We start from the raw sequence: 115,343 nt of genomic DNA on the forward strand, positions 1-115,343 counted from the left end.
CGTACCCGTGTGCTCGCTGTTCGGCGGGTATCTGGAGGAGCACGGCGACGAGTACACGGCCAAGGGCGGCCGGTTCCGCCCGCCGGGGCCCGCGGACCTGGCCCTGGTCCGGCGGACGGTCGGGAAGGAGGCGTGAGCGCGGAGCGCGCCGCGCAGACCATCCGCTGAGCGACCGGACCGCGTTGACCATGCGGCGGAAGGACCGGCTTCGTCCTTCCGCCGTTTCCAGGTCCATCACGGCGGAGAACTCGGCCTGGTGGAGGGTCTCCTTGTAGGACTCGTTCATGATGTCACGCAAGCTCCCCTTGGCGTCGCGCCTGCCCTCAGGGTCTTCCGGCGCCCGGGCGTCGCTGCGGACGGAGGGATGGGAGCGCAGGGATTCGGCCGCGGCCAGGAACCATGCCTCGTACTCGTGGCGTGCGATCACGATCTCCACGGGCACGGTGACCAGATCCGGCTTCGGCGCCAGGGACGCGGCAAGTGCGACGGGGCAGGTGATGTCGGAGTCGTCACCGTCGCGGAGTACGAGGACACCTCCCTGGCCCCGGACACGTGTCGCCTGGACTCTGATCGCCTTGGCCAGTTCCTCGGGCTTGCGCATCTTCGCGGAGTCGAGCCGGAAGGGCTGCTCCACCTCGATGTAGGTGTCGAGCAGCTCGAGGCCGATGCGCCTGACAAGGGTACGTATCGCGGACATCTCGCCGTGCCCCTCCACGATGGGGGCCACTGTCACCTGCGGCGTCAGTCGCCCTTCGACAGCGGGGAGAGCCGCTCCGGTTCAGGGAGCAGCTGATCGGCGCGGAGCAGTTCACCGGGGGTGTAGAGGTGCTCACGCATCGCCATGGTGCCGGCCGCACACCGGCGAGGAAACCCCGCGTGACCGCCTGCCGCGGACCGAGTGAGCGACGGAGTCCCGATCCGGTCCCTGTATCGGTACGCTGAGTGCCGCAACGCCGCTCTCCGCCTCCCTTTTCCGCGGAGCGGCGGCCAAGGCGGACACGACCACGCTGCCAGGGCATCCGACCGGTCGGCCTGACCCTCCCGGCCTCCGAACACACCGGACCGAAGAAGGGACCCCCCGTGCTCTATCCCGCGCTCATGGCGTTCTCCTCCGGAGACCTGACCCCCGAACAGGTGCGGCGGCTGCACGACGCACTCCAGCTCGAGGAGAACACACCCCGCACCGAGGGTTACGGAGCGAAGCCGAGCATCGCGCACCGCCCCTTCACCGACGACGAGGGACACCGCCTCGTCCTGGAACTCGCTCGCACAAGAGGGACAGGATGGGTGTTTGCCCTGTGGTTCGAAAAGGGCGGGCGCCCCTCGACCGAGCTCGTCGAGAACCACCGGGTGCTCTTTCGCGGTCTCATCGATGAATTCGGGCTCACGCTCCGCAAGATCGAACCGCCCGCGACCGCCGACGAGGTGGGAAGGATGTTCGTCGACCCGCAGCCCGGCAACCCGGAGGAGAGCTCCTTCGCCCCGGTCTGGGACCTTCCCTACGACAGGCTCGACCACATGTGGTTCCACCTCGGCGTACGCAGGGACGCTCCCCGGGAGGTGAAGGCGGTCAGGCTGCGCGAGGTGATGGGCACCCGGGTCTGGTCCGTGGCTCCCGAACGCCTCCGCAACGAGGCCGAGGAGTTCCTCCGCGGCGTCTGACCGCAGGGACGGAACCGGTGCCGCCCCGACCCCGGTCGGACCACGACCACGCCCGCGCCGACGACGCCTGGCTCGCCGAGGTGGCCGAACGTGCGCGAAGGGCGGCGACCTGAACCGGCGAGACCCCCTCTTGGGGCCGAAAAACGGTGGAGAACCGGCCGCGGCGGGGGGTGTCGCCGGAGCGACAGCCGTTCGTGTCGAGCGGCCGACCGGGCCGAGGCGGGCGGCGCACCCCGAATGCGCCGCCCGGTGCTTCCCCGTCAGCGCTGCAGCGTCAGCACACCCGGCCGGTAGGGCAGCAGGTTGTAGTCGCCTCCGGAGTTGGGAGAGCGCCCCTGGTAGAGGAGCTGCATGTCGCAGGGGTCGATGGTCATAGTCTGGTCGGGACCGGTGCGGACCAGCTCGCCGTGGCTGATGTCGTCGGTCCAGGTGGCGCCGCTGTTGACCCGCCCGGCGAAGGGGTTGTTCTCGGTGGCGGCCTGCGGTGTCCACGTCCCGCCGAGGCTGGTGGCCGTGAACGAGCGGAAGTAGCGGTTTCCCTGCGCGCCGATCGCCTCGACGAGCATGAGGTACCGGTTCTCACCCTCGACCTTGTAGACCTGGACGCCCTCGAACAGGTTGTTGGTGCTGTCGGACATGACGATCGTCGAGGTCGAACCGAAGCTGCCCGGGAAGTTGCCGATGGGCATGCTCGCCCGGTAGATCCTGCCGTTGTCACCGGCGAAGAACAGGTACATGTGCGTGTCGTCCCCGATGAGCGCCTGGTCGATGGGCCCGGTGGAGGAGTTGGCGATGCTCCCGTTGAAGAGGGTCTGCGGCGACGACCAGCTGTTCACATCGGTGGGATCGGTCGATGTCCGGTAGGAGAAGGCGGGCCCGCCCCACTGGTAGGCGAGCACCCAGATGTTCTTGGGGGCGAAATGGAAGAGCGTGGGTGCGACGGCGGAGAAGGGCATCGGGTTCTGGCCGGCCGAGGCCATGCCGGACCAGTCGTCGAAGAGCCCGAAGTTCATCGAGCCCCATGACGTGCCCGTGTCGTGGGTGGTCGCGTAGACGAGGTGCCTGCCGTTGTAGGGGGCGTGGGTGAAGTCCTTGAGCGAGGCCCATCCCTGCCGGGGCTGGGCCAGCGGGCCGGTCGACGTCCAGTTGTAGGTCGACGGAAGGGCGCACGTGCCGCCCGGTCCCCCGCCGTCGACGCGGACGAGCTGCCACTGCTGGTTGTCGCCGCCCCAGTCGTCGTACTGCACGATGGCGGCACCGTCGGCGGTCGAGCCGCCCTGGACCTCCAGGGCCTTGTTGCTGTGCCGGTTGATCAGCCGGACGTGGCCGCCGGATGCGTCCTCCAGCCGGAACTGCTGGTTCTCCTGGTTGTGGTCGGTCCACTGGACGATGGCGGCACCGTTGGCGGTCGACCAGTTGTGGACGTCCAGCACCTTGCCCGAGATCCTCGACTCCAGCCGGTAGTAACCGCCGCCGGAGTCGACGAACTGCCACTGCTGCTGGTCCTGGTCGTTGCGGGTCCACTGGGTGATCCGTGCCCCGTCGCCGGTGGCCCGGTTGTACACGTCCAACGCCTTGCCGCTGCCGCGGTTCACCAGCACGTACCAGGCGTCGGTGTCGACCGACGCCGCGGCGGCGGGCGCAGGTGCTGTCACGGCGCCTGCGCCGCCGATCACCAGCGCCATCACGCCGGCGATGACGAGCCGCAGCAGCCATCTCCGCGGCCGCGGGGACGGCGTGATCGGGGATCTGTTCGACGTCACCATGGTTCTGCCTCCAGAGCCCTGGGGCCGCACGGTCCGCCCGAGGGGGGTGTTGCGGGTCCTGGGCCTGCACTCGGGAATGTTAGCGTTAACATCGGCCCGGACGAACTGGCCCACATCTGAAGCGAAACTCCGACGCGGCAGGTCTGCCCGGAAAGCCGTGGGCATCCTTGCCCTCGCCGTCGAATCTGAGCGACAGCACACCGGAAGTCAAGACGGGTTTTCCAGAAAAATTCCGGAAGAGAAGTGGTTCGCCGATTGGTGTCGTCTCGAAGTACCTGGTAGCGGCCTTGGCGTGGAAAGCCCGCGCGCTCTCACAGGAGCCGGTACGCTCTGCTTCCCCCATCAGGAAGGCGGGGACGGACCTCCCTCCTTCCAAGTTCCTGTTTCTCCAGCGCACGTTTACATTCGATCTCGACCGAGGACACCGGAACTCTTCCCCATCCTGGTCCTCACCGGTAGCAACAGCCCCGCCACCGCGGAGGTGTTCCCATGCGGAGAGGCCCGTCCACTTTCGCGAATGCGCCCTGGGCTCGGTGTCCCCCGACTCCGCGCTCCTGCTGGAACCCCGGGCCGTCAACACCAGCCGGAACGTCACCTTCTCCGTGGAAGGAACCTGGTCTACCGGTCGCGGAGCAGCCGCTCGCGTTCCTCCGCGACGATCTCGCGGGCCAGATCCGCCTCGGACACGTCGAATGCCTCAGGAGCACTCTCCGCCGTCGCGGACCGGCGGGCGAAGTCGTCGAACAGGACACTCTTGCGCTCCAGGATCTGCCTGATGCGCTGATCGACCCCCTCTTCGCTCAGGAGCCGGTGGACCTGCACGGATTCGAGCTGTCCCATGCGGTGTGCGCGTGCGATGGCCTGCCACTCGATGGTGGGTTTCAGCTGGGGCTCGCAGATGGCGATCACGGAGGCCGCCTGGATGTTCAGCCCCACACCGCCTGCCTGGATCTGGGCGACCAGGACGGCACCCTCGCCGGCCGCGGAGAAGTCGTCCACCATGTCCTGCCTCCGTGCGGCGGGCACGGAACCGGTCAGGGGCCCGATGACCTTGCCGGGAAGTACGTCGGCCACCTGCTTCAGAACACCCAGGAAGTGGGAGAAGACGATCACGCGCCGGCCGTTGTCCTCGGCTTCCTCCACGATCTCCAGCAGCCGCCGGATCTTGCCGGAATCGCGCCCCTCCGACATGGCGGCCTGCCGCATGGCTGCGAAATTCCCCTCGCTGACCGCCTGACGGTAGGCGATACGGTCGGCGGTGGTCAGAGGAACGAACTCGTCGACCTCGACGAGCTCCGGTAGCTCGTCGAGCACGTCCTCCTGGTTGCGCCGTAGGTAGGCGGGAGCGATCTGTTTGCGGAACCGGCGCGGATTCAGCTCGGAGACGTCCTTGAGCAGATGGGGCTGCAAGTAGCCCACCAGGTTGGCGAACTCCTCGATCCTGTTCTCGAGCGGGGTGCCGGTCAGCAGGATCGCGCGCGGGGACCGGTCGATCAGCTCCGCGGTACGGCTGGAGCGCTTCGCGCTCGGGTTCTTGATGTAGTGGGCCTCGTCGACCACCACACACGCCAGGTCACCGACGTTCGACATCTGCTCCTGGAAACGGGCGAGCGTCTCGAAGGTGGTCACGGCGATTCCGCCTCGACGGATCCAGGAGCGCATGGCCCGGTCGCGTTCGGGCCCGTGCACACGGTGGGCGGTCAGCGTGGACTTGGCGGTGATCTCGCGCGTCCAGTTGGTGACCACGGCCGCTGGACAGATCACCACGAAGTGGCTTTCCCCGGATGCGCTCAGATGTGCCAGAGCAGCGAGGGCCTCGACGGTCTTACCCAGACCCATCTCGTCTCCGATGACGACCTTGCGCTGGACCAGGGAGAAGCGCGCGGCGAAACTCTGATAGCCCCGCAGGGCCGCGACCTTGAGATGGTCGGTCTTCAGACTGAAGTCGCGAATGGCCTGGACGATCTCGTCGGGCAGATCCCCGGTGGCCTTGGCCTCGTTCTCGGGGTTGATGCCGAGTTCGGACAGGAGGGCGAAGTAGTCCGCGGGGCGCGAGGTGAAGTCGTCCCATACGTCTTCCTCACCTCTCCCGCCGGGAGCGAACACACCCAGGCGTGCGGCACCTTCGCAGACAGCCGCGATGTCCTGGCGCAGCACGTCGGGGTCGGGAGCGTACACGGCGGGGTAGAACGCCACGTGCGTGGTCCCTGCAGGCATGCGGTGGTCGACGAGAGGAGCGAGCTCGTCCACACGTGACAGTAGGGCCGAACCGCCTGCCAGGTTGCGTGCGGCATCCCAGGCGTGCAGGGCCCGCAGAAGCGCTGTGGCTTCGTCGGTCCGCCGGCGGATGTCGATCCGGGCGGGCATCTCGTCGAACGTGGTCTGCCACAGCGTTCGCGCCGCTCCCAGAAGCTGAGCGGCCGACTTCTCTCCGATACCGGGCAGCGCCGTGATGTCGTCGCCCAGGTCCAAGACGTCGAGCACGGTGGTGAACCCCGCGTTCGCCAGCGGGACGGTGCGCAGCCGATCACGGGTGGCCTCCCGGAGTCGGTCCAGCGGCATCTCCGCGAGCAGTTTCCGGGACTCCGCCTTGCGGACGCCGTCACCGGCGCGCATCGCAGCGTCACGGTGGGAGGCTTCCTGTTTCCGGGCCCGCCGGACCCGGCTGATCGCGGAATCCAGCTCCTTGACCACGTGCAGGTCCAGGAGGACGGGACGCCCCTTCAGCTCCGGGAAGTGCTCCTCCAGCGGGACCAGTTCCTGGGCCAGGCTGTGAGCGGCGTCCACCCCGCTTCGCCGGAAGGGGACGTCGAGCGTCTCCAGGCGCCGGAACAGCTGCTCCTTCTCAGCCCGGGCATGGTAGTCCGCGAGGTGGGAAGCAGCCGTGGCAGCCTTCTCCTTCTTCCCGTCCGAGGAGAAGAGCCTGCGCAGTCCCAGCAGGGAGCGCGCCGACCGGACCTGTACGGGCAGGTCCTCGACCAGGACGCGCAAGGTGTGCTCGTCCTCCCTTGTCTCCGCCGGCATCCTGCTCCAGGCGAGGAGATCTCCCAGGAGGGCACCGGCCTTGGGGTTGACCGGCAGGGAGTGCCAGGTGGGCCGCCCGTCACGGTGGAGGGTGACCTGGGAGCGCCGGAGGTGCTCGACCGCCCTTCGCACCACGTTGCTCGCTGCCTCACGCTGGGCACGGATGCGCTTGGCCTGGGCGATCCATGCGTTGACCCGGACGATGAGAGCGTCCAGGTCCCGGCGTTCTTCTCTGTTCATACGGCCTTCTGCGCATGTGGAGGGGGCGGAGGGGACACCGCAAAGGAAAAAGGGAGGTCAGGGAAGTTTATCCTCAGGTGCACAGGTTGGTGGCGGCTCGATCCCATGCTCCCTGGTGGTGAACCCACCGAAGGCGTGGGAGGGCGGAAGGGCAGGAGGATCAGGGTGCGGCTGGAAGAGCTCGAGCAGGGACTACAGGTCGAGGGTGTGCTCCCCTCCGAGCCGGTCACCGTCCTCTTCGTCCAATGGCACGGCACTTCCGCTGTCGAGTTGACCTACAAGTCCTCCAAGGGGGAGCTGGACCAGCGGGTCCTCTTCCGCAAGGACGAGGAGCGTCTGCGCATCGCCCGGTCCGACTCACGCGCCTTCGACGCCGATGCGGTCGACTTCAAGCTCGCGGCCGAGGCCCAGCGCATCACCCTCGCCGGCCTGTTCGACCCGATGCTCGCTGTGGCCACGAGCGACGTGGAGCCGCTACCGCACCAGATCCGCGCGGTGTACGGCGAGTTGCTGCCGCGCACCCCTCTGCGGTTCCTTCTCGCTGATGACCCCGGCGCGGGAAAGACGATCATGGCCGGCCTGTACGTGAAGGAGTTGATTCTGCGCGACGACGTCAAACGCTGTCTGGTCGTCGCGCCCGGCGGACTGGTGGAGCAGTGGCAGGACGAGCTCTTCCTCAAGTTCGGCCTGCACTTCGACCTGTTGACCAACGACCTGATCGACGCGAACGTCAATCTCGACGTCTTCGAGACCCATCCGCTCCTGATCGCGCGCATGGACCATCTGGCGCGCAACGAGCACCTTCTGGGACTGCTCAGGAATTCCGAGTGGGACCTGGTCATCGTGGACGAGGCCCACAGGATGGGAGCTCACCGCTTCGGCGGGAAGGTCGACAGGACCAAGCGGTTCCAACTCGGAGAGCTCCTCGGCGAGGTCACCCGGCACCTGCTGTTGATGACCGCCACCCCGCACTCCGGCAAGGAGGAGGACTTCCAGCTCTTCCTGACCCTGCTCGACCGGGACCGGTTCGAGGGGCGTTCCGGGAGCGCGTCCACCGATACCAGCGGGATCATGCGCCGCATGGTCAAGGAGGACCTGCTGACCTTCGACGGCAGGCGCCTGTTCCCCGAACGTATCGCCGAGACCGTCCCCTATGAGCTCACCGCTCTGGAGTACGACCTTTACGAGCAGGTCACCGCCTATGTGCGTGAGGGCATGGACCGCGCCGAGCGTATCGGCGGCACACGCCAGAACAGCATCGGGTTCGCCCTGACCGTCCTGCAGCGGCGCCTGGCCTCCAGCCCGGAGGCGATCCACCGCTCCCTGGTCCGGCGCGCGGACCGGCTGGAGCAGCGGAAACGGGCCGTTCTGAACGGAGAGCGCCGCGACCCGTCCCCGGCTCTCGACCACGACCTCCTGGACGGTGGCGAGTACAGCGCCGAGGAGATCGAGAACCTCGAGGACACGCTGCTGGACACAGCCACCGCGGCGCGGACGGCGGAGGAGCTGGACGCCGAGATCACCGAGCTGGCCGAGCTCGCCCGGACCGCCCGCGCCGTGCGTGACAGCGGTCAGGACCGCAAGTGGACCGAACTGTCGCGCATCCTCCGTGACCAGGTGCTGGTCGACGACAGGCACGGCAACCCGCGCAAGCTCATCGTCTTCACCGAACACCGCGACACACTCTCCTATCTGGCCTCCCGTATCCGTGCCCTCCACGGCCGAGGCGGGACCGTGCTGACCATCCACGGCGGGATGAGCCGCCGTGAACGCCGGGCCGCCACCGAGGAGTTCACCCACAACCGCGACTGCCGGATCCTCGTCGCCACCGACGCGGCCGGTGAGGGTCTCAACCTCCAGGCCGCCCACCTGATGGTCAACTACGACCTGCCGTGGAACCCCAACCGCATCGAGCAGCGGTTCGGACGGATCCACCGCATCGGCCAGACCGAGGTCTGCCGACTGTGGAACCTGGTCGCTGCCAACACCCGCGAAGGCTTGGTCTTCACACGTCTGCTGGACAAGGTCGACGAGCAGCGCAGGGCCTATGGCGGCAAGGTCTTCGACGTCCTCGGCGAGTCCTTCACCGGCACGCCGCTGCGCGAGCTCCTCACCGAGGCCATCCGGTACGGCGAACGTCCGGAGACGCGCGCGAGGATGCACCAGGTCATCGACGCCTCCGTCGGGGAGGGCCTCGACGAGCTCCTGAACGAGCGGTCGTTGGCCTCGGCCCCGCTCTCCGACTCCGAGCTGCGGGGCCTGAGGGCACAGATGGACGAGGCCCGCGCCAGGCGTCTGCAGCCCCACTACATCGAGACGGCCTTCAGGAGCGCCTTCACCCGACTCGGCGGGCGAATCGTGCAGCGTGAGAAGGGCCGTTACGAGATCACCCATGTTCCGGCCGGCGTGCGCGCGGCCGGGAACAGGAACGTCGCCTCGAGCTACGCCAGGGTCACGTTCTCACCCGGGCGCACCCGGCCCGAGGGGCGTGAGCGGGCCGAGCTGCTCGCACCCGGTCAGCCGCTGCACGACGCCGTGATGGAGGAGACGATCCGTCGTTACTCGGGAGCGCTGAACTCCGGTACGGTCCTGGTCTCGCCCACCCTCGAAGAGCCCCGTCTGCTCGTGGGTGTCGTCGAGGAGGTGACGGACGGGACCGGGGCGATCGTGGACCGGCGCCTCGGGTATTCCTACGTCGACGAGTACGGCACCGTCACCCCGGCCGGGCCCGCCGCCTACCTGGACTGCGCTCCCGCCCCCGACACCGCGGCCGTCGCCGCGGCCAGGGGCTGGACCTGGATGGCACGGGCCAGGGAGACGGCCACCAGCTGGATCATCGGGCACCGGCTCCCCGAGTACGTCAACCAGGTGCGCCCGCGCCGTGAGGCCGAACTGGACCGCACCCGCGGTCTGGTCGCACAACGTCTCCGGGCGGAGTCGGCGCGCCTGCGCGCGAGCGCCGCCGCGGCCCGGGAGAAGGAGCTGTGCGGCGAGCGCCCCAAGGAGTCCTCGGAGAGCCTGGCCCGTAAGGCCACCGAACTCGATGTCCGTCTCGAGCGGCGGATGAGCGAGATTGAACGGCAGACGCACATGAGTGCCAGGTCGCCCAGGATCCTGACGTCCGCACTCGTGCTCCCCGCAGCCATGGTCGAGCAGGACCTCACCCCGGGGGCGCTCTTCCAGGCCAGGGAGACCAAGGAGGTCGAACGGCGGGGTATCGACGCGGTCCTGGCCGTGGAACGTGCCCTGGGTCGTGCTCCTCAGGAACAGGCGTTCAACAACCCCGGGTACGACATCCTTTCCACCCAGGTCGACGGAGAGAGGATCCGGATCGAGGTCAAGGCCCGCATGGAGGGGGCACAGGATTTCTTCGTCACCCACAACGAGGTCCTCACCGCCAGGAACGCCGCTCCCCGTTACCGGTTGGCCCTGGTCAGGGTGGACTCCCGCGGCCCGGCGTACGACGAGGTGCGCTATCTGGCTGACCCGTTCGCCACGACCGACCTGGGAGGGTTCGAGGCCACCGGGGTGGTGGGTGACTGGAGCCGAACCTGGGCCAGGGGCAAGAGTCCCTTCTGACCGAGACGGGTGGCGCGGACGGGCCGGTGAAGCTCCGCCCCGTTGCGGGGCGGGCCCTGTCGGAGCGTGTGGGTGGTCGGCTCCGGAGGGTGCCGCAACCCGGGGAGAGCAGGCGCAAGCGGGCTGTGTCCGGGTGCTGCGCTGGGCCGGGGGCAGACAAGGACCGCGGACATCCGCATGGCGAGAAGAGGCTCGTCCGGTCGCCGCGGGGTGAGGAACACGGCGGTGTGCTCCGAGACCGCTTCCCGAGCGGTGTCGGCAAGCGGTTCCCGGCCCTGCCCCGTCCGGGCGGTCTCCTCCTGGGGCGTCTCGCGGGCCTGGACCGGGACCTTGTGTGATGGCACAGCGGGCATGTGACCTTACTGGTCGTGGTTTCTCGACAACTCCATGATCCTTCAGGCCCATGCCCGTTTTCGCATGTCAGGAACTGGTCATACCCCCGCGAAAGCATTCAGGTCCGGCATTCGCCTGTTCTCTGGCAAAGCACGAGAACTCCGGGGTCCTGTAGCCCTGAGAGCCGGTGCGGCCTTTGCTCATGAGCGCGTCGGTGCCGCCCTGGCCCCAGGTGCGCCGCCAGTTGTTGACCGCGTGGTCGGTCACGCCAAGCACCTCACCAATCTGGGCGTCGGACATCTGGTCCTGCTCAAGCAGGGTGGCTGCAATCAGGCGGCGTTGCTGCTTGCCGCGGGCGCCCATGACGCCCCTCCTCGGAGAGAAGCCCCAGGTAGGAGGACATACACCCGACCGGGAAACAAACAATCAAACCTCAGCCAGTAGATTTCCAGCCAAAGTCATGCCGGGCTCACAGAGCAACCAAGATTTTTACTCTACGCTTTTTCTATATTACTCACTGATCACCTCGAGCCCCTCCCTGGCGTCCAGGAACTTCAACCCTATTCCCTGAAGCACACCTCTTAGGGTAATATGCCACCATGGAACCATCGCAAGATGACACACATAAGGTCCATCAAAAATGGGGATTCGGAATGTCCCCCATAAAGCCTGCAACTAAAAAACATAGAGACGAAGCAGCAAATTCTGTCCTGAATTTTCTCAAAGGAAACAGGGCTGCAATTTTAGGGAATTTGGATGATATTTCCACCGTCCAGGGTCTTTTCACCCGAACTTTCAAGCGCGACCAGTGGGATTGGTTCACCACATGGAGCCAGCTCGACTACCCAGACTACCATGAGGCAAGGCACATCTCAGGGTCATTTAAAGCTCTTCGTCGATCACTTAGAGACGCGGACCGAGATCTGGAAAACTCAGCAACCTCACAGCTCATAAGGTTGGAAGTTCCGGATGCACTAGATAAATATTTGCACAGAGAATACTCCAAAAGCACAGACTCTGGCTTCATCTACATACTATCGACTCGCGAAATGCCCAACTTTTTGAAAATCGGTTATACAAATAGAGATATTTTTACAAGAGTAAATGAAATCAATTCCTCCACTGGCGTAGTGATTCCATATGGAGCCAGGGCTGCCTGGAGGGTCACCAAAGCCAAGCAAACTGAGCATGAAATTCATTCACTACTAGGAGCATACAGGATCCGAAAGGACCGGGAATTCTTTAACGTGCCCCTCGGGACTGCAGTTAAAATAATTGATAATTACGTAAAAACCAAAACGAAGCCCAGACAAGATTAATATCTCGCTCCATTTCGCAATCCACTGATGCACCTGCCCTAATTTCCCTTCCGGCGAATCAGCAGTGACAGCAGGGTCGTAGGAAATACGTTTCTCCTCTCTCAAAAGCCCAAGGAGTTCAAGAGCGGGGACAGTGTCGCGTGCAATCGAGGTCAGGAAGACTCGTGGCCGAGCGATGAGTCCAGCTCGGAGATGAAATTTTCGCCATCAACAAGCGAGGCGCCTTGGGAGAATCTAGTACTCCAGTGAAGTGGTCTCAGTGAAGTGGTCTCAGTGAGTTTGTTTTTCGATATTGGTCAGAGCCAGCGCGGCTTGCACGATCGCGCCGATCTTGGACGGGCTCATCGTGGTGTGGCGCAGCACTCTCCACCGTCCGGTCAGCACCGCCATCGCGCGCTCGCCGATGCACCGCAGGCCGCGTAGCAGCCGGTTGTGGGCCCGGTCGTCGACATGCCAGCGATGTTCGTCGACCTCGGGCGGACGTTTGATCGGAGTGCGCACGCCGACTCCCGCGCCCTCGTAGCCGGGGTCGGCCAGCACCACGACCCCCTCGGCCGTGGCCTTGTGCACAAGCGGGAACACGTGCCGGCGTGCGGCGGTGATGTCGGGCGTGGACCCGGGCTCGACGTCGGACACCCACACCGGTTCTCCCCGGGCATCGGACAGGAACTGGATATTGCCGCCGTGGCGGTGTTTGTGGCCGCTGTACCAAAGATCGCTCCGACCGGAGGGGCCAGGCTCCGAACAGCGGTCGGAGACAAACAGCTTTCCGTCCAGGATCAGGGGATCGTCGGGGGTGGTGCGGGCGTGTTCGAGGACCTGGTGCAGGTCGGGGGCCTGGTCGGCGAGCACGTCGATGCCCTCGTCGACGTAGCGGTAGCCGGTGGCCCGAAAGATGCGGTTGTCCCTGGCCAGGGCGTCGATGGCGGTGCCGTCGCGCAATCACCGCAAGATCAGGACCGCCTGTTTGTAGCAGGTCAGGGCGCGGGTGCCTGTGCGGGTGCCGCGGCGTTGGCGTTCGGCGTTCAGCAGGGCCGAAAGGTGCCAAACGGTGGCCTGGTCCACGTCGAGGGTGGCAGTATAGGGAACCACGTGGAGCCTTTCAGGTGGTCCGGTGGAGATTCGACACCTCGCCTTCTACCTGGGGCTCCACGTCTGTGTCAGGGGAACGGAAATTCACCCATGGATGCACTTCTCGTCTTTATTGCCGGTTTTCTACTGCTTCCTGGCTGCTGAGATCACCTCATTGGAGGAAACGCATGGCGGACGACGCGCGCACCACCACCCAGGAGCAGTGGCAGCAGGCCGAACTGATCTGGGACTTCCACCAGATGCACCACCGGGTACGTCCGTGCGACGCGGCCATCGCCCTGGGCTGCAACGACCTCGGCGTCGCGGACCACGCCTCCGAGCTCTACCACGCCGGACTCTTCCCCACCCTGGTCCTCACCGGCGGCAACAGCCCCGCCACCGCAGAGGTGTTCCCCCGCGGAGAAGCCGTGCACTTTCGCGAACGCGCCCTGGAACTCGGCGTCCCCGACTCCGCGATCCTGCTGGAACCCCGGGCCGCCAACACCGGCCAGAACATCACCTTCTCCCACCAGGTCCTGGCCGAAGCCGGCATCGATCCCTCTGCCGTGCTCCTGATCTCCATGCCCTACATGGAACGGCGCGCCTTCGCCACCACCCGGAAACTGTGGCCCGAGGTCGAAGCGGTGTGCACCTCCGCGCCACTGCACCTGGACGCGTACGTCAAGAACATCGGCGACGCCGGCCTGCTCATCGACATGATGGTCGGAGACCTCCAACGAGTGATGGAGTACCCCCGGCGCGGCTTCGCCATCGAACAAAAGGTCCCTCCGCAGGTACGCGAGGCCTACACCTCGCTCATCACCGCAGGCTTCGACAGCCACCTGATCCAGACGTGACCGTCGACCAACCAGGGCTGCTTCATTCTCGACGGCACCTCCAGCACACCGGAACCCGCCACCGGACGTCCGACAACAGGGCATCCCTACGGCGCCCTCGAGCAACCCCGTGACCGTCTTCTACGGTTCACCGCCCCCAAGGATCACCAGGTAACCGATACAGCTCATGCCCACCGTGCGAGCGCCCTCGCCTGCCTCGTCGGCACCGCGCACAACCGGGGCGGCCAAAAACGTACGGTCCCCTCCCGCAATCAGCATCACGGAAGTAAGGCAGGCGCGCTGCCCCGAGATCTTGAGCGACGCATCATTTGACGACAGGGCCGCCGGCAGATCAGCTCAGATCTGTCCGGTGTATTCGGCGAGGTTGAAGTAGATGTCCTCCAGCAGATGCACAGGAAGTTGGCCGACGTAGTCGCCGAGATCGTCCTTGGCTATGGGCTGCACGGCCGCGACACGGACCCAGCACTTCTTCTGCATGTTGGCGACGCCTTGGCCGATTTTGACGCAGTACCGGGTTTTACGAGTGGACTGACTTGAACAGGGTGCCACCAGAACGATCGGCCAGTCCTCGTTCTCGTGTTCGGCGTCGCCGCTGACCACCACGACGGCGCGTCGGGGATGCCACTTCCGGTCGTAGTCAGGAGGCAGGGCGAGAAGGCGGTCGGGGACCCAGTAGACCCCACCGCGTTTGATCGCGGGCTTCACTCCTCACCCAGCGCCTTCATGCTCGCGCGGCGACGAATCTCGGCGGATTCGGCCATTTCTGCCAGCAGGTCCTCTCCCACGCCAGGGTCGGACGTGACGGGGCCTCTGTCGGCCGCTCGTGCCCGATAGCGCTCTTTGAGGGCCGCGTACTGTTTACGACGTCTGGCTCGATTCAGGTCGAGGAGCACCCCGTGTTCACCGTCGGTCTGCGCCTGCACCATGGGGGCGGTCTCGTAGGCCAGGTCCCGCAGTTGCGCGGCGGAGCGGTCACCGTGTTCGGCGACGACCTTGCCCAGGACAGTGAGGGATTCGAGGCTCAGAGGGGCGTCGATGTCTTCGGCCAGGTGCAGCCGTACCTCCCCGCAGGGGCTCTGGGGGTCCTGCACCCGTTCGACGAGCCCGGAGGCGACCAGGGCGTCCTCAACTCGGTATTGGGCCGGGTCGAAGGGACCGTGGTTCTCCCATCGCCAAGTCGCACCGGTGAATGCCACGCCCCCGCTCTCCACCGCGCAGAGGTCGGCGAGGTAGAGCAGCTTGGCGACCTTGGTTCGGTTGAGGACGCGCCCTTGATCCCGCGCGACCCGGAGCAGGGAGAGCACGGAGCGGAGCAGCGGGTCTTCGGGCTGGCTGAAGATCATGCCGCGTGTCACCTCCGCCTCGCACGAGGAGATCGTCATGCCGCATCTCTTTCAAGATTAGGGGGTGGCCAACTGAACACTACGGGTGCCATGCCGAAGGCGTTCCCATGATGACAGCAGCTCCCTGGGAGTGGTGGGTGTTTGGACAAAGTCCTGGACCGAGGCGAGGTGGACAGTAGGCCCGTCAAGGGCTTTGCCCCGATGGCGGCGGGGTGGCCTCGCGACTGGAGCGCTGTCCCAGGACAATCGAGCGTGAACCGCCTCCGCCGGGGCTGAGAAGGCATGTCAGCGGCTGACCCCGTGGACGCACGGCACAGCGCGGGGTCCGTTCCCGCTTCCAGTGCGCTGTGGACTTACCGGATGCCGGGACAGGACCCTGGCCGCTTCAGGAAGTTGAGCATGGTGCACAGGAGGCGATATAACCACCGGCACCCAACGCCGATACGGAACACACGTCCGCTGACCACTCGGGCACCCGCCCCGCTGGTTCGTCTCCTGTCCGCCCTGCAACGACAGCGGCCGGACACCGCGTCCCGTCAGACCGGGCGGGCCTCGTTCCGAGACGGCCGGCCGCTGCGCGCGTACCGGCCGGGACTCGTGCCCAGCATCTGCTTGAAGTGGCGGTTGAGGTGCGACTGGTCGTAGAAGCCGACCTCGGCAGCCACCGAGCGCGGAGCCATGCCGTCCAGCAGCAATCTGCGGGCCAGATCCACTCGCCGCCCGGTGAGGTACTGGTGCGGCCCCATGCCGAAGGTATGGCTGAACACCCGGACCAGGTGAGCGGGATGGGCGTGCAGAGTCGCGGCGGCCTCCTGGAGGCGGACGCCCTCGACGAACCTCGCGTCGAGCAGATCGCGCAGCCGGTACGCAAGCCCCGGATCTCGTACCGGACCGCGAGAAGCTACTCGTCGGCACAGGTGGTCCCGCAGCCGCTCGGAGATCAGCGCCAGTCGGCTCTCCGCCTCCAGTTCGTCCTCCGGCCGCCGCAGCGCCTGGTGCAGCTGGTGCACGCGGAGACGCAGCCGGGGGTCGTTCAGGGTGGGGCTGTCCACCGCCAGGCCCACGAGGTCCTCGGTGAGCTGGGAGGAGTCCAGGTACAGGACCCGCTTGCGGAAACCATGCGGTGTGCTGGAGCGTCCGTTGTGCGGGACGTGCGGGGGAAGCAGGGTGACCACGTGGTCGGGGGCGCCGTGCTCGTGGCGGTCCAGGTCGTACCGGACCGTCCCTTTGTCGATGATCAGCAGCGCCCATGCCTCGTGCGTGTGCATCGGATACGCATGGTCGGTGATATCGGCATACAGGACCTCGTCCACGCCGGACAGGGACGGACTCCAGGCCCGAATCCGCGAATGACCGACCATGCAAAGATCGTACAAGACCCGGCACCGGCCGCCCAGGTTGAATCACGTGCATGGAAACCACCGACGAGCCCGTTCGTTTCGACACGAAGATCGCCGTTGTCCTACGTGACGACCTGTATGTGTGGCAGCGCCTCAACATGACCGCTTTTCTGGTCAGCGGTATCGGCCGAGAGGTCCCCGAAGTGATCGGTGAGCCCTACTCCGACGCCGACGGAACCGAATACCTGCCGATGTTCCGCCAACCGGTGCTGGTCTTCGAGGCGTCCAAGGAGGCGCTGGCGGCATGCCACCAGCGCGCCCTGAGGCGCCGGATGCCCCTTTCGGTCTTCACCACGGACCTTTTCACCACCGGCAACGACAGGGACAACCGAAGGGCCGTGCGCGCTGTGCACCGGGACCAGCTCGACCTCGCCGGCATGGCCCTGTACGGTCCGCGCAATGCCGTGGACAAAGTTCTCAAGGGCACCCGCATGCACCCCTGAATGGGTACATGGACGTGGGATCGCCAACAGGGATTCATCACCGAAGGGGAAACCGGGAACGCACTCCCATCGCGGACGAGAAAGGCATTCTCCGAAAGGAACATCGCCGGTCCGGATCATGTGCGACGCGGTGTTCGTCCGAGGCCGGATCGGGCACCCCGGACCGCAGCGCTTCCCATTGCGAGCCGGGGGCCGGTGGCGAACCCGGGGTTCCCTCGGGCCCACCGGCTTACCGGTCGGTCGTCCGCCCAGGATCGAAGTCGGCGCCGGGCGTCTTCACCGAACAGGGCGTGCTCCTCGTACATGGCGAACAGCTTGCGGTAGGTGGCCACGTCCCGCGGGTCCCGGAAGGCCAGGCGCCCGGTGAACGTCTCCAGGGTCGCCGGCCGGTCGTCGTAGACGGTGAAGGTGTTCATCGGCCCGCGAGGAATCACAGTGCCGTTGGGTATCACCCCCAGCTTCACACCCGGCAGCCCGGACACGTCGATCAGGTGCTCGATCTGGGCGGTCATCTGCTCGGACGGGACAATGGCCCACCGCGCGGCCTGTTCGGTGAGCACGAAGGCGAACGACCTCCTGTGGTCGCCGAGGACGGACTGTCGCCGGATCTTCTTGGACATGACCGGGGAGACGTCCCTCGGGGAATGGGCCAGGCTCGCCCGGATGTGGGCGGGTGTGGCGAGCAGGCCGGTGACCATGGTCGGCAGGAAGTAGCGCATCTCGGTGGCGGAGGACTCCAGTGCCCGGAGTTCGTCCTGACGGGTCTCCAGTCCTCTGCGCCACAGCGTCCGCTTGTCCTGCCATTCGGTGTTGGCCGGCCGTGACAGCGCCAGCACTTCCCGGCTCTGCTCCTCGGTCGCGCCCAGAGCCGTCAGCAGCCGGTCGATGTCGACCAAAGTAGGGGTGAGCCGACCGGTTTCGATCTTGCTGATCTTGCTCTGGGACATGGCGCAACGCCGGGCGAGCCGTTCTCCCGACAGGCCGGTGTCCTGCCGCAGCCGCCGGAGGGCCTCCCCCAGCCGTGCACGCCCTGCGGTGAGTTTCTCAGGTTCCAGAGCCACCCTGGAACTCTGTGTAGGGCGTGAACGGCACGCCGACCTCCACCGCGATCCTCTTCCATTTCAGGTAGGGGGCGATATCTCCTTCCACGACCTCGCGGTTGATCTGGGTTCCGTCGGGGCGGTAGTTGAGCCGGACGACCCTGGTCTCGTCGAACATCCAGAAGTCGGAGTCCGGCAGGCCGAGGTCGCTTTCCGTCAGATCGAGGATGCGGATGTCCTCGCCCGCGGCGATGTTGCCGGGGATGCCCCAGGCGAACTGGTAGCGCTGGTAGTCGGTGAGGGGCCTTCGTACGACACGGACCCGGCCGACATACTTGCCGCGCCCCCGATAGTCCCTGACCCTCGCGTGCCACTTCGCATTGTGTCCCTCGGGTTTGGGCTCACTGCGGAGGAAGCGTGCGAGGCTCTCGGCCTCTTTCGGCATCGTGTACACGGGCCGGGTCTCCAAACGCCAGGCCTGCGACGTGAATCCGTCGAAGTATCTGCGCCAGGATTCACCATCCAAGAGCATCGAAGGCCTCCCGGAGCACGCTGTGAGGGATTTCCACGAGGTTTTCGCCTTCGGGTGGGGGTGAAACCGGTGTACGCGGCCCCCTGCACCACGAAAGTTCCCCTTGTCGTCCGGTAGACGTTGGGACAGTCGTCGTCGGAGGCGGAGCCGCCACTCCCCAGCTCCCCCAGGCGCCGTTCCGACACCTCCTGCTTCTCCAGTGCGCGGTCGCGTTCGGCCTCGGCCAAAGGCATCAGCATCACTCCCTTCCCGACGGGGACCGAGCCGGCCCCAGACCGGCAAGCTTCGGACGGTTTTCGTGCGGCTGGGGTCAGAGCCGGATGGAACAAGGAAGCCTTCTCTCCCTCACGCAGTAGTACAGGAGGCCTTCCATGGCCACATCCGGTCACAGAAAGCGCCTCGTACATCACTCTCGACCATGACATGCTTCTGGGGAAGAATATTCGCGACTATGCGAGAAAGGCGGCCTCATGCGCCTGACATTCCTGGGAACCGACAGCGAGGGCGGCAAGTGCCCCACCCTCTACCGCACCGACCGGGGGACAATCGTCGTCCAGGGTTACAAGGTCACCGACCCTGAGGCGCTCGGGGATGTCCGTGACCTGGCAGCGAACGAGACCTTGGTCGAGATCCCCCGCGAGCTCCTGCGCTACGCCGACGAGGGTCCCTGATGGGCCGATTTCTGAGTGAGGAGGAGTTCTCCGCCCAGTTCTCCGGTTTCGAGCGCTCCGCATGGAAGCTGGAGGTCCGGGACCGCTACAACGTCCCCGAGGAGGCCGAGACCCTGCACCGCTTCCTCGACACCGGCGACCTCGGACGAAGCAAGGACCACGCACGGACCTCGCCCTGGCACCGGAACGTCACCGCCACCACCCGGCAGGGCAAGGTCTGGCAACGCGTCCGCGTCGTCTCCGAACCTCTGAGCGGCTACATCGCCTGGGAGCACGCCGTCACCCGCTTCAACATCGAGGCGGGAGAGGACATCCGCTGGCTTCCCCGCTCCCACCCTTCGGTGGCCGAACTGCCCGACCTCGATTTCTGGCTGTTCGACGACAGCTGGGTCTGTGTCCTGCACTTCGACAGCGACGACGTCCCACGGGAACTGGAGCGCATCGACGGCACCGACGAAGTAGCGCCCTATCTCCGGTGGCGCGACATCGCCTGGAAGCATGCGGTACCGCACAACGAGTTCGCACCGCAGGTTCCGGGGTGGTTCGATAACTAGGTGTCCCACAGCGTCGAACGAGCCCGTCGGGATCTGGGCAGAAGGCTCCGAGAGGTGCGCCGGTCCGCAGGACTGACCGGTATGCGGCTCGCGGAGCTTCTGTCGTGGAGCCAGCCCAAGGTCTCCAAGATCGAGACGGGCCGCCAGTCCCCCACCGCAGCCGAGATCACCGCGTGGACGCACGCCTGTGGCCACCCCGAGGCAGCCTCCGGGCTCATCGAGAAGCTGCACGACCTGGAGTCGATGTGGGTGGAGTGGAAGAACCAGCTGCACGGCGGTCTGGGTGGTATCCAGTCGCGTATGGCCCTGGACGAAGAGCGTGTTCGGCTCTTCCGGGTCTATGAGCCGATGATCGTCCCCGGTCTTCTCCAGACCCCGGGGTACGCGCGAGCGGTCCTCGAAGCGGCCAACCGCAAGAACGGGGTCTCCTGCGATATCGAGGAGGCCGTCGAGCAGCGGATGCGCCGTCAGGAGGTCCTCTACCGGAGGGACAAGAGGTTCCGCTTCGTCATCAGCGAAGCCGCCGTGAAGCACAGGCGAGGTGATCGGGAGACGATGACCGCCCAGATCGACCGGCTCATCACTGTCTCCACACTCCCCGCCGTTTCCTTGGGAATCATCCCCTTCGACTCCTCCCCTCCCTATCTTCCACTGCACGGGTTCTGGATGCACGACGATGATTCCGTGGTGATCGAGACCGTTTCGGCGGAATTGACCCTGACCCACCGCAGCGAGGTGGAGCAGTACGCCCATGTCTTCACCATGGCCTCGTCGGGAGCCAGGTTCCGAGGAGAGGCAAGAGATCTGCTCAGACGCGCTGCGGAGAACGACGCGTCGTAGAGCCCCTCATACACCGCCCCGTTGGCCGGCACCCGGCTCATTCTTGTTTATTCTCTCCCTCCTGCAGACCGAAGGAGAAAAGGGAATAGGCGTGCATCCCGGTGGCTTCCTCGTTCCGGTTTTCCCTACGTTTACCCCAGGCCACCAGAAAGGAGAGACATGGAAGAACATCGGGACGAGGCAGATGTGGTGATCGACCTCGGCGACGCCGCTTCTCTGACCCTCGGCGGCGAGGACCTGAGCATCGAGAACAAGCAGTCGCCCTATGACTGACCTGTTCGGTCAAGACCCTGTGCGCTGGTTCGGCGGGTGTGCTCCGTCGGGCCGGCGTGCCCCCGTTCCCGATCGCGCTACTGCACTTTGGACCACTCCTCCGCTGTGGACGGTGGGCCCCTGGCGTCGGCAGCGCATACGCACGGCCGAACGCGCGAATGTCCGTTTGGCTGTCATCGGTACGTGCTCGGCCGACGAAACCCAACTGGCTCGGGCTGTGTACGCAGACGACCTCGCCGCAGCCTCTGCACCGTGGTCGGGTTCCTTCACCGCTGTCCGGGCAACGCCGGACACGGTGGAGGTGGTCACCGACGCGGCCGGAGCGTGCCCTGTGTACACGGTGCGCACACCTGACGGACTCGTCGTGTGGGGGTCGAGCTCCCGTGCCCTGGCCGGTCTGAACGGTGCCCGTGTCGACCAGCGGTGGCTGGCTGCCTACATCGGTGACCGGCACTCCGCCCCAACGGACCTCAGCGCCTGGGAAGGAGTCGCCCCCGTCCCACCGGGCCACCGCCTCCTCCTGACTGCGGACGACACCCGTACCGAGCAGTGGTGGCGGCCCGTGCCCCTCCCCCGTGAGGAGGCGCTGGAACGCATCCGCACATCCCTGGTGGAGGGGGTGCGCGCCAGGTCACACGGTCTGCGCATGTCGACCGATCTTGCCGGAGTCGACTCCAGCGCGCTGGCCGTGCTCTCTGCGAAGTTCGGCCCGGTCACGGGTGTGACGGCCCATCCCGAGGACGCCCCCGAGGAGGGGGACCTCGGGTACGCGCGTGCCTTGTCCGTACCGGGGCTTTGCTTGCGGCTCTTCCCCATGGGTGAGGACCATCTTCCCTTCAGCACCTGCGCCGGGGGGCTCCCACCCACGGACGAGCCTCCTCCCTCTGCGGTGAGCTGGGCCGCCTTCTCGGGACAGCTCCACGCAGTCGGTCAGGACACCGACGGCTGCCATCTGACCGGCGACGGCGGGGACAACCTGTTCCTGCCGCCCCCGACGCACCTCCTCACCTTGGCCCGTCAACACCGGTGGGTGGGACTGTGGCGTGACGCGTGCGCCTGGGCCAGGTTGCGCCGACGCAGCCCGTGGCCGTACGTACGGGCAGCCCTCGCCGGTGACGCGAACGCGCTCTCTCGCTCGGCTCCGGACCCACCACCGTGGCTGTGCGTGCCGCCACCCGAGCGCGTCCAGGCCGCCGGCGCCGACGACGCGCTCGTCCGCCTGGTCAGATCGGTGGCCCGCGCCGCCGCGTCCGACATCCAGTTGGCCGACCATGTGGGGGTGGAGCAGCACAATCCCTATCTCGACGGGGCCGTGCTCGGCGCTGTCGTCTCCCTGGCTCCTCCCGACCGCTTCTCCGCCTACCGCTACAAGCCCGCGCTGATGGATGCCCTCGGCGATCTGCTACCTCCTGTGGTGCGTGGCCGTACGACCAAGGGAGCTTTCGTCCGTGACTACCACCGTGCGGTGCGCGTCCACCTGCGCTCGGTCCTGGACATGTGTGATGGGCCTCTGGCCGATGCGGGTCTGGTCGATCCGGAGAAACTGCGTTCGGCGGTACGTGCGGCGGCCCTGGGCGCCCGGGTCCCGTGGGCGCACCTGGTCACCTCCTTGGGCGCGAACCTGTGGTGGGAGTCGGTGAGCAGGACACCTGTATGCGCCTGGGGAATGTCCGGGGAGGTGCGCGCATGAGTGGACCGCCAACAGCCATGATCGACACCGGGCACGCCTTCGTACTGATCGACTACCGCACAGGGCGCACCGAGCTGCACTCGTCGATGCCCGCAGAGCACGACGGCCCCGTGGTCCGCCTGGACCACCGTCGGCGTTCCTGGGGCACGGAGGAGGCGTCAACGGTTCTCGCGTCGCAGCCGGCGCGCGGTCTCGTATGGCGGGTTCTCTGCATACCGGCGATTGCCGCAACGGCTGCGGTCCTGTACTGCGGCCCCCGGAGGCGGCGTATGCGGTGGCTCATCGCCCTCGCGCGACTGGGCCGTGGGCTGTCTCCCGCACGGACTCAACACGTCCATGCGGCGGTGACTGCTGTGCGTGCCGTATCGACCAACCTCCCGGGGAGGTGGGCGTGCTTGGAGCAGTCCGTTGCGGCCGCGCTGCTGTTGGCGCTGGTGGGGCGACGCGCTGAATGGCGCCACGGCGTGGCCTCCGACCCCGTCCGGCTGCACGCGTGGATCGTCGGCCCCGATGGACGGCCGGTGGGCGAAGGGCCCGACATCGCTGCCTTCACCGCCGTGCTCACACCCGATGGCCTTGCCACACCGGTCCGGGGCTTTGAAACGGAGAAGACACTGTGAACGAAACACCACACCTGCTGCTGTCCGGGCCCGCTCTCGCCCTGGGCATGCCCCGACGCGAGATGCTGCGTTCCTACCACGCCTGGGAGAACGACGCCGCGACCCTGATGGGTTACGGCAACCAGGTGCCCCAGTCGTGGGAGACACGCGAGGCAGGGTGGGAGCGCCAGCGCGGCAACATCAACTATCCCCAGTTCGAGGTGGTGCGCCTCGAGGACCGCGTACCGGTGGGCATGACCACCCTGGAGATCAACCGGTTCGTGCGCAGCGCCGAGTTCGTCATGCTCCTGGCCCCCGAGGAACGCGGCAAGGGGTATGCGGCCGAGGCCACGCGCCTGACCCTGGACTGGGCCTTCCACGTGGCTGCGCTGCGCACCGTCTGGCTCAAGGTGCTGGAGCCCAACACCGCCGGGATCCGCGCCTACGAGAAGGCCGGCTTCCGCCACGCCGGACGGTTGCGCCGAGCCGGGTTCTGGATGGGCCGCCCCGTCGACGAACTGCTGATGGACGCCCTGCCCGAGGACCTCCCCGGTCCCTCTGCGGTCCCGTTCCCCCAGCAGGAGGAGAACGAGTAACCAGACGCTGCGGTGGCGGCCGTGCCGGGACCTGCTCGGCGCGGCCCCAACTGACAGAGAGGACGCGGCCGCAACCGGGTCCGCGTGTCCAGTCGGCACCGCAACCACTCGGCCACCGTCCACACCGCAGGGTCCGTCCGGGCCGCTTCGATACTTCGGACTCTGCGCAGGGCGGCTCGGACCGCCTCCCGAGGGGCGAACCCACCACAGCGCACCTGGCACCGCTCCCCGGGCAGATGTCCCAGATCGACCGCGAAGTACCAGCTCCCGTGACCTCGCTCCTTCAGCCGCGGACACGTCCTCTCACCCACACCAGGAGTACGGCACCCGCACCTCGTGAACACCGAACCGACCCCGGACATGACCACCACCCCCACACCCAGCCTCACCTCTGACAACGAGGCTCAGGGAAACGAGTGCTGGGAGGCGACCCCGACAGGCCAGAGCCTCCATCACCTCCGGCACGAAACAGGGGTCGGCGACCGCCGATGCCCTGTGGTACGCGGACCTGACCAGCAGCCCCACCGGCCGTGCAACCCCGTTCGAGGCGCGGGTCGAGGAAATCCTCACGCGCTACGCACCCAGCTCGGTGGTGCACGAGTCCATCTCCGCGGCCTGGTCTGCTTTCACCGGTGCGGTACGCAGAACCCGGGAGCGGCGAGCAGTTCTTGATCACTGCTGATCTGGATGAAGCCGGGTCCGCCGTCGAGGCGGAGGCGGTAGCGGCGGGAAAGGCCCCCGCGCTGCGGCTCACTCCTCAGGCGTCTTCTCCGACGTGCGCTTCAGGCTCCGGTTGTAGATCAGAACCGCGATGACGGCTCCGAGTACAGCGAGGACGGGTATGAGAGAGCCGATCACGATGCCGGGGCCGATCGGGATGGTCCCGTTGCTGAGGAAGGCAGTCGCCAGAAGGTCTTGGATGATGAGCGCGAGCAGCACCCCGCCGATGGCACCGAGCGCTCCTAGTCCGAGTTGTCGCACTGTGCACCTTTTCCTTGGATTGCCTCCGCGCGGACCTGGACAGTGGAGGCGCGAGACAGATGATCAGGGCTTTTCGGTCGGAGATGTCCGTGCGCGTCGCACGAGGAAGCGATGGTCGGTCAGGAGGGCGCTGACGACGCCCAGGACAGCGAGCGCGAGGGTGACCGCGCCGAGCAGGAGCGCCGGGGTCGGCGGAAGGTCGCCGGGCACGATGAATCGGGCAAGAAGGCCGATGAGGAGCCCGCCGGTCAGGCCGAGAATGCCGACGCCGACCTTGCGTATCGAGGTTGCCGTCCGGTGGGTGTTCCTCGCTGGGACAGTCCCGGCGAAAGGCGGCTGCGCCGGTGTGTCGAGAGAGGCGGGGTCCGACGGGCGAGGCCGTATGACGCGGGCCCTCAGCTCCCGGACTGCGTCATGGGTACGTCCCTGATCGGCTTCGCTGCGCTCATCGGAGTCGTTCGAATCGCTGGGTTCGTAGGGTGTCGTGGTCATGGTTCTCCCCCGACTCAGCGGGACTCGACGGCATCGCGGGACCGGACGCCTCGCAGCCGCTGGAGCAGAAGCGCCAGTCCGCCGGCGGCCAGGCCCCAGATGGCGTTGACCAGCAGGATCGGGATGATCGATATGGGCATGGAGAGCGGGCCTTGGAGCTCCCCGACCAGGATCGGGGAGAGGATGCCGCTGAGGATGATGGAGAGCACCGCGTAGGTGAGCCCGGTGAACAACAGGGTCAGCACAGGGTGGGCCGTCGTGCTCAGGCCGACGGCCATGACCCAGACAGCGGAGATGACGAGGGTGATGACGATCGGCACGGAGGAAGGGCCGCTGACGTCGAGTTGGTCCTCCACGATGCGGACAAGCGGACGGACCAGCGCGAGCGCTCCGAGGCCGAGTACGAGGAGCCATGGCAGTGACTTGATTCTGTTCATACCGACAACGCTAGAAACGCACTCGTGTCCTCACATCGGCCTCGGCTCTCGACCTGTGTCGCCTCTTGTCTCGTCTTCTGTACGTCGGGAGGCGACACCGGGCATCGCCTGGAGGCTCATGACGGAGAGCACTGTCTGCTCGTAGCCTTGTGGTGTGGCTGAACGATCTTCGGTGCCCTCGGCTGGGCCGGTGGGCGGCGGTCGCCGCGCTGGACACGTGGCGCCGTGGGTCGTCGACGCGCTGCTGGGGGCGGCGGTCGCGCTCGCGCTCGCCCTCCTCATCGCCACAGGCTCGGGTGGCGCCAAGCAACCGGATGCTGTCGCGTACCTGTTCGCGGCCGGCTTCGGCGCTCTGATGTTGCTGCGGAGAAGGATGCCGCGGACGGTGCTCGTGCTCAGTGTGCTCGGGGTGTTCGCGTACTACACCCTCGACTACTCGCCGATCGGCGTCGCCGTCCCGATGCTCGGCGCCCTGTTCTCCGCAGCCGAGGCCGGGCTGATGCTGTGGTCGACAGGCTCGGCGTTCGTCGTGTTCGCGGTCTCCATGTTCTATCGGGTCTACGACGGGGGCGAGGCGATCGGACATCTCCTCGGCTACGAGTCGGTCTCCAACATCGCGCTGTTCGCCGCGGCGATCGCGCTCGGGTACAGCGTCCGAGCGCGCCGACTCCGCGCTGCTCAGCAGGTCGAGATCGCCCGGCTCACCGAAGCGCAGATCGCACGCGAAGCGGAGTTGCGGATGCAGAGCGAGCGTGAGCGCCTCTCCCGGGAACTGCACGACACACTCGGACACACCATGTCCGTCATCTCACTCCAAGCGGGCGTCGGGGCAGAAGCGGTCGGACACGACGACCGTACTGTCAGTGACGCTCTCGACCGCATACGAACGGCCAGCACGCGGTCCCTGCAAGAGCTCCGCTCGATGGTGCGCATTCTTCGCTCGGCCTCTGACCGCGACGAGACGCGGAGCATTCTTTCGCTTTCGGCGGTGCAAGAGTTGGTGGACGCTGCCGAGGGTGCCGGGATCGAGGTCACGACCGACATCACCGCAACACCTTCGGAACTGTCCGCCCCGGTCGATGCTGCGGCGTACCGCGTCATTCAGGAGTCGATCACCAACGTCGTCCGCCATGCGGACGCTACCCGTGCCCAGGTGCATGTCGGCATCCACGACGGTCGTCTCCACATCAGTGTCACCGACAACGGGCGCGGATCTGCGGCGGGCGTTGACGCGAGGGGCGGGTATGGGATGGCTGGTATGAGTGAACGAGTTCGGCTGCTCGGCGGCTCATTGACGACCCGATCGTCTGCGGGCGCCGGGTTCACCGTCGAGGCCACGATCCCTGCGAGGTTGCCGTGATCCGTGTGGTGCTGGTCGATGATCAGGAACTTGTCCGGACAGGCTTGCGCGCCCTCGCCGAACACGACGGCGACATCGAGGTCGTCGCTGAGGCCGACAACGGCAGGACAGGCATCAGTGTGGTCCGCGAGCACAAGCCGGATGTCGTTCTCATGGACATCCGGATGCCGCAGATGGATGGGATCGCCGCGACCCAGGCGATCGTGGCCGATCATTCACTTGCGAATGTGCGGGTCGTGGTGTTGACGACCTTCGACGAGGACGAGAACGTACTTGCTGCGATCCGAGCAGGATCGGCCGGTTACCTTCTCAAAGACATCGCCCCCCGCGAGTTGCGAAGCGCGATCCGCACCGTCGCCGCCGGTGACGCCCTGCTGTCACCAGCGATCACGCGAAAGGTGATGGGCGCGCTGGCAGATGGCCCGGCCATCAGCACTCGGCCGGCACTGCTCAACTCTCTCACCGAGCGTGAACGCGAGGTCCTCGCCCAGGTCGGCCGAGGCGAATCGAACGCCGAGATCGGAGCGAGCCTTCACATCAGCCCTGCCACCGCACGTACCTACGTCAGCCGCCTCCTGTCCAAGCTCTCCGCCCGCGACCGATCGCAACTGGTGATTCTCAGCTACGAATCGGGACTCATCACCCCTGGTGACAGCCCACCGACCTTCCCCTCCGAAGGCGCGAGACCTCTGGGCGGCTAGGACCTGAGGGGTTGGTGACGCGGGGGGCGGAGGGCCTCCCCTGTGCCTGGCCGACGCCATGCGTGCACCGACCACCGGCTCCTGACGCCTCCTCCCGTGGAGAGTGCTCCTGAACGGCGGCGCGGGAACTCTCTGCGCGGCCGTCGGCGGGTGGAGTCCGCAGCAGCCCCAGCCCGAGGTGGTGGATGGGCAGACCCGCTGGGCCGGCGGCATTCGCCGGGGCCGGTCGACGGACCAGGCATGTCCGAGGGCATGTGGTCGCCGTCCGCCACCGGACGGAGCACTGTCGGTCAGAAGCTCCAATGCAGGGAAGGCGTGCGCCAGGAACCGCTGAAGAGACGTCGCGTTCTCTTTGGGTCCTCGAAGGTCCCGATACGCTGTCCCTGGAGCATTTGGAGTGCCGGGAACTTTCCTTCCTCGAACAAGAGGATGTTCAGCGATCCCCCGTATTTGAAGAACCCGATCTCCTGCCCCTTCTCCACACTGACGGGTTTCTGAGGCGTCACCTGGGAGAATTCTGGTTTGAACTCGACGGAGGCGATCGAGTTCAGGCCGACGGGGACCATTCCGACACACCCGTTGCCCGCGTCGCCCGTGTCGATGACGAGGTAGCCGCGGCGGAAGTGCTCGAACATGCTGTAGTCGTAGCCGTAGCCGACGTTGCCCTTGTTGAGCAGCTCGGGGAAGTTGCGCATCCCGTAGTAGACACCGCCGATATCATCGCGTGCCTCCACCACCCTCCCTGCGACAGGTGCGTGGTACCGGTGGTACATGTTGGGCATCAGAATGCAGGACACCGCGGTGCCCCCGACGAACCTGTCGGCGTAGTCGGAGCCGTCGAGCAGCTGCCTGATGTTCATGGTGACCGTCTTGACCGGGATCCGCGTCTCCTCGGCGAGTTCGTCGACGATCATGTTGATGACGCAGTCGGCCGGGGCGACCACCACAGACGCGTCATCGGGGGCGTCGACCGGGCGCTTGCCCTCCTTCACCTCCCGGACGAAGAAATCGTTGAAGTTCTTGTAACCACCCGGTGGGACGACGTAATCGTCCATCTTCGGTCCGAGTGCCTTTTCCCATTTCCTCACCAGGCCGAGTGACTCTTCGGAGTCCATGTAGCGGCCCTGCAGGGCCGTGAAGAGAGCGGTCATCCGATACCCGGGGCCGGAGGTGACGAAGACCATTCCGTAGTCGTTCTCGTAGTTGATCCAGCTGAATTTCTCGATGTACTCCAGCCCGGTGGAGACTCCCGGCTCCCACTTGTACCACTCCCGGAAGAAGTCGCACAGGTCGTCGATCGTCTTCCCCCGCCAGTCATAGCGGACCTCCTCTGGAGTGTCCTCAGGGAGCGGTTTCGCGTGCTTGACAGCCTCGTCATACAGGGTCGCGAAGCCCCCGTAGTCGCTCTCGTACCACTTCTTGAGCAGTGCAACGAACCCGTCGATGCTCCCGACCACGTCGTTTCCCACTTTTTCTCCTCTGTCGCCTTGTGTTGGGTCCGCCCCCTGCGGTCCTGGCATTCATCGGTGATTCACCAGACGCGTTGCCATCAGCCGTGAAATAGACCGAACAACAAGATTTCTGCTCGAATGACCACCGATCATCCCGGTAGGCGCTTCGAGGCGCGGCATCGAACATCCCCCGGGGTTTCGGTCGCGTAACCCCATGCCACCTTTGTGTTTTCTTTGCACGAGGAAAATTGAGGCGATCTCGGCGGTTTTGCACCAAGATAACGTTGACAAGGAATACAAAAATTCTGTGCCGGGACGGATCTTCGCTCCCCTGGCACAGGCGTGAAGCTGGAAACCGAACAGCTGGGCGGCGCCCGGAGGAAGGTCCGCCCCCGCCGGCGGCGAACACATCTCGCACGGAGCCGTCCACACCCTGCCCGAGGGCGAGCTCGTCCGCCTGGGGTCATGGCTCCCCTCCCGACACACCGCCCGCCAGGCAGCCCCCGCCGTCCCGCCCGAGGACCGGGAGCTGCTAATCGCTACCGCGCTGGTGCACGACATCGGCTACGCACCCTCCCTGGCGAGAAGCGGGTTCCATCCGCTCGACGGCGCCCGCTGGCTGCAGGCCCAGGGCGCGGACGAGCGGATGGTGTGCCTGGTGGCCCACCACACCGGGGCCCTCTTTGAGGCCGAGCGGCGCGGCCTGGCCGACCAGCTGAGCGTCTTCGCCCGGGAGGAGTCGGCGACCTCCGACGCGCTGTGGTACGCGGACCTGACCAGCGGCCCCACCGGCTGTGCAACCACGTTCGAGGCGCGGGTCGAGGAGATCCTCACGCGCTACGCCCCCGGCTCGGTGGTGCATGAGTCCATCTCCGCAGCCAGACTCACCCTCGCCGGCGCGGTGCGCAGAACCCGGGAGCGGCTGACCGCCTATCCCAGGTAGGGCTCTGTCCGTTCCTCCAAAGCGTGGCGCACACGCAGCGCCATCGACGGATGCATCCTGTACTCCCCCACATCCTCCGGTGCCACCCACACCACCTGCGTCGACTCGCTGCTCGGTGTCGGTTCCCCGCCCGTGGCGCGGGCCCGGAAGACGAACGAGCACTCCTGGCGGCACTCGCCGTCGCTGGTGTAGTAGATGAGGTGTCCGGGGTCGGTGTACATCCCCACGAGCCCGGTGACCTCGCAATGGATTCCGGTCTCCTCCAGGGTCTCACGCACCGCGCATTCGGCCAGGTGCTCCCCCGGGTCCATGGCCCCGCCCGGCATCGCCCAATTGCCGTTGTCGCTCCGGCAGATCAGCAGCAGCCGGCCCTGACCGTCGAACACCGCCGCGTTCGCGGACGGGACGATGCTGTTCGCCGCCGGGGCGTCGGGGTCGTCGAGGTAGTCAATACGTCGTCCCACGGAATCAGGCCCTTTCCTGGCGCGATGCAGGTGTGCTGACTTCCCACACCCTGACGAAACTGGACATGTAGTGATCGAAGAGACCGGGCTCGGGTGCTCGTCGTAGGTGTATGACGGGGTTGCGCGCGGCTGGAAACCCGTAGGCATGGGTGTTGGCCAGTAGGTTGAGCCTTTTTCATCCTGAACGCGCAGGTCACAGCCTCGTACCAGCTCGCCGTGAGCACCCCTGACAGCAAGAAGCCCCTGGTAGATGGATTAACGACCAAGAAAACCCGCCCCACCAGAGGCTCCACATGCTGTTCTACCGTGCCGCGCTACCCCCTGTCACGCCGGACCCTGAACCTGGCCGCCCGCACCATCCGCGCCCACCGCAAGAACACCGGTTCTCGATGGCGACGCCTGGACCCGGCCGCCCAGGCCCTGCTCGTCCTGGTCCACCTGTACAAGGGCGAACCGTTCGCCCAGGTCGCGGCCGGCTTCGGTGTCGGCACCACCACCGCCTGGCGCTACGTGCACGAGACCACCGCCCTGCTCGCCGCCCAGGCGCCCACCCTGGAACAGGGGCTGCGCCGCGCCCGCCGCAAGGGCTGGGCGTACGTGATCGTGGACGGCACGCTGATCGCCTGCGACCCTCTGGCGGCCGACCGCCCCTTCTACTCCGGCAAGCACAAGCAACATGGCATGAACATCCAGGTCGTCGCGGCCCCGGGCGGCGAACCGCTGTGGACGTCCTGGTCCCTGCCCGGGGCGGTGCACGACACCCAGGCCGCCCGGGTGTGGAAGATCGCCGAGCGCATCGAGACGGCCGGGCTCATCGGGCTGGGCGACAAGGGCTACGTCGGGCTGTCGGAGGCGGTGTTCTGCCCGTTCAAAGGCCGCGGCAAGGCGCAGTGGAAGAAGAACGCCAACTCCGAGCACACCAAGCTCCGCTCGCCGGGTGAGCGCGCGATCGCCCAGCTCAAGCAGTGGGCCATCCTGCGCCGCCTGCGCTGCTGCCCCAACCGGGCCGGCCAGATCACCCGCGCTGTGCTGATCCTTCAGCTCCGAGAAGCAAGATGAAAAGGGCTCACTGGGTGTTCAAGCCGTTATGACGAAGGTCCCCCCGATTCGGTTCCCGCCTCATTCTTCTCTATCTTCACTGAAGTTTGATTGTTTGTTTCCCGGGCGGGCGCACGCCCTTCTACCTGGGGCCTCTCTCCGAAGAGGGGGTGTCATGGATGCCCACGACAAGCAGCAGCACCGATTGAGGGTGGCCGTCCTGCGAGCAGGGCCAGATGGCCGACGCCCAGATCGACGAGGTGCTCAGCGTCACCGCTCGCGCGGTCAACAACTGGCGGCGCACCTGGTATCAGGGCGGCACCGACGCGCTGATGAGCAAGGACCCCGCACCGGCTCTGAGGGGCACCTGGGCCCCGACCAGCGCCTGCGGCTGCGGTAACTGCTGCGCCGGGGCGCCAAGGACGACAGTTTTGCCACCGATGCCTGGGCTTTGAACCGGGCGCGGCAGGTGATCGCCGAGACCTTCGGCGCCGCCTACGCCGACCTCTTGGGGGTATGGCGTTTGTTGAGGGCGATGGGGTGGTCGGTGCAGGTCCCTTCCTTGCCGCGCTGTGGAGCGCGAGGAGGAGGCTATCGCCGCCTGGATGGAGCAGACCTGGCCTCAGATCGAAAAAAGGGGGCCCGAACCGGGGCTTGGATCCTGTTCGAGGACGAGGCGGGCACGGGACTGACCGGGGCTTGGTCCCGCATCTGGGCACCGGTGGGGCAGAGGCCGGTGCTGCACGTGGTCAAGGGCCGCCCGGCGAAGATGTCGATGGTCGCGGTGTGCTGCTACCGGCGCGGCCATGCGCCGCGGATGCTGTTTCGCACCCGCCCCGGGGCGATACCGCGACCTGGTCGCTTTCGGGGGCGGCGTCCATCGGGTGCTGGACGCGCCGGTGATCTTGGTGTGGGACAACCTGGCCGCCCACCGCAGCCGGTGGATACGCGCGGCGATCCAGGCCCGGGAGTGGCTGGAGGTGGAGTACCTGCCCGCTTGTGCTCTCGAGCTGAACCCGGTGGAGCAGGCCTGGTCCCATCTCAAGAGCACGGGGTTGGCCAATCTCGCGGCGCTGTCCTTTACGGAGCTGAGCGAAGCGGTCCGGTTGGGGCTGGTGGACGGGTTCCTCGCCCATGCCGGACTCCAGCTCGGAACCGAATAATCAAACCTCAGTCTGATGCGGTCGCTGGTTCTGCGCGGGGCTCCCCGGACTCCGGCCACAGGTGCTGGACGTCCGCGCCAAGGACTTCGGCAACGGCGTGGGAGTTGCGGCGGCAGGGAACACATCCGGTACTGATCGGTGGGCCACGCTCTTGGGGTCGGTGCCCACATGCTCGGAGAAGGAGGCCATCGCATTCCCGGATTGCTCCAAGCGGACACGCAGTCGTTCGTTGGGGGGCATGGGGACGTTTCTAGCACGCCGAGACGCCTTGCGAGGTGTTCTGCGTGCGGTAGAGGTGTCCCACTGACGTGGAAAGACGGGCACTTCCTGAGCTCCTGGCCATGCAAGGAAGCGGTCCTGGTTCCCAGACGGAGCAGGTTCTGTGGAAGGGACAGTCACATGGCTACCTCCGCGCTTCGGCGTTGCGCTTCCGGAGTACAAGCGAGACAATTTTCAAGCAGGACAAAAGATCGAACCTGGAGCGAAAATCCACGAAGGAGACCTCCCCAAGGAGAAGGGCTTCCCTGACCCTCCACCTTCAACAGTCGAAGCAGGACAACCACTTGAGAGATCCGAGCACTTCATTGAGAACATGCCTCTGGCCGGGCAGCAAAGAAGGGAAAGAATAAATTCCCATGGAAATTTCTCTTCAAGAAGAGCTGGTTCGCGAGATGGCACTCGAGCTTGTCAGGAGTGCTCCGGATGGCTGGCGCGTGATGAACTACAGGTACGAGAGCATAGGAAGGGTCGGCGCAAGCGAAAATCTTGTGACCTTTGACAGGGGTGAGACAGCAAGAAGTAGATACCCAAGATCCGTGAGAGAAAAGGCAAGATCCCTTAAGGAGAGAATGTATCAAGAGGCTAGGGGAACGTGGTTTTCCATGTCGCTCAATATAATTCCCCCCGGGAGGTTCAAGGCAGAATTCAACTATGACAAAAACACGAGCATCCACCCCCTCCCCCCACTCCCGGGTGGCTATTCCTACGAATTGGAAAAATACCCTCGCGACCCCGAGCACATTCCTGCCTGGCTACAGGAAAAGCTTCGCCAGGCACAAGAATAATGGTAACCCTCACCGAACCACACCCCCGCCCGCCGGAGTTAGCTCAAGGCCCCGACAAGTCGAGCACGTAGCCGATGTTGAAGAAACAAATTACTTGGGGTGCAGCCTTCGCGAGTCCTGGTGGGTCGGCAGCTTGACGATCAGGACCGACTCCCCCTGGCACAAGAAGATCATACCGGCCGGAGCATAGGGCATTAAAAGAAAGGAAAATTCATGGATGCTTCCCAGCAGGAGAAACTGGTTCGCGAGATGGCTCTTGAAATCCTCGAGGGGGCCCCGAGAGGCTGGAGTGTTATGAAATACAGGTACGAGCACATAGGAAGGGCCGGTGCAGGTGAGAATCTTGTGACCTTTGAGGATGGAGAGACAAAGAGGAAGCGCCAGCCGTATTCTGTGATAGAGAAGGCAATTTCCCTCAAGGAAGGAATGTACGAGAAGGGCAAGGGCACATGGTTTTCCATGGAACTTAAAATAACCCGCCCAGGAAAATTTAGGGCCGAATTCAACTACGACAGGGAAGCGGACATCCATCCCCTCCCTGTGTCAGCGGACAGCTACGCTTTGGAGATGCGAAAATTTCCACGGGATCCCGAGTACATTCCTGGCTGGCTACAGGAAAAGCTTCGCGAGGCACGAGGGAAACAGTAACCCTCACCGGACCGCGCCCCGCCCGTCAGAGCTCGTTCGGGTTCCCGGCAAGTCGGGTCCACAGGCGACCCCGAAGAACGGCAGGGCCCGTCCAGGCAGGCCCCGAAGCGCCAGGGCCCCGGCAAAGTCAGGTCTGTAGGAGTCTGAGTGGGCGAGCCTCGTCGCGGATCATGTGACGGTTGGCCTCGGCGATATTGTCAAACCCCGCAGCCCGGAGCAGTCCGATCGCGGTGTTGCGCAGAGCCGCCATGACCTGCGGAGCGCTGCCCGTGCGCACCTGGGAGCGGTCCTCGTCGTAGGTCACATCCCGCACATGATGGAGCTTGTTCTCGATCCCCCAGTGCCGGCGCACCCACCCCGACAGCACCAACGCAGGCGCAACGCGGTGGTCGGCAGAGGTGATCAGGTAGACGACCTCCACGCTCTTGCGCTTGACCGAGTCCTTGGACTTCTTGCGCCAGGTGGCCCGGCGCAGCTGGGCGACCTGAGCGGCGCCTTCGAAGGTGATCCACTCCGGAACTTGGGCGGTCTTGATCGTGCGGGTCTCTTTGCGGCCGTGCCCGCTATCGCGTGTGCTGTGTGCGGGCACCTGCTTCCACGGCAGCTCCTTGAGCTGGGCGTAGAGGTGTTTGTTGTCGGCCTTGACCGTGAAAACGTAGTGGGCGCCCCCGGCCCGGATGGTGGTGGCGGTGTCGGTCCGGGTGTGCATCGCGTCGAGGGTGACCACGGCCCCGTTGATGTCGACGAACCCGAGTAGATCCCGCACGGCGGGGATCTCGTTGCTCTTGGCGTCCACAGCGACCTGGCCCAGAGTGCTGATACCGCACAAAGCAGCGACCAGGTGTGGTGCCCGTTCGGTGCCGGCACGGGCACCGCGCAGGGTCTTACCGTCCAAGGAGATGACCCGCAGCCCGTTGACCATGACCAGGCGGGTGGCGGCCCAGGCGCCCAGCACCTGATCGAGCAGGTCGGCGCCCAGACGAGCGAAGGTACGACGGAAGGTCGCCCCGTCAGCTGCGTCTCGGACCATGCCCAGGATGGTGAGTGTGTGAGTGGTGCTCTCAGCGGCCCATTGGCCGATCGCGGTGAACCCTTTGGCCCCGGGCAGGACCGCACAGACGGCCACGGCGATCAGCGCGGCCAGTGGGTAGCGTCGTCCACGGGGTTTGCGTGGATCGGGCACACGAAGGACCTGGAGAAGGTGGTCCTGGCGGGAGACGGGTTCGACGATGAGCTCGCCGGGATGAGACGATGGCATACGTGGGCGTGTTCCTCGGATAGATGGCAGCGTGAAGAACTTCCATCCAACCGGGTCGAACACGCCCGTTTCTGCTTGTTCGCCCTACGAGGACGCAGGTCATATCCCTACCGCCCGACTTTGCCGGAGCCCTGCCTATGGAACGGGATCCTCAAGAGGAATATAGGAATTCTGAAAAGAGCTTACAGTACTGAGTACGCAGAGGGGGTTTCGGGTGGCAAAGATGCACTCGCCGGACAGTGGCTCGATCTTGCCAGCGAGGAGCCTTCAATTAAATTCAGCATGGAAATCGTATATGACGACACACTTCCAGAGCATGAGAGAAACGAATTTCAGGAGAGACAGAACCTCACCAATGAAGCAGAAAGGCATGAAAAAACCGACCCGAAGAAATGAATCACCTTGGAGTACCGCCTTTGCAAACCCTGGTGGATCGGGAGCTTGACGGCCAAAGTCAGCCTTCTCTGGCGTGCGAAAATCACCCCAAACGATCTACAAAGAAGTAGAGGAAGAAAATTCCATGGACACTTCACGGCAAGAGGAGCTGGTTCGCGAGATGGCTCTTGAAATCCTCGAGGGAGCTCCGGATGGCTGGACTGCGATGAATTATAGGTATGAGCACATAGGAAGGGCTGGCGCAAGCGAAAACCTTGTAACCTTTGAAAATGGAGAAATAAAAAGGAAGCGCCATCCGCGCTCTGTAATGAAGAAGGCGATTTCCCTCAAGGAAGGAATGCACCAAGAAGGTAAGGGCACATGGCTCTCCATGGAGCTAACCATAACCCAGCCGGGGAGGTTTAAAGTAGAATTTAACTACGACAAGAATACAAGCATTCACCCCCTTCCCCCATTGCCGGGCGGATATGCTTATGAATTGGAAAAGTACCCTCGCGACCCCGAGTACATTCCTGACTGGCTACAGGAAAAGCTGCGCCAGGCACAGGGAGAGTAGTAACCTTCACAGAAATGTGCCCCGCCCGTCGGAGCTCGTTCGAGTTCCCGACGGGTCGGGCCCGTAAGCGATCCCGAAAAGCAGTAGGTTCCTCTCAGACAGGCCTCGAAGCGCGAGAGCCGTCTTTACTGTCATCGCGAAATCCATCCCGAATCCCGCCCGTGGGCCATGTGAAGCACCACTCGCACCAGCACGAGGCTGTGGCTTATCCGAAGCTTTACCGACAGGACAGCGCCATCTCCAAGCCGTTCGAGGTCCTGGCCGACAAGCCGGAATGCTACGTGCACTCCGATGCGGTCAGGCTGACCAATTGACTGTCGGCACCAGGCGTCCGACTGGCTGTACATCCGAAACGAGGGCTCGCACTGAGCCAGGCGGCGCGCGCCCCCGGTAACCGGACCGGTGCCGACCGCTCCGAGTTCCCAGCGGCCAGGCCGGCGGACCCGGTGGTGCCGACAAGAACGAAGCCGACTCACACGGTCAACCGGCATGGGGCGAGCCTCCGGCCAAGGCGTGTTCGACACGCATCCGCTGCGTGTGGTGCATCTCCAACCCCACCGCTTCCTCGGGGGTGAACCAGCACACCTCGTGGGACTCGTCGCTCACCGCCATGCTTCCACCCACCGCCCGGGCGCGGAAGCAGATGTTGAACTGGCGGCGCACCTCCCCGTCGCTGTAGGCGATGATGTGGCGGGCATCGGTGTAGGTGCCCACCAGTCCGGTCACCTCCACCTCGTAGCCGGTCTCCTCACGCACCTCCCGTACGGCAGCCTCAGGAAGGCTCTCGTCCATCTCCATCGCTCCGCCCGGCATCGCCCACAGACCGTTGTCCACCCGCCGCTGCAACAACAGCCGCCCCGCGTCGTCGAACACCGCAGCGCTTGCGGCCACCACCAGGTTGTTGGGCGCCGGGGCGGTCGGGTCGTCGTAGTACTCGGTACGGGCCATGCGCTGCTTGTCCCTCCAGAGTTCCGGGCAGTCGCCACACAGTAGTTTCGGGGCATGGACAGGAGCGAGGACCATCGAGGCCGCTGGACGGTACACGGTGAACGTACTCTCTACGGCAGCCCGTGGGTGCGCTTGGGCAAGGCCGACATCACCACGCCCTCCGGCAACAGGTTCGAGCACCACACCGTCACCCTGCCCTCAGCCGCGGTGATCGCGATCCTGAGCCAAGCCGGCGAGCACGTCCTGATGAGCTACCGGCACCGATTCGTGCCCGACGTGTGGGGATGGGAGTTGCCCGGTGGCCTTCTGGATCCCGACGAGACCCCGGAGCAGGCCGTGGTGCGTGAAGCGCTGGAGGAGACCGGATACCGGATCGGCTCGGTGGAACACGTGGTCACCTTCGAGCCCATGGTCGGCACAGTCCGCAGCCCCCACCATGTCTTCATCGGCCGCAACGCCCACCTGGCCGCAGACCCCACCGAGTTCGACGAAGGCGTCTACGAGTGGATTCCGCTGGCCAAGGCGCGGAAGTTGATCGCCCAGGGCCAGGTGCAGAGCTCGGGAACCCTCATCGCCCTGCTTCACCTTCTCGCTTCCTGACACGGCCTGCGTCCCAAGGCCCGAGTGTCACATCCCATGGTTCTGGTGGAGCCGTGCTTCTGGGTTCTCAAGCCACTCCGCGTTACGGCGAGAAGCACGTCTGTAGCCGCGCGGGCCTGTTGAGAGCATCCTGGTGAACGTCACCATCCATCTCGTTGGTCCCTGAGGAGCCAACCATGACCAGAGCAGCACCCACCGTGGACGTGTGCGTTCTCCTCACCAGGTCGGACGGCAGCGTCCTGCTCGGAGAGCGCAAAGGCACCGGGTTTGCCGACGGCCAGTACGGCATCCCCGGTGGCCACCTGGAGGCTGATGAGTCCGCTTCCCAAGGAGCAGCGCGTGAGCTGAAGGAGGAGGTCGGCGTTCTCGTCGATCCCCACGATCTGGTCTGCGCGCACGTGGCCCACCACCGCAACGGTGAAGGGAAAACCCGGATCGGGTTCTTCTTCACCACCACACGCTGGCAGGGCACCCCGACCAACATGGAACCCGGCCTGTGCTCGGGCTTGTCCTGGACCGACCCTGAGCACCTGCCGGAGAACACCACCCCCTACATCGCCACCATCATCGGCCGGATCCGGTCAGGTGAAACCTTCTCCACGCACGGCTGGGACGGGGCACACTGACCACACAGCGGAGCGGACCCCTCTCTGCCAGTTTGGAATGAAACCTCCCTCCATGTCTGGTTAGACAGGCAGAGGCCAACCTGGGAAGCACCACCCACATGACCGGTAAGAACGCCAACGATCCGGCACCCAGCCCCAAACGCCGGACCTTCACCCAGGAGCAGTGGCAGCAGGCCGAACTGATCTGGGACTTCCACCAGACGCACCACCGGATACAGCCGTGCGACGCAGCCATCGCCCTAGGCTGCAACGACCTCGGCGTCGCGGACCACGCCTCCGAGCTCTACCACGCCGGACTCTTCCCCACCCTGGTCCTCACCGGCGGCAACAGCCCCGCCACCGCAGAGGTGTTCCCCCGCGGAGAAGCCGTGCACTTTCGCGAACGCGCCCTGGAACTCGGCGTCCCCGACTCCGCGATCCTGCTGGAACCCCGGGCCGCCAACACCGGCCAGAACATCACCTTCTCCCGCCAGGTCCTGGCCGAAGCCGGCATCGATCCCTCTGCCGTGCTCCTGGTCTCCATGCCCTACATGGAACGGCGCGCCTTCGCCACCACCCGGAAACTGTGGCCCGAGGTCGAAGCGGTGTGCACCTCCGCACCACTGCACCTGGACGAGTACGTCAAAAACATCGGCGATGCCGACCTGGTCATCGACATGATGGTCGGAGACCTCCAACGAGTGATGGAGTATCCCCGACGCGGCTTCGCCATCGAACAAGAGGTCCCCCCGCAGGTACGCGAGGCCTACACATCGCTCATAGCCGCGGGGTTCGACAGCCGCCTGATCCAGACGTGACCGTCGGCCAACCAGGGCTGCTTCGTTCTCGGTAAGTGATGATGGTGCCGTTCACGGCATCCCAATGACACCCGACAAGCGGGGAAACGCCTCGCAGGGCACCCAGCCGATCGGGGTGGGCGGTGGCTTGCCTCGAACTGGTCCAAGAACACCAGGGCGAGAGCGCGCGGCGCAGGCACGCTGTCAGAGCGTGCCTCGAGCGAACCTTGCAGACGGCCCTGCCCGACGAAACATTCTTCGCGCGGCACCAGGCATCAACGGTCCGGTGCCCATATGCCAGGAGAGACTCCTGGTACCTCTCTGGAACTGGCGAAACGCTCCTTCACCACCCAGGTGCCCAACCAGTTGCGAATCGCTGGTGTCCCCTACATCCGTGTCCCCAACAGCTGGAGCCGCGTCGCGTTCGGGATCGGTGTCTTCTCGCGCTGGACGGCGAGCCGACAGGCGTCATGGTCGCTGCGCGCCGATCTGGGTCTGGACGTGCTGGAGATGGTGGGGCGGAAGGGGCAGCTGCAGACTCGTCCCGGGAAAGCCGATCCTGGTTCGGCACTCTCCGATCAGCGGTTCTCGGGAAGTGCTGATCGGCGTGTACCGATGTACAGCGCTCCGGCCATCAGAGCCACACCGACCAGGGCACCGCTGCTGTTCGCCACCAGGTCGGCTGTGTCGCTCGCCCGGCCGGTGGCCAGGACCCACTGGAGCGCTTCCACCGCCAGGGAGAGTGTGGGACCGGCGAGGAGACGCAGCGGCCAGGAGGAGAGGGCCAGAACGGCAATGACTCCGATGGGGACGAACAGCAGGAAGTTCAGCATGTTCTGCTCGGGAAGCAGGGACTGCCGGGTGCTCTGGGACTCTCCCTCCCGGACCTGCTCCTCGAGGTAGGTGATGTCGTCGGGAAGGAGTTCCTCGCCCGCCGGGCCGTACCAGACGGTCTCGCCCTCTGTGCTCACGGTGCGGTACACGTCGTAGAGGGCCTCCTCCGGGTCCATCTCGGAGCGGAGCTGCCGGATCTGGGAAAGCGTGAGAACACCCGAGGAATCGGAGTAGACGCTGCGGCCGTCGGAGGTCTCGTAGCGATGCATCCCGGTCTCGTCCGCCGAAGTCAAGGCCTCTTCCCTCTCCGACTGTGCTCTGGCAACAGGGTTGAGAGTGAAGTCTCGGTCGTGCTGGCCGACATGCTCCCAGCCGCCCACCGGTTGAACCAGAACGAACAGATAGCACACACTCAGCACTGCAAGGGACCAGCGCCAGAAGCGGGAGAACAGCTGTGCCTTACGGGCCGCCAGGAGGCAGCACGCGGCTATGAGAGCCAGAACTGCCGCCATGCCCCAAGGATTGGTAAGGAGCTGCGCCGACCAGAGATACCGAACAAGGTCCACGGGCGTCTTCCAGATTGAGAAAGGGGTGATGCCGGCCCCCACCAGGGACCGGCACCCGGGGTTCTTTTCCGTGCGCTGCCGGAGAAACGGAGGGCATCTCTGTTCTTCCTTGTCACAGAGATCCGCGGCAGCTTACCACTACCTGCAGCTGATGTATTTGGTGACGAACTCGCCCTGGTTCTGGACGTTCATCCGGCCCTGCACGTTACCGCTTCCGGAGGTGCTGAAGGTGTGTGAGATCCTCTGACACCTCGGCCGTCCGCACAGGCGTCTTTCGCAAGTCCAGCTATTCCCAGAGTGAAGCGGACTGCGTCGAAGTCACTGACCTGCACAGCAGCACCGCCATCCGCGACACCAAGCACCGCGAGCTGGGGGCGCTCTTTTTCGGTGCTGACGAGTGGCAGGCCTTCGTCAACAGTGCCAAGGACACCTGAGCCACTTCCCTCTCCAAGTCACCCGAAAATGACCTTGTACTTATGGCCGCCTTCGGCCACCGAGCCTGATCATAAGTACAAGATCATCGCCCCTTGTCCTTGCCTGCCGCTTTCCAGCAGGCAAGGCCGGAAAACTACAGGCCCGGCAAGGTCATGCCGAGGCCCGCAGCTCGGGTAGTACTGACCTTTGATCATGTGGTTGACGGGAATGGGGAGGGGTCCAAACCGACCGATTGGATGAACCCACGCAACAGCCCGGAACGCCTTTGGACCGAGCACAGATGTGCACACATCACCTTCTCCGACTCCTCCACACTCCCGAAAGCTCGGTTGGGCGGAACCGCTTTCAGGTGCGATCACAGCGTCTCCACCGGTTTCAACTGGGGTGCGTAGCGGGGCGGGAACACCACGCTCACCCAAGGACGGTCCGCCAGCTCCTGGCGTATCCGTGCGGCGGTGGGCCAGGAGTGGTTGTCCCACACCAGCACCACCGGGGCCGTCAGCTGCTCGCCGGCCCGGTCCAGCAGAAGCGGGCGGTTCGTGCTGGGTGATCGGTGTGCGCTGGGCGGTGCAGATCAGACGCACCCGCCCGTCGGCGGGGTCGACGTACAGCGACCCGTCGGCGTCCACCCCAGGAGTGCGCTTGCGGGACAGGGCGATCAGCGGGGCCCGCCCCCGCATCCAGTGCGCTAGGTGCTCACCGGATGCCGGGACGGGCCCCGATCCTCCGAACTCCTGGTGGTCTTTCCGCCCTGGCTGCTGGAGTGTCGGCTGGCGTCGGCGCGTCAGGTGCTGAGCCGCTCCAGCGCCGCCCTCAGTCGCGCCAGCGTGCGCTCACGTCCCAGCAGTTCCAGCGACTCGAACAGCGGGAGCCCGACCGTGCGGCCGGTCACCGCCACCCGCACCGGCGCCTGAGCCTTGCCGAGCTTGAGCCCTTGGGCGGCCCCGGCCTGCTCAAGGGCACCCTTGAGAGATTCGGCGTCCCAGATCAAGGCCTCGTCGGAGAAGGAGGCGATCGCGGCGGTGAGCATCTCCGCGCCGACACCGGGTTTCATCGCCTTGGCCCAGCTCTTGTCGTCGAAGACGGGCGTGTCCAGGAACAGGAAGTCGACGTTGGGCACGATCTCGCTGAGCACGGAGATGCGGCTCTGTGCAAGCGGGGCGATCTGCGCGAAGACCTGCCGGTTGTAGTCCTCCGCTTTCCAGGGCACCTCTTCGCCCTCCAGGTAGGGAGCGCAGCGCTCGACGAACTCCTCCGCCTCCAGGGCGCGGATGTAGTCGCCGTTGAAGGCGCGCAGTTTCTTCTCGTCGAAGAACGCGGGCGAGGAGTTGACGTCGGCGAGGTCGAAGAGCGGAATCATCTCCTCGATCGGCATGATCTCGCGGTCCTGGCCCGGCGCCCAGCCCAGCAGCATCAGGTAGTTGACCATGGTCTCGGGCAGGTAGCCCTCGTCCCGGTAGGACTCCATGGCGACCTTGTCGCGCCGCTTGGACAGCTTCTGGCGTTTTTCATTGACCAGCACCGGCGCGTGGGCCCACACCGGCGGCCTGTGTCCCAGGGCCTCCCACAGCAGCTGCTGCTTGGGGGTGTTGGACAGGTGCTCCTCGCCCCGGATGACGTGGGTGATGCCCATCTCGGCGTCGTCGACCACGTTGGCCAGCACGAACAGGGCGGTGCCGTCGCCGCGGGCGATGACGAAGTCCTCCAGGGCCTCGTGCGGAAACTCCACCTGCCCCCGGATCTTGTCCTCGACCACAGTGGGTCCGCCCTCGGGGATGCGGAAGCGCAGCGCCCGGCCGGGGCCGGCCTCCAGGCCGCGGTCGCGGCAGAACCCGTCGTAGCCCAGGTTGGGGTTGTCGCGCCGGGCCTGGACCTGCTCGCGGGTGCAGTCGCAGTAGTAGGCCAACCCCTCCTTGCGCAGACGCTGAGCGGCCTCGGTGTGCTTGCCGGCGTACTCGGTCTGGAAGTAGGGGCCCTCGTACTGGGTGGAGTCCACGCCCAGCCACGCCATCGCATCCAGAATGCCCTCGGTCCACTCCGGGCGGGAGCGGGCGGCGTCGGTGTCCTCGATCCGCAGCACCATGGTGCCGCCGGTTTGTCGCGCGACCACCCAGTTCAGCAGCAGGGACCGGGCATTGCCCACGTGGAACATGCCAGTCGGGGACGGAGCGAACCTGGTGCGAATCGAGGTGTCATTCACCCTGCAAAGCCTAACGTTCCCTGCCACATTCATTGCCATGGACAGTTCTGAAGGCACAGGACAGGTTTTCGAGCAGCACAGCCAAGGAGACTGATATGCGAGGTTTGCCCGTAATAAAGCCTCTATATCCGTTTTGTGAAGTTGAGCATGTGCATAACGCGCACCAGAAAGGCCTCCGACGCAAGAGGTGACCATAACCACTGGTACTTAGCGCCGGGACAGAACAAGTGTCTGCTGAGCTGGTGGCCGGGCCGAGGAATTCTCGGCCCGGCTACCGGTTTCAGGAGGCGGATGGATCAGAGGAAGAAGAGCAGGTGAGCTGCCAGAACCCCCACGCCCAGGGCCAGGACGTGGATGGCCACCATCAGGACCGGGCCCGGGCGGGGAGCGGGCTTGCGGTGGCTGCGTGGGCGGTCGGGGTGGCGGCGCGGCAGCGGCGGCCGAGGGCGGACCGGGCGCTTGGGGGTCCGTGCGGGTGGCGGGCCGTCGTCGGGGGCCGAGCGAGGCCGCGGTACCGGGGCCGTGTCGGGGCGGTCGGGGCGGGCCGGCTGGTTCTCGGCGGCCAGGCGCTCGGCCTGGATGTGCATCCACAACGGGAGTTCGCCCTGCTTCAGGCGGCGCTGGACGCGGGGGTTGCCTTGCATCTGGGCCAGGAGCCGCTGCTCACGCGAAAGCGGTACGGCGGGGCGGGAGAAACGGCGGCCGTGGGGTGCGGCCAGGACGGCGCGCACCCCCTCGGTGGCCGGACCGGTGTCGGTCACCGGACCTCCTCTTGGGATCCGGCGGGCGCGGGGGTGCCGGTGAGGGCGAAGTCGGCCCACACGGCGGTGCCCTGGCCGGCACAGAAGGGGAAATCGGCTGCCGACTCGCTGCCCCAGGCCAGGGCCAGGCTCTCGATGAGCAGCAGCCCGCGCCCCGACTCGGCCAACGCCCACTCGACACAGGTGCGCTCGACGGGGATGCGCGGGAGGGCGGGGGCGTCCGTGCGGGTTCCGCCGTCGACCAGGCACAGGCGCACCGTGTCAGCGGTGGGCTGGAACAAGGTACGCATGACGCGCCCGCCGGGCTCGCCGGAGCGCGAATGGGCGCAGGCGTTGGCGAACATCTCGCCGACGCACAGCACGGCGTCGTCGCTCACCTGAGGGCACAGCCCTTCGAGCCGGGACAGGTCCGCGACCAGGTCACCGCGAACCCAGGAGGCCTGGGCGAGGTCACCCGAGTAGAAGCGAGAGGGCCACCGCCGCCCCGCGAAGGGCGGGGTGGGGATGTGGAACGGCGCGCGCGAACGCGGCACAATGGTCATGCTGGCGACTCCTTCTGGTTCACATGTGTGGTGGTTGTCGGCGTGGCCCTGGTGGGTGGTGCAAGCACTCACCAGGGCTTTTCTTGTGCACGGGCCCGCAGGTATCCCAGCCGTGAGATTCCGCGTCCGATCACAGACCCGGTTAGGCGGGCAACAGCTCAGCCGTCTCAGAGCCGCCCGTCAGCGAATAGCGCACCGAAGAGGTTCTGGCGGCGTGACGGCTGGAGATTGCTCTCCCGGATTCGACTTGACGTTCCGTGCTCACCCGCTCGTGCTCCAGCCTCAGACCACGACCACCAGCCATGACCCCTCCAGACGCATGCACAGCGAGACCTTGACGAATCGACCCCGCCGAAGGTCGACTTCTGGTTTCATTGAAACCGAGCGGACTCGTAAATACAAGTCTCATCTACAAGTCGTCCAGGTTGTCCGCAGGTGCGAAGAACAGGCAGGATTCAGGGATGGACCGCAACCCGACACTTGCGCAGTGGCAGCTTGCGCAGGAGCTCAGACGGCTCCGTGGCGATCGCAAGTTCAGTGAGGTGGTCAAGGCAGCACGTACTACCGGAGGAAGCCTCGCCAGGTGGGAGACTCCTGGAGACAGGGGCTCGGTCCCTGGGCCTGCGGCTGTGGAACGCCTCCTCCAGATCTATGGCGCGGAGGACCAACTTGAACGCATCCTGGCCCTGCGCAAGGAAGCTCGCCAGCCTGACCGATGGCAACCGTACGATCTGGAACGTAGCTACCGCACTTACGCGAACATCGAATCGCAGGCAACCTCGATCGAGTCGTACCAGTCCCAGCTCATCCCAGGCATCACACAAACCGAGGCCTATGCCCGAGCTGCCATCGAGGCGACTCTGCACCCCACAAGCGATGTGAACCGCGAGATCGAAGTGCGTCTTGAGCGCCAACGGGTGCTGTCCTCCAAAAGCCCTCCCGAGTTCTGGCTCATCGTCACCGAAGGGGCGCTATCGCAGCAGGTGGGCGGGGCAGAGGTGATGGCTGAGCAGGTAGAGCATCTCATTGACCTCTCCCAGGAGCCCAACGTCACCTTGCAGGTCCTGCCCTTCACTGCAGGTGCCCACGTGGCTATACGCATCCCCGCGTTCGTCATCATGAGGATTGCGCAGCACGGCATCACAACCGTCTACACCGAGGGACAGACTGCGAGCATGTTCCTCACAGACCAAGAGGATTTGGACGAGTATGGGACGATCTTTAATCGGCTCCGCGCAGCTTCCCTCGACGAGGGAAATCCAAGCCGAGAAGCCCTCAAGCGCATCGCACGGTATCACAGGCAACGAAAGGACTGAAATGCATTCCACCATTCCCATGGGAACGTGGTTCAAGAGCAGTTACAGCGGATCCCAGGGAGACTGTGTCGAGGTAGCTTGCCTGAACACCAGCACAGCGATGCGGGATACCAAGCACCGCGAGCTGGGCGCGCTCTACTTCGGTGCCGACGAGTGGCAGGTCTTCCTCAACAGCACGAAGGGCGATCTGGCGTAGACACCGATCCTTCTCTGTAGGCTGCTTGCATCAAGCTATGCAGCGCTGAATAGCTGGAGGGCGCCAATGAAGGAACACCAGGCAACAGAAGAAGCACTGGTTTCCAGCTTCTCTTGGCGCACCTCCAGCTACAGCACTGAACAGGGTGAGTGCGTGGAGGTCTCCGAGGGTTTCTTTACCGGAGTACGTGACACCAAGAACCGGGAGCTTGGGGCGCTCTTCTTCAGCGCTAGCGAGTGGCAAGCATTCCTAGGATCCGCGAGGAAGGACTAACGATGTTCTCCATTGCACTCATGAGAAGTTGGCACAAATCCAGCTACAGCGGAACCTCGTCTGACTGCGTTGAGGTGGCTGTTCTGGAAGGTGAGGCCGCAGTGCGCGACACTAAGCACCGTGACCTGGGCATGCTGACCTTCCCCTCCACCGAGTGGCAGGTCTCCCTCTGCGGCGCCCGTAACGACCTCCGTTGAAGCACCCTCCTGGTGATTTTGCTGCTGACGTCACTCTCGATCGTTGAAGGGACAGGGACAGCAAGGTCACCGCCAGTGGAACTCCGTTGACCTTGCTCTTGTGGGCAATCTCGGCTGCGAAAGCATCTACAGGAGCAAGATCACGCGGGCCGCTGTCCTGTTCCTGGAGTAGATCCGCTGCCTTGTACCTCTGTGGCTGGTCGAAGTGCGTGAGGATGGTTTCCATGGCCACTACTCCCCTGCACAGTGTCGCCGTCACCCGGATCGTTGTCCGTTCAAGCGATGGACGGATCCTCGTCATCCAGCGAGCCGACGACGGGCGATGGGTACCACCAGGCGGTGTGCTCGAACTCGATGAGAGTCCCCAGGAGTGCGCGGTGCGTGAGGTCCTGGAGGAAACCGGGGTGCGGGTCGAGCCCATGCGCCTGACCGGTGTCTACAAGAACATGCGACGCGGCATCGTCACCCTGGCGTTCCTGTGCAGGCCCGTGGGTGGCTCTCCTCGCCCGAGCGAGGAGAGCACCGAGGTCGTCTGGCTAACGCAGGAGGAAGCCGAGGCCCGTATCCATGAGGCGCAGGTGATCCGTATCAGTGATGCGTTGTCTGATGGCGGCTCCTCGTACGCGTCCATGACGGTAGGCGGCTTCTTCCCTGAGCTTCAGACCACCTATGCCTGCTGCAAACTCCAGCAGGTGGGCCAAGTGCTGAACTCAGGCGGAAACGTGACGAGGGCCGTGGCCAGGCGGCGGGGTCAGCTCCGAAACGAAGTTCTCACCATCGACCAGAGGTGTGTCCTGGGAGACGCCAGCCTGGGCCATCCGGTCGTAGATCTCCAGGATGCGTTCCTTGGTGCGGTAGGTGCCGTACTTCTCCACGTCCTTCCGCTTCACAATCGGGAAGGTCTCTATGATGTAGTCCACGTCATCACGGCTGATCCCGTAGAGGTGGAAGAAGAGTGCGTCCAACTCTGCCCGCATGGCAGTACGACGCTCCTCATTCCACCGAAACGGGGCACCTTCATCACCCAAGTCTCGCGCGAATGGCTCCATGTCAAAAGCAGTGTAGGTGAGCTCAAGAACCCGAGAATTAATCCAGCTTTCCATTTCAAACCACCCTCGGGCGCCATTTTTTCCACTCGCCCCCCAAGACACCCTTGGCAATTGGTATGTAATAAAGTCCGAAAGGTGAGCACCCCCAAGCCTATTCCGACACACATAGTCAAATGGCATGGAATTAAAGTTAGCGAGCAGCACGCTAGCTTTGCCTTCATGGCCACAGGCAACTCGCACAGTATAGTCCGTGGCAGTTCGAGGGATAATTGACGAGATCATGGTTCGCTCATCAGTGGATCGCGCAATATCTCGAAAAACTAGAAGCCAGTTGCGACCCCAGCTCCGAAGATCATCATCAAGCTGCCTGGGGTTTTTTAGAGCATATCTCCCCACTGGAAAGACATCCGGACTTTCCTTCTCATCAATCTTGACAACATCTCCACCATCAACCACATAGGTGGCAAAGCGGTGATCGTAAGCATGAAGCATTTTCGCTTCATACATTGTTACATCGCGAACCGAACCAGAATCTTGCTTGCACAGTTCTACAGCTTGCTTCTTGCCCATGTCATAAATGCGGCGAACCCTAAACCCTGACCCCACCTTACTTTCCGACTCAATCCGCAACACTGCACCCTTCGAATACATTCCCAGAACAATATCCACATCTCGGCGCGACCGGAAAGTTGGACATGCTCCTGTATTGGGGCTGAGGAGCTTGATCTCCTCAGGGGTCATGGTGAAGGCCTTGTCAGCGTCGTCGAGTTCGGCCGGATCGTGCAGGAAGAAAGCGAAGGATGCCTCGGGTTCGCGCATGTCGCGTCCTGCGAGGGACAGGATGCAGAACTTGAATGAGCGGTGCACTCCTTCGAACAAGGGCGCCGCGTTCTCGAAGTCGTAGAGGGCCGCAATCGATCCCTTCTCCACCAGGTCCTTGAAGAAGTGCTGTGTGGTGGCGTCGGTAGCAATTCCCGTAGGCACGATGATGCCCGTACGGCCGTGCGGACCGGTCAGCATCCGGTCGGCCTCGGAGAACACCGCGTAGGTGTTGATGTCCCCTCGGCCGGTCAGCAGGTAGCGGCCACTCATGCGCAGGAAGTGGCTCTCCCCTTCCGCCCGGCGCTTGGCCTCCTCGAATTCCTGGTAGAGGACCGAGCGGCTCGCGTCGGCCTTCAGGTCAGCGATCATGCGCTTGCGCTCGGCCGCGTTGCGCGCTTCGGCGATGGCCCTGTCGCGCTGGGCGAAGAATTCCTGTTCCTGGAGCTTGATCCGCTCCCACGGCGGGTTGCCCATCATGCAGTCGAAACCGCCGGCCCACCCTGTGGCCTCGTCCGCTCCCCGGCCGTCCTCCGGGACGCCGAACACGTCGGGGAACTCCAGGTGCCAGTGGAAGAACCGGTACTGCTCGCGCAGCCGTTCGATCTCTTCGATCGTGGTGAACGGCGCGCCGTTGCCCTTGGCGTTGGCGAGCTTGTACAGAACCTCCTGGGTCACCGCCTGCGGGGCGTCCTGGGTCTTGCGCCACACGAATGCCGCGCACCACGCGTCGGCAACTCGCCTGTTGCGCACGTACTCGTCGGAGGCGGTCCAGCCCTGGTAGGCCTTTTCCTGATCGCGCACCTGGTCGAGGGAGTCGCCCACGACCGAGGTGATCTCGCGCAGGCCTTCGGCAAGAGCCGTGTTGGCGACGCCGGCCGCGTCGCTCTTGATGTCGAACAGGCCGAGCTGGCCGCCGCGCTCGGCGCTGTTGGTCTTGGCGAGGAAGCGCGCGTACTTCTTGTCATCACCCTCGATGGGCTTGAACGCCTCGTCGGGGATGCCGCCCTTGATGAGCGACGGCGTGGCACCGATCAACGCGTTGCCGTGCTTGACATGCGCATCCAGGAAGTTCAGCGGTTTGCCCGGCTCCAGGGCCTCCAGCCACAGCGACACCTTGGCCAGCTCCACCGCCATCGGGTTGAGGTCCACGCCGTAGATGCACCGGGCGACCACATCGTGCATGGCGCTGCGCACCGCGCCCACGGTCGGCTCGGGGTTGCCCTCACGCACGGCGGCGACCTGCTTGGCGATACGTCGCGCCGCAGCCACCAGGAAGTGTCCCGACCCGCAGGCCGGGTCGCACACGGTCAACTCCAGCAGCTCGCCGACCACGGCCTCAGTACTGTCGGGCTGGCCGGCCTTGGTGGCCTTCTCGTGTCCGCGCTTGACCGCGTCGTCGATCACCGGGTCCAGTGCCGAGTCGAGCAGGGTCTCGATGAGCGAGGACGGCGTGTAGTACGACCCCGTCGTCTTGCGGTCGTTGCCGCCGATGACCTTCAGTTCGAAGGACAGGTCCGAGGCGTTGTACTTGGGTACCAGCTCCAGCAGCGACTCGTAGATGGAGCCCAGTTCCTCGGCGTCCAGGTCGCGGTAGTTCACCGTGCGCCAGCGGCGTGCCTCGGCGTCACGGACCTGGGACAGGTGGCGCACCGCGCCGAGCAGGTGCTCGTTGGCCAACTTCAGGCCGCGCAGCGGCGCATCCGCCTCCGTGTCGGTGAACAGGCCGCCGAGCGCGGGGATGCCCAGCTCGGGGCGGCCGTCCGGGTGCTTCTCGGTGCCCCCCAGCGCGGCGAGCAGGAGCTTCAGCGCCTCGTACTGGTCGTTGTGTGCGGTGCCCCGGCGCCTGCGGGCGTGCCGGCGCAGGCGTGCGGTGGAGAAGTAGGCGGCGTACCGCTCCTTGGCCTGCTCGCTCGTGCCGGGAGGGTGCAGGGCGCCGCGGTCCTCGGCGACGAACACGAACAGCATCCGGTACACCAGCCGCAGCAGTGCCGCGTGGAAAGCCTTGAGGTCCAGGTCCTTGCGCAGGTCGGGGTTGGCGCGCAGGAATCCGGTGCCGAGTACGGTGATGGCCTCGCGGACGTTCTCGCTGAGGTGCTTCAGAGCACGCGAGCCCGACTCGACGGCGTCGGCACGCCACTTCTCCAGCCAGCAGGACGAGGGCGCCTTGCCCTCCTCCACCTCGAACCGGGAGGCGTGCAGCAGCCGGTACAGCAGCACGAACTCGTTGAACAGCTCGCCGTCGAAGATCGCTTCGAGGTCGAACTCGACGTAGGCGGCGGTGGCCAGGGCGCTGGAGTCGCGCAGCAACCGCACCTGGCGGCCGTTGGTGAGCACCGCCCACAGGTGGGCCGAGGAGCTGTTGAGCAGCTCCTGCACGTGGGACTGCGGCGGTACGGTTCCCACACCGCCGGACCGCTTGTCCAGCTCGTGGTGCCAGGCCACCACATGGACCGGCACGTGCTGCCACAGGTGGGAGACAGTGAAGCTCTTGGCCCCGTCGTCGCTCTTGAGCCCCTCACCCGGGACGGCGGGCAGCCGGCCGAAGCCGAGTTCATTGAACAGCGGCTCCAGCCACTGGGAGAGGGCGGCGTTGACCGAGTCGACGGCCGGGGTGCCGTCGGTGGCGGTCGGCAGCTTCGTGCGCAGTTCGCGCCAGACGCCCTTGAGGTAGTCCCAGTGGCGTTCGGCCTCGTCGCTCACCGAGCGGACGCCGAAGACGTTGTAGTCGGCGGGCTTGGAGCCGGGCACGTCCTTGCCCTCGGAGATGCGGACGAGCATGTCCGTGGGCAGCAGTCCACCGACGGTGTGGACCGCGCTGAACACCTGGTTGCGTGCGATGGCGGACATCAGGCAGCACCTCCGGCGGGGGCGGCGGGGTTGGCGACGGGCAGGTAGACGTAGACGCCGAGGATGTCGGCGGGTTTCTGGGCCTGGACCTTCAGGCCGCGGCGGATCTCGTCGGCGGCCGAGCGCACGCGGCGGTGGGAGTCGGCGAGCTCGGCGGCCAGCTCGTCGCCGTAGGCGTCGAGGTGGTCGGCGGTGGCGGGCAGCACGTCCAGGACGCGGCGCACGGTGTTCTCACCCATGGTGGGGGCGGTGTTCTCGGTGGCCTGCACCTCCAGCAGCGCGGCGGCCTCGCCCGGGTCGAGCCAGGTGGCGCGGTCGGGGGCGCCGGTGAAGGCGAGCAGGCGGGCGTCCTCGGCGACCAGCTGCCGGGTTCCGTGCCGGGAGGGCAGGGTGAGGTGGAACCGGTAGCGCACCAGCAGCAGGGTGGTGCGGGTGGACACCTGGTCGGTGCGGATCACGCCGCAGCGGCGGGCGGGGCGGTGCTCGTCATCGCCGGTGGCGTCCAGGGCGGTGTCGAGCACGTAGGAGGCCACGGCGCCCACGACCGGGTCGGTGCGCACCAGCGCGGCCTCGCCGCGGGGCACGGCCGCGGTGTCGCGGAAGGGCAGGGGCCGGTTCTTCTCGACCGTGTCGGCGCCCACCAGGGGCAGGAGGGCGTCGCGCAGGCCCACGGGGGTGGTGGTCACGTCGGCGCGGAATCCGGCCTCGCCGTCGGGCAGGTCGGTGACCAGGGCGCCCAGGCCGCGCAGGGACTCCTCGGTGAAGGCGCACACCTCGTCGGCACCGCCCAGGACCTCGCGCAGGGCGGCGACCTCGCGGGCCACCTCCTCGGGGTGGATGGAGCGCTGGGCGTAGCGGGTGCGGGAGGTCTTCTCGCGTTCGGCGGCCGAGCGCCACTCCTCCTCCACCTTCTGAGAGCGCGTGTTGAGCTCTTCGGTGCCGAAGAGGGCCTCCTGCTCGCCCTGGCGGCTACGCATCAGCAGCCATTCGACGAGGGCGTCGGTGACCCCGGCTGAGGACTCGTCGGGCACCGACACCGAGATGCCCAGGTCCTTGCGGATCTGGCGGTGCTTCTTGATGAGGACTTCGAGGACCTTGCCGTCGATGCCGTTGTCCTCGCCGTAGAGGGTGACGACGCGGACCTGGTCGCGCTGCTGGCCGTAGCGGTCGACGCGGCCCTCGCGCTGGTCGTGGCGGGTGGGGTTCCAGGCCAGGTCGTAGTGGACGACGGCGTCGAAGTAGTGCTGGAGGTTGACGCCCTCGGACAGGCAGTCGGTGGCCACCAGTACGCGGCGTGTCCGCGACCCCTCGGTGTCGCCGGCGGCGCGGGCGGCCTCGGCGGCCTCCTCGGCGAGTTCCTCGATGCGCTCCACGCGCTGCTGGGGGGAGATCTTGCCGGTGACGGCCTTGACGGTGGTCTTCCAGCCGTTCTTGCCCCCCTTGTCGATGGGGCTCTTGCCCTTGGGTGCGGTCTCGCCGCTGAGGTAGGCGGCGACGTACTCGGCGGTGTCGATGTAGCGGCAGAAGACGATGGGGTTGTAGCCGTCGGCGAGGAGTTCCTTGAGCTGGTCGAGCAGGGCCTGGAGCTTGTGGTCCTTCTCGGGGCCCTCCAGGGCCTCGGCGCGGCGGGCCAGGGCCAAGAGGGGGTTGGTCTCGGCTTCGGCGGTCTCGGCGCCGGGTGCGGTGTCCAGGCCCTCCAGGGCGTCTGCGTCGGCTGCGTCGCGCGTGAGCGGGGCGCCGAGGGCGTCGGCCTCCTCGGCGCTCTGGGCGGCGGCCGCGGCCGAGCGGGTGGTGAGGGTCTTGGCAGCGGCGCGCGGGGAGGAGACCAGGGAGCGCAGGAGGGCGATGGCCGACCACCAGGCGACGCGGGCCTCGCGCCTGCCCTGGGCGCCGGCGTGTTCGACGCGTTCGCCGGCGTAGGCGAGGGCGTCGTCGAGCAGGCTCTTGTACTCGGGCGAGAGGCGGTAGGTCTCGTCGCGGAACAGGCGGTCGGAGGGGAAGGCGGTGGTCTCGGCGAGGGAGTCGTCGACCAGGCCGTCCTGCTCGCGGGTCAGGTACTGGCGCACGTCGGCGCGCTTGCGCTGGACGAAGTGGCGGGCCAGCAGGCGGCGGCCCTCGTCGGTGTCCAGTCTCAGCTGGGGGTCGGCCAGGCGGGGGTCGAGCAGCCCGATGAGGTTGCGGAAGGCCGATTCCTTGCCGCTGTGCGGGGTGGCGGTGACCAGGAGCAGGTGGCGTTCGGGGTCGGCGGAGACCTTCTGCAGGAGTTCGTAGCGCAGCTGGTTCTGGTTGCGCCGGCTGCCGGTGAGGTCGTCGGCGGACACGCAGGTGTGGGCCTCGTCGACGATCACCAGGTCGGGGCAGTGGCGCACGAAGTCGTCGCGGTGGCGGGTGGACTTGATGAAGTCGGTGGAGACGATGACGTGCTTGTACCTGTCGAACAGGGACTGGCCCAGGTCCAGGCCGCGCTCCAGGCGGGTGACGGTGGAGGAGAGCACGAGTTCGGCGTCGATGCCGAACTTGGTGCGCAGCTCCTCCTGCCACTGTTCGGCCAGGGCCGGGGAGCACAGGACGGCCAGGCCGCTCGCCTCGCCCTGGGCGAGCAGCTCGGAGGCGATCAGTCCTGCCTCGACGGTCTTGCCGATACCGACGTCGTCGCCGATGAGCAGGCGCACGGTCTGCTGGCGCAGCGCCATGAGCAGGGGCACGAGCTGGTAGGCGCGGGGCTGGACGGCGATCCCGGCCAGGGAGCGGAAAGGCCCGGCGCCGGAGCGGAAGCCGATGCGCAGGGCGCTGCGCAGCAGTCCGGCGGCGCGGGCGTTGCCCAGGTCGGAGGGGGTGGGCGGGGCGAAACGGGCCTGCTCGACCCTCTCGAAGGCGGGGAAGAGAGCGGCCACGTCGTCGTCGCTGCCGCCCAGCGGACGCAGGACCAGCATGTCGTCGGCGCTCTCGGGGAGCACCACCCATTCGCGTCCCCTGGCCGAGACCAGGGATCCGGGGGCGTACGCGGTGGTCATGGAACCTCGATCATCTGGATGTGTGACGGGGGTGTGTCGGTACCGGTCAGCGCTGTGCGCCCTGGCCGAAGTAGTCCTCGTTGCGTGCGGTGACCTGCCCCCAGTCCGCGTCGTGGGCGAAGCGCACCACGTCCCAGCCGGCGTCGTAGAGGCGGTCCTCGGCCTCGGCGTCGCGCTGGGCCACGCGTGCGTCCTCGTGCACGGGGCCGTCGACGAACACGGCGACCTGGGAATGGGGCAGGCGGTAGACGAAGTCGGGGCGGGCCTGGGCCTCGGGGACGAACACCTGGACGTCGTCAGGCAGGCGGTGGCCGCGCTCCTTGAGCCAGGCGAGCACGTCCCGCTCCAGCTGGGTCTCGCAGCGGAACTGCAGCGTGTCCATCTGCTCGGTGCGCGAGACGCCCTCGCCGGTGGGCAGGGTCTGGGCTTCGGCCAGGCGCAGCAGCAGGTCGCGCACCAGGCGGCGGTCGATCTGCTGGTGGTGGGCCTGGTTGTGGTAGGTGAGCAGGCAGTCGTAGCAACCGCGGGCGCAGGGGCGGCCGGTGTCGGTGCCGTCCTCGGGGTCGATGTGGCAAATCTGCAGGGCGGTGCGCGCGGCCCTGGCGAGCGCGTCGCGTTCGACCTGCAGGCGGCGCAGTACGCCGGCGCCGCCCTCGGCGGCCTCGGTGAACAGCATCCGGTCGCGGTCGCCGGCCTCGGGGGGCAGCAGCTCGCTGGTGAGCTCGGCGTCCTCCAGCTCGAAGGCGGCCTCGATGCCGCGCTCCAGCGCGTACATGAGGGTGAGGGCCTGGTCCTGGGGCAGGGCGCGGTCGAGGTGGACGACGAGGATGTTGCGGCGGTCCTCGACGTAGGGAATGACGCGCTTCTTGTGGACGCGCTCCTCGCCGCTGTCGGGTCCGTCCTCGATCAGGGGTGTCTCGGAGGTGTCGCCGACGGCCTTCTTGGCGGTGGCCTCGTTGAGCCACTTGCCGGTGGTGGGGTCGAGCCAGAAGCCGTCGGGCTCGTTGTCCTTGGCGCGCAGGCGGCCCAGGTTGGTGATGCGTACCGTGGCCGAGTCGCCGTAGTGGAGGGTGGCCAGGGGGCCAGAGGCGTCGGAGACCTTGGCGTCCTGGCGGCCGGAGCGGCCGCCTCCGTGCTGCTGGAAGCGGTAGGAGGTCACCAGGCGGAAGCCCGCGCGGCGGCGCTCCTCCTCGTCGGAGGAGATCTTCTCGCGGCGGGTGGTGTAGACGGTGTGCAGCTGCAGCAGGTTCGGGGTGCCCCCGCTCAGCGGGTGGTCGCACAGTTCGCAGCGGTCGAGGTTGTCCTTGGTCTCGTGGTGGTAGCCGCAGTTGTCGCAGCGGCAGGCGCTCGTGGTGGTCAGGTCGCCGCTGGAGTCGGGCGGGAGCTGGACTCGGGTGACCTGGTAGCGGGCGCCCTCGTGGTAGATGAGCGCGCCGGGGCCGAACTCGCGGATGGCCACGAAGCGGGGCCGCTGGAGGAAGTCGCCGTCGTCGACCCTGCTGCGGCGGGTGGGGATGTAGGCGGCCAGCGGCAGGCGCGGGAACGAGTAGCCGGGCAGGAAGCCCTCGCTGGCCAGATAGCGGTAGGGGTTGAAGTCGCTCAGCAGCGACTTGCTGTCCTGGCTCTCGTTCTTGAGCAGGGTGATTTGGGTCTCGGCCTCGCCCCGGCGGCGGGCGGCGGTGCGCCGGTCGCGTTCGGTGAGGCTGTGGTCCAGGACCCGGCGGTTCTGCTCGTACTGGTCGAGCAGGGCGGCGCGCAGCAGGCCGCGCCAGCGGTCGAAGGCGCGGTCGAAGTTGTGCGGGGCGTTGCGCACGACGCGTTCCAGCCAGCTGTCGTCCCACCAGGCCATGTCGCGCAGCAGCGGCAGCACGTCGGCGAACACCTCGCCGGCGGCGGCGAGGGCCCGGCGCTGGGCGGCCGGGGCGTCGACGGCCTGTTGGACGGTGTCGGCCAGCGGCAGGGCCGGGTCGGGGGCGCGCTGGTCCTCGGCGGGTTCGACGTGGACCACGTCGGGGATGGCGCGGCCGAGTTTGAGGCCGGTCTCGGCCAGCCAGATGGCCTGTACGTGGGCGGTGGCCAGGTCCTCGTTGGCAAGTTCCAGTCGGGGTGCCTGGACCACACCGGAGACCATCTTGTCGGAGTGGCGGAAGTAGTACTGGTCGTGGCTGTTGCCGGTGGCGCAGTAGGTGGTGATGAGGGCCGGCTGGCCGCTGCGTCCGCCGCGGCCGCTGCGCTGGGCGTAGTTGGCGGGGGTGGGCGGGACGTTGCGCATCAGGACGGCGTTGAGCTCCTTGATGTCCACGCCCAGCTCCATGGTGGGTGAGCAGTACAGGAGTTTGAGTTCGGCGTCGCTGAAGAGGTTCTCGCGTTCCTCGCGCACCTGCGGCGGCACCTGGGCGGTGTGCTCGCGGGCGACCAGGCCGGTGAGGGAGCGGGCGGCGCCGAGGTACAGGTCGCGGAAGAAGGTGTTGACGCGCGGGCCCTCGCCACTGGCATAGGTGCGGGTGAGCGGGTCCTGGGCGCCGAAGACGCCGTCGCCGGCCTTCCAGACCAGGCAGCCGGAGTCGATCTGGTAGCCGGTGACGGCCTGGTCGTCGGTGCGGTGGAACCGGTGGCCGAACGTGCGGGGCGCGTCCTTGGTGCGGGTGAGCAGGCCCGCGTCGGCCAGGACCTCCAGCAGCTGGCCGACGACGGTCTGCAGCTCGTCGGTGGTGAGCGTGCCGAAGTGGACGCGTTTGAGGTAGCGGGCGTACTTGCCGCGCCCCGACAGGAACAGGCCGTTGGGGTCGAGGTTGCGCCTGGACGCCATGGGGTAAGCGACGGCGGCCTTGGGCCGGTCACCGCGGGCCAGGGCCCAGGTCTCCGACAGCCGTGTCTCGCTGGCGCTCTGCAAGGACTCGAAGGTCTCGTCGCGGAAGTAGGGGGTGTCGATGGCCAGGGCGCGGCGCATCTCGTCGAGGAGGGCCCGCAGGATCTCCTTGCGCGTGTGCGGCGCGGCCTGGGCCAGGCAGGAGTGGGCCTTGTCCCAGCGGGTCTGCTCCTCGGCGGTCCAGTCGAGGTCGGCGTAGTCGATGCGCAGCAGCCCGGTCTGCTCCAGGTTGGGCATGGTGACGCGCCAGCCGCGCTCCAGGTCCACGAAGAGGCGGAAGGCGATGACGTCGCGCAAGGTGCTGGCCGCCTGCTGGGCCAGCCGGGGGGCCAAGCCTGCGGACTTGGCGTAGTCGGCCGGTTCGAGGGCCAGCGCCTCGGCGACACGGGTGGCCAGGTGCTCGGAGGACAGGCCGTCCTCGCCGGCTTCGTGCAGGGCCCGGTACAGGCCGCCGCGCAGTTCGGTGACCTGCACGAAGTCGTTGAAGTGGCCGGCCTGCAGGGAGGCGTCCTGGCGGTTGTCGACGAAGGTGAGGAGCTTGCGGGCCTCCTTGGGCAGGGCCTCGGCGGGCACGGCCTTGAGGGCGCGCACGATGGTGCCCGAGATCAGGGAAGTGGCCGAGGACCGGCCTTCCTGGTCGAGGGTGGCGAGCTTGCCGAAGTCCTTGCCGCGCTTGCTCTCGTAGTTAACGCCGCAGTGCAGGCAGAACAGGAACGGGGCGCGGATGAACGCTGCCCGCAGGTCGCCCTTGCCCTCGTTGCCGCGGGTGTCGACGGTGACGGCGCGGGGGATGTTGTCGCGGCGGTTCTTGCTGACGTTCTCCTGGTGGTGCTCGTCCAGTTCCAGCCAGGACTCGGGCAGCAGACGCCGCTTCAGGACCTCGTCGATGCCGGTGGGCCAGGGGTTGTCCGGCGAGACGTACAGGTAGCCCTCGACGGCGCCCTTCTCGGCGGGGACGGTGTCGCGGCGGGACTGGTAGACGGGGCCGCCGGGGCGGTCCAGGCGCCAGACGGTCATGTACTCCTGGCCGCACTCGCGGCAGAAGGCCAGCGGCAGCAGGATCTTGCCCTCCGAACCGGGCTGCTCCAGCTGGTACTCGCGGGTGAGGTGGCGGGTCTCGGGGTGTTCCAGGGTGACGTGGATCGTGTCGCCCTTGGACAGGAACTGGTGGAGGCGGAAGGCGAAGAGGGGGCGGCCGTTGCCGGGGTGGAAGGCCTCGGCTCCGGCCTCCAGCGTGCGGCGGACGGCCTCCACGCACTGCTCGACGGGCACACCGGTGTCGCGGGCCAGCTCGGCGGCGGCGTCCTCGACCTTGGTGGGCCGCTGACGGACCAGGCGCCCGCCGGAGTCGGTGGTCAGGCCGAAGGTGGACTCGATCCAGCGGGCGAGGGGATCGCGGTACAGGTCGTGGTAGGCGCGCGGGGCGTCCTGGGTCAGGCGCTCGGCGGGCACGGTGACGGGGCCGCCGACGGTGGCGCGCACGAGGGTCTCGGTGATGACGTCGCCGGGGGCGACCTCGGTGCCGAAGAGCTTGGTGGCCACGGAGGCGACCACGGCCTTCTGGTCCTCGGCGGTGCCCTCGGAGGACATGGTGGCGGAGGTACCCACGCACTGCACGTCGGGGGCTTCGCAGGCCTGGCGGACGCGGCGCACGAGCATGGCCACGTCGGCGCCCTGGCGGCCGCGGTAGGTGTGCAGCTCGTCGAAGACGAGGAAGTCCAGGCCGCGCGCCATCTTGATGAGGGACTTGCGGTCGTCGGGCCGGGTGAGCATCAGCTCCAGCATCACGTAGTTGGTGAGGAGGATGTCCGGCGGGTTGTCGCGCAGTTCCTTGCGGGTCTCCTCGCTCTCCTGGCCCGTGTAGCGGGCGAAGGTGACGGGCTCGCGGCCCTTGCCGTAGCCGTGGACGAGGAATTTCTCCAACTCCTTGAGCTGGCTGTTGGCCAGGGCGTTCATCGGATAGACGATGACGGCGCGCACGCGCTTGGTGTGGCGGCCCTGGGCCTTCTCCTGCTCGCGCTCGCGCAGAACCCGGTCGACGATGGGGACGATGTAGGACAGCGACTTTCCCGAGCCGGTGCCGGTCGTCAGGACGTAGGAGCGGCCGCTCCGGGCGGTCTCGACGGCCTCGCGCTGGTGGCGGTGCAGGGTGAGGGGCCTGCCGTCGCAGGTGGTGCTGCCCTCCTTCTTCCTGGCCTGGAAGATGCGGGCGGTCTCGGGGTGCAGCAGGCCCTCGTTGACCAGTTGGGTGACGGTGCCGCCGGAGTCGAAGAAGGGGTTGAGCGACAGCCAGGGGTCGGGCCACTGGGACTTGGCCTTCAGGTCCTCCTTGAGGAAGTCGTCGATGCGCTCGTCGCGGATGACGGTGCTGCCGGAGGTGAAGGCGCTGTACTCGTCGATGAGGCGCTTGTGCAGGGAGAAGACGTCCATGACGCCGAGGGGTGCGTCGTGGACGCGGCGGCTGGTGGCGGTGTCCTCGATGAGGGGGGCGGGGGCCGGCACGGGCACGTGGGCGAGGGGGTCGAACTCGTCCCAGCCGGGGACGGAGGCCTCACCGTCGGCCAGGGGGCGCAGGGCATCGCGCACCTCGGCGGCGTTGGCGGGCCGGTCGGCGGGCTTCTTGGCCAGGAGGCGCTCGACGAGGTGGGTGAGGTCGGCGGGGATGTCGTTGCGCAGCAGGCCCAGGGGTGGGACGGAGTTGTTGTTGTGCTCGTGGCCGAGTTCGAAGTTGGTGGCGCCGCTGAAGGGCGGGGTGCCGCCGAGGAGTTCGTAGAGGACGCAGCCCAGGGCGTAGAGGTCCGCGGCGCTGGTGACCTTGGCGCCCTGGAACTGCTCGGGGGCCATGTAGCGGGCGGTGCCGACGGTGGAGTCCGCACTGGTGAGCTGGCTGACGTCGGGATCGTCGACGATGCGGCCCATGCCGAAGTCCAGGACCTTGACGCGGCCGCCGCGGACGATCATCACGTTGGCGGGTTTGAGGTCGCGGTGGACGACACCCGCGGCGTGGGCCGCGTAGAGGGCGTCGGCGATCTGGGCGCCGATGGCGGCCACCCAGGGCACCGGCAGCTGGGGCTCCTCGTCGCCGAGGTCGCGCAGGGTGCGGCCGTCGAGGTACTCCATGGCGAGGTAGGGCAGGTGGTGGCCGCCGGTGGTGTCGACACCGCCGTCGACGAGGCGGGGGATGCCGGGGTGGTCGAGGCGGCGCATGATGTCGACCTCGCGTGCGAAGCGCCGCACGGTCTTCTCGCCGGGGTCGACGGAGGCGCCGGAGCGGCGCCGCAGGATGAGCTTGACAGCGATGCGGCGGTCGGCGGAATCGGCGGGGGCCTCGGTGTCCTCCGCGCGGTGGACCTCGCCCATGTTGCCGCGGTCGATGATGCCGTCCAGGCGGAAGCGATCCGCCACGTACTGCCGTTCCATCGCTGTCCCTCGCGCTGCGCCGTTGCCGCGCCCGCGCGCCCAGGCGCGGGAAGCGGTGCCTCAAGACGGAAGCCTGCCACCGGGGGAGTCACCGCCACAGGCTCCATGCTGTTTACATCGCAAACATACATAACCGCGACAGTATTCAGCAACCCCGAAAGAGGCCGGGCCAGGCTTGGCGCACCCACCGGGGCCGACATGGACACCCTTCACGCGGTAGGACGCCCAGGATGATCGCGAGGATGACATGAGCACACCTCAACCGCCACCGCATTCAAAAATTGACGCGATTCCGACATCTGAAAGGCCCGCATACCGCCAGAAAGCACCGTCGGAGCACCCACTGAGACACTCGACACCCCCTCCCCCACCCCGAACGAAGTGCGTTAACGGTGCAAACGCCAGGCCAATGGCACCTTCCCAGCCCCACGTGTACTGTGAACGCATGGAGTCCCGAGACGCGAGCACCCTGAGTGACCGCCATGTCACCGCCGCCGACATCGCCCGGCTGGCCGGCGTGACCCGCGCGGCCGTCTCCAACTGGCGCCGCCGCCACGACGACTTCCCCTCCCCCGCCGGAGGCACCTCCTCCAGCCCGCTCTTCTCCCTGGAGAAGGTGCGCGCATGGCTGGAGAGCCAGAACAAGGGCACCGAGGAATCCGCCGAGGTGCGGCTGTGGCACACGCTGCGCGGCGACTACTCGACCCACATGCTGCGGGGCCTGGCCGACGTGGCCGACCACCTGTGGCGGGGCGAGCGCGGCGGTCTCGGCGACACGGCGGTGGGCCTCGTCGACGCGCTCGCCGAAGAGTCCTCCCCCGGGGCGCTCACGCGGGCGCTCACCACGAGGTTCCTGAACGCGGGCGAGCGGTCGGGGACAGCCTCGGGCTCCACCGCGCGGCTCGTGCGGGCGCTGGCGTCCCTGACCCGCCCGGACGCGCGCAGCGTCTTCGACCCCGCGTGCGGCACCGGGTCGCTGCTGTTCTCCGTGGGGGCTCCCGGGGCACGGCGCACCGGACAGGACACCGACCCCGACGCCGTCCGGCTTGTGCGCGCGCGCTCGGTGCTGGAACTGGGCACCGAGGCCGACGTGCGCGTGGGCGACGCGCTGCGCGCCGACCGGTGGCCCGGCCACCGGGCCGAGCTGGTGGTGTGCGACCCGCCGGCGGCCACCACCGACTGGGGGCGCGAGGAACTGCTCATGGACCCGCGCTGGGAGCTGGCGCTGCCGCCCAAGGCCGAGGGAGAACTGGCCTGGCTCCAGCACGCCTATGCCCACACCGCGCCCGGCGGGCAGACCGCGGTGGTGCTCTCCACTTCGTGCGCCTACCGGCGCACGGGGCGGCGCATCCGGGCCGACCTGGTGCGGCGCGGACTGCTCACGGACGTGTTCGCGCTGCCCGCAGGCCTGGCGGCCGCGCATTCCCAACCGGTGCACCTGTGGCTGCTGCGCCGCCCGCTGGACGAGGGCGACACGGCACGCACGGTACGGATGTGGGATCTGAGCGGGGCCGATCCCGACGGCGGCTGGGAACTGCCCGCAGAGCCCGACGCCGAGGTGGCGCTGATCGACCTGCTCGACGACGACGTCGACCTGACCCCGGCCCGGCACGCCGCCCCCGACCCCGGCGAGGTACCCGCGGCGTTCGCCTCCACGAGGGGCGAGCTGGTCGCCCTGGCGGCCGAGCTGGTCAAGGCTCTGCCGGAGCTGGCCGCCGGAGCGCCGGGGGCGGGCTTCGCCGCGCAGGTGAAGGTGGCGGAACTGGCCGACGCGGGGCTGGTGGACCTGGACGGGGAGCTGCCGCGTTCGGCGAGCGGGCAGGTGGACACCGACTTCCTCAACGGATTCCTGGCCAGCGCGGCCAACACGCGCCGGTCCACCAGCGCCAGCGGGACCTTCCGCACCGACGCCCGCGCGGCGCGCATCCCCAAGCTGGAGGTGGCCGAGCAGCGCCGCTACGGTGCGGCCTTCCGGGCGGTGACCGACTTCGAGCGCCGGGCCCGGGAGCTGTCGGCACTGGCGTCGCAGGCGGCGGAGCTGGCCCGCGAGGGGCTGACCAGCGGAGTGCTGCGGCCGGAAGGCACGGAGGACAGCGGCGGGGAGTGACGCCGGGCCGGGGAAACGACCGCACCGACCGCACCGGCGCCAGGCGGCTGAAGCAGCTCGGAAGGGGCCCGCCAAGGTGCATTACATGGACAGCACCGAGACGGGCGGAAGATGACAGCGGGCCGTATCCCCGGCTCGCTCCGGCGCATACCTCGGAGGCGGATGCGAGAGCTGCCGGAACCGAGTCCGAGCGCGTCATCCGGAACTGAGTCGTTCCTGACCGCTCTCGGGACGTTCCGGGCCCTCGCCCCGAGGTCGCAGACCACAGACAGGGATGCGGTCACTCGTCGTCTTCGGCAGTGTTCTCGGAGAGCGGAGCCTCAGGAAGGGGGATCCCCAGGTCCAGCTCGGCGTTGGCCTGCCGGAGCATCTTGCGCCACTTGGCGGCGGACAGACTTCTCAGCGACACCTGCTCGAAGCGCACGGACCGGCCATCGGGGCCGGTGATGACGGAGAACCACCCCTCCGCTTCCGCTTCTGTGGTGATCGTGGCTCCCGCAGCGGTCAGAACTGCCCGCCGACGCTCCACTTTCCGCCGCAGGTAACGCTTTCGGCGCTCTGCTTTTCCACGCGAGGGCACACCGGCCTTGACCTGGCCCCAGGTGCGTTCGGCGTGGCTGGTGCCGTAGGCCACCACATCGACCAGATCCGGTGCGACAGTGGCGTAGTAGCCCATGTGCGCCAGGCTCAGCCATCCCTCCGCGCTCCGGGACCAGCGCCTCATGGCTGCGAAGTCCTCGATCATCGTCTTGATGCTGGACTCGGCCTGAGCGCGGGTGAAGCCTTCGTGTGCTTTCAGGAAGGCATCGACAGCATTCCGCGTGACACCCAGGGTCGTGATGTCGTAGGAGTCCAGAGGACAGGGCTCCGGGTTCACCGGCGTGGAGTAGTGGGGCCTGCTCGAACCGAAGCGGGCCGGGTCGGGAGCGGGAGTGGTGTAGCCGGGGCAGCCGTCGGCGCGGCACCATCCGTCGGCGTGGTCGGTGGGGTTGGTGCAGCGCAGGCCGTTGGCCAGGTAGCGCTTGCACGTGCGGCAGCGGGAGTTCCGCTCGAGACGGCGGGCAAGGGTGCGGGGGTCTGCCATGGGTCCTTCCCGGTTCGGAGAGGTCGGTTCGCTCGTCACTGCGCCGGTTGTGCGTCGTCGGTAGCCACGGCGCGGCCGCGCGCTGACCGGATCCAGGTGGCGCCCGGGAGGCACGGAGCGGCACAGCCGGTGTTGCGACTGCCCGCCCTCCTCGGTCACCGCCTCCATGACACGCGCCACCATCCGCGCACAGAAAGTAGTTCTGCCTATGCGTTGACAACGTTTTCAGCATAACCATATGTTGGTGGCGCTGTCAGGCGGAATCCCGCTCCCCTCCTCCCCCGGAGAACGGTTGTGCCCTTCCCCCAGTCATGTATGGTCTCGGCCAAAGCCCACCCTCTGGCCGAGGAGTACGAACTGCTCAGGGAGTGGGAGGGGCACTGGCGACCCGCACTGGAACGGGTTCAGCGGGCTTTCGAGGTGGACGCCTCCGCCGAGGACCTCGCCAGGGTCGCCCGTGCGCTCGGTCGCGTTCTCTCCCCTTACCTCGGCATCAGCGACGTTCCCCGCTTCGACCGCTGGCCCGCCTGCACCGTCATGGTCACCGCAGGGGCCGCCACGGAGAACTACCGTGAGGGCGCCTTCTGGGACGACCTGTGGGCATTCCTCGGTCTGCCCCCGGCGCACCGCAGAACGCAGGAGGCCTGGGGCGACGAGTTCCTCCGTTCGCTGAGAGTCATCGGACTCCAGCAGGCCTCTGACGGCGGTACTGCCCGGGGCACGAAGAAGTACGTGACCTCGGTGCTCCTGCACGCCGGAGTACCCACCTACTGCCTCGACGACTTGTTCGACCTGCTCCTGACCTGGCGCCACCAGTTCCCCACCGCATCCACAGACAGTTTCCTTGACTGGGTCGACGGGGCCAGGTCACGCCTGGACTCCCTGGACTCGCCCGCGCGCACCTTCCTGCGAGAGAGCCGGGAGCAAGCAATGGACGTCCTGGAGCGCTGCGTCCTCCTGCTCGACCGCCTGACCGCCAACCCCTCGGACGCGGGAGCGTGGTCGGACGCGGGACTGGCCGAGCGCTTCCAGCGCCCTGCCCTGCAGGCGCTGGTCCGCCACCAGAACCGCGACCACCAGCCGACGGCGCAGACCTCGGAGCCCCACCTCCACTTCGTGTCAGGGAAGAAGGAGGTCCAGCTCATCCTTCCCCCGGGGTGGTCCGCGTCCCCTGACAGCGCCAGTTGGCTGCGGCCGTCCTCGAAGAACAGCTCCCCGAACACGGTCGTCCTCGCCCGTTTCGTTCGGCAGATACACCTCGTGGGACCCGAAAGCCCCGAATCGACGAGCATGCCGCTCCACGCCGAGGGCGACGAACTGCTCGTCTTCACCCGGCAAGGCAGGGCGGTCCCCCTGAACCACGACGTCCTTCCCCAGACACTGTGGCTGCTGCACCCCCGGGACTCGCTCGTGCTCTCGGCCGGGGCAACCCTCCTTCAGAGGGAGGACCTCACCGACAGCTGGGACCACTGGCAGGCCTCCTGGGTGGACCTGCCTCCAGGAAGCTGGTTCCGCTCCGGCCCCGGACCGGTGCACCGGGTGGCTCGGGCCTCTGCCCCGCCACCCGAGGTGGTGTTCCCCGTTCCTCCGCCGGGGGTGACCGACCCGTGGGGCCAACCGGTGTACGTGGGCCGCCCCTCGGTGTCCCTGCCCTCGTGCGTCGGCGCCCCTTGGAAGATCCAGGTCTTCTCCAGGGGCTCTGAGGGCACATCTCCTCTGACCGAACACGTGCTCTTCGAGGGCTGTAAGGTCGACCCGATGGCGCCCCTCCCCGGCCCCCAGCTCGGTTCCTTCACCCTGCGGGCACAGCGCCGTGGGGAGAAGGCCCACGAGTGGCACTTCAGTCTGGCCGAGGGCGTGAACGTCTCCCACAGGCCGCGCCTGCGGCTCTTCGACACATCGGGGCCGGAGCCGTGCCGTTCGCGCCTTACCTGGCCCAGCAAATTCACCAGCGCGCGCGGCTCGTTCGACTACTCCCCTCATACGTCGGGGCATCCCGTCCACATCCACAGCTCCCAGGGAGAACTCTCCTTCACCATCGAAGTTCCCCGTCTGGAGGTGGCGCTCTCCGAGAGGCTCCTCTGGTCCAGCAGGACTCTCGACCTCACCCCGGAGCAGCTGCGCGAGTGCGGCGACCTCCTCGTTCGACGCTCGGATCAGGGCACCGAGTTGGGCAACGCCTCGTTGCGACTGGTCTCCCCAGACGGTGACATCCTCCAGCGGGAGCAGCCGCGCGGCTATCGAGGAGACACCCTCGCCTTTCCTCTGGCCAGGTTCAACGAGGCGGCACAGGCCCACCACGAGGTGACCGTCGAACTGCAGCTCGACGACAGGACCTGCCAGGTGGTGCGGGTACGTCCCGCACCGCTGGCGACCGAAGCGGTCTTCGGGGAGGACGACCGCATCCAGCTGCACTGCGCCCAGGCCGGCGAGCAGCTCATCGCGGCTCTGTACCAGGAACACGCCCCCTGGCGCAGCCCCACCGTGTTCCGCGTACAGGACGGACAGATCTCCACCGAGGAGCACTTCAGCATCGGCGGGCCCGTGCGCGTCCTGCTCCGTGTCGACGACCCCTGGGCCGTCTCCCCCGACTTCCCCGCCTGGCCCGGACCCGCGGACGGCACCGTCCTGGAATGCGACATGCCAGGGCGTCCCAACAGCCGGGACCGGGAGGAGGACCTCCTGTGCACCTACCTGAGCGGAAGGAAGACCCCTGTCGGCCCGGGCACCCTTCTGAGCGAAGCCAACACGGCCCGTGTGTGGACGGCTCTGACCAACATGGGGACCGCCGTGCCCCGTGATGTGCGCGAGCGTTTCTCCGTCCTGTTGAAGGAGATCGCCCGATCCCCGGGAAGCGCCCTGTCCGACTACACCGCTGCGGCTTCCTCCCCGGTCTCGGCGGTGTGGGCCCTCATCCTGTGCGGAGCGGCGAGCACCCTGCCCGAAGCGCATCCCGGCGAGGGCGAGCTGACCGCCCTGTGGGAGCGCAACCCTGTGGCGGCGGTCCTGCTGTCACGGAACGCGATCAGGATGACGCCTCCGGACGCTTCGGGCAGCACGGTTCCCGAAGCGGTGATGAGGCGGTGCGGGAGCGCCGCCGAGCCCCTGCTCAGCGGCCTGCCCAGGCCGCTCGCACCGCAAGCACCCGGCGAACGCACCGGTGCGACCCCGACCAAGCGGGAACTGGCCGATGCGCTGCGCTGCTCACCGGGGTCCCGGATCGGCTTTCTCGACCCGGCCGCAGAACAGCTCGCGGTGGAGCGCGCCGCCCGCCTCGACACCTCCCTGATCGGAGCACTGGCCGAGCAGGGCGCGGACGTGTTCCGCAGGGTCCACGGCATGTGTGCCCGCCAGGACACACGCTCGGCCAAGGTCCTCACCCAGCTGCTGGCCCACCGCAGCAGGCTCTGCCCCGAGCCCGCCCGCAAGCTCCCGGCGCTCTCCCTGGCCCTGGCGGTCAACGCCCGTATGAAGGCCCGTCCGGAGCCGCCGACGGACAGCACCTACCTGGGCACCAGGTACCGGACGCTGTGGTCCGATCTCGCCCGGGCGCTGCCGGAGCTGGCCGCCGTCGACATCGTGCTGGCCGAACTCACGTTGACCGGCCTCGAGCGGGCACAGCTGCACTAGAAAGCAGGAAGCATGACCACTCCAGTCAACGCGATCGACCCGCTCGGGGTCAGCGATCTGATCAGCACCACCTACCGGCGCTACCTGCGCTCGCTCATGCCGCTGCGCGATCCGGCGCTGGCCGAGGCGCTGCGGGAGCAGATCGACACCAGTCCCCTGCTGAGCAAGGGACCGCTGCTGGAGGCCACTCCGCCCTACGCCACCGGGGCCACTCCCGGGCAACTCGTCGAAGAAGGGGTGCTCTCCCCCGGGTTCGCCGCCCCCGGCGGGCCCCGCATCAGCCTCGACCGCCCTCTGTACGCCCACCAGGAAGCGGCGATCCGCAAGGCCCGGGCCGGACGCAACCTCGTCGTGGCCACCGGTACGGGTTCGGGAAAGACCGAGAGCTTCCTGGTGCCGATCCTCAACGCCCTGGAGGAGGAACGCGAGCAGGGCACCCTGGGGCCCGGAGTGCGGGCGGTCCTGCTCTACCCGATGAACGCGCTGGCCAACGACCAGCTCAAGCGGTTGCGCGAGGAACTGCTGGCTGCCAGCCCCCACATCACCTTCGGCCGCTACACGGGAGAGACCAGGAACACCGAGCGCGATGCCCTGGAGCAGTTCCGCAAGATGCACGGTACCGAGCCGCTGCCCAACGAGCTGATCAGCCGGGAGCAGATGCGCGAGAACCCACCGCACCTGCTGCTGACCAACTACGCGATGCTCGAGTACCTGCTGCTGCGCCCCGCCGACCTGGACCTGTTCGAGGGCGAGCACTCCGGGCACTGGAGGTTCATCGCCCTGGACGAGGCACACGTCTACGACGGTGCCAAGGCGGCCGAGATCGCCATGCTGCTGCGGCGCCTGCGCGACCGGGTCGCCCGCGGCCGGGAGCTGCAGTGCATCGCCACCAGCGCCACCGTCGGCGACGACCCCGCCAAGGTCACCGAGTTCGCCTCGAAACTGTTCGACGCGCCCTTCGAGTGGGACGGCGACGACCCCGATCGCCAAGACCTGGTGACCGCCACACGCCGGCTGCCACGGGACATTCCCTCCTGGGGCCCGCTTCCCGTGTCCGCCTACGGGGAGCTGACCGGGTCGGAGGATCCGGGGTCGGCCCTGCGCGGGGTGGCCGCCTTCCACGGTGTGGTGCCGGACGATCCGGCGGTGCTGCTGGCCGGGGAGGCGCGCATGCGTGCGATGCGCGAGGCCCTGGCGCAGGGGCCGCGCACGCTCGCGGACCTGGCCGCCGAGGTGTTCGCCGACGAGCCCGAACCGCTCGAACCCGTCGAGCAGATCCGTGTCCTGGCCGAGCTGGTGGCCCTGGGCAGCCGTGTCCGCGACGTCGGCGGCAGCCCCCTGCTGTCGGCGCGCTACCACTTGTTCACCCGGGCCACCGACGGGGCATTCGCGTGCCTGGACGACGAGCAGCCGCACGTGTCCCTGGCCAGACACGAGACCTGTGAGGGGTGCGGGTCTCCGGCGTTCGAGCTGGGCTCGTGCCGCCGCTGCGGGGACGTCTACCTGGTGGGCTCGGTTCGGCAGGAGGGGAACGGCCCCAAGCGGTTCCTCCCCCAGCAGTCCCCGCACGAGAAGCTGGTGTGGCTCCGGCTGGGGCCGGCCGTGGACGTCGTGGACGACGACGAGGAGACTCTGAGCGGGGAAGCGGCCAAGGTGACGCTGCACAGCGAGTACCTGTGCACGGCGTGCGGCACCCTCTCCGACAGTCCCCACGACGCGTGCATCCAGGGGTGCCCGGGGCGTTCCCTGCGTGAGGTGCAGCGGATCAGCTCCCGCGGCACCGTCACCGAGCGCTGCCTGAACTGCGGGGCACTGGGCAGGGACACGCTCCTGCGGTTCCAGAGCGGCAGCGAGGCGGCCGTGGCGGTGGTGGCCACCTCGCTGTACCAGTCGCTTCCCGAGGACCCCGATCCACGAACTGCGGACCAACCGGGGGGCGGGCGCAAGCTGCTGATGTTCAGCGACAGCCGCCAGACGGCGGCGTTCTTCGCCCCCTACCTCGGCAACACCTACAAGGGCCTGTTCCAGCGCCGGCTCATCGTGCAGGGGATGCAGAAGCGCGGCGAGATCGAGGGCGGCCTGGCGGTGAAGGACGTCATCAACGACACGGTGAAGGCCGCCACCCGGGCCGAGTACTTCAAGGACCGCACCTCGAACCTGGAGAAGCTCACCGAGGTCGGACCGTGGGTGATGAGCGAGCTGGTCTCCAGCCGCGACCGCCAGAGCCTGGAAGGGCGGGGGCTGATCCGGGTCGAGCTGATGCGGCCGCACGGCGTGGAGGTGCCCCGGGCGTTCACCGACATGCTCGGCCTGTCCGAGGACGAGGCGTGGAACCTGTTCGGGGAGCTGATGCGCAGCGCCCGCCAGCAGGGGGTGCTCACCATGCCCGACGACGTGCCGGCCGACCACGAGGACTTCGCGCCCAGGCGCGGTCCGATCGCCATGCGCGAGGTCGGCTCCGATGCCAAGCGCAAGGTACTCAGCTGGTCGCCGACCGGGCGGACCAACGGCCGCCTCAACTACATGGAGCGACTCCTCGCCCGGATCGGTGCCCAGGTGGAGCCGCGCCTCGTGCTGCAGAAGGTGTGGGAGTTTCTGCACGGCATCGACAACGGCTGGCTGGCCTACCGGGACGACCGCACGCTGGGACGTGTCCGCCAGGTGGACCACGAGTACTTGAGGATTTTCCTCGTCGGCCCGGAGGAGACGCTGTTCCGGTGCGGCTCCTGTCGGCGCCTGCACTCGGTGTCGGTGCGCGGCGTGTGCACGACCGTCAACTGCGACGGCACGCTGGCCCCTGTCGCGGCCGGGGAGCTCGACCGGGAGGGCGACCACTACCGGGCCCTCTACCAGGAGCTGTCGCCCGTTCCGCTGCGCGCCGAGGAGCACACCGCCCAGTGGTCCTCCGAGAAGGCCGCGGAAGTGCAGCAGAAGTTCGTCGCGGGTTCGGTCAACGCGCTGTCGTGCTCCACCACCTTCGAGCTGGGCGTGGACGTGGGCGAGCTCCAGACGGTGCTGATGCGCAACATGCCGCCCACCACCGCCAACTACGTGCAGCGGGCCGGGCGTGCGGGGCGCCGGGCCGCCTCCGCCGCTCTGGTGGTCACCCACGCGCAGCGCCGCTCGCACGACATGTTCCGCTACCAGGAGCCGGAACAGATGATCAGCGGGACGATGCCCACCCCCTATGTCCCGCTGACCAACGAGAGGATCGACCGCAGGCACGCGCACTCGGTGGCCCTGGCCGCGTTCTTCCGGCACTGGGCCCTGGGCAGCGGTGAGACCTGGTCCAAGGTGGGTGACTTCTTCCACCCCAAGGGGGGCAACGCCCCGGTGCACCGGGTCGCCGAGTTCCTGGACCCGGTCCCCGAGGAGATCACCGGCGCGCTGCTGCGGATCCTTCCCGGAGAGGTGTCCGAGGAGCTGGGGGTGAAGGACGGGTCGTGGGTGGCCGTGCTCACCGACATGCTCGAGGACATCCGCAAGGAGGTCGTCAACGACATCGACCACCTCGACAAGCGCCGCCAGGAGGCCGCGGACAAGCAGCGGTACGGGCAGGCCCAGCAGTTCGCCAAGACCATCAAGACCATCCGCACGCGCGGCCTGCTGGGTTTCCTGGCCACACGCAACGTGCTGCCCAAGTACGGCTTCCCGGTGGACACCGTCGAGTTGCGCACCAGCCACACGGGCGACCCGGTGGGGGCGGAGCTGGAGCTGGCGCGGGACCTGTCCACGGCGATTCACGAGTACGCGCCCGGTGCCCAGGTGGTCGCCGGCGGCAAGCGGTGGACGTCGGCGGGGGTGTACCGGATGCCGGGCAAGGAGCTCGTGGAGTACCACTACCGGCTGTGCGAGACCTGCGGTCACTACGAGGACTCGACCGAGAAGCTGGAGCCGGCGTGTACCGCGTGCGGGAACGCGCCGAACAGAGCTCCGGGGATGTACAGCATTCCCGAGTTCGGGTTCGTCGCGGACAGCAAGACGCATACGGCGGGGACCACTCCCCCGGAACGGGTGTGGCGCGGGTTCACCCAGGTGCGGAACCTGGCCGCGGAGCCGGAGGAGTACACGTGGCCGACGGCGCGGGGCGGTCTGGCCCACTGCCAGGCCGGCAGCCGGGGGCAGCTGATCGTGGTCTCCGAGGGCCGGCACGGCGGCGGGTTCTACCTGTGCCGGTGGTGCGGATGGGGTGCCTCGGTCTCCTCCAACCGGGCTCCTGCGTCGCACAACAGGCCCCTCACGCAGCAGCCGTGCCAGGGGCGGCCGGAGAAGCGCTCCCTGGGCCACCAGTACGAGACGGACCTGCTGTCGGTGGCCTTCGGAGGGCCGCTGAACCTGGGTTCGGTGGACGACGAGGTGCGCCAGTCGCTGCTGTACGCGCTGCTGGAGGGGGCCTCGGCCGCGCTGGAGATCAGCCGCGACGACATCGATGGCACGGTGTTCCACAGCGAGCGCGGGCAGAAGAGCCTGGTGCTGTTCGACACCGTCCCCGGCGGGGCCGGGGGTGCCGTGCGGATCGCGCAGGGGTTCCCGGAGGTGCTGCGGGCCGCACACGCGCGTGTGAACGACTGCGACTGCGGTGTGGAGACCTCCTGCTATGGGTGCCTGCGCAACTACCGCAACCAGAACGTGCACGACCGGCTTCGGCGCAGGGACGCGCTGCAGGCTCTGGAGCTGCTGCTCGTGGAGTCTGACGCCGGGTGAGGAGAAGAGACGGCGCCAGCCCGGCAGGGTGACGAACGGGGGCAGCCCCGGCGAGACGGCTCTCTTGCCGGGGCTGCCCCCGTTCTTCACGGTGTTCGCGTTTCCCGGATGGCGGGAGGCGATCGGTGCCCGGGAGGGGTCCGTGCGCACCGCTGTCGTGGCGACCGTGGTCCACACTGTCTTCTGCACGGCCGCGGTACCGGTCTCCCAGCGGGTTCGCCCGGTGGAACCGCGGTGCGAGGTGGGCCCAAAGGGGCCGAGCACCGGCAGGAGCTGGACCCGGAAGCCGATCGCGGTCACGAAGACGATCGAGGAGAAGACGTGAACGAGCGTGCCGACCACACCGGATACATACGCGCCGTCATCGCCCACCTGGCCGAAGACGACGTACGCGTCACCAAAACCAGCATCGGCACCACCAGCGGGCTGAGGTGGGCCCAGCTGGACCTGGAGCCGGAGGACTGCCCTCGCCTGACCGACGGAGAGACGCACTACGTCGTGTCCTGGGACGAGGAGGAGGGATGGGGGGTCTGCGCTGCGCTGGAGCGCGGAGGCCGGTCAGAGATCTACCACCACGGATTGCGCGTCGACCCACCGGCAGCCACCGCCGCACTGTGGGTGCTGGGCAACACGCTGGAGTTCTATCCCCCGCGCGAAGACGGCCCGTTCCGGCACCGCACCGACGCTTCCCCTGAGTTGGAGAAGTTCCTTGCCGACTTCTCCTGACCCCCTCGCCAGGATCACCCCCGTATCCACCGCTGGCCCCGTGGAACGCGCCCGCGCCGGCCTGGTGCCGCTGGTAAGGCCGTCGGCCCGTCCCTGCGCCGACCTGCACCCCGACATCGACGATCCCACGACAATCCAGGAGTAGGTGTGACCGACCCTTACCGGACCACGCACGAGACGACGATCGCCTACGACTCCCTCAAAGACACCGCCAACGCCCTCCAGGCCCGCTACATCGCTCTGTCCCGCGCCGCGACCGGGGATCCCGATCAGCAGCAGGCCTGGAACAGGCGGATACTGGCGGTGCGCGACGCGGTATCCGGTGTGGACCCCGACGACAGGGAGGCGATCACCGCCCTGGCACAGAACCTCGGGCGCCGGCTGCGCGAGCTGAAGGGCACCGGCTGAAGGACTCCGACGTCCACCTGGACGACGAGCGGCTCGACCACGTCTTCGACCGGCCCACTGGCCCCTGGACCGTTCCCCGACGGTGCGGTCGTCGACACCGAGATCCAGCAGGCTTCGGCGTTGCTGTAGCCCTGCTTCATGGGCCGCAGGTATGCCGCTCGTCAAGCGGCGATTTTCTTGCGGCCCTGTGGTGCTCGGTCCTTGCGATGCTCGAAGTGCATCGCGCCCCTTCGTCTGGAGTGTTGCAACCACCACTAGAACCCAAGAAGGGCAGGACCCCGCATCTTCGGCTTCCATAGGACTCTGTTGCGCGACCAGATCGGAATGAAACGGCCCTGGAGCGGACGAGATGGCGGCCTTTGGGCCCGAGGACGCGCGGACGCTGGAGCTGCGGCACCAGATCGGAATGCTGGAGCTGGGCGCGGGCCGCCGGGAGGAGGCCGAGGCGACCCTGCGGGAGCTGCGCGGCGACCTGGTGCGGCTGCACGGCGTGCGGCACCCGGCGGTGGGCCAGATCGACGGGCTGTTGGCGGGGAAGGGCTGAGCCCTCCCCGTCCGGGGCCGGGGTTCCCGGCTCGCGCCGCCCGGTCGCTCGGTGGATGTTCGGGTTCGGTGGCGGTGAGGCGGCCGGTGCCGTCGTTCGTGGTGGAGGCGTCGGCGCCGGCGTCACAGAGCAGCCGGGCCCGCCCGCCTGAGCGAGCCCGGTCGGTCGGGTGCCGCCGTCCTCGCCGGACGGACGGCCGTGAAACTCAGATCTGGTTCATGCCGCCGTCGACGTACAAGCTCGAACCGGTGATGAAGCTGCTCTGTTCGGAAGCGAGGAAGGCCACGGCGGCCGCGATCTCCTCGGGTTGTCCGAGTCGGCCCAGCGGCACCTGCGCGGCCAGCTGCTGCCTGAAGCCGGCGGCCTGTTCCGCGTCGGGAGCGAGCCCCGACAGGCCGGGGGTGTCGGTCGGGCCGGGGGTGACGGTGTTGACCCGGATGCCGCGTCCCTTGAGTTCGTTGGCCCAAGTACGGGAGAACGAGCGGGTGGCGGCCTTGGCCGCGGCGTAGGCACCGAACGCCTCCACACCGGAGTCGGCGTTGGTGGAGCCGTTCAGAATCACCGAGGCGCCGTCGTTGAGAAGCGGCAGCGCTTTCTGGACGGTGAACAGCGTACCTCGGACGTTGATGCCGAAGAGGGCGTCGAAGTGCTCCTCGGTGGTCTGCTCAAGTCGTGCGAACTCGGCGATGGAGGCGTTCGCGAACAGTACGTCCAGGCCGTGTCCTCGGTTGCGGACCGTCTCGTAGACGCGGTCCAGGTCGTCCGGGTTCGAGACATCGCCGATCACCGGGGTGGCCGCCGGACCGATCTCTTTGGCGGCTGCTTCGAGTTCGGTCCTGCGTCGGCCGGTGATGAACACGTGTGCGCCTTCGGCAGCCAGCCGTACGGCACTGGCCAGGCCGATCCCGCTGCTTCCGCCGGTGATCAGTGCGGTCTTGCCTTCGAGCAGGCCCATGTCGACAACTCCTGTTGTTTTCTGTAGCGATCGCTACAGAAATAGAACAGTAGCACTTCTGTATGGATTGGTACAGAAGAGGTAGAGTGCCGGTATGAGGACCAGGCAGAACGGCCGTACGGGTCGGCCCCGAGGATTCGACACCGACGAGGCCCTGGAGCGGGCCATGCTGGTCTTCTGGGAGCGCGGTTACGAGGGCGCCAGCCTGGCCGACCTGACCGGCGCGATGGGGATCTCCGCCACCAGCATGTACGCGGCCTTCGGCAACAAAGAGGAGCTGTTCCGCAAGGCCCTGGAACGCTACACCGAAGGCCCGGGCGCCTACCTGTCCCAGGCACTGGAGGAGCCGACCGCCCTCGCAGTCGCCACCGCGATTCTGACCGGCGCCGTCCGCACCACCACCCGCCCCGCCCACCCCCACGGGTGCATGGGCGTCCAGAGCGCGCTGACCACCGGCGACTCCGGGCGTGAGGTCCGCGACCTTCTCGCTGCCTGGCGCAACAACGGCTGCTCACGCGTCCGGGAACGGTTCCAGCGGGCCGTCGACGAGGGTGATCTGCCTCCCCAGGCCGACCCGGCCCTGCTGGCCCGCTACGTCGCCACCCTGGTGTTCGGCATCGCCGTGCAGGCCGCGAGTGGTGTCGGTCGCGACGAGCTCCAGGAGATGGCCGACGCCGCCCTGCGCAACTGGCCACTCTCCTGAGAACCCCGGCAGCGGTGGGAGGCGGTCCCGCACCGGCCCTGTCGGCTTGGGCCCCCTGTGCAGAGGAGCAGCACGGAAGCAGATGACGACCGGTGCTGACACACCGATGAGCTCCCGGGCCCAGCGAGACCCCCTCCCGTGGTCAAAAAACGGCCGGAAACCGACCGTAGGAGGGGGGTTCGTCAAGGCCGCGCCCGTGCCGGCCGTGGCCTCCGGGCTGTTCGGCGGACATACGACGCACCGCTGTCCGTTCGCACCAGGGAACGCCGCTCTCCCCAGATCAACGCGGTGAACGCCCTGGCCTTCCCCGAGGCATGGCAGGTGGTGCGCATCGAGCGCCACCGCCGCCGGCACGGCATCGTCAAGGACAGCCGTGAGGTGGTCCTCGCCGTCACCGACCTGGACGCCCGCCAGGTCTCACCTGCGGAATTGACCGCGCACGCCCGCAAGCGCTGGACCGTGGAGAACCACGTGCATCATGTGCGGGACGTGGCCTTCAAAAGGACGCACGCCGCACCCGCACCGGAGCCGCCCCGGTCGTGCTGGGGTGCCTGACCGACACGTCCGCCAAGCCTTGACCGCTGCGGGGTGGAAGAACCTCGCATCAGCGGGCAGAGCCCACACCAGTCCGGACAAAGCCCTCGAGCTCCGCGGCACCACCCGGGACCAGCCCGTATGGATCTGAAGCACGAGAACTCCGGGCCCTGCTTACAGATAGTGGCGCCTCGACAATTCCATGACCCTTCAGACCCGTGCCCTTTTTCGCATGTCAGAACCCGGTCACGTCTTCGCGACTCGTACAGGCATGGCGTTCGCGAGTTCCCCGACGAAGCACCAGAACTCCGGGACTCTGCCACCCTTGCAGTGCTTCGGCACGCGCATCAAGGACACCGGCAACGACATGTCTTACCCGCCTTGAGAGCAAGGAAGAGAATCAAACAAATGTGGAGAGTTCTTTTCTACGTGACCCCGACCAGCCTTACTGTCGCTCTTGTTTTCTTTTTTCTGCTGTCGTGGGTGCTTGCTGTCGCCATAAAGAAAAGAGGAGCGAGCTTTTCGAGGTCTGCGCGAGCAGCCCTGGCGCTTGCCGCCTTCTCCTATGTTTTTCTCCTGTCGATCCTACCCCTCGGGGGAGAGCAACCTGGCTCCGGTAGGTTGATCCATTGGAATCCCCTTCATTTCATACACGACCACAACTCCGAGGGGGCCATCGAGGAGAGCTTCGGACAGCAGCTCTCAGACGGGAACACCGTGTACTACAGCCCGGACGAGCTACCTGCAGAGGAGAGGTCGGAAATCCAAAAAATGTCCCCGTATGATTTCTTTGCCCACGGGAACATTGAGTCGGGCGTGATCGTGTCGAACCCCGAAGGGGACGTTGTTCCGCAAAGCCAGGGCCAGCACATTCTCACGGAAATATCTGAGGCCATAGAGGTGTCCAGCGAGCCTGTGCAATCCCAAGGCATGATCCTCGAGGAAAAGTCATTGAATTTCCTCTTGTTCGTACCCCTGGGGGTTCTGGCTTATTTTTCTTTCTCTTCCCATGCCGCCCGAATGGCCACTGGCCCTGCAGTTTCTCTTTCCATTGAGGTGGTCCAATGGTCTGTGGCGTGGGGGCGCACTGCAGACACTGCCGACCTGCTGGCCAACTCTCTTGGCTCCTTCTTGGGAGTGGCTATGGGGATGCTGGCATCAGCGCTTGCCGTGCTGACCAGGCGAAGCGAAATAAATGGCGGAAGGCGTGCCGCCTCGGCTGGTCATGGTGCCGGTAGAAGACCAAGAGGTCGTCACGGTTCCTGAAGCGTTGCAGCAAACTCGGAACGAAACGGAAATGGAGGGGTTGCCCGCGGACCCGGTCGTCGGCCGGAGAGCTCCCGGACGCTCCCCGGCGCAGGTCCGTTGCCCGGTCTCCTCGGGTCTGCCGGGCGAGGGCTTTCGCGCCCTGGCGCACGCTCGTGACGGTTACACTGGGGCAACACTCGCATACAGGCGAGCCCGCCGGGTGCTGGAACACCACGACGGGCTCTGACCGACCAACCTGCTAGACCCAGGAAGGCGGCTAGGCATGGATCCTAGCTTCATCGCGCTGCGTACCCGAAATCGGATCGCCGCCGACCCCCGCGTCTTCGGACGCACGGTGGGCACGCCCCGGGGAGGTGCCCGTTGAGGGTTCACCGCACCCGGCACGACCGGCACTTCACAGCACTCCCCAACACGCTCCTGCGCGACCCGCGGCTGTCCTACCGGGCCCGCGGGGTCCTGGCCGAGCTCCTCTCCCGTCCCGACGGCCGGTGGGCCACCGCCGACTCCCTCTCCCGCATCGCCAGGCATGAGCGCGGTGGCAGGGGCGAGGGCCGCGACGCGATGCGCGCGGTGTTCGCCGAGTTGAAAGCCGTCGGATACCTCGCCGCTGTCCGGGTCCGCAAGGACGACGGCACCGTCACCACCGAGCTGCACGTCCACGACGTTCCCCGGTTCCCGGGCGAGGTGCCCGAACACCCCGTTGCCGACCGAGGTGCGGGACACCAGGCGTCGGCTGGCCGGTCGCCGGTCCATCAGGCGTCTACACGAAGTACTGATGACGAAGAAACACCGTCCGTCCGGAAGCGGGAAACCACAGGACGCGCGCCCGCGCACGGTGCGGCACCGGAGCGGAGCGGCCCTCTCCCCCACAGCCATGAAGGTGCGACCGCCGAGCACTCGACGACCCGGCCTGCGGCCGCGCCGCCGGGCAGCGGCCCGTCGATGTGGGCCCTGGGGGTGCTTGCCCTGGTTCCCGACGCCGCCCTGTACGCACCCGACCGGGACCGGGCCGCCCTCGCCGGCCGTCTGGACACCCTCGCCAGGGCGGGTGTGCCCCGCGCCGACCTCGAACGCGCGGTACGGGGGTGGGAGGACACCGTCCGGCCGTTCGCCGCGCTGACGGTGCGCCTGGCCTCGCCGGAGAGCGTGCGCGCCTGGAACGCCCGCGCCGCTGCCCGCCCCGGCCCGGGGCACGGCTTCGGCGGGGTGCCGCTCGGCCGGGCCGCCGGGCACGGGGAGGAAACACCCGCGCAGCGGCCCCGGTTCGTCCTCGACTCCCAGGGCACGGCGGCACGGACCTGTCCCGTCCATCCGACCGTGCGCAACGTCCCCGGCGGGGCGTGCCGGGTATGCGGGCGGCCCTGCCGTACCGAGCCCGGCGGGCCGGTAGACGCCGGGAGCACCTCCCGAGCGGCGCCCGGGGCGGGCCCGCTCCCGGGTCTGCCGGTCGGTGTCGACGACCTGTTCTCCGTGCCCAAGTGCGACGACCCCCGGTGCTGCTCGGACCGGTCCTCCCCCCGCTACCGGACCGTCACCCGGCTCGACGCCTCCGGAAGCAGGATCTCGGCCGTCCCCTGCCCCACGTGCGGACATCGCCTGGCGGAAGCATCGACGTCCTTGTCCACACCCGTTCCGGTTGCGGCCTGACACGGCTGGGACGGGTGTGCACCGTCTCGGGCGGAAGGGACGGGGTCAGGGCCGTTGCAGGCTCCCGCGCAAGTGGCGGGTGAGCCAGGTCAGGCGTTTCCAGTCCTCCGGGCTCGTGCCCTCGCATCTCTCCCCAAAGGAGAGGGCCATCCACCTTTTCCGTGATCCGATGTATGAAAAACCGAGCACATAGCTACCGATAAGAGTTCAAATGTCGTGGAGCAGGGCCACAACGGTATGGCCGACAGGCGGGGAGCGCAGGCCCGGCTCCACCGGAACACCAGCGACAGGGTGACTCGCGACAGGTGGTGGTCAGCGCTGGGCGATCTCTTTGAGCTCGTCCAGGCTTGCGGCAACACGCTCCTGGGCATCGGCGTCGATACGCCCTCCCCTGAGGTCCTCGGGAGCACCGATCCGTGAGCGCAAGGCCCGAAGCGGGGAAACACCGCTCTCCTGAAGGCGCATGAACTCGCCCACCCACCAGCGATGAGCACGGTTATGAACAACTTCCGGAGGGAGCAAAGGTTGGAAGTCTGCCGCGTCGTCGGTCACTGATGCCCACAGGTAGCCGATGAGATGTTCCCCCAGGCGCACAGGAATATAGCGGACCGGCTGGTCTGTGTAAGACCTGTAGGTCTTGCCGACCGTGACGGGTGCAAAGTCGTCCCAGCTGCCTCCAGCGGCAAGGGACATCGTGTCCTGAGGCTCCCCGCCTCTCTCTTCTGGAATCAGTGGGTCCTCGTGATCGGGGTTGGCCAGCCGCAGCAGCGCGTCGATGTCAGGGGCTCTTTCAATTCGAGCCGCTTCGGGTATACCGCCAGCTTCAGGGTGCTCGGAATATCTCTTCCAGCGCTCCAACGCTTCCACCGGGGCGAGCCCCTCGCGGCAGGAGGACACAAGCCTTTCCTCCCAGTAGACCGCAGCGTCGATACGCGACCCGGTCTCCAGAGCCGATATGACCACGACGTATCCCGCAGCGTGAGCCTCGAGGTCTGCAGAGCACCACACATAGCCAATCGTGACCCCTCTCAGCACCACTGGATAGTGCAGCACTGGGCCTTCGCAGAAATTTTCGTACTCAGCACGACGAATACCAGCCACCCCACTCATTTTTCTCTTACCAAGGTCCAAAAATCTTCTGCCCAGACAACAGCCGCGTCAATACGGGAAAGTGTGAATGTGTCCCCGGCTCGCCTTCCCGATAGCTCCTGAAGCACCGAAGACGTTCGTGTCGGACTCATGCTGGTGGTCAGGGCTTCGGTGCGCACACACCATTTCGAAACTTTCAGGCGAGATGTGTTTGCGGAGCAGGGCCACAACGGTAGGGCCCGCGTCCGAGGCGGTGGTCAGCGCTGGGCGATCTCCTTGAGCTCGTCCAGGCTCGCGGCAACACGCTCCTGGGCATCGGCGTCGATACCACCTCCCCTGGGGTCCTCCGGAGCACCGATCCGCGAGCGCAGAGCCTCGAGCGGAGAGACACCGCTCCCCCGAAGTCGCATGAACTCGCCGACCCACCAACCCCGGGCGCGGTTATGGAAAATCTCTGGGGGGAGCAAAGGCTGGAAATCTGCCGCATCGTCGGTCACCGATGCCCACAGGTACCCGATCACGCGGCCTTGCAAAAACACCGGGAGATAGCGTACCGGCTGTCTTGTCCGGGGGGCGTACGTCTTTCCTATTGTCTCCGGGGCGAAATTATTCCACCTGTCTATTTCGGGCCACAGCTGGGGTTCTCCACCTGTGACCGCTGGAAGCGAAGGATCAGAATAGTCAGGGTTGACCATGTCATCCAAGGTGTCGTTGTCCGGCAGCTCTTCGAGCTCGGCGCATACAGGCACGCGTCCGGCCGCTGGATGCCCCGGAAACTCCTTCAATGAAATCAATGCCTGGATCGGATCCAGCCCGCTTCGAAACGATTCTTCAAGCCGACCTTCCCAGACAATCAAAGCGTCTATTCTCTGCTCCAGCCCGAGCGCCGCCATCACTGGAGCGTAACCGGCTGCGCCGACCTCTGGACTTGCTGAACACCAAAGGTGCCCAATGTTCACACCTCGAAGTTCCACTGGAAGGTGAAGAATCGGGCCATCACACGAGGAATCGTAACTTGATTTTTCAAAACCAGGCGATATGAACACCACCGCCCCCCGTTCCAGGAAAAGCAGAACACCACACAACATCTGCTACACCCATGTCGCATTTCCGGCAGCTAGGCAGACATTGACACTGTATCCTGAACTCCCGGCAACAATAAGGTCCCTTTGGCCCAGATATCAACTTCTCGTGTCAACTCATATTTCCTGGGTATCGGTGGCTACCCCCAGGATTGCCCTGGAGAGGAGGTGGTGGTCAGCGCTGGGCGATCTCCTTGAGCTCGTCCAGGCTCGCGGCAACACGCTCCTGGGCATCGGCGTCGATACCACCTCCCCTGGGGTCCTCCGGAGCACCGATCCGCGAGCGCAGAGCCTCGAGCGGAGAGACACCGCTCCCCCGAAGTCGCATGAACTCGCCGACCCACCAGCCGTAGGCACGGTTGTGGACCACTTCCTGAGGCCGCAGAGGCTGGAAATCAGCTGCGTCGTCGGTTGCCGACGCCCAGAGGTAGCCGATCACGCGGCTTTGCAAGGACACCGGAAGGTAGTGGACCGGCTGGCCGGTCCAGGAGTCGTATGTTTTTCCTATGGTCTCCGGAGCGAAGTCGTTCCATCTGTCCATGCCGAACAACAGGAAATCACTGTCATCCTGACTCTGTTCGGGCTCGCCTCCGAGTTCCTCTGGGATCGGAATCGGAACGTATCCGGGTTCCACCACTCGGCCCAGGGCCTCCTCGTCAGGAAGTTCCTCCACCGGTGTTCCTGCGGGGACACCTCCGGCCTCAAGGTGTTCGGGTTCCTGCCTCCACAGTTCCAAGGCCTCCCGGGGCGGGAGCCCCTGGCGTGCAGCCTGGGCCATCCGCTCCGACCAGACAAGCACCGCCTTGATCCGGTCTTCCAGATCGAGAGCAGAAATGACCATGGTGTACCCGGCAGCGTACTCCTCGGAATTCTTCGCACACCATATATGGGCGATCTTTTTTCCGGAAAGGAAAACTGGACAGTGGAGTATCGGGCCTTTGCAGGAACTTCTGTATCCAGCCCTCTCCGAACTGGACCTTTTGTCCATCAGCTCTTCCTCTTTCGATGTCGGTCGTCCTGCAATGATTTTTGCGTCCGGGATCCCCAGCCCTTCGACCTGTCGGATCCCGGTTTCCCATGTCTCGTTCCCCTGGGAAGAAGCAGCTCCCGCCGGCAGGAACGCACTCCTGGTGCCCCGGAGGCCGTGGCCCCGTTCAGCACACCCGAGGTGGGGCGCTCGTGCAGCAGATCCACGATGGCGTGGCCGGTGGGCAGGGTGTAAGGGACTTTGGGATGTCGGCGGCAGGGCGGCCCTCGGGCGGGGAGACCCGCGACCAATCACCCCGTTCCGCCGACTCGGCGCACGGGGGTGCCCCGCCTGCGGACACCGCCGGGCAGGAACGCCGAAGCCGGTCGCCCCGGCCGCTGTTCGATGCGGCCGGGGCAACCGGCTCCGTGCGGCCTACAGTCCCCGGTGCTGCCAGCAGCGGGCCAGGAGCGGCTCGACCCGGTAGGTGTCCTCCTCGACCTGGTCGAACACGTCCAGGGCCTCCAGGCACGCCACCGCCGTGTCGGGGTCGGGGTGGGCCTCCCGGAGCCCGACCGCCTCGACCAGTTCACCCCGGCTCGTCGGACCGTCGATCAGCTCGATCACCGCGTCGAAGGCGGCGGCCAGGGGGCGGTGCGCGGTCAGGCCGACCTGTTCGACCAGGGCGGCCGCCCGCCCCGGCTGGGCCAGTTCCTTGGCCAGCCGCTCCAGGGCCCGCTTCTCCTGGTGTTCCTGGGCCAGCTCCTGGGCCCGGTCCACGAGGACCGGCCAGCCGCCGGTGATCTCCAGCAGGTGCTCCTGGCGCTCGGAGACGCCGAACAGCCCGGTGTCCCGGGACCAGACCTGCAGGGACAGCCGGTCGTACCGGCGCAGCCGCACCAGCCCCAGCCCGTCGCGCTCGGGTCCGGCCAGCAGCATCTCCCAGAAGTCGGCCTGGGTCGGGTCCGAGACCAGGACCACCGACCGGGTCACCCCGCGTCCGGTGGGGGTCCGCTCCAGGGCGGCCTCCACGCCGGCCAGACAGGTGCTGGCGCGGGAGGTGACCCGGGACAGGTCGGACAGGACGATGCGTCGCCGGCCCTTGCGGCCCTGCTCCAGGGCCTCCTCGTAGCGGCGCCGGTCCTGGGGCTCCTGGAGGTCGAAGCGGTCACCGAACTCGTCGCGGACCGAGCGGATCGTCTCGGTGACGTCGGCGATGCCCGTGGCCGGCGACCCCAGTACCAGGCGGACCTGGTTGGCGTGGTCACCGAGCAGGTAGTCCAGTTGGGCGGTGGTGAGCGGTGCGAGACGCCTGTCGCCCAGGGGGCGGCGGACGGTCAGCGCGATGGACTCCGCGGGCACGGCCTCGGAGTCGGCGTCCACCAGTGCGGTCATCACCGTGTCGTTGGTGCCCATCATCCGCAGCGCGTTGGCCGAGCGCAGCCGCCAGCCGCGCAGGTCGCGGTTGTCGGCCAGCAGTCCCAGCCCCACCATCTCCTTGAGGTAGGCGCGGAAGGCCTCGGAGTCCAGGCCCTCGAAGCCCCGCCTCCAGTAGGACAGGCACTCCTCGCGCAGCTCCATCTCGGTCAGGCGCACGTCCAGCCCCCGCTCGTAGGCGTGGTGGGCGAGGACGTTGGCGATGATGTTGTAGCGCGGGTCCAGGTGCAGGGTGTCGCGGAAGGTCTCGATGATGTCGTCCCGCAGCTCCGGGTCTCCCTCCACCGCCTCCACGTCGGAGAGGGCGACGATGTAGGGCGGTTCGCTCCCGCCGGTCCCGGTCCTGCGCATGTCGTGCATGTGCCGGACCAGCCGGTCGCAGAACATCTGCAGGAGGAAGGGCTGGTAGGAGCAGTGGCCCAGGATCCGGTGGATGAGCTCCTCGCTCTCGAAGCGGAAGCCGAGCGCCCCCATGGGCCGGGTGACCAGGTCGTAGGCGTGGAACGGGCGCAGGTGCCCGATCATCGTCGGGCTCTGGGCCAGGTGCTTGAAGGTGTTGTTGGACAGCTTCGCGAAGCGCTGCACGGAGTGCAGGCCGGCGAAGACGACCTTGGCCCGGCTCTCGGCGCCCGCGAGCTGGCCGAGTTCCTTGAGGCGGCGGGTCTCCAGGAAGCGGGGGGCGTCCGCCTCGAAGAACCCGTCCGACTCGTCGAGCATGACGAGCAGCCTGCGCCGGGAGTCCGCGGTGAGCCAGGCCAGGACCCCCGCGCGCACCTGGTCGTATGCCTTGCCCGTGTCCCGTTTGCCCGGCCTGGACACCACTCCCGCACCGCGGAGCTCGCGCAGCAGCACGTCCCACACCGCGTCCGCGCCCTGGGCTCCCTGTCCGATGGCGGCGGTGCTCAGCTCGATGTGCAGGGCGACCCGCTCGGGCTCCTGCTCGAAGGCGGTCTTGGCCGAGCGCAGGAGGGCCGACTTGCCCAGGCCCCTTCCGCCGAAGAGCACCTGGGTGTCCTCCGGGTCGATGACGGCCCGGCGCTCGCGGTCGCGTCCGTAGAACATCTCCGGCGGCACCAGCGAGCGCTTCTTGCGGGCGTAGGGCTGCACGGCGGAGAAGGGCAGCAGGACCGCCAGGGCGGTGTCGACCTGGCGGTTGCCGTGCGCGGCCAGGTAGGCCAGGGCCGCGTCGTCGACCACCACCACGGAGGTGTCGCTGTGCACCGCCTCCACGGCGAACCTGCGCCGGACCTCGGAGGGCATGGTGCCCATGTAGGCGACCAGCAGGGAGTCGCCGGAGGTGTCCTTGTCCACCCAGCTGCGCAGCAGTTCGGCGCGGGGCTGGCTCCAGCACACCATCACCCGCAGCCGGCCGTGGAGCTTGCTCCCGAACTGGGGGACCGTGGGACGGCCGTTCCAGGCCACCCTGGAGAACTCGAAGGATCCGCGGTCGAGCCCCTTGGCCGCCCGGAGCGGGTTGAGGGACGCCGAGGCCGGGATGTCGTAGCCGAGCAGGCGCAGAGCCGGCACGAGGAAGGTGCGGACGGCGCGCGCACCGAGCTGGTTCCGCTGCCGGATGGGGGTGTCCCTGGCCTCCCTCCAGGCTTCCAGGGCGTCGGCGACCAGGTCGCGGGCGTCGGTGGACAGCCCCCCGAAGTCCAGGCCGGAGCCGCCCTCCAGGGGAAGGACGCCCCCGCGGCGGGCCATCTCCACCAGCTCCGCGGTGATCCCTCGTGGGAGCCCGTCGGGGACGCGGGGGAAGAAGTCGGGCAGTTCGCGCTCGTCGAAGGGTTCGGGGACGGACTCGCCGATCTCGCTGAAGTAGATGAGTTCCTCGGCCGTCAGCAGCTGGCCGTCCTCGATGAGGGAGCGGATACGCCTCTCGTCGACCTCGGGACCCTCCGCCCGCTTCACCAGCGCGTCCAGGCGTTCGGTGAGCCGGGACGCCGCCTCGCGGCGGTAGGCGGGCAGGTCGCGCGCGACCTGTTCGATCCGGGCCCGGACCGGGGCCAGGTCGGAGGCCTCGGTCACGGAGCCGACCTCGAGGAGTTCGGTGAGGTGGCTGTCCTGCTCCTCGCTGATCTCCTGCTGCAGACGGGCCCGGCCGAGCTCCGTGAGCAGCTCGTCCCGGGCCCGGGCGAGCCCGTCGCGGCTGCGCTTCTCCGCGGCGTCGATGCGGTCCCGCGCGTCCTGGGGCACGGGGGCACTGCCCTGCGGCAGTCCGCCCGTCTCGGCCAGGTCGACCAGATGCCGGGCGGCGGGGTAGCGCTCGCTCCGGATCTGCAGGTCGAGTGCCTGGGACCAGTCGAGCCCTGCGGCCGCGGCGAGTTGCGCGGAGGTGGTCCCCTCGGGGGCGCGCACCCGGCCGGTGGCCGGGTCGACGGTGGCGTGGGCAACCTTGAGGAGCTCGACGGTGAGCACGTGGTCGGGGAGGGGCTCGCCCTGGCCGGTCGGCACACCTCCGTCGACGAAGGCCGCGATCTCCCGGAGCGCTTCGGCGGCCGCGGCATGGGCGGCGCCCGCCAAGGTGGTGTGCGAGGAGTGCCCGGCCAGGGCCGCGGCGGCCTGGGGCGCGTGCCGGAGAACGACGTGGCGCATCTCGACGAGGTCGTCGGTGGCCCATGCGCGGCTCCGGTCCTCACCGCGTTCCAGGGCGGACACCGCGTCGAGCCAGTCCGAGACCACGGCCAGGGCGGAGCCGACGAGCGAGACGAGGTTGTTGCGGGCCGCGCCCTGCAGGACCCGGCTGGAGGGGCCGCGCAGGGCGGCGTCGGCCCGGTCGATCTCCTTGTTGAGGTTCTCCCGGCGGGTGAGGGCGACCAGGCGTTCGGCGACCTCCGCGCAGCGTGAGCGGTCGTCGTTCGCAGCGGCGTGGAGGAGGGAGCCGACGGGTCCCTGTTCGGCGAACCAGACCTGGGCCAGCTTGGTGGCCCTGCGGAACCGGAGGTTGTGCGGGGTCCTCAGCCGCTCCCCCGCCTCGTGCCGGACGCGGTCGAGCCGCTCCTCCAGCTGTCCGGCGTCGGCGAGGGTGGTGCCCAGCGGGTTGCCGACCAGCAGGCCTTTGAGGGCGCGCTGTCCGACGGCCTGGGCGATGGCGGACAGGTGCGGTTCCAGGTGGGGGGCCGCGTTGTCCAGGAGCGCCCCGGCGGTGGACTCGCCCGTGACCAGTGCCGTCCTGACCAGTGCCGGGACGGTGAGGATCAGGGCCGGGGTGTCTCCGGTGAGGTCGTCGGGGTCGAGGGCGGCGAGCTCGTCGCGCAGGCGCGCCGCACAGGGACCCGTGCCGCTGCGCAGCACGTCGGCAAGGGCGGCGATGCGCAGGGCGGCGCTCCGGGGTGCGGGATGTCCGGAGGTGTCGGCGATCGAGGCGGCGAGTGCGAAGCGGCGTTCGGTGACAAGACGGACCAGGACCGGTTCCGTTCCCTCGTCCACGGGGTCGGGCTGTGCGGGGGCCAGGGGTGCGGGGGCCGGCTGTTCGAGGTCCGGTGGCTCGGGGGCGGGTGGCTCAGGGGCGGGTTCCTCGGCCGGAAGGGGTTCGGGGAGCGCATCGGGGTGGTTCTTCGCGGCTGGTCCGGGGCCCGGTGCTCCGGGGTCCGGCGGCTCGGCGCGTCCGGGAGACGCGGACGCGACAGGACCGGGTGCCGGGGGCTGCGGCCGGCTCCTCTCGGTCTGCCGGAGGATCACCGCCAGGGGAAGGCTCGCGAGCTCGTCCGGAAGGCCTTTCATCGCCCTGCTCTGGAGCGCGGACATCCTGACGGGGTCGCGGCCTTCCTCGGTGGCCGAGAGCTCCACCAGTTCACCGAGGGCGAGCAGGGCCTCCCGCAGCGGCACTCCCTCTTCCGCCTCCGCGCCCTCCTCCACCAGGCCGTGCAGCACGGCGATCTGGTCCGCCGGGATGTCGGGCAGCTCCGCGAGGTCGAGCAGTGCCAGGATCCGGGCGTCGGCGTCCTCCCGCTCGGCCAGTGCCGCCAGTGCGGCGTCGAGGTCGGCGAACCGGGCCTCCGCTGCCGGTGCGGGCAGGTCCAGGTGCGCGGCGAGGCGGTCGAAGGCGGCGTTGTAGTCGGCGAGGGCGCGGAGAGGTGCCTCGGGGATTCGCTGCTCCCCGGTCAGGGCCTCGCCCAGGGCGGTGAGTGCCTCCTCTGCCTCGTGGTGGCACCGCTCCAGGTCGGAGCGTTGGCCGCGCAGGAGGTCGAGGGAGGGTGCGGGGTGTCCGGGCAGGTCCTGGGGTGCGGCAGCCGGGGTTTCGGCGGCTTCGGCGCCGGCGCTCATGGGCAGCTCCTCCGGTTCGGGGGCAGAGGGGTCGGGGGGTTCGTGGACGGGAGCGGATTCCCGGTACATGCGGTGGACGAAGTCGGGGGTGGCCTCGACGACCTTCCGCGCGGCATCGAGCAGTTCGTCCAGGGCTGCGGGGTCGGCGCCGTTGCCGGGCCACCAGGAGCGGTCCGAGGCCCAGAGGAGTGCCCGTGCCCCCTCGGCGCTGGCGGTGACCGAGGCCCACAGGGTGCAGGCCAGCAGGGTGTCCGACCACTGCGGGGCGGAGGTGCGGGGGTGCGCGACCGAGCGGAGGATCGCGGACTTCACCGGACCGGAGAGCAGGTCCACGGCATGGCACGCGTCATCGACCGGTACGGCCGTGAGCCGCTGTCTGACGTCGCGGCACAGCGACCGGGAGACCACGCGCGGGGCCAGTCTCAGTCCCAGGTGCCAGAGCGCGTACCGGCGCACGGGCGGCGGGGCCGGGGTGAGCAGGTTCGCGACGTCCTGTTCGCTCAGCGCGCCGAAGACCTGGGGGCGGAAGCCGGCCAGGGCCGTGAGGGCCTCGGCGAGTCCGGCGAGCGCGGATTCGGCCTCTTCGGGGGCTGTGTATCCCTCCTCGTGGCGGAGGGGGGTGTAGAGGGGTTCCCGTATGCAGTGCGGACAGGAGGAACGGCGGTTCTTCGCCAAGGGGAACGCTCCGCATCGTGTGGCTGGTGCAGGGGTTTGCGCGTTCGGCGCGGTCAGGAGGTGACCGGATCACCTCCTCCGCTTCGGGAGCGGGCCGCGAAGGCCTGTGAGCAGGCCGGGAAGAAACAAGAGGCGTCTCGGCAGGGGTGCTGCGGCGCAGGGAGAATCGCGGGCAAGCTGTCCGCCACCGTGCCACCTCCACCCGATCGGGCTTCTCGTGAGCACACTATCCCCAACCTCGTGAATACCGTCAACCACATTTGTGTTGACATGTCACGTTTGGGATCACAAGAACTTCTTGTCGGTTTCATGTAAGGAGGTGGCGCCGCCCGGCCCACCAGCCCCGAAAGCGGGACCGGGCCTCGCTACCCGGGTTCACGGCGGAGCGCAGGTCTTCCTGAGACGGAAAGGCCCAGGGCCGGGTGTCCGGGTCAGCGGGCGGGGAAGGGTGTGCGGGTCCGGTGCTGGGAGAACGGCTCTCCGGCGAGGGTGTGGACGAGTGCCTGTCGGCAGTAGGCGACCATGTCCTCGGGGAGTCGGCCGGTGGGGAACCAGGCGATCTCGGTGTGCTTGCGGGGTTCGAGGTTGGCGGGTGTGCCGTCCCACCGTGTGCAGGTGAAGAAGAAGTGCACCCAGCCGGCGCCCTCCTGGCTGTGCATGACATGGGCGAATTCCAGGTCCCCGGGGCGGACCCGGACGCCGAGCTCCTCGGCGCACTCGCGGACCGTCGCGGCGGCGACGTCCTCGCCGGGATCGACCTTTCCGGCCATTCCGGCGTGCCACAGGCCGGGGGCGTAGGCGGCGCCGGGTGCGCGCCGCGTCAGGAGAACCTCGCCGCCCCGCAGGAGGAACACGTGCGTGCTCAGAGCGGGGACGGCAGAAATACCGGGGATGTCGAACGTGTGTTTGCCCATGGGGTCATCCTGCCGTGGAGCGGCAGTGGGGGTTGCCGTCCACGAGTATGGGCGCGATGTCGTTCCGCCGTGTCGGGGGCAGCGCACACGCCCAGGCCTCACCGAACGATGTCCCGCCACCAGCACGACTGCTGGTGGCGGTGGAATGCACAGTGCTGCGGTCCGCGGCCAGGGAGCGGCGTGTTCACCAACGGGGTGCCCTCGACGGTCTGGGCCGAGGGGCCCTGTCCGGAAGCCTCGGGATGCCTCGGTACGTGGAAAGCCAACCGGTGAAGGTCAGGGGCGGGCAGGTTCGCTCTGCTCCGGGCGGCTGCAGACGCCGCGCGGGACCGCAGCGCGATCCTTCGCAGTGCGGGTGGCTTCTCCCGTGTCGGCCGTGAGCGGGTGTTTCTGTCACGGATGGGACAAGCGTGCGTCACCGGTCTCACATGAGCAGCGCCGGGCGGGTAGGTTGGCCGTGATCTCTGGTACCCGGAACCGCGACGCGGGTTCCGCCCCCGACCACGGAAGACCGATCGCCGTGCCCCAGCTGGCCATCCACAAGGACTTCCTCACGGAGTTCGCCGCTCTCGACAAACCCGTGCGCGAGCGTGTCGCCGAGGTGTTCACCAAGTTCGAGCAGGCCACCCACACCGGCCTGCACCTGGAGAAGATCACCGGAGCCCGCGACGACCGCTTCCGCACCATCCGCATCGACCAGTTCTGGCGCGGTGTCGTGCTGGCGCCCGAGAGCGGGGACACCTTCCTCCTGCTCAGGGTGCTGCCGCACGACAAGGCCTACGAGTGGGCCAAGACCCGCCGGGTGTCGGTGAACACCGCCACCGGCAGGATCGAACTGCGCGACGTGGCGGCGATGGACTCGGCGCTGCCCCAGCTGGAGAAGATGGCGGCCAAGGCGCCCGAGCGGCTGTTCGCGGGCGTCTCCGACGCGGTTCTGCGCAAGCTGGGCGTGGACGAGCAGACACTGGGCTTCGCGCGCACCCTCACCGAGCCCTTCCAGGTGGAGGCTGCGCAGAGCCTGCTCCCACCGGTGCAGTGGGAGGTGCTCTACGGCCTGGCCGCGGGGATGAGCCCTGAGCAGGTCTGGGAGGAGCTGGGCGCTCAGATCACCGAGGAGGTCGACCCCGAGGACCTGGAGGCGGCGCTGCGGCGCAGCCCCGAGCGGGTGCTGCTGGTGGAAGGGCCCGCCGAGCTCATGGCGGTGCTGGCCTCGCCCTTCGACCTGTGGCGGATCTACCTGCACCCGGCCCAGCGCTCGGCGGTGGAGGCCTCCTACCGGGGGCCGGCGCGGGTCAGCGGCGGGCCCGGGACCGGCAAGACCGTGGTGGCGCTGCACCGCGCCCACCGGCTGGCGCGGTCGGGCGGCCCGGTGCTGCTGACCACGTTCACCTCGACGTTGGCCGAGGCGCTGGAGGCCAACCTGGCGCTGCTGGCCGAGAGCAGCGGGGACGCCGAGGCGGCCGGGCGGGTGCGGGTGGAGCACGTGGACCGGCTGGCGCACCGGGTGTTCCGGGAGGCGCACGGGCGGCCGAACCTGCTGGTGCAGGCGCGCGAGCGGGAGCTGTGGCAGCGCGTCGTCGACCGGTTGGGGGTGGACCTGTCCCCCGCGTTCCTGGCCGAGGAGTGGCGCCAGGTGGTGCTGGCCCGGCAGGTGGGCTCGGCCGCGGAGTACCTGCAGGCCAAGCGCACCGGGCGCGGGCGCGCGCTGGCGCCCACGAAGAAGGCGCAGGTGTGGCAGGCGGTGTGGGAGTTCCAGAAGGAGCTGTCCGCGCAGGGCCTGTGGACGCACGAGACGGTGTGCGAGGAGGCCGCGCGGCTGCTGGCGGACCGCGACGACAAGCCCTTCGCGCACGTGGTGGTGGACGAGGCCCAGGACCTGAGCGCCCACCAGTGGCGGCTGCTGCGCGCCGCGGTGGCCGAGGGGCCCGACGACATGTTCGTGGTGGGCGATGCCCACCAGCGCATCTACGGTCCTGGGATCACGCTGGGCGAGGTCGGGGTGAACGTGCGCGGGCGCTCCTCGAAGCTGTCGGTCAACTACCGCACCACCGGCGAGATCCTGGGGTGGAGCCTGGGGCTGATGCGCGGGCAGGCCGTGTCCGACCTGGAGGGAGAGCTGGACTCGCTGGCGGGGTGCCGCTCCGAGATGCGCGGGGCCGAGCCGTCGGTGAAGGGCTTCGCCACGTGGGATGCGGAGCTGGCGTACCTGAGGGAGACCGTGGGTGCGTGGATCGACGCGGGGGTGCTGCCCTCGGAGATCGGCGTGAGCGCCCGCTCCAACCGGGCGGTGGAGCAGGCCGTGCTCGCCCTGGAGGAGGCCGGGATCCCGGCGCGGGCGCTGGCGCGCGGCACCGCCGAGGGCGGCGGGGTGGCGGTCGGCACCATGCACCGGATGAAGGGGTTGGAGTTCCGGTGCCTGGCCGTGGTCGGCGCGGGGAGCGGACAGCTGCCCGAGCCTCGCGGCCTCACACCCGAGGAGGAGGACCCGGGTGCCCATTCCCGGGACCTGCTGCGCGAGCGCAGTCTGCTGTTCGTGGCGTGCACGCGCGCGCGGGAGCAGCTGAGTGTGAGCTGGCACCAGGAGCCCAGTCCCTTCATCGAGGCGCTGCTCTCCTAGACCATGCTCCCCGGACCGCCCCGGACCGCGCGGCCGCAGGACGTCTTCCCGCCGTCGCGGCCGTGCTCGCGGGGCGGGCGGTGCGGGGAGGACGACCCAGTGGCCTGCGTACACGACGCCCCACCGAGCGGAGGAAACACCCCACCATGGCGAAGCTGTCCCAGATCCTCGACCAGGTCGACTCCGAGACCATTCTCCTGCCGGAGTTCCAGCGCGGCTACGTGTGGAACCGCGACCAGGTGCGCGGGCTGCTCCGGTCGATGTACCTGGGCCATCCGGTGGGCAGCCTGCTCCTGTGGGAGACCGCCGACCCCGCCGTGTCGGCGCGCGGCAGCTCCGCGGGAGCCGGTACCTATCAGATGCTGCTGGACGGCCAGCAGCGCATCACGTCGCTGTACGGGGTGATCAAGGGGAAGCCGCCGAAATTCTTCGACGGTGACGCCAAGGCATTCACCGGCCTGTACTTCAACGTGGACAGCCAGGAGTTCATGTTCCACTCCCCCACCCGGATGTCGGGGGAACCGCGGTGGGTGGACGTCACCCAGCTGTTCGCCAAGGGCCCGGCCCGCTTCTTCGCCCGGCTGGCCTCCGAGTACGGCGAGGACCTCGCCGAGGCCTACCTGGACCGGATGAACCGGCTGCACCAGATCACCGAGCGCGAGTTCCAGCAGGAGAAGATCACCGGCGCCGACCGGGACGTCGAGGAGGTCGTGGAGATCTTCAACCGGGTCAACTCCGGCGGCACCAAGCTGTCCAAGGGTGACCTGGCCCTGGCCCAGGTGTGTGCTCAGTGGCCCGACGCGCGCAAGGAGATGCGGGCGGCCATCGACCGCTGGGAGAAGCGCGGGTACAAGTTCAACCTGGACTGGCTCCTGCGGACCACCATGGCGGTGGCCACCGGCAAGGCCCGGTTCGAGCAGCTGGCCAAGGTGGGCGCCGAGGAGTTCCGTGACGCGCTGGAGCGGGCGGTCGCCCACACCGACACGTTCCTGGAGGCGGTCGCGGGCCGGCTCGGTCTGGACCACGACCGGGTCCTGAAGAGCCGCGCGTCGCTGATCGTCGCGGTGCGGCTGCTGGAGCTCAACGGAGGCGAGTTCGACGACCGGTCGCACCGCGACAAGGTCCTGTACTGGTACATGCACTCGGCGCTGTGGGGACGCTACAGCGCAATGACCGAGAGCACGCTGCAGAAGGACTTCGACACGGTGGCACGCAGCGGGGTCGACGGGCTGATCGCGACGCTGGAGCGTTCGCGCAGCGGTGCGCTGGCGGTGCGCCCGCACGACTTCGAGGGCACGCAGGGGACACGCTTCTACCCGCTGCTGTACCTGCTGATGCGTTCGGGCAGCGCCCGCGACCTGGTCACGGGCCGAGAGCTCACCTCGGCGGCCCTGGAGTCGGGGAACCAGTTGCAGCGGCAGACGCTGTTCCCGACCGCGCTGCTGCGCGGTCACGACGCCAAGGCCGACGCGATCGCCAACTTCTGCTTCCTGGTCGACGGCGACCACCTGGGCATCGGCCAGGCGGCCCCCGAGGAGTACCTGGGCCGGATCGAGGCCGAGAACCCGGGGGTGCTGGCCTCGCAGTGGATCCCCGCCGACCCGTCGCTGTGGCGGGTGGAGCGCTACCGCGACTTCCTGGCCGCGCGCCGGGAGATGCTGGCCGAGGCGGCGCAGGCCTTCCTGGAGGGGCTCCGGGAGGGAACCGCCCCCGAGGAGGAGAAGCTGAGTCCGCTCACCGTGGTGGCGGAGGAGGCCGGCGACCCGCGCAGCGTGCAGGTGCGGACCCTGGTGGAGGAGCTGCGCGAGGCGGGGTACGCCGAGCCGGAGCTGGACACGGTGATCAGCGACCCGGGAAGCGGCCGGGTCATCGCCGAGGCGGAGGCGTTCTGGGCCGAGGGGCTGCAGCGGGGACTGGGCAAGCCGGTGGTGCTGGAGCTGGACCCCGAGCAGGCGGACCTGCCACGGCTCCAGGAGCTGGGGTACGAGGTGTTCACCTCGGTGGAGGCGCTGTCGGGGTTCGTGCGCCGCAGCGCGCAGGAGGCCTCCGGCACGCACCCGGTGGAGGTGCCCGCCGAGCCGGTCGGGTCCGCCGGGGAGGAGCACGGCGGCGGGGACGACACCGAGAAGGCCTTCCACCAGGCGATGGTGTCGGTCTACGAACGGGCCAAGGAGGAGGCGGGTTACACGCCGTCGTTCTTCCTGGGGATGCTCGCGGATCTGGGGGCGCTGGGGACGGCGCGCAAGCTGTTGGCCGCCCCGGCGGTCTCCGACGGGTTCTCCAACCTGTGGGAGCGGGGCCGGCTGGACCTGACGGTGGAGGCGGTGGTGCTGCGGCCGGAGTTCGCCGAGCTGTTCACCGCCGAGGAACTGGACCGGGCCCGCGGGCGCCTGGAGCAGTTCGGGTACGCGTTCGCGGGCTAGTTCGCCGATGGAGGTGTGGTGCCCTGGTCAGTGGTCGTCAGAGGCCAATGACCGCTTGACCGGGGCACCGGCCGGTCGGTTGTTCCGGATCGCGGCGTTGAACACGCCGATGCGCTGACTCAGTCAGGGCGGAAACGGCTCCAGCGCGTGTTCGGGCTCGTCATCATGCCGGGGCCTGACCAAGGCAGGGCCCAGCCCGGCGACGGCCCTTTCGATGGGGTACCGGACGGTGGAGAACCGCGTGGATCATGTGCGGGGCGCGGCCGTCGAAGAGGACGCACGCCGCACCCGTACCAAAGCCGTTCCGGTCGTGCTGGGGCGCCTGACCAATATCGCCTGCCAAGCGTTTGCCGCAGAAACCTGCGGTCCTGATTCCCCAGCTACGCCTCATTTCTCGTGATCTTGTATCTGGGGACAACTTCACCCCATCTCGCCGCCGTCCCGTAGGTCTCGCTGCCGTCCCACAGCCGGCCAAAGTGACCGCAAGTACAAGATCACCGCAAGAAACGCCACCGCACGGAATCGTGTGCGGCTCTTCCAGCTGAGGCAAGGGACGACTCCCGATTGGAACGAGAGACAACCCAGACCGGATCAATCAGAACACAGGCCCAAACCCCCCACCCCAACCGAAAAGCCCGCGCCCTCCCTCCCGCTGCGATTCATCCACATGGCCTATTTCCCCGTGATCTTGTATCTAGAGACAACTTCACCCCATCCCGCCGCCGTCCCGTAGGTCTCACTGCCGTCCCACAGCCAGCCAAAGTGACCGCAAGTACAAGATCACCGGAAGAAAGGCCACTGGCCATGGTAGGGGTGAATGGAAACCTTCGGCCACGCCTGCGCCCGCGCTCGCTCCTGCGTCCACATCCGCGCCTGTGTCGATACCCGCACTTGTGTCCACACCCGGGCCTTGTTCCATTCGAGTCCGCCACCAGGTGGGACAAGGTCGGGAGCCGGTGTGAACTGCTCATGGTCCAGGTGGTCGAGGAGGTTGCGCAGGGTGTGCTTGTCGGTGGTGTGGCCTTATGGACAGCGGTTTCCCAACAGTTCCACGACCCTTCAGGACCGTGCCCGTTGTTGCATGTCAGAGCTCGGTCATATCGCCGCAACCGGTTCAGTTCCGGCTTCAGCACACCCCTCGGAAAAATGATGACTCCGGAGCCCTACTGCAAAGGCATCTGACACATCCTCACCACCTGGCTTGCCGAACCCCTGACCTCCATTAATTACTCTTGAAGGGGCCTGAAAGCAAGAGGATGGTCGTTGCCGTCAAAACGAGAGGCGACTTCCCATCTTGTTCTCCTGGAAATCAAATAGAAGATGAACTTCACCTTGCCGGGATTTTCTGACCACGTGGACTCAAATACATCTATGGCCGTACTGTACGGACCCGAGATAATTTCTTCGATGTGCACATGAATTTTACCGACAAGCTTATCATCAGATTCGATCCGAAACTCAAATGATCCCGAGGCATTACTCCACTCACGCACCATTTCTGGGAAACCACGGAATGCGCAAGCAACCTCATCAAGACTGGCGGAAACTTCAATGAACTCAACCCTCGACAACATTCCCCCAAGACCAGACAATGGTGCGCCCGCTGCCCCGGCAGCGGACGATTGCTCCGACACCAGGGCCGGATCCGATCATGGAGCGGTCCAGGCTCCTCGGTTCGAATCCGTCACCGAACGGCTGTGAACATCCCGCGATGTCCGCACGGCTCTGAGCGGGGCCGTGCGGACACGTCGGTGTTCCCGGTTCAGACCCGTTCCACGGGTAGCCACAGCTCGGCGTCGGCTCCGGTGCCGTCCTCGGTGCGGGCAACCCTCAGGATCTCGGGACCCTCGACGGCTCGGTAGGCCGGGTTGGCGGGGAACCACTCGCCGAAGGCGTCCGCCCACATCCGCTGCAGGCCCTGGGGGAACTCCGCCACGGGCACCGACCGGGGGAAGACCGCCCAGGTTCCCGCAGGCACCTCCAGGGTCTCCATGCCCTCTGCTCCTGGCGCCGAGGTCGCCGCGGCCTGGTAGTAGTCGATCTCGCTGCCCTCCTCCCGGTCGGGGGACAGCGCGGCGGTCACTCCCAGGACACCGCGCGGTTCCTGGTCGGACAGTTCCCCGATCCGGTCCAGGACCTCCCGGCCCAGTCCTCGGGTGAACTCCTCCATGGCCGGGTTGCGGCCCTCGTGGACGATCGGCACCCGTGCCCTGCGGCCCACGAGGCGGAAGGCGTCCTTGTCCACGATGCGGTACTGCATGCTTTCGCTCCCTTCGACGGTGAGGCGGAACCGTATCCGCGGTTGGGAGGAGAGCACCGCGCCGCTTCGGCGGGCCTCGCCGGGGCCCACACCGTGCACGGCGCGGAAGGCCCGGGCGAAGGCCTCGGCCGACCCGTAGCCGTGGCGTACCGCGATCTCGAGCAGGCTGTCGCTGCCCTCGAGCACGTCGGCACCTGCCAGGGTGAGCCTGCGCCGCCGCACGTACTCCGACAGCGGCATTCCGGCCAGGACCGAGAACAGGCGGCGCAGATGGTGTTCGGAGGTGAGCGCGATGCGCGCCATCTCCGCCGTGTCGACCGGCGCCGAGAGGTCCTCCTCGACCTTCTCCAGTGCCCGGTTGAGGTGTTCCAGCACGGTGTCCTCCTCTTCCTGCACCACCGACCCTAGGAAGGGCGACCCCGTGCGCACCCGACAGTTTCCGACCCGGTCCGGTCGGACTCGCGCGGGCGGCGGAGCGCCGTCCCGGAAAGAGGCTCCCCGGATCGGGGAACTTCCCGGAACCCGGCCGGGCGGAGAGGCGTCACAGCAGGCGGACGGCGGGCGTCGGGTGCCCGCCCCGAGGTGCGTGGAGCCGGTATGCCATCCCCCGAGAACACAGATTCCCTGGCAGAACGGGTCAAGGGCGAGCTGGGCCGCTCAGCGGTGCGGGGCCTGTCCGGGTTCCTGCTGGGCGCCCTGGCGCTCGACCTGCTCGCCCTGCTCCTGTTGGGCTCCACCGAGTACTGGTACATGCACGTCGTGCTCCTGCTGGCGGGGCCCCCGGCCGCTCTGGTGCTGGTGGCCGAGTCCGAGCCCGATCCCGACGGGGTCCTGGCGCGCGCGGCCGGCGCGTGGTTCATGGTGGTGGCGTTCTTCTTCGTCCTTCTGGGTGCCTGGGGGCTCCTGGGGCCGTGGATGCTGCTGCCCGGCGCGGCCTCGGGAACGGCAGCCGTTCTGCTGTACCGGCGGGGCGTCCGGTGATCCTCAGGCCTGCTCGGGTTCCTCCGGGGCGCGGCGGGCCCACCATCCGGCCAGGAGCGAGCCGGACATGTTGTGCCACACGGAGAACAGGGCGCCGGGCAGGGCGGCCAGCGGGTTGAAGTGGGCGGTGGCCAGGGCGGCGGCCAGGCCCGAGTTCTGCATGCCCACCTCGATCGTCACGGCGCGGCGGGCGCTGTCGGGCAGGCGGCCGACACGGCCGGCCAGGTTGCCCAGGGCCAGACCCAGGCCGTTGTGGACGACGACGGCCAGGGCGAGCAGGGGGCCAGCGGTCAGGACGGCGCCGGCGTTGGCGCCGACGATCGCGGCGACCACGACGACGATGCCTCCCACCGAGACCAGGGGCAGCAGCGGCAGGATGCGTTCGACCAGGCGCGCGGCGGCCAGGCGCAGGAGCAGGCCCGCCAGGACGGGGACGAGGACGACCTGGACGATGGAGACGAACAGGTCGCCGGCGGGGACGGGCAGGGTGGAGCCGGCCAGGGCCAGGACGAGCAGCGGGGTGGCCAGCGGCGCGAGCAGGGTGGAGACCGAGGTCATGGCCACGGAGAGGGCGACGTCGCCGCGGGCCAGGTAGACGATGACGTTGGAGGCGGTACCTCCGGGGGCCGAGCCGACCAGGACCATGCCGACGACGAGCGCGGGCGGCAGGGCGAACAGGTGTGCCACGGCCCAGCCCAGGAGCGGCATGATCGTGTACTGGGCCAGGACACCCAGGAGGACCGCCCGGGGGTGGCGGGCCACGACAGCGAAGTCGGAGGGGCGCAGTGTCAGGCCCATGCCGAACATGATGACGCCCAGGAGCGGGGACACGTAGGGGGCGGCGAGGGCGGCCCGGTCGGGCAGAAGGAGCCCGGCGGCGGCCCCGGCCAGGACGAGCAGCGCGAACCACCGTCCGGCCAGATCGGCGATGCGGGTGAGGTGCGTCATCGGTGTGCTCCCGGTGCGGGTTCGGGAGGGGGCGGGGCGCCCGTCCCCGTGCGGTTGCCTCCGTGTGCGGCCGGCACCGCCCGGTCAGGTTAGCGCTCCGCCCCCAGGCCCGCCGTACACGGGGCCACCCCTCCCCCGGCGCCCGCCCCGGGCCTGTTCAGCGGGGGTGCGCGGCGCTCCAGGTCCTCCAGGAGGAGGTCGGTGGCCGGCATCGGCCGCTCAGGCGGGTTGCTCCTCCTGCTCCCCGACCGTGACGGGAAGGGTGTCCTCGGTGGCCAGGGGGACGTGGCGGCTGGGGGTGAAACCGAGCAGGTGGGAGGCCAGGGCCTCGTTGCCGGAGAACCCCGCGTCGGCGTCGACGACCTGGGCGCCGTCCCAGAGCATGAGCATGGCCGAGACGGTGTGGGCGGCCTTGTCGTGGTGCATGTCGTAGTGGGCGGCCATGGGGACGCTGTCGTAGTGCACCCACAGGTCGTGGCCGGTCATGAACACGTCCAGGTCGAAGGTGACGGTCAGGCCCATGAGTTCGGGCTTGTAGCGGTCGTCGATGCCGGCGAAGGCCTCGTCCAGGGCGATCAGGCGCGGGCAGTCGGGGCGGGCCGAGGAGTACAGGGCGTTGGCCGCGGCGAACAGCGGTAGGTGGATGGCCGCGGACTTCTCGCCGCCCGACATCTCCTCGTGGCGGCCCCGGGTCAGGCGCACCTCCTCCTGTCCGGGGACGGCCTTGCGCAGTTCGAAACGGTACCACTGCCGGTAGTCCAGGACCGCCGAGAGCACCTGCTTGTAGGTGGCCCTGGGGTGGGCGGCGCGGTGGTCGCGGATCAGCTCGCGCAGTGCGGCCCGCAGCTCGGCCAGGCCCGCGGGGCCCAGGCCGGCGCCGTCGCGGCGCACCAGGTCGGCCACGGCGCGCTGCCGGTCGGTGAGCCGGTCCGAGCGGGTCCAGCGGATGCCGATCTGCGTCCCGGAGGTCATGGGCCGCGAGCGGGTGTCGGCGTCCATGCTCCGTACGAGGTCGCGGGCGGTGCGTACGCGGTCGTGGATCTGCTGGGCGACGGCGGAGAGCAGTTCGTCCTCCAGGACGCCCCGCTCCTCGTGGCGCAGCAGCGCGTCCTGCTCCTGGACGCGGTCGGCGAGCACGCGGGCGAAGGCGGGCAGGGGGTTGCGGCCGTTCTCGTCGCCGACGTGGACGGTGACGATGCCGCTGCCGTCGGCCTCGTGGTCGACCTGGTGTCCGTCGGCGGTGGCGCCGAGGGCGTCGGTGAACACGCGCAGTGCCTCGGACATGCGGGTGGAGGCCGAGCGCAGTGCGCTGTCGGAGACGTCGGCGTTGCCGACTGCTCCGGTGAGGGCGTCGAGGATCTCGGTGGCGCCCGGGGGCAGGACGGCGCGCACGGCCGAGGCCGGGTCGGCTCCCTCGGCCAGATGTGCGGCGGCGCGGTCGGCGGCCTCCTCGGCGGTGGGCCACGAGGTGGGCCAGGGGCGGTCGAGGGGGGTGTCCAGGAGCAGGGGCAGCAGGGCGGGCCGGGTGAGTGCGGCGAGGCCCTCGCAGTGCTCGAGCACCGAGCGCAGGGAGGAGGTGAGCGCCCGGCGGCCGCTGTTGACGCCCTCCTCCGCGCGGACGGCGTTCTCGCGTGCGGTGGCGGCCTCGGCGCGCAGCCGCTCGAGGTCGTGCCGGGCGCGGACGAGCTCCTCGCCGGTGGTGCGCAGGCGTTCCAGTGCCTCCTGGGCGGTGGCGCCGACGGCGTCCTGGCGGGCCTGGAGTTCGAGGAGTTTGTCCTGGTGCTCGGCGGTGCGGTCGCGGTGGGCGCTCTCGTCCTGTTCCAGGTCGGCGGTCAGGCGCGCGATCGCGGCCCTGCGCTGGGCCAGGTCGTCCTCGGCGCGGCCGGTCTCGGTGCGGGCCTCGTGCAGGTCGCGGGCCGCGGCGAGGAAGTCGTCCACGGCGGCGGCCACGGCCCGGACGCGGTCGGGGACGGCGGGCATGGCGCGCTCGGAGGCGGTGGCGTGCAGGCGGTGGCGGCGGGAGTCGCGTTCGGCGGTGGCCGAGTCCAGGCGGCGGCGGGCCCCGTCGTGGTCGGCGCGCCTGGCCGCCACGACGGTGGCGTGGTGTTCGACGGCCTTGAGGGCGCGGGCCAGTGGTGCGACGGCGGGCAGGTCGGCGCGGGCCGCGGTGAAGGCGCCGATCCGCTCGTCGGCCTCGGCCAGGCGGCGGTCGGCCTCCGCCGCGGCCGTGTCGAGTTCCTCGGCGCGGGCCCGGAGAGCGGCCAGGCGTTCGCGGCGGCGGGCGGCCCGGTTGGTGGCGCCGATGAACTCGGGGGCGGCCTTGGGGTGCAGGCCGGTGAGGACGCCGAGTCCGAAGCGGGCGCCGGGGCCGACGTGGGCGGTGCCGGGGGCGGGCGGGGTGTCGGCGAGGGCGATCGAGTGCAGGATCGCGGTGACCGCCTCGGCGGGGACGCGGTCCTGCTCCTCGGGGAGGAGGACGTCGGCGAGGGTGGGGCCGGCGGCGGGGGCGCCGGGCACGAGGTAGGCGTCGGCCTCCGCGCTGCCGTCCAGGAGGGAGGGGGTGGCGGAGGGGTCGGGGTGGACCCAGGCGGTGAGGAGACCGGCTCCGTCGAGGGCGCCCTCGAGGGCGGCGGCGCGGGCGGGGTCGATGCCGTCGGCGAAGCGGACCAGCTGCCAGAGGGGGGCGCCGGGGCGGCCGGGGCGCGGGGCGGTGCGGGTGCGGTCGGCGGGCGGGGCGTCGTCGCGTTCGGCCGCGACGGCGGCGTGTTCGGAGCGCACCTGTTCCAGGTCGGTGGAGAGGCGGTCGCGTTCGTCGGCGAGGCGTCCGCGGTGGAGGACGGCCTCGGTGCGGGCCTGTTCGGTGAGGTCGGCGAAGACCTCGGCGGGGGTGGGGGCTCCGGGTTCGCCGAACTCCTCCAGGGCGCGGGCCAGGGGTTCGGTGTGGGCGGGGTCCAGGGGTCCGGGTCCGGTGGTCCAGCGCTCGGCCCAGCGGTCGAGGGCCTGGGCGGCCTGTGTGCGGGCGGCGGCCAGTTCCTCCTCGGCGCGGGCGGCCTCGGCCTCGGCCCGGGTGAGTCCGTCGGCGGCCTGGGCGGCGTCGGCCTCGGCGCGGGAGCACTCGGCGTCGGCCGCCTCCAGGTCGTCCAGGCGGGCGCGGACCGCCTCGACGTCCTCGGTGCGGGCGGCGGCGCGGGCCCGGGCGGTCCCGGGGTCGGCGAGGGTGTCGGTGCCCTCTCCGTCGGAGGCGATCCCGGAGCGTTCGGCGGCGTCGGCGAGGTCGGCGGTCAGGCGGTCGGTGTCGGCCCGGCGCTGTTCGATGCGGCGGGCCACCGCGGCGGCGTCCTCGCGCAGGCGGTCGACCTCCTCGGCCTGGCGGTCCAGGCGGCGGCGCTCCTGGGCCAGGGCGCGTCCGGTGTCGTCGCTGTGGCGCAGTTCGAGTTCGAGGGCGCGGGCGCTGCGCAGGGCCTCATCCTGTTCCAGGCCCTTGCGGCGGGCCTCCAGGTCGCGTACGAGGCGTTCGGCGGTCTCGGCCTCTGCGGTCAGGCGCTCGCTGTCGGCGGTGGCGTCGGCCAGGACGGCGTTGTGGTCGGCGATGTCGGCGGCCTCGGCGCCGGCGCGGTCCAGGGAGGTGCTCACCCGGGACAGCCGGTGGCGGGCGTGGGCGGTGAGGTAGGAGGTGTACTGGGTGGTGAAGGACTCCACGGCGCGGTGGGCGGCCTCGGCGGTCTCGAAGCGGCGCTGGACGGCGGCGAGGTTGGCGAAGTCGCGGGCGGCCTGGTCGACGAGTTCCTCGTCGAGGGGGCTGAGTCCGGCAGTGAGGGTGTCGGAGACCTTCTCGGGGTCCAGGTCCTTGGCCAGCAGGGGGCGGCGCAGTGCCAGCAGCAGGTCCAGGAGCTGGACGTAGCGCTCGCCCAGGCCGAAGAGGCGGGCGTCGACGGCGGCGCGGTAGTCGGCGGCCGTGGAGTGGTGGCTGCCCTCGCCCAGGACGGCCTTGAGGCGGCGTTCGGTGAGGGGGCGCCCGTCGGCCGCGAGCAGGCCGAAGTCGGTGCCCAGGCGCTTGTCGGTGACGAAGAAGGAGGGGGTGACCCCGTCGCGGTGCTGGTGGGCGCGCAGGCCGATGACCAGGGTGACGGTCTCGGGCCGCGGCTGTGCGGGGCGGGCGAACTCCATCCACACGAATCCGTGTTCGGCGTCCCGGCCGCCGTAGAGGAGGTTGGACTTCATGGTGCGGTTCTGGCCGCTGAAGGGGTCCAGGCGCCGGGGGTCGGTGTAGCCGTCCAGGACGAACGGGAAGAGCACCTCCAGGGCCTTGGTCTTGCCCGAGCCGTTGTGGCCGCGCAGGACCAGCCGGCCGTCGGCGAAGACGAACTCCTCGTCGGCGTAGTCCCAGATGTTGATCATCCCGGCCCGGGTGGGCTTGAAGCGCTCGCGGGACATCAGTTTCCTTCCAGGTCGATGCCGAGGGGCAGCATGCCGGTGTCGGGGCGTTCGGGGAGGGCGCCCTGGATGTTGCGGTAGCGCAGGGCCGCGGGCAGGACGAGGACGCCGCCGTCCACGGGCCGCACCAGGGACAGGTCGGCCAGCAGGCGCACGGCCGCGTCGAGCAGGCCGCGCGGGTCGCGCTGCCAGGCCGCGGTGAAGGAGGCGGCGCCGAACTCGGCGAAGAGCTCGTCGACCATGGCCTCCAGACGGCTGTGTTCGACCAGGGGCGCCGGCGGGGGTTCGCTCGCGGGGGCGGGAGGTGCGGGCACGGTGTGGGCCAGTTCGGCGACCACGCCCCCGCGCGGCAGGGCGGCGTCGATGCGCGCGGTCAGGTCGGCCTGTCCGGCGGCGGCCGAGGGCGGGGGCAGCCGGGTCAGGGCGGCCCAGGAGGTCTCCAGGAGGTCGGCGATCTTGGCGATGAGCAGTCCGGCGGTGCGGGTGACGGCGCTGCCCCGTCCGGGGAAGGGGAGGTCGGTGAACCGGCCTCCGGCGTCGGCCAGCAGGACGCCCTCGGCGCGCCGCTCCACGGCCAGTCCGGTCAGGTGAGCGACGTCCTCGGCGGCGCCGCGGTCGCGCAGGAGCGCGGCGACCTCGGGTTCGACGTCGGCGTAGTGGACGACGGGCTGCTCCACGAGCAGGCGCCGGGCCTTGCGGGCGGCCAGGTCGCGCGGCAGTTCGCCCGGGGGGCGGTGGGCGAGCAGGCCGGCGGCGCTGGTGACGTGCTGGACGGGGCGGGTGGGGCGGAAGAGGAGCTCGCACACCTCGTGGTCGATGTCGAAGAGGGCGTCGGCCTGCCCGCGTCCTCCCGCCCAGGCCTCGATGGAGCCGTCGGACAGGTGCAGGGCGCCGCGTTCGACCAGCCAGGTGCAGACGTCGACCAGGGCGGCCTTGTGGGTGCCGTCGGTGGGGTCGTAGCCGAGGCCGTCGATGTCGCGGGCGGCGGGGGTGAAGCGGTGGACGAGGTCGGCGAGGCTGGTCTCCACCTGGGAGCGCTGGAAGGAGGCCAGGACCAGGCACAGGTAGGCGAGGCGGCGCCGGTCGAAGGGGCGGCCGCCGCGGGCGAAGACCTGCTGCTGGGTGGGGTCGAGCGTGTCGAGCTCGCGTATCACGCGCACGTGGTCGGTGGTGGCCACCAGGGTGTAGCCGAACAGCTCGTGCAGGTCGTCGGTGAGCTGGTCGGCCCAGCGCAGCACGCCCGTGAGTGTGCCGGGGCGGGGCCGGGTGCGGGTGATGAGGTCGTGGACGAGTACCTGCCGCACGGCCTGCTGGTAGGACCCCAGGTCGGCGGGGTCGACACCGTGTGCGGGGCGTCGGCGTGCCATGTCTGCTCTTCCTCGTCGGGGCGGGTGGGGACGTGCGGCGCCCTCGCGCGGGCCCGGTGCGGGGCCCCGCGGGAGGGCTGCCGTCAGGGGCGGGGGCCGCGGGTGCGGGGGGCCAGTTCCAGGCGGACGCCCGGCAGGTGGAGGGTGCCGCGGGTGGTGCGCACGGTGGTTCCGGTGTCGCTGGGGTGCAGGCGCACCAGGGTCCCCTCGTCGGTGCCGGTGGCCGAGGAGATCCGTCCGGCGACGACGGCACGCGACTCCAGGGCGCGGGTGAGCAGGCGCAGCAGGACGCGGGTGTCGCTGTCGTCGAGGACGCGGCCGGCGGCGCCCTCCTGTGCCAGGCGTGCGGCGGCCTGCCGGTCGGCGGAGCGGCCCTCGGCCTGGCGACGGCGTATCTCGGCCCGGGCGCCGCGGTCGTGGCGCACCGGCCTGGGGGCGCCGGCCGCGGGTGCCCTGCCGCTGCGGAAGAGGGTGACCGACACCTCCACGCCGGGGGCGTCCCACCAGGTGGTGCCCGGGGAGACGTCCTCCTCGTCGTCGTGGGTCGCGCCCAGGTGGCGGGCGGAGCGGGTGTTGAAGGCGGCGCCCATGAGGGCGTGGGCGGAGGCGTCGTCGGGGGTGCGGAAGACCCATGCGGCGAGGTGGCGCAGCTGGGTGGTGCGGTTGACGCCGCCGCGCCGGCTCTCGGTGATCTGGCGCAGCAGGGCGATCACGCCGGAGACGGCCGAGCGGGTGGCGTCGTGCAGCTGGGCGGCGCGGGTGGGTGCGCCGCCCTCGGCGACGAACCAGCCGCGCAGGGCCGCCCAGCGGCGCCGCCAGTCCTCCAGGCGTTCGGCGCGGTCCATGAACAGGCGTTCGTCGGCGTCGGCGGCGCGGGCCAGGGCGGTGGCGATGCCGGTCTCCTCCACCTCGCGCACCGCGCGCTCCAGGCGGGGCTGGTAGCGGTCGAGCTCGGCGACGAACTCGGTCATGTGGACCAGCAGCGCGTTCTTGTGGCGCAGGAAGGTGTCAGGCGAGGCGTCGGTGGAGCGCAGGATCTCGCCGAGGGTGACGTGGAACTGGGCGGAGCGGCGCCCCATGTCTTCCATGGCCGCGTCCAGGCGCGACAGGCGGCGGTAGACCTGTTCGGCCTGGCCGGTGCGGTTGGCGCGGGCCAGGGCCCGCAGGTCCTCCAGGACGTCGGAGAAGACCAGGCGGGAGAGGTTGACGTCCTCGGTGCGGGCGCCCAGGAGGTTCTCCACCGACCGGTAGGCCCGGTAGCCGAGTTCGCTGAACTGGTACACGGACTGGCGGTTGCGGTAGCTGGCGAGGTCGCCGGCGCGGGAGGCGTCGTCGAAGCGGTGCACGAGGCCGTCGTCGCAGAGGTTGTCCAGGCGGTCGCGCAGGCCCGCCGGGTCGGGCACGGGGACGTCCTCGCGGGCCAGGGAGAGTTCGCGCAGGACGGCGGCCACGTCCTCGGCGCCGGCCTGGACCTGGTGGACCTCGCGCAGGCGGTCCATGGCCCGCAGGATCCACAGGTAGGTGACGTGGTCGTCGCGGCGGGTGAAGTTGAACAGGCGGAAGCGGTCTCCGACGGTGAGCGGGTCCAGGTCGTGTGCCCCGCGCTCGACCACCCGTGGCCCCCGTTCCCCGTGCTCTGAGCTCCGTTCCCGTCCGGACATTATGGCAGCGCCGGGAGGCCGTCCGCGCCGCCCGGAAGCCGCCCGGAAAAGGGGTTGCACCGCCGCGGGGCCGGATGGAAGCCTGCCGGGACGTGTGCGGGCGGCTGCCCTCGCGCGCCCTCTGTGCAGCCGATACGTGTGGAGTCCGGTCGTGGGTCACATCGATGTCAACCAGGTGGGGCACACCCTGCCCGACGGGCGGGTCCTGCTGGACGGGGTGTCCTTCCGGGTGGGCGAGGGGTCCAGGACGGCGCTGATCGGTGCCAACGGCGCGGGCAAGAGCACCCTGCTGCGGATCGTGCGCGGCGAGCAGCGGCCGCAGGCCGGGGCGGTGACCGTCGAGGGCGAGCTGGGGGTGATGCCGCAGTTCGTGGGGCACGTGCGCGATGCCACGACCGTGCACGAGCTGCTGGTGTCGGTCTCCCCCGCGGCGGTGCGCGAGGCGCACGCCGCCCTGGAGGCGGCCGAGGAGGCGATGATGCTCGACGACGGCGAGCGCACCCAGATGCGCTACGCCGAGGCGCTCTCCCGCTACTCCGACGCCGGCGGCCACGACGCCGAGGTGGTGTGGGACCAGTGCTGCACCGAGGCGCTGGGGATACCCTACGGGCGCTGCCGGTGGCGCGAGGTGCGGACCCTGTCGGGCGGTGAGCAGAAGCGCCTGGTGATCGAGGCGCTGCTGCGGGGCCCGGCGCCGGTGCTGCTCCTGGACGAGCCGGACAACTACCTGGACGTGCCCGGCAAGCGGTGGCTGGAGGAGGCCCTGGCGGCCACCCCGAAGACGGTGCTGCTGGTCTCCCACGACCGGGAGCTGCTGAGCCGGGTGCCCGACCGGATCGTCACGCTGGAGCTGGGGGCGGCGGGCAGCACCGCGTGGACGCACGGCGGCGCCTTCGGTACCTACCACCGGGCCCGCCGGGAGCGGTTCGAGCGGCTGGACGAGCTGCGCAGGCGCTGGGACGAGGAGCACGCCAAGCTGAGGGCGCTGGTGGCGGCCTACAAGCAGAAGGCCGCCTACAACTCGGACATGGCCTCGCGGTACCGGTCGGCGCAGACCCGGCTGCGGCGGTTCGAGGAGGCGGGGCCGCCGCAGAAGCGGCCCCGGGAGCAGAACCTGCGGATGCGGCTGCGGGGCGGGCGCACGGGGCGGCAGGCGCTGGTGTGCGAGAGGTTGGAGCTGACCGGGCTGATGCGGCCCTTCGACCTGGACGTCCGGTACGGCGAGCGGGTGGCGGTGCTGGGCTCCAACGGCTCGGGCAAGTCGCACTTCCTGCGGCTGCTGGCCCGGGGCGGCAGCGGTCCGGAGGCGGTGCCGACGGCTTCGGGGGAGCGGGTGGCACCGGTGGCACACACCGGTACGGCGCGCCTGGGCGCGCGGGTGCTGCCGGGGTGGTTCGCCCAGACCCACGAGCACCCCGAGTTCGCGGGGCGCACGCTGCTGGAGATCCTGCACCGGGGCGAGGGCGAGCGCCGGGGCCTGCCCCGGGACGAGGCCGGGCGGGCGCTGGACCGTTACGAGCTGGCGCGGGCGGCCGACCAGGAGTTCGACACCCTGTCGGGAGGCCAGCAGGCGCGGTTCCAGATCCTGCTCCTGGAGCTGTCGGGTGCGACGATGCTGCTGCTGGACGAGCCAACCGACAACCTGGACGTGGTCTCGGCGGAGGCCCTGGAGGCGGCGCTGGAGTCCTTCGAGGGCACGATCCTGGCGGTGACGCACGACCGGTGGTTCGCCCGCGGGTTCGACCGGTTCGTGGTGTTCGGGTCCGACGGCGGGGTGTACGAGTCACCCGAGCCGGTGTGGGACGAGGGCCGGGTGCGGCGGGCCAGGTGAGGGCGCCCGCCGGGGCGGGCCGCTCCCCCGTGTCCGGGGGAGCGGCCCGGGCCCGTCAGCGGGTGCGGGACAGCTCCTCGGTGAGCGCGTCCGTCGAGGGCGCCTCTGCCAGCCCTCTCACCAGGGCGACGATCCGGTCGGGGTCGGCGACGCGCCGGCTCGCGTTGAGCCGGAACTTGGTCGCCAGCTCCTCCGCGGACAGCGGGTTGTCCGGTCCGCCGCGGTTGGCGGACACCCGCGCCTGCCGGCGTGTGCCGTCCTTGAGCACGGCGGTGAGGACCGCCGGGAACTGCCGGGGGAAGATGGCGTCGCACTCGGGGTCGGGCACGCACCTGACCTTGGCCGCCAGGGCCAGCCGCGCCGGGTCGGCCGCGGCCTCGTCGGTGAAGTCCTCGTGGAAGAGGCCCAGCCCGCCGCCGCCGAGCAGTGCCGCGGCGACGGTGTAGGGGCCGCTGAACGCGGCGTGGTAGCCCGAGCGCGGGCGGGCCTTCTCCTCGGCGGGTTCGCCGATGGTGCGCAGGACCGCCGTGGGCACGCCCAGTTCCAGCTCGACGACGTCGTCGGGGTCCAGGCCCTCGGCGCGCAGCCGCAGGGCGGCGTCCACGCCGGCGTGGGTGAAGTGGTTGCACGGGTAGGGCTTGAAGAAGACCCCGGGCAGCTCCCACTCGGTGGTGAACCCGTCGACGACGACGCCGGCCCGGCCGGCGTCACCGCAGAAGGCCTCCAGGAACCCGAAGCGCCCCTCCACCACGGTCGGCGGTCCGGTCAGGCCGTGCCTGGCCAGGTCGGCGGCCGAGACCCCGGCGTGGGCGGCCCAGCCGCAGTGGACCCGCTTGATGGTACCGCCGGTGCGGTTGGCCTCGATGATCCCCGAGCCCATGCTGGCGGCGATGCCGGCGGCGTGGGCGACACCGGCCGCGTCCAGGCCCTGGAGGAGGGCCGAGGCGACAGCGGCGCCGACCGCGCCGCAGATGGCGGTGGCGTGCAGTCCGCGTTCGAAGAAGACGGAGTTGCCCAGTTCCTCGTCGTAGCCGGCCATGCCCAGGCGGACCGCGAGTTCGATGCCCAGGCCCGCGGCGTCCAGCAGCTGGGCCCCGGAGCGCCCGTGCGCCTGCGCGGTGGCCAGGGCCGCGGGGAGGACCGGGGCCGAGGGGTGCAGGACCGAGGGCAGGTGGGTGTCGTCGAAGTCGAGGGCGTGCGCCAGGGTGCCGTTGACCAGGGCGGCGGACGGCGCCGGGTAGCGCGTGCCGCCGGCCAGGGAGGTCGCGGCGGGGGTGCCGCCCCATTCGGCCGCGACGGCCTCCGCGACGCGGGCGGGCTCCTGGTCGGCCGCCGCCAGGCTGTTGCCGAGCAGGTCCAGGACCCGGCGGGAGACGTCCTCGCGCAGGTGGTCGGCGAGGCCCTCGGTGTAGGCGGCGTGGGCCAGGCGGCCCGCGGTGACGATCAGGCCGCTCATGCGGACACCACCGCCAGGGGGCGCACCGGCGATCCGGTTCCGCCGACGATCTTCAGGGGGCTCATGACGAACAGGAACTCGCCCACCCCTTCCCGGGACAGGTCCTCCAGCATCATGTGCTCGATGATGTGGATGCCGTTCTCCACCAGCAGCACCCGGTGCACGGGCAGGACGCTGTGCCCCTTGCCCGCGGGGATGTGCTCGAAGGCGGTGGTGTCGGCTCCCGCCGCCGAGATCCGGCGCTCGGCGAGCCACTGCCCGGCCTCCTCGGTGACGCCGGGGACCCCGTCGGACTGGCCCAGGTAGGCCTCGGCGTCGCCGAAGCGGCTCGCCCAGCCGGTGCGGACGAGGGCGACGTCGCCCGGGCCGGGCTCGGCCCCGCCGTGGGCGGCGGCCTTCTCCAGGTCCTCGGGGGTGATCCCGTAGCCGGGTTCGAGGCAGTCCACCCCGTAGGTGGCCGCCACGTCGAGCAGCACGCCCCGGCACACCAGCGGCTGCATCCGGTCGATGCCGTGCTCGGCGAAGCGGCCGTTGACCGTGGCCTCGGCGGCGTCGATCCCGCCGTTGAGGCAGCCCAGGTGGGAGACGTGCGAGAGGGCGTCGACGTGGGTGCCGACGTGGCCGCCGGTGATGATGAGCTCGTTGGCCGCCGACCCCCCGTCGGGGCGCACCATGTCGCCGTGCCTGCGGATCAGGGTCATGCGGAAGCCCGGGTGGTTGGGCGAGGAGGGCATTCCGGTGAACAGGGGCTGGGCCAGGTCGATGGTGCGCACACCGCCGCCGACCGCTGCCAGGAGCGGGTCTGTCATGGGTTCTTCTCCTCGTGTTCGGGGATGGGAGGGGCGGCGTCCAGGACGGCGCGGGCCGCGTGGACGACCGCGGGGTCGACGAAGCGGCCGTCGGCGGTCAGGAAGGCGCTCCGGCCCTCGGCGTCCGCCGCCTCCAGCTCGGCCAGCAGGGCGGCGGCCCGGGCGCGTTCGTCGGCACCGGGCGTGTAGGCGGCGTGCACCACCGGGATCTGCCGGGGGTGGACGACCGATCGGCCGTAGAAGCCCATGGCCCGGCCGCGCTCGCTGCCGGCGCGCAGTCCGGCCTCGTCCGCGACATCGGTGTGGACGCTCTGCACCGGGCTGGGCAGGCCGGCCGCGCGAGCGGCGTTGACCACGCGCGAGCGGGCCCAGTCCAGGGCCGCGTCCTCGGTGACGCGCAGGCTCGCGCGCAGGTCGGCCTCGCCCAGGGACAGGCCGGCGACCTGCGGGTGGGCGACGGCGATGTCGAAGGCGCGCTCGATGCCCAGGGCGCTCTCCAGGAGGATGTGGAGGGGGACCGGGGCCGGGGCCGCGGAGAGGGCGTCCGCCGCCCGCAGGACCTGGTCGGCCGACTCGGTCTTGGGCAGGCGCACCCCCGCGACCGGGACCTGCGCCAGCGCCCGCAGGTCCGCCTCCCCCCAGGGCCCTTCCAGGTCGTTGACGCGCACGTGGAAGGGGCGGTCGTGCCGCGCGGCCAGTTCCAGCACGGTCGCGCGGGCGGACTCCTTGGCCGCGGCGGGCACCGCGTCCTCGAGGTCGACCACGACCGCCTCGGCGGGGCCCGCCAGGGCCTTGGCCACCCGGTCCGGCCGGGTGGCGGGAACGTACAGCCAGCTGCGGGGCCGGGGCGAGCCGCTCACGGCTCCCGCCTCGTGAGCCGCTCGATCTCCTCGGGCCCGACGCCGAAGCGGGCGAGCACCTCGGCGGTGTCGGCCCCCCTGGCCCGGCCGGTGCTGCGGATGGACCCGGGGGTCTCCGACAGGCGGAAGAGGACGTTCTGCATCTTCATCGGGCCGAGGTCGGGGTCGTCGACGGTGGTGATGGTGTCCAGCGCCTTGAACTGGGGGTCCTGGAGGACGTCGCGGACGTCGTAGATGGGCGCGACCGCCGCCTGGGCCTCCTCGAAGGCCTTGACGACCTCGGCGCGGTCGCGCTGGGCGATCCATCCGCCGACGGCCTCGTCCAGCTCGTCGGCGTGGCGGGCCCGCTCGGCGCCGGAGGAGAACCAGGGCTCGTCGATCAGCTCGGGGCGCCCCACCAGGCGCATCACGCGCTCGGCGATGCTCTGGGCGCTGGTGGAGACGGCGACCCAGCTGCCGTCGGCGGTGCGGTAGGTGTTGCGCGGGGCGTTGTTGGAGGAGCGGTTGCCCTGGCGCTGCTGGACCACGCCCAGCTGGTCGTAGACGGTGGGCTGGGGGCCCAGGACGGTGAGGATGGGCTCGGTGATGGCAAGGTCGACCACCTGGCCGCGTCCGGTCCTGGAGCGGGCGTGCACGGCCGTCATGACCGCGTAGGCGGTGGTGAGCGCGGCGATGCCGTCGGCGAGTCCGAAGGGCGGCAGGGTCGGCGGGCCGTCAGGTTCGCCGGTGATGGAGGCGAATCCGCTCATGGCCTCGGCGAGCGTGCCGAACCCGGGGCGGTGGGCGTGGGGGCCGAACTGCCCGAATCCGGTGACGCGGGCCAGGATGAGCCGGGGGTTGATCTCGCTGAGCACGTCGTAGCCCAGGCCCCAGCGCTCCAGCGTGCCCGGCCGGAAGTTCTCGATGACGACGTCGGCCCCGGCGACCATCTTCTTGAACGCCTCGCGCCCCTCGTCCGAGCCCAGGTACAGGTCGACGGTCTTCTTGTTGCGGCCGAGCATCTTCCACCACAGGCCGATGCCGTCCTTGGTGGCGCCGTGCGTGCGCACGGGGTCGCCCCTGTCGGGGTGTTCGATCTTGATCACCTCGGCGCCGAAGTCACCGAGCATGGTGGCCGCCATGGGGCCGGCGAACAGGGTGGCGATGTCCAGCACCACCAGGTCGCCGAGCGCCTGTGCCGCGGGGGTCGCGGCCGTCTCGCCGGGAGAGGAGGCCTCGCGGCCTGTGTCGGGGCTGTCCACCCTGGTGGTCCTTTCTGCCGTGCCGAGTCTGCGAAGCGGGCGACTTCGACCGGGAGCGTTCCGATAGCTGGAACATGCTTCCACTCATCGACGCCACTTGAAATATGGCCCACATGGCGGACACAAGTCAACAAGATGGCTTCTATCAGCTATTTTCCCGAGAAGCCTTGACTGGCGAAGCGGGAAACTGGCATCTTCGAGGACACGAGGGTCGTTCCCCAAAGCGAAACGTAGTTCCCCACAGGTGCCGAAAGAGGGACACGCCAGAGCTCCTCGGGGCCGCACAGGCACCGGAGCGGCCCCTCCCCGGCCCGGAAAGGTCCGCCCGTGGCTCCCCCGCACAGCAGTTCCGATCCCAGCAGTGACGATGCCGTCGACCTGGTCGTGGCCGGCGCAGGAGGCGGGCTCGCGGGCGCCCTGCGCGCGGCCGACGCCGGGCTGGACGTCGTCGTGATCGAGGCCGGCGAGACCTTCCGCCGCGGCAACAACACCTCCATGTCCACCGCGATGATCCCCGGCGCGGGCACCCGCTGGCAGGCGGAGGCCGGGCTGGAGGACTCCCCCGCCGCATTCCTGGCCGACGTGCGCGCCAAGACCCGCGGCCAGGCCGACGCCGTGCTCGCCGAGGCCCTGACGGACTTCAGCTCCGAACTCGTCACCTGGCTCGCGGACGGACTGGACCTGCCCATCGAGCTCGCCGCGGACATCTCCTACCCCGGCCACTCGGTGGCGCGCTGCCACACCGTCCCCTCGCGCACCGGCGCGGAGCTGCTCGACCACCTGGTGGCCCGCGCCCGCGCCCACCCGCGCATCGACTTCCTCGTGCCGGCCCGCCTGGTCGGGGCCCGCACGCACGAGGGGCGGGTCTGCGCCGCGGTCGCGGAGTACCCCGACGGCACCCGCGAGGAGATCCCCGCCCGGGCCCTGCTGCTGGCCACCAACGGCTACGGCGCCGACAGCGACGCCGTCCGCGAGCTCATGCCCGAGATCGCCGGAGCCGTCTACCACGGCGGCGAGAACTCCCGCGGTGACGCCCTGCGCATCGGCAGGGAGCTGGGCGCGGCCACCGGATATCTGGACGCCTACCAGGGACACGCGGCCCTGGCCCGCAGCGCGGGCACCCTCGTGGGGTGGGCGACGATCATGCACGGCGGCGTGCTGGTCAACACCGAGGGCCGCCGCTTCGGCGACGAGACCGTGGGCTACTCCGAGTACGCCGCGATGCTCGCGGCCCAGCCGGGCTCCGAGGGCTGGATCGTCCACGACGAGCGGGTGCACGAGCTGTGCACCGCCTTCGGGGACTACCGGGACACCGTCGAGCAGGGCGCGGTCGTCTCGGCCGAGGACGCCGCCGCCCTGGCCGAGCGCTGCGGACTGCCCGCCGACGCCCTGGCCGACACCCTGGCCCGGGCCGCCGAGCACGCGGTTCGGGGCAGCACCGACGAGTTCGGCCGCGGCAACTGGGAGGCGCCTCTGCGCGCGCCCTACCGGGCCGTGCGCGTCGAACCGGCCCTCTTCCACACCCAGGGCGGTCTGGTCGTCGACGGCCGCGCCCGCGTCCTGCGCGAGGACGCGACCCCCATCGAGGGGCTGTACGCCTCCGGCGGTGCGGCCATCGGCATCTCCGGCCACGGGGCCGGCGGATACCTCGCCGGGAACGGGCTCCTGCCCGCCCTCGGCCTCGCCGTGCTCGCCGCGGACCACTGCCAGGAACGCCTCCTGGCGCACCGGATTTCCTAGAAAGGGACCCAGCGTGTCCGAATTCGACCTGATCATCAAGAACGTCACCGTGGTGCGTCCCGACACCGACACGGCCGAGCCCGGCGACATCGCGGTGTCGGGCGGGAAGGTGGCCCTGGTGTCCCCGGACATCGACGCCTCCCGCGCCGCGCGGGTCGTCGACGGCGGCGGCCGCCTGGCCTTCCCCGGTGCCGTCGACGCCCACCAGCACTGGGGGATCTACAACCCCCTGGACGTCGACGCCCGCACCGAGAGCAGGGCGGCCGCGCAGGGCGGTGTGACCACCGGGCTGACCTACATCCGCACCGGCCAGTACTACCTGAACAAGGGCGGCTCCTACGCCGACTTCTTCCCCGAGGTGCTCTCCCTCACCGAGGGCCGCGCCCACATCGACCACGCTTTCCACGTCGCACCGATGCAGAACAGCCACCTCGACGAGATCGGCTCCCTGGTCGACGACTTCGGGGTGACCTCGTTCAAGATCTTCATGTTCTACGGCGGCTACGGGCTGCACGGGCGCTCCAACGACCAGGCGTCGTTCCTCATGACCCCTCCCGGTGAGCGCTACGACCTCGCCCACTTCGAGTTCGTCATGCGCGCCCTGCAGAAGGTCCGCGAGGAGCGCCCCGCGATCGCCGACCGGCTGTCGCTGTCCCTGCACTGCGAGACCGCCGAGATCATGTCGGCCTACACCCGCATGGTGGAGGAGGAGGGCGAGCTGAGCGGCCTGGCCGCCTACAGCGCCTCCCGCCCGCCGCACTCCGAGGGCCTGGCGGTCACCATCGCCTCCTACCTGGCCCACGAGACCGGCCTGCCCACCATCAACCTGCTCCACCTGACCTCGGCCAAGGCGATGGAGGCGGCGCTGGCGATGTCCAGGACCTTCCCCCACATCGACT

General features: G+C 68.6%; 87 protein-coding genes and 4 pseudogenes (2 of these 91 running past the window's edge). 49 read left to right on the plus strand and 42 right to left on the minus strand.

Annotated elements, in window-relative coordinates; translation table 11 throughout:
* Positions 1 to 136: the final stretch of a GNAT family N-acetyltransferase gene (locus tag FHS13_RS06870; RefSeq protein ID WP_184289361.1), read on the plus strand. The gene continues 257 nt to the left of window position 1, outside the view; the window shows 136 of its 393 coding nt (coding positions 258–393); the start codon falls outside the window, past its left edge; its stop codon occupies positions 134 to 136.
* Positions 137 to 187: 51 nt separating this feature from the next.
* Here FHS13_RS06870 and FHS13_RS06875 read toward each other — a convergent pair.
* A pseudogene (locus tag FHS13_RS06875) lies at positions 188 to 733 on the minus strand (DUF4276 family protein); the annotation flags it as partial.
* Positions 734 to 1,080: 347 nt separating this feature from the next.
* Here FHS13_RS06875 and FHS13_RS06880 point away from each other — a divergent pair.
* Positions 1,081 to 1,662: a hypothetical protein gene (locus tag FHS13_RS06880; protein WP_184289364.1), complete on the plus strand. Its 582-nt coding sequence runs from the start codon at positions 1,081 to 1,083 to the stop codon at positions 1,660 to 1,662.
* A gap of 260 nt (positions 1,663 to 1,922) precedes the next feature.
* On the opposite strand, the gene FHS13_RS06885 is transcribed toward FHS13_RS06880, so the two are convergent.
* Positions 1,923 to 3,347 carry a non-reducing end alpha-L-arabinofuranosidase family hydrolase gene (locus tag FHS13_RS06885; protein ID WP_184290220.1) on the minus strand — a complete coding sequence of 475 codons (1,425 nt, stop codon included), beginning with the start codon at positions 3,345 to 3,347 and terminating at the stop codon, positions 1,923 to 1,925.
* Positions 3,348 to 4,046: 699 nt separating this feature from the next.
* Positions 4,047 to 6,692, minus strand: a complete 2,646-nt coding sequence (locus tag FHS13_RS06890) for a DEAD/DEAH box helicase (protein ID WP_184289367.1) — start codon at positions 6,690 to 6,692, stop codon at positions 4,047 to 4,049.
* Positions 6,693 to 6,857: 165 nt separating this feature from the next.
* On the opposite strand from FHS13_RS06890, the gene FHS13_RS06895 reads away from it, so the two are divergent.
* Positions 6,858 to 10,271, plus strand: coding sequence for a helicase-related protein (locus FHS13_RS06895; protein ID WP_184289371.1), 3,414 nt, complete (start codon positions 6,858 to 6,860; stop codon positions 10,269 to 10,271).
* A 420-nt stretch (positions 10,272 to 10,691) separates the two neighbouring features.
* Here the strand turns inward: FHS13_RS06895 and FHS13_RS06900 are convergent, their stop codons facing one another.
* Entirely contained in the window at positions 10,692 to 10,967 is a 276-nt protein-coding gene (locus FHS13_RS06900) for a helix-turn-helix domain-containing protein (protein ID WP_184289374.1), read from the minus strand.
* 236 nt (positions 10,968 to 11,203) lie between these two features.
* Here FHS13_RS06900 and FHS13_RS06905 point away from each other — a divergent pair, with 236 nt between their 5' ends.
* Entirely contained in the window at positions 11,204 to 11,923 is a 720-nt protein-coding gene (locus tag FHS13_RS06905; protein ID WP_184289377.1) for a GIY-YIG nuclease family protein, read from the plus strand.
* A 270-nt stretch (positions 11,924 to 12,193) separates the two neighbouring features.
* On the opposite strand, the pseudogene FHS13_RS06910 reads toward FHS13_RS06905, so the two are convergent.
* Positions 12,194 to 13,015 (minus strand): annotated as a pseudogene (locus FHS13_RS06910) (transposase family protein).
* Positions 13,016 to 13,182: 167 nt separating this feature from the next.
* On the opposite strand from FHS13_RS06910, the gene FHS13_RS06915 reads away from it, so the two are divergent.
* Complete coding sequence (locus FHS13_RS06915) at positions 13,183 to 13,851, plus strand: YdcF family protein (RefSeq protein ID WP_184289380.1); 669 nt, start codon at positions 13,183 to 13,185, stop codon at positions 13,849 to 13,851.
* Between the two features lie 336 nt (positions 13,852 to 14,187).
* Here FHS13_RS06915 and FHS13_RS06920 read toward each other — a convergent pair whose 3' ends face one another.
* The 3 genes from FHS13_RS06920 to FHS13_RS06930 form a co-directional block, all read right to left on the minus strand.
* Positions 14,188 to 14,556, minus strand: coding sequence for a type II toxin-antitoxin system PemK/MazF family toxin (locus tag FHS13_RS06920; protein WP_184289383.1), 369 nt, complete (start codon positions 14,554 to 14,556; stop codon positions 14,188 to 14,190).
* Complete coding sequence (locus tag FHS13_RS06925; protein ID WP_184289386.1) at positions 14,553 to 15,233, minus strand: type II toxin-antitoxin system antitoxin SocA domain-containing protein; 681 nt, start codon at positions 15,231 to 15,233, stop codon at positions 14,553 to 14,555. The genes FHS13_RS06920 and FHS13_RS06925 overlap by 4 nt, the downstream gene beginning before the upstream one ends.
* Before the next feature lie 497 nt (positions 15,234 to 15,730).
* Complete coding sequence (locus tag FHS13_RS06930; RefSeq protein ID WP_184289389.1) at positions 15,731 to 16,555, minus strand: helix-turn-helix domain-containing protein; 825 nt, start codon at positions 16,553 to 16,555, stop codon at positions 15,731 to 15,733.
* Positions 16,556 to 16,605: 50 nt separating this feature from the next.
* Here FHS13_RS06930 and FHS13_RS06935 point away from each other — a divergent pair, with 50 nt between their 5' ends.
* Complete coding sequence (locus FHS13_RS06935; protein WP_184289392.1) at positions 16,606 to 17,037, plus strand: DUF2000 domain-containing protein; 432 nt, start codon at positions 16,606 to 16,608, stop codon at positions 17,035 to 17,037.
* 116 nt (positions 17,038 to 17,153) lie between these two features.
* Here the strand turns inward: FHS13_RS06935 and FHS13_RS06940 are convergent, their stop codons facing one another.
* Both FHS13_RS06940 and FHS13_RS06945 read right to left on the minus strand, forming a co-directional pair.
* Entirely contained in the window at positions 17,154 to 18,098 is a 945-nt protein-coding gene (locus FHS13_RS06940) for a Scr1 family TA system antitoxin-like transcriptional regulator (protein ID WP_184289394.1), read from the minus strand.
* Positions 18,082 to 18,609 carry a DUF6879 family protein gene (locus FHS13_RS06945; protein ID WP_184289397.1) on the minus strand — a complete coding sequence of 176 codons (528 nt, stop codon included), beginning with the start codon at positions 18,607 to 18,609 and terminating at the stop codon, positions 18,082 to 18,084. Before FHS13_RS06945 ends, FHS13_RS06940 begins: the two co-directional genes overlap by 17 nt.
* Before the next feature lie 470 nt (positions 18,610 to 19,079).
* On the opposite strand from FHS13_RS06945, the gene FHS13_RS06950 reads away from it, so the two are divergent.
* The 7 genes from FHS13_RS06950 (at position 19,080) to FHS13_RS06980 (ending at position 23,832) form a co-directional block, all read left to right on the plus strand.
* Entirely contained in the window at positions 19,080 to 19,280 is a 201-nt protein-coding gene (locus FHS13_RS06950; protein ID WP_184289400.1) for a hypothetical protein, read from the plus strand.
* Positions 19,280 to 19,834, plus strand: coding sequence for a DUF6879 family protein (locus FHS13_RS06955; protein ID WP_184289403.1), 555 nt, complete (start codon positions 19,280 to 19,282; stop codon positions 19,832 to 19,834). Before FHS13_RS06950 ends, FHS13_RS06955 begins: the two co-directional genes overlap by 1 nt.
* Entirely contained in the window at positions 19,835 to 20,674 is an 840-nt protein-coding gene (locus tag FHS13_RS06960) for a Scr1 family TA system antitoxin-like transcriptional regulator (protein WP_184289406.1), read from the plus strand.
* Positions 20,675 to 20,833: 159 nt separating this feature from the next.
* Positions 20,834 to 20,947, plus strand: coding sequence for an albusnodin family lasso peptide (locus FHS13_RS06965; RefSeq protein ID WP_184289409.1), 114 nt, complete (start codon positions 20,834 to 20,836; stop codon positions 20,945 to 20,947).
* A complete protein-coding gene (locus tag FHS13_RS06970; protein ID WP_184289412.1) occupies positions 20,940 to 22,637 on the plus strand; it encodes an albusnodin/ikarugamycin family macrolactam cyclase in 1,698 nt (565 codons plus the stop codon). The genes FHS13_RS06965 and FHS13_RS06970 overlap by 8 nt, the downstream gene beginning before the upstream one ends.
* A gap of 86 nt (positions 22,638 to 22,723) precedes the next feature.
* Positions 22,724 to 23,257, plus strand: a complete 534-nt coding sequence (locus FHS13_RS06975) for a lasso peptide biosynthesis B2 protein (protein ID WP_246404889.1) — start codon at positions 22,724 to 22,726, stop codon at positions 23,255 to 23,257.
* Positions 23,254 to 23,832, plus strand: a complete 579-nt coding sequence (locus FHS13_RS06980) for a GNAT family N-acetyltransferase (RefSeq protein WP_343064934.1) — start codon at positions 23,254 to 23,256, stop codon at positions 23,830 to 23,832. The genes FHS13_RS06975 and FHS13_RS06980 overlap by 4 nt, the downstream gene beginning before the upstream one ends.
* Positions 23,833 to 24,582: 750 nt before the next feature.
* On the opposite strand, the gene FHS13_RS06985 is transcribed toward FHS13_RS06980, so the two are convergent.
* The 3 genes from FHS13_RS06985 to FHS13_RS06995 all read right to left on the minus strand — a co-directional run bounded on the left by FHS13_RS06985 (position 24,583) and on the right by FHS13_RS06995 (position 25,742).
* Positions 24,583 to 24,813: a hypothetical protein gene (locus FHS13_RS06985; RefSeq protein ID WP_221442511.1), complete on the minus strand. Its 231-nt coding sequence runs from the start codon at positions 24,811 to 24,813 to the stop codon at positions 24,583 to 24,585.
* Between the two features lie 63 nt (positions 24,814 to 24,876).
* Complete coding sequence (locus FHS13_RS06990; RefSeq protein ID WP_184289420.1) at positions 24,877 to 25,305, minus strand: hypothetical protein; 429 nt, start codon at positions 25,303 to 25,305, stop codon at positions 24,877 to 24,879.
* A gap of 14 nt (positions 25,306 to 25,319) precedes the next feature.
* Entirely contained in the window at positions 25,320 to 25,742 is a 423-nt protein-coding gene (locus FHS13_RS06995; RefSeq protein WP_184289423.1) for a hypothetical protein, read from the minus strand.
* Between the two features lie 154 nt (positions 25,743 to 25,896).
* Between FHS13_RS06995 and FHS13_RS21845 the strand changes: the two genes are divergently transcribed.
* Both FHS13_RS21845 and FHS13_RS07005 read left to right on the plus strand, forming a co-directional pair.
* A complete protein-coding gene (locus FHS13_RS21845; RefSeq protein WP_184289425.1) occupies positions 25,897 to 27,102 on the plus strand; it encodes a histidine kinase in 1,206 nt (401 codons plus the stop codon).
* Positions 27,099 to 27,803 (plus strand): response regulator, encoded by a 705-nt coding sequence (locus tag FHS13_RS07005; protein WP_184289428.1) that lies wholly within the window; start codon positions 27,099 to 27,101, stop codon positions 27,801 to 27,803. Before FHS13_RS21845 ends, FHS13_RS07005 begins: the two co-directional genes overlap by 4 nt.
* A 290-nt stretch (positions 27,804 to 28,093) precedes the next feature.
* On the opposite strand, the gene FHS13_RS07010 is transcribed toward FHS13_RS07005, so the two are convergent.
* On the minus strand, positions 28,094 to 29,272 hold the full coding sequence (locus FHS13_RS07010) for a phosphatidylserine decarboxylase (RefSeq protein WP_343064935.1): 1,179 nt from the start codon (positions 29,270 to 29,272) through the stop codon (positions 28,094 to 28,096).
* A 439-nt stretch (positions 29,273 to 29,711) separates the two neighbouring features.
* Here FHS13_RS07010 and FHS13_RS07015 point away from each other — a divergent pair, with 439 nt between their 5' ends.
* Positions 29,712 to 30,197 (plus strand): HD domain-containing protein, encoded by a 486-nt coding sequence (locus tag FHS13_RS07015; protein WP_221442539.1) that lies wholly within the window; start codon positions 29,712 to 29,714, stop codon positions 30,195 to 30,197.
* Here the strand turns inward: FHS13_RS07015 and FHS13_RS07020 are convergent.
* Positions 30,185 to 30,661 (minus strand): NUDIX domain-containing protein, encoded by a 477-nt coding sequence (locus FHS13_RS07020; protein WP_184289434.1) that lies wholly within the window; start codon positions 30,659 to 30,661, stop codon positions 30,185 to 30,187. The two genes, FHS13_RS07015 and FHS13_RS07020, sit on opposite strands and share 13 nt — an antisense overlap.
* Positions 30,662 to 30,954: 293 nt before the next feature.
* Between FHS13_RS07020 and FHS13_RS07025 the strand changes: the two are divergent.
* The 5 genes and pseudogenes from FHS13_RS07025 to FHS13_RS07050 all read left to right on the plus strand — a co-directional run bounded on the left by FHS13_RS07025 (position 30,955) and on the right by FHS13_RS07050 (position 34,574).
* Positions 30,955 to 31,720, plus strand: a pseudogene (locus FHS13_RS07025) (transposase family protein).
* 215 nt (positions 31,721 to 31,935) lie between these two features.
* On the plus strand, positions 31,936 to 32,154 hold the full coding sequence (locus tag FHS13_RS07030; protein ID WP_184289440.1) for a hypothetical protein: 219 nt from the start codon (positions 31,936 to 31,938) through the stop codon (positions 32,152 to 32,154).
* A 351-nt stretch (positions 32,155 to 32,505) separates the two neighbouring features.
* The gene (locus tag FHS13_RS07040) at positions 32,506 to 32,862 is read left to right on the plus strand and encodes a transposase (RefSeq protein WP_343064936.1); all 357 of its coding nucleotides are present in this window, start codon (positions 32,506 to 32,508) and stop codon (positions 32,860 to 32,862) included.
* A gap of 635 nt (positions 32,863 to 33,497) precedes the next feature.
* Complete coding sequence (locus FHS13_RS21330; RefSeq protein ID WP_246404805.1) at positions 33,498 to 33,926, plus strand: hypothetical protein; 429 nt, start codon at positions 33,498 to 33,500, stop codon at positions 33,924 to 33,926.
* 213 nt (positions 33,927 to 34,139) lie between these two features.
* Positions 34,140 to 34,574, plus strand: coding sequence for an immunity protein YezG family protein (locus tag FHS13_RS07050; RefSeq protein WP_246404808.1), 435 nt, complete (start codon positions 34,140 to 34,142; stop codon positions 34,572 to 34,574).
* A gap of 127 nt (positions 34,575 to 34,701) precedes the next feature.
* On the opposite strand, the gene FHS13_RS07055 is transcribed toward FHS13_RS07050, so the two are convergent.
* The gene (locus FHS13_RS07055; protein WP_221442513.1) at positions 34,702 to 35,832 is read right to left on the minus strand and encodes an ISAs1 family transposase; all 1,131 of its coding nucleotides are present in this window, start codon (positions 35,830 to 35,832) and stop codon (positions 34,702 to 34,704) included.
* A 120-nt stretch (positions 35,833 to 35,952) separates the two neighbouring features.
* On the opposite strand from FHS13_RS07055, the gene FHS13_RS07060 reads away from it, so the two are divergent.
* From FHS13_RS07060 to FHS13_RS07070, 3 genes are all read left to right on the plus strand, one after another.
* Positions 35,953 to 36,228: a hypothetical protein gene (locus tag FHS13_RS07060; RefSeq protein ID WP_184289446.1), complete on the plus strand. Its 276-nt coding sequence runs from the start codon at positions 35,953 to 35,955 to the stop codon at positions 36,226 to 36,228.
* Between the two features lie 124 nt (positions 36,229 to 36,352).
* Positions 36,353 to 36,784, plus strand: a complete 432-nt coding sequence (locus tag FHS13_RS21335) for an immunity protein YezG family protein (protein ID WP_246404811.1) — start codon at positions 36,353 to 36,355, stop codon at positions 36,782 to 36,784.
* A 161-nt stretch (positions 36,785 to 36,945) separates the two neighbouring features.
* Entirely contained in the window at positions 36,946 to 37,098 is a 153-nt protein-coding gene (locus FHS13_RS07070) for a hypothetical protein (protein ID WP_184289449.1), read from the plus strand.
* 166 nt (positions 37,099 to 37,264) lie between these two features.
* On the opposite strand, the gene FHS13_RS07075 is transcribed toward FHS13_RS07070, so the two are convergent.
* Positions 37,265 to 37,732, minus strand: coding sequence for an NUDIX domain-containing protein (locus FHS13_RS07075; RefSeq protein ID WP_184289451.1), 468 nt, complete (start codon positions 37,730 to 37,732; stop codon positions 37,265 to 37,267).
* Positions 37,733 to 37,786: 54 nt separating this feature from the next.
* On the opposite strand from FHS13_RS07075, the gene FHS13_RS07080 reads away from it, so the two are divergent.
* From FHS13_RS07080 to FHS13_RS07090, 3 genes are all read left to right on the plus strand, one after another.
* The gene (locus tag FHS13_RS07080) at positions 37,787 to 38,332 is read left to right on the plus strand and encodes an NUDIX hydrolase (RefSeq protein WP_184289454.1); all 546 of its coding nucleotides are present in this window, start codon (positions 37,787 to 37,789) and stop codon (positions 38,330 to 38,332) included.
* 176 nt (positions 38,333 to 38,508) lie between these two features.
* Positions 38,509 to 38,958, plus strand: a complete 450-nt coding sequence (locus FHS13_RS07085) for an NUDIX hydrolase (protein ID WP_184289457.1) — start codon at positions 38,509 to 38,511, stop codon at positions 38,956 to 38,958.
* Positions 38,959 to 39,056: 98 nt separating this feature from the next.
* Complete coding sequence (locus FHS13_RS07090; protein ID WP_184289460.1) at positions 39,057 to 39,755, plus strand: YdcF family protein; 699 nt, start codon at positions 39,057 to 39,059, stop codon at positions 39,753 to 39,755.
* A gap of 557 nt (positions 39,756 to 40,312) precedes the next feature.
* On the opposite strand, the gene FHS13_RS07095 is transcribed toward FHS13_RS07090, so the two are convergent.
* The gene (locus FHS13_RS07095; RefSeq protein WP_184289463.1) at positions 40,313 to 40,861 is read right to left on the minus strand and encodes a VanZ family protein; all 549 of its coding nucleotides are present in this window, start codon (positions 40,859 to 40,861) and stop codon (positions 40,313 to 40,315) included.
* 506 nt (positions 40,862 to 41,367) lie between these two features.
* Between FHS13_RS07095 and FHS13_RS07100 the strand changes: the two genes are divergently transcribed.
* Positions 41,368 to 41,568: a DUF397 domain-containing protein gene (locus tag FHS13_RS07100; RefSeq protein WP_184289466.1), complete on the plus strand. Its 201-nt coding sequence runs from the start codon at positions 41,368 to 41,370 to the stop codon at positions 41,566 to 41,568.
* Positions 41,569 to 41,924: 356 nt separating this feature from the next.
* Here the strand turns inward: FHS13_RS07100 and FHS13_RS21685 are convergent, their stop codons facing one another.
* The 4 genes from FHS13_RS21685 to FHS13_RS07120 all read right to left on the minus strand — a co-directional run bounded on the left by FHS13_RS21685 (position 41,925) and on the right by FHS13_RS07120 (position 45,072).
* Positions 41,925 to 42,059 (minus strand): hypothetical protein, encoded by a 135-nt coding sequence (locus FHS13_RS21685; protein WP_281388723.1) that lies wholly within the window; start codon positions 42,057 to 42,059, stop codon positions 41,925 to 41,927.
* A gap of 294 nt (positions 42,060 to 42,353) precedes the next feature.
* Positions 42,354 to 43,769 (minus strand): glutamate--tRNA ligase, encoded by a 1,416-nt coding sequence (gltX, locus tag FHS13_RS07110; RefSeq protein WP_184289469.1) that lies wholly within the window; start codon positions 43,767 to 43,769, stop codon positions 42,354 to 42,356.
* A gap of 296 nt (positions 43,770 to 44,065) precedes the next feature.
* Positions 44,066 to 44,530, minus strand: coding sequence for a hypothetical protein (locus tag FHS13_RS07115; RefSeq protein WP_184289472.1), 465 nt, complete (start codon positions 44,528 to 44,530; stop codon positions 44,066 to 44,068).
* Positions 44,527 to 45,072 (minus strand): ATP-binding protein, encoded by a 546-nt coding sequence (locus tag FHS13_RS07120; RefSeq protein WP_184289475.1) that lies wholly within the window; start codon positions 45,070 to 45,072, stop codon positions 44,527 to 44,529. The genes FHS13_RS07115 and FHS13_RS07120 overlap by 4 nt, the downstream gene beginning before the upstream one ends.
* A 461-nt stretch (positions 45,073 to 45,533) precedes the next feature.
* Here FHS13_RS07120 and FHS13_RS07125 point away from each other — a divergent pair, with 461 nt between their 5' ends.
* The 5 genes and pseudogenes from FHS13_RS07125 to FHS13_RS07145 form a co-directional block, all read left to right on the plus strand.
* Complete coding sequence (locus tag FHS13_RS07125) at positions 45,534 to 46,388, plus strand: helix-turn-helix domain-containing protein (protein ID WP_184289478.1); 855 nt, start codon at positions 45,534 to 45,536, stop codon at positions 46,386 to 46,388.
* Positions 46,389 to 46,407: 19 nt separating this feature from the next.
* Entirely contained in the window at positions 46,408 to 46,584 is a 177-nt protein-coding gene (locus FHS13_RS07130; protein WP_343064953.1) for a DUF397 domain-containing protein, read from the plus strand.
* Between the two features lie 66 nt (positions 46,585 to 46,650).
* The gene (locus FHS13_RS07135) at positions 46,651 to 46,857 is read left to right on the plus strand and encodes a DUF397 domain-containing protein (RefSeq protein ID WP_184289484.1); all 207 of its coding nucleotides are present in this window, start codon (positions 46,651 to 46,653) and stop codon (positions 46,855 to 46,857) included.
* A gap of 20 nt (positions 46,858 to 46,877) precedes the next feature.
* Positions 46,878 to 47,054, plus strand: coding sequence for a DUF397 domain-containing protein (locus FHS13_RS07140; protein ID WP_184290234.1), 177 nt, complete (start codon positions 46,878 to 46,880; stop codon positions 47,052 to 47,054).
* A gap of 224 nt (positions 47,055 to 47,278) precedes the next feature.
* A pseudogene (locus tag FHS13_RS07145) lies at positions 47,279 to 47,560 on the plus strand (NUDIX hydrolase); the annotation flags it as partial.
* Between the two features lie 204 nt (positions 47,561 to 47,764).
* On the opposite strand, the gene FHS13_RS07150 reads toward FHS13_RS07145, so the two are convergent.
* The 3 genes from FHS13_RS07150 to FHS13_RS07160 are packed head-to-tail and all read right to left on the minus strand — an operon-like array spanning position 47,765 to position 61,075.
* Positions 47,765 to 51,772 carry an Eco57I restriction-modification methylase domain-containing protein gene (locus FHS13_RS07150; RefSeq protein WP_184289487.1) on the minus strand — a complete coding sequence of 1,336 codons (4,008 nt, stop codon included), beginning with the start codon at positions 51,770 to 51,772 and terminating at the stop codon, positions 47,765 to 47,767.
* Positions 51,772 to 54,786, minus strand: coding sequence for a DEAD/DEAH box helicase (locus tag FHS13_RS07155; RefSeq protein ID WP_184289490.1), 3,015 nt, complete (start codon positions 54,784 to 54,786; stop codon positions 51,772 to 51,774). Before FHS13_RS07155 ends, FHS13_RS07150 begins: the two co-directional genes overlap by 1 nt.
* Positions 54,787 to 54,832: 46 nt before the next feature.
* Positions 54,833 to 61,075 carry a protein kinase domain-containing protein gene (locus FHS13_RS07160; protein WP_184289493.1) on the minus strand — a complete coding sequence of 2,081 codons (6,243 nt, stop codon included), beginning with the start codon at positions 61,073 to 61,075 and terminating at the stop codon, positions 54,833 to 54,835.
* A gap of 445 nt (positions 61,076 to 61,520) precedes the next feature.
* Between FHS13_RS07160 and FHS13_RS07165 the strand changes: the two genes are divergently transcribed.
* A complete protein-coding gene (locus tag FHS13_RS07165; protein WP_184289496.1) occupies positions 61,521 to 63,182 on the plus strand; it encodes an HsdM family class I SAM-dependent methyltransferase in 1,662 nt (553 codons plus the stop codon).
* Between the two features lie 280 nt (positions 63,183 to 63,462).
* Here the strand turns inward: FHS13_RS07165 and FHS13_RS07170 are convergent, their stop codons facing one another.
* On the minus strand, positions 63,463 to 64,266 hold the full coding sequence (locus FHS13_RS07170) for a hypothetical protein (RefSeq protein WP_184289499.1): 804 nt from the start codon (positions 64,264 to 64,266) through the stop codon (positions 63,463 to 63,465).
* Positions 64,267 to 64,581: 315 nt separating this feature from the next.
* Between FHS13_RS07170 and FHS13_RS07175 the strand changes: the two genes are divergently transcribed.
* From FHS13_RS07175 to FHS13_RS07200, 5 genes are all read left to right on the plus strand, one after another.
* Entirely contained in the window at positions 64,582 to 67,896 is a 3,315-nt protein-coding gene (locus FHS13_RS07175; RefSeq protein WP_184289502.1) for a hypothetical protein, read from the plus strand.
* Positions 67,897 to 67,908: 12 nt separating this feature from the next.
* Positions 67,909 to 72,600: a DEAD/DEAH box helicase gene (locus FHS13_RS07180; RefSeq protein WP_184289505.1), complete on the plus strand. Its 4,692-nt coding sequence runs from the start codon at positions 67,909 to 67,911 to the stop codon at positions 72,598 to 72,600.
* Positions 72,601 to 72,921: 321 nt separating this feature from the next.
* Complete coding sequence (locus FHS13_RS07185; RefSeq protein WP_184289509.1) at positions 72,922 to 73,326, plus strand: hypothetical protein; 405 nt, start codon at positions 72,922 to 72,924, stop codon at positions 73,324 to 73,326.
* A gap of 147 nt (positions 73,327 to 73,473) precedes the next feature.
* A complete protein-coding gene (locus tag FHS13_RS07195) occupies positions 73,474 to 73,734 on the plus strand; it encodes a hypothetical protein (RefSeq protein ID WP_184289513.1) in 261 nt (86 codons plus the stop codon).
* A gap of 349 nt (positions 73,735 to 74,083) precedes the next feature.
* Positions 74,084 to 74,278 carry a hypothetical protein gene (locus FHS13_RS07200; protein WP_184289516.1) on the plus strand — a complete coding sequence of 65 codons (195 nt, stop codon included), beginning with the start codon at positions 74,084 to 74,086 and terminating at the stop codon, positions 74,276 to 74,278.
* A 205-nt stretch (positions 74,279 to 74,483) separates the two neighbouring features.
* Here the strand turns inward: FHS13_RS07200 and FHS13_RS07205 are convergent, their stop codons facing one another.
* The gene (locus FHS13_RS07205) at positions 74,484 to 75,233 is read right to left on the minus strand and encodes an SDR family NAD(P)-dependent oxidoreductase (protein ID WP_184289519.1); all 750 of its coding nucleotides are present in this window, start codon (positions 75,231 to 75,233) and stop codon (positions 74,484 to 74,486) included.
* 94 nt (positions 75,234 to 75,327) lie between these two features.
* On the opposite strand from FHS13_RS07205, the gene FHS13_RS07210 reads away from it, so the two are divergent.
* The 4 genes from FHS13_RS07210 (at position 75,328) to FHS13_RS07225 (ending at position 79,386) form a co-directional block, all read left to right on the plus strand.
* Entirely contained in the window at positions 75,328 to 75,936 is a 609-nt protein-coding gene (locus tag FHS13_RS07210; protein WP_184289522.1) for a TetR/AcrR family transcriptional regulator, read from the plus strand.
* Between the two features lie 288 nt (positions 75,937 to 76,224).
* Positions 76,225 to 76,491, plus strand: coding sequence for a transposase (locus FHS13_RS07215; RefSeq protein WP_184289525.1), 267 nt, complete (start codon positions 76,225 to 76,227; stop codon positions 76,489 to 76,491).
* Between the two features lie 387 nt (positions 76,492 to 76,878).
* Positions 76,879 to 77,736 (plus strand): VanZ family protein, encoded by an 858-nt coding sequence (locus tag FHS13_RS07220; protein ID WP_184289528.1) that lies wholly within the window; start codon positions 76,879 to 76,881, stop codon positions 77,734 to 77,736.
* A 363-nt stretch (positions 77,737 to 78,099) separates the two neighbouring features.
* Positions 78,100 to 79,386 carry a hypothetical protein gene (locus FHS13_RS07225; RefSeq protein WP_184289531.1) on the plus strand — a complete coding sequence of 429 codons (1,287 nt, stop codon included), beginning with the start codon at positions 78,100 to 78,102 and terminating at the stop codon, positions 79,384 to 79,386.
* A 312-nt stretch (positions 79,387 to 79,698) separates the two neighbouring features.
* Here the strand turns inward: FHS13_RS07225 and FHS13_RS07230 are convergent, their stop codons facing one another.
* The 5 genes from FHS13_RS07230 to FHS13_RS07250 all read right to left on the minus strand — a co-directional run bounded on the left by FHS13_RS07230 (position 79,699) and on the right by FHS13_RS07250 (position 89,816).
* On the minus strand, positions 79,699 to 80,487 hold the full coding sequence (locus FHS13_RS07230) for a hypothetical protein (RefSeq protein WP_184289534.1): 789 nt from the start codon (positions 80,485 to 80,487) through the stop codon (positions 79,699 to 79,701).
* Positions 80,488 to 80,732: 245 nt separating this feature from the next.
* Complete coding sequence (locus tag FHS13_RS07235) at positions 80,733 to 81,368, minus strand: hypothetical protein (protein ID WP_184289537.1); 636 nt, start codon at positions 81,366 to 81,368, stop codon at positions 80,733 to 80,735.
* A 364-nt stretch (positions 81,369 to 81,732) separates the two neighbouring features.
* On the minus strand, positions 81,733 to 82,545 hold the full coding sequence (locus FHS13_RS07240) for a hypothetical protein (protein ID WP_184289540.1): 813 nt from the start codon (positions 82,543 to 82,545) through the stop codon (positions 81,733 to 81,735).
* 414 nt (positions 82,546 to 82,959) lie between these two features.
* Positions 82,960 to 88,902, minus strand: a complete 5,943-nt coding sequence (locus FHS13_RS07245; protein ID WP_184289543.1) for a hypothetical protein — start codon at positions 88,900 to 88,902, stop codon at positions 82,960 to 82,962.
* Positions 88,903 to 89,333: 431 nt separating this feature from the next.
* On the minus strand, positions 89,334 to 89,816 hold the full coding sequence (locus FHS13_RS07250; protein ID WP_184289546.1) for an NUDIX hydrolase: 483 nt from the start codon (positions 89,814 to 89,816) through the stop codon (positions 89,334 to 89,336).
* 520 nt (positions 89,817 to 90,336) lie between these two features.
* On the opposite strand from FHS13_RS07250, the gene FHS13_RS07255 reads away from it, so the two are divergent.
* Together FHS13_RS07255 and FHS13_RS07260 are read left to right on the plus strand one after the other, a co-directional pair.
* Positions 90,337 to 92,433 (plus strand): UvrD-helicase domain-containing protein, encoded by a 2,097-nt coding sequence (locus FHS13_RS07255; protein ID WP_184290236.1) that lies wholly within the window; start codon positions 90,337 to 90,339, stop codon positions 92,431 to 92,433.
* Between the two features lie 146 nt (positions 92,434 to 92,579).
* The gene (locus FHS13_RS07260) at positions 92,580 to 94,856 is read left to right on the plus strand and encodes a GmrSD restriction endonuclease domain-containing protein (RefSeq protein WP_184289549.1); all 2,277 of its coding nucleotides are present in this window, start codon (positions 92,580 to 92,582) and stop codon (positions 94,854 to 94,856) included.
* A gap of 1,226 nt (positions 94,857 to 96,082) precedes the next feature.
* Here FHS13_RS07260 and FHS13_RS07265 read toward each other — a convergent pair.
* Positions 96,083 to 96,490: a hypothetical protein gene (locus FHS13_RS07265; protein ID WP_184289552.1), complete on the minus strand. Its 408-nt coding sequence runs from the start codon at positions 96,488 to 96,490 to the stop codon at positions 96,083 to 96,085.
* A 128-nt stretch (positions 96,491 to 96,618) separates the two neighbouring features.
* Positions 96,619 to 97,491 (minus strand): helix-turn-helix domain-containing protein, encoded by an 873-nt coding sequence (locus tag FHS13_RS07270; protein WP_184289555.1) that lies wholly within the window; start codon positions 97,489 to 97,491, stop codon positions 96,619 to 96,621.
* A 222-nt stretch (positions 97,492 to 97,713) separates the two neighbouring features.
* Here FHS13_RS07270 and FHS13_RS07275 point away from each other — a divergent pair, with 222 nt between their 5' ends.
* Complete coding sequence (locus FHS13_RS07275; protein ID WP_184289558.1) at positions 97,714 to 98,097, plus strand: hypothetical protein; 384 nt, start codon at positions 97,714 to 97,716, stop codon at positions 98,095 to 98,097.
* Positions 98,098 to 98,100: 3 nt separating this feature from the next.
* Here the strand turns inward: FHS13_RS07275 and FHS13_RS07280 are convergent, their stop codons facing one another.
* From FHS13_RS07280 to FHS13_RS07295, 4 genes are all read right to left on the minus strand, one after another.
* The gene (locus FHS13_RS07280; protein WP_184289561.1) at positions 98,101 to 99,045 is read right to left on the minus strand and encodes a bile acid:sodium symporter family protein; all 945 of its coding nucleotides are present in this window, start codon (positions 99,043 to 99,045) and stop codon (positions 98,101 to 98,103) included.
* 219 nt (positions 99,046 to 99,264) lie between these two features.
* Positions 99,265 to 103,479, minus strand: coding sequence for a TIGR02680 family protein (locus FHS13_RS07285; protein ID WP_184289564.1), 4,215 nt, complete (start codon positions 103,477 to 103,479; stop codon positions 99,265 to 99,267).
* Positions 103,479 to 104,846: a DUF2398 family protein gene (locus FHS13_RS07290; RefSeq protein ID WP_184289567.1), complete on the minus strand. Its 1,368-nt coding sequence runs from the start codon at positions 104,844 to 104,846 to the stop codon at positions 103,479 to 103,481. The genes FHS13_RS07285 and FHS13_RS07290 overlap by 1 nt, the downstream gene beginning before the upstream one ends.
* Before the next feature lie 83 nt (positions 104,847 to 104,929).
* Positions 104,930 to 106,459: a TIGR02677 family protein gene (locus tag FHS13_RS07295; protein ID WP_184289570.1), complete on the minus strand. Its 1,530-nt coding sequence runs from the start codon at positions 106,457 to 106,459 to the stop codon at positions 104,930 to 104,932.
* A 199-nt stretch (positions 106,460 to 106,658) separates the two neighbouring features.
* On the opposite strand from FHS13_RS07295, the gene FHS13_RS07300 reads away from it, so the two are divergent.
* A complete protein-coding gene (locus FHS13_RS07300) occupies positions 106,659 to 108,338 on the plus strand; it encodes an ATP-binding cassette domain-containing protein (protein WP_184289573.1) in 1,680 nt (559 codons plus the stop codon).
* A 55-nt stretch (positions 108,339 to 108,393) separates the two neighbouring features.
* Here FHS13_RS07300 and FHS13_RS07305 read toward each other — a convergent pair whose 3' ends face one another.
* The 4 genes from FHS13_RS07305 to FHS13_RS07320 are packed head-to-tail and all read right to left on the minus strand — an operon-like array spanning position 108,394 to position 112,704.
* Positions 108,394 to 109,794: an MmgE/PrpD family protein gene (locus FHS13_RS07305; RefSeq protein WP_184289576.1), complete on the minus strand. Its 1,401-nt coding sequence runs from the start codon at positions 109,792 to 109,794 to the stop codon at positions 108,394 to 108,396.
* On the minus strand, positions 109,791 to 110,603 hold the full coding sequence (locus FHS13_RS07310) for a cyclase family protein (RefSeq protein ID WP_184289578.1): 813 nt from the start codon (positions 110,601 to 110,603) through the stop codon (positions 109,791 to 109,793). Before FHS13_RS07310 ends, FHS13_RS07305 begins: the two co-directional genes overlap by 4 nt.
* Positions 110,600 to 111,463 carry an aldolase/citrate lyase family protein gene (locus FHS13_RS07315; protein ID WP_184289581.1) on the minus strand — a complete coding sequence of 288 codons (864 nt, stop codon included), beginning with the start codon at positions 111,461 to 111,463 and terminating at the stop codon, positions 110,600 to 110,602. The genes FHS13_RS07310 and FHS13_RS07315 overlap by 4 nt, the downstream gene beginning before the upstream one ends.
* On the minus strand, positions 111,460 to 112,704 hold the full coding sequence (locus tag FHS13_RS07320; protein WP_184289583.1) for a CaiB/BaiF CoA transferase family protein: 1,245 nt from the start codon (positions 112,702 to 112,704) through the stop codon (positions 111,460 to 111,462). The genes FHS13_RS07315 and FHS13_RS07320 overlap by 4 nt, the downstream gene beginning before the upstream one ends.
* Before the next feature lie 327 nt (positions 112,705 to 113,031).
* Between FHS13_RS07320 and FHS13_RS07325 the strand changes: the two genes are divergently transcribed.
* Positions 113,032 to 114,444, plus strand: a complete 1,413-nt coding sequence (locus FHS13_RS07325; RefSeq protein ID WP_184289585.1) for an FAD-binding protein — start codon at positions 113,032 to 113,034, stop codon at positions 114,442 to 114,444.
* A gap of 13 nt (positions 114,445 to 114,457) precedes the next feature.
* On the plus strand, positions 114,458 to 115,343 hold the 5' portion of the coding sequence (locus tag FHS13_RS07330; RefSeq protein WP_184289587.1) for an amidohydrolase family protein. 572 nt of this gene lie beyond the right edge of the window; only the first 886 of its 1,458 coding nucleotides appear in the window; it begins with the start codon at positions 114,458 to 114,460; its stop codon lies beyond the right edge, outside the window.

The sequence above is a fragment of the Nocardiopsis algeriensis genome, assembly GCF_014203695.1.
Taxonomy (GTDB): Bacteria; Actinomycetota; Actinomycetes; order Streptosporangiales; family Streptosporangiaceae; genus Nocardiopsis; species Nocardiopsis algeriensis.

Excerpts from the sequence above, each read along its gene's own strand:
- FHS13_RS06885 (WP_184290220.1), bottom strand. The coding sequence starts at position 3,347 with ATGGCGCTGGTGATCGGCGGCGCAGGCGCCGTGACAGCACCTGCGCCC.
- FHS13_RS06890 (WP_184289367.1), bottom strand. The coding sequence starts at position 6,692 with ATGAACAGAGAAGAACGCCGGGACCTGGACGCTCTCATCGTCCGGGTC.
- FHS13_RS06900 (WP_184289374.1), bottom strand. The coding sequence starts at position 10,967 with ATGGGCGCCCGCGGCAAGCAGCAACGCCGCCTGATTGCAGCCACCCTG.
- FHS13_RS06905 (WP_184289377.1), top strand. The coding sequence starts at position 11,204 with ATGGAACCATCGCAAGATGACACACATAAGGTCCATCAAAAATGGGGA.
- FHS13_RS06915 (WP_184289380.1), top strand. The coding sequence starts at position 13,183 with ATGGCGGACGACGCGCGCACCACCACCCAGGAGCAGTGGCAGCAGGCC.
- FHS13_RS06925 (WP_184289386.1), bottom strand. The coding sequence starts at position 15,233 with ATGACGATCTCCTCGTGCGAGGCGGAGGTGACACGCGGCATGATCTTC.
- FHS13_RS06930 (WP_184289389.1), bottom strand. The coding sequence starts at position 16,555 with ATGGTCGGTCATTCGCGGATTCGGGCCTGGAGTCCGTCCCTGTCCGGC.
- FHS13_RS06935 (WP_184289392.1), top strand. The coding sequence starts at position 16,606 with ATGGAAACCACCGACGAGCCCGTTCGTTTCGACACGAAGATCGCCGTT.
- FHS13_RS06945 (WP_184289397.1), bottom strand. The coding sequence starts at position 18,609 with ATGCTCTTGGATGGTGAATCCTGGCGCAGATACTTCGACGGATTCACG.
- FHS13_RS06950 (WP_184289400.1), top strand. The coding sequence starts at position 19,080 with ATGCGCCTGACATTCCTGGGAACCGACAGCGAGGGCGGCAAGTGCCCC.
- FHS13_RS06955 (WP_184289403.1), top strand. The coding sequence starts at position 19,280 with ATGGGCCGATTTCTGAGTGAGGAGGAGTTCTCCGCCCAGTTCTCCGGT.
- FHS13_RS06965 (WP_184289409.1), top strand. The coding sequence starts at position 20,834 with ATGGAAGAACATCGGGACGAGGCAGATGTGGTGATCGACCTCGGCGAC.
- FHS13_RS06970 (WP_184289412.1), top strand. The coding sequence starts at position 20,940 with ATGACTGACCTGTTCGGTCAAGACCCTGTGCGCTGGTTCGGCGGGTGT.
- FHS13_RS06975 (WP_246404889.1), top strand. The coding sequence starts at position 22,724 with ATGCCCGCAGAGCACGACGGCCCCGTGGTCCGCCTGGACCACCGTCGG.
- FHS13_RS06990 (WP_184289420.1), bottom strand. The coding sequence starts at position 25,305 with ATGACCACGACACCCTACGAACCCAGCGATTCGAACGACTCCGATGAG.
- FHS13_RS06995 (WP_184289423.1), bottom strand. The coding sequence starts at position 25,742 with ATGAACAGAATCAAGTCACTGCCATGGCTCCTCGTACTCGGCCTCGGA.
- FHS13_RS07030 (WP_184289440.1), top strand. The coding sequence starts at position 31,936 with ATGGCCGACGCCCAGATCGACGAGGTGCTCAGCGTCACCGCTCGCGCG.
- FHS13_RS07040 (WP_343064936.1), top strand. The coding sequence starts at position 32,506 with ATGCGCCGCGGATGCTGTTTCGCACCCGCCCCGGGGCGATACCGCGAC.
- FHS13_RS21330 (WP_246404805.1), top strand. The coding sequence starts at position 33,498 with ATGGAAATTTCTCTTCAAGAAGAGCTGGTTCGCGAGATGGCACTCGAG.
- FHS13_RS07050 (WP_246404808.1), top strand. The coding sequence starts at position 34,140 with ATGGATGCTTCCCAGCAGGAGAAACTGGTTCGCGAGATGGCTCTTGAA.
- FHS13_RS07055 (WP_221442513.1), bottom strand. The coding sequence starts at position 35,832 with ATGCCATCGTCTCATCCCGGCGAGCTCATCGTCGAACCCGTCTCCCGC.
- FHS13_RS21335 (WP_246404811.1), top strand. The coding sequence starts at position 36,353 with ATGGACACTTCACGGCAAGAGGAGCTGGTTCGCGAGATGGCTCTTGAA.
- FHS13_RS07075 (WP_184289451.1), bottom strand. The coding sequence starts at position 37,732 with ATGGCCCGTACCGAGTACTACGACGACCCGACCGCCCCGGCGCCCAAC.
- FHS13_RS07080 (WP_184289454.1), top strand. The coding sequence starts at position 37,787 with ATGGACAGGAGCGAGGACCATCGAGGCCGCTGGACGGTACACGGTGAA.
- FHS13_RS07085 (WP_184289457.1), top strand. The coding sequence starts at position 38,509 with ATGACCAGAGCAGCACCCACCGTGGACGTGTGCGTTCTCCTCACCAGG.
- FHS13_RS07090 (WP_184289460.1), top strand. The coding sequence starts at position 39,057 with ATGACCGGTAAGAACGCCAACGATCCGGCACCCAGCCCCAAACGCCGG.
- FHS13_RS07120 (WP_184289475.1), bottom strand. The coding sequence starts at position 45,072 with ATGACCATTGTGCCGCGTTCGCGCGCGCCGTTCCACATCCCCACCCCG.
- FHS13_RS07125 (WP_184289478.1), top strand. The coding sequence starts at position 45,534 with ATGGACCGCAACCCGACACTTGCGCAGTGGCAGCTTGCGCAGGAGCTC.
- FHS13_RS07130 (WP_343064953.1), top strand. The coding sequence starts at position 46,408 with ATGGGAACGTGGTTCAAGAGCAGTTACAGCGGATCCCAGGGAGACTGT.
- FHS13_RS07135 (WP_184289484.1), top strand. The coding sequence starts at position 46,651 with ATGAAGGAACACCAGGCAACAGAAGAAGCACTGGTTTCCAGCTTCTCT.
- FHS13_RS07140 (WP_184290234.1), top strand. The coding sequence starts at position 46,878 with ATGAGAAGTTGGCACAAATCCAGCTACAGCGGAACCTCGTCTGACTGC.
- FHS13_RS07150 (WP_184289487.1), bottom strand. The coding sequence starts at position 51,772 with ATGTCCGCCATCGCACGCAACCAGGTGTTCAGCGCGGTCCACACCGTC.
- FHS13_RS07155 (WP_184289490.1), bottom strand. The coding sequence starts at position 54,786 with ATGACCACCGCGTACGCCCCCGGATCCCTGGTCTCGGCCAGGGGACGC.
- FHS13_RS07160 (WP_184289493.1), bottom strand. The coding sequence starts at position 61,075 with ATGGAACGGCAGTACGTGGCGGATCGCTTCCGCCTGGACGGCATCATC.
- FHS13_RS07165 (WP_184289496.1), top strand. The coding sequence starts at position 61,521 with ATGGAGTCCCGAGACGCGAGCACCCTGAGTGACCGCCATGTCACCGCC.
- FHS13_RS07170 (WP_184289499.1), bottom strand. The coding sequence starts at position 64,266 with ATGGCAGACCCCCGCACCCTTGCCCGCCGTCTCGAGCGGAACTCCCGC.
- FHS13_RS07175 (WP_184289502.1), top strand. The coding sequence starts at position 64,582 with ATGGTCTCGGCCAAAGCCCACCCTCTGGCCGAGGAGTACGAACTGCTC.
- FHS13_RS07180 (WP_184289505.1), top strand. The coding sequence starts at position 67,909 with ATGACCACTCCAGTCAACGCGATCGACCCGCTCGGGGTCAGCGATCTG.
- FHS13_RS07200 (WP_184289516.1), top strand. The coding sequence starts at position 74,084 with ATGGCGGCCTTTGGGCCCGAGGACGCGCGGACGCTGGAGCTGCGGCAC.
- FHS13_RS07205 (WP_184289519.1), bottom strand. The coding sequence starts at position 75,233 with ATGGGCCTGCTCGAAGGCAAGACCGCACTGATCACCGGCGGAAGCAGC.
- FHS13_RS07210 (WP_184289522.1), top strand. The coding sequence starts at position 75,328 with ATGAGGACCAGGCAGAACGGCCGTACGGGTCGGCCCCGAGGATTCGAC.
- FHS13_RS07220 (WP_184289528.1), top strand. The coding sequence starts at position 76,879 with ATGTGGAGAGTTCTTTTCTACGTGACCCCGACCAGCCTTACTGTCGCT.
- FHS13_RS07235 (WP_184289537.1), bottom strand. The coding sequence starts at position 81,368 with ATGGCGGCGCTCGGGCTGGAGCAGAGAATAGACGCTTTGATTGTCTGG.
- FHS13_RS07240 (WP_184289540.1), bottom strand. The coding sequence starts at position 82,545 with ATGGACAAAAGGTCCAGTTCGGAGAGGGCTGGATACAGAAGTTCCTGC.
- FHS13_RS07250 (WP_184289546.1), bottom strand. The coding sequence starts at position 89,816 with ATGGGCAAACACACGTTCGACATCCCCGGTATTTCTGCCGTCCCCGCT.
- FHS13_RS07260 (WP_184289549.1), top strand. The coding sequence starts at position 92,580 with ATGGCGAAGCTGTCCCAGATCCTCGACCAGGTCGACTCCGAGACCATT.
- FHS13_RS07275 (WP_184289558.1), top strand. The coding sequence starts at position 97,714 with ATGCCATCCCCCGAGAACACAGATTCCCTGGCAGAACGGGTCAAGGGC.
- FHS13_RS07280 (WP_184289561.1), bottom strand. The coding sequence starts at position 99,045 with ATGACGCACCTCACCCGCATCGCCGATCTGGCCGGACGGTGGTTCGCG.
- FHS13_RS07285 (WP_184289564.1), bottom strand. The coding sequence starts at position 103,479 with ATGTCCCGCGAGCGCTTCAAGCCCACCCGGGCCGGGATGATCAACATC.
- FHS13_RS07290 (WP_184289567.1), bottom strand. The coding sequence starts at position 104,846 with ATGGCACGCCGACGCCCCGCACACGGTGTCGACCCCGCCGACCTGGGG.
- FHS13_RS07305 (WP_184289576.1), bottom strand. The coding sequence starts at position 109,794 with ATGAGCGGCCTGATCGTCACCGCGGGCCGCCTGGCCCACGCCGCCTAC.
- FHS13_RS07310 (WP_184289578.1), bottom strand. The coding sequence starts at position 110,603 with ATGACAGACCCGCTCCTGGCAGCGGTCGGCGGCGGTGTGCGCACCATC.